We start from the raw sequence: 112,541 nt of genomic DNA on the forward strand, positions 1-112,541 counted from the left end.
TTGCAAAGCAAGGCTTTGGCAGAGCATTTTAAACAGGATTTCGGCGGCGATTATGAAGGCGTACGCCTGAAAACCTATGTGGTGGAAAGCGCGAAAAAGAATAAGGGCAAAAAGTCCAATGCGCCCATAACAATCGAGCAATTTGTCAAAGCGGAAAACAAAAAGGAAATCCATGTGCTGCTGATTAACGCGGGCATGGTTAATTCGCCGTCCATGACCGATACGGGCGACAAGGCATTGAAGGATTTGTTTGACAATCCCGTTGATGCATTGGCTGCCGTGCGCCCGTTTGTGATTGTGGACGAACCGCATAAATTCCCGACCCGAGATAGCGCGAAAACGTGGGGCAATATCAAACGCTTAAAACCGCAATATATTTTGCGCTACGGTGCGACATTTAACGATGAATATTACAACCTGCTTTACCGTCTGACGGCTGTAGACGCGTTTAACGACGGGCTGGTCAAAGGCGTGCGCGTGTTTCAGGAAGAAATGCAGGGCGGCATGGATGCGGCGGTAAAACTGGTGTCGTCGGACGGCAAAGAAGCGAAATTTGAATTAAACGAAAAGGACAAAAAGCAGACGTTCAAACTGGCAAAAGGCGAAGATTTGGCGAAAATCCATCCCGCTGTTTCGGATTTGAAAATCGACAAAATGAATAAAACCGTGGTGGTGTTAAGTAACGGCTTGGAGTTGAAAACGGGTGCCGTCATCAACCCTTATTCCTATTCGCAAACGGTGCAGGATGCGATGATGCAGCGGGCGGTTGCCGAGCATTTCAAGCTGGAACGTGCGCTTTTGGCAGAACGCGCGCCACAGCCCAAAATCAAGCCGCTGACACTGTTTTTTATTGACGATATTGCGGGCTACCGCAGCGGCAACGAGCTTTCAGGCAGCCTGAAAGATAAATTTGAAAGCTGGATTCACGCGGAAGCGGCACGCCGCCTGAAAACGGAAAGCGACCCGTTTTACCGCGATTACCTGCAAAAGACGTTGGACGATGTATCCGCCTGCCACGGCGGTTATTTTTCCAAAGACAATACAGACAGCGACGATAGAATCGAGCAGGAAATCAATGAAATCCTGCACGATAAGGAAAAACTGTTGTCTTTGGACAACCCGCGCCGCTTTATTTTTTCCAAATGGACGCTGCGCGAAGGCTGGGACAATCCCAACGTTTTCCAGATTTGCAAACTGCGTTCCAGCGGCAGCACGACTTCCAAGCTGCAAGAAGTCGGACGCGGCCTGCGCCTGCCGGTAAACGAGCTGATGGCGCGGGTGCGCGATGTGCCGTACAAACTGAATTATTTTGTCGATAGCAGCGAAAAAGACTTTGTGAAGCAGCTTGTCGGCGAAATCAACGATAATTCTTTTCAGGAAGAAATCTCCAAAAAGTTTACCGAAGAGCTGAAACAAAAAATATTGCAAAAATACCCCGATATCAAACCGCTGGTATTGGTAAACCAACTGTTTTCAGACGGCATCATTGACGACAATGAAAACTTTGCCGAAGACGGCTATGACAAATTAAAAGCCGCCTATCCCGAAGCCTTCCCCAAAGGTTTGGACAAAGGCAAAGTCAGCAACGCCAAAGACGAGGGCAAAGACACCATCATCATGCGCGAAGGCAAATATGAAGAACTCAAGGCCTTGTGGGAGCTGATTCACCATAAAGCCGTTTTGCAGTACAAAATCAAGGATGAAGCCGAATTTGTCGATTTATTTACCGCCTATTTGCGTGAAAACGCCGCCAAATTCCCGCAGGCAGGCATACGCACGGCGGTAAACGAAGCTTATATCAACAACGGGCTTATGCTTTCCCGCCGCATAGACAGTTTTGAAGATGAAGATTTTATCCGTTTCAACACAATGAATTACCGAGAGTTTCTGGAAAAACTGGCACAAACGGCAAAAATCCGCATGCAGACTTTGCATCAGGCGTTTTACCGCGTCCGCGACGAACTGAACATTGGCGATTTTTTGAATATGCAGACCATCGCCCAAATCAAAAACGGCTTCAACCGGTTTTTGCTTCATCATTCCTTCCATAAATTCGAACTGGATTACCGGCTTGTCGGCAGCAAAATCCATCCGACCAAATTTACCGATAAAGACGGCAAACCGCGCGCGGTGAAAAAAGCAGATTTGGGAAGATTTGAAGATACGGAGCACCGGCCTGCCGCCGGCTATCTCTTCGACGAGATTTTCTACGATTCGGATATAGAACATGAAAATGTCGCCAACAACCAAATTGAAGGCGTAACCGTATTCACTAAAATACCGAGAAACTCCATCAAAATCCCTGTTGCCGGCGGCGGCACGTATTCGCCCGATTTTGCCTATATCGTGAAAACCAAAAGCGGCGAGATTCTGAACTTTGTGATTGAAGCCAAAGGGACTGACGGGGCGGAAGATTTGCGAAAAAGCGAAGAGCGGAAAATCAAACATGCCGAAAAGCTGTTTGCCGAGATTTCCAAAGAAATCAAGGTGGTGTTCAAAACGCAGTTTGACGGCGAGAGGATAGCCGAACTGATCGGGCAAAATATGCCCGCAGTCGGGCATTCTGAAAACGGATACTGAGAAACAAATGTTTGGGAGCCGTCTGCTTCGGGCTTTTAAAATGCCGTCTGAAACGCCAAACGGGCTTCAGACGGCATTTTTGACGGCGGGGGTTACGCGCCGCAGGCTTTCGGCTTGTTCGCCAGAATGTTGATGACTTTGCGTTCGGCTTTTTGCGGCTCGATTTTGATTTCGCTCTCATCTTCTTCGCTGCCGTCTGAAAAACGTTCGGGCATTTTTTCGCTGTCAAAAGCCAAATCGCCGCCGTGTTTCAGGCTTTGACCGCGTTCCAATCCGACAAAATCAAAGAGTTCGGTATCGGCAAGGTGGGACGGGACGACGTTTTGCAGGGCAGAGAACATCGATTCGATACGGCCGGGGAAGCGTTTGTCCCAATCGCGCAGCATATCGCCGATGACTTGGCGTTGCAGGTTGGGTTGCGAGCCGCAGAGGTTGCACGGGATGATGGGGAATTGTTTTAATTCGGCGTATTTGATTAAGTCTTTTTCTTTTACATACGCCAGCGGACGGATGACGATGTGTTCGCCGTTGTCGCTCACCAGCTTGGGCGGCATGGCTTTGAGTTTGCCGCCGTAAAACATATTTAAAAACAAGGTGGCGAGGATGTCGTCGCGGTGGTGTCCCAAGGCGATTTTGGTGCAGCCCAATTCTTTTGCAGTGCGGTAGAGGATGCCGCGGCGCAGGCGGCTGCACAGCGAACAAGTCGTTTTTCCTTCGTCCAACACGCGTTTGACGGTGGAATAAGTGTCTTCTTCGACGATTTTGTACGGCACGCCGATGCTTTCGAGATAGGTCGGCAATACTTCTTCGGGGAAGCCCGGCTGCTTTTGGTCGAGATTGACGGCGACCAGTTGGAAATCAATCGGCGCGCTGGCTTGGAGCCGGCGCAGGATGTCTAACAGGGCATAGCTGTCTTTGCCGCCGGAGAGGCAGACCATGATTTTGTCGCCCGGCTCGATCATGTTGAAATCGTTAATCGCGTCGCCGACGGCGTGGCGCAGGCGTTTGCTGAGTTTGTTGTTTTCGAGTTCTTGCTTGATTTTTTTGGACATAACGGTTCGGGTTTGAAAATTGGAAAGGCGGCATTGTAACCGATTGACGGGGCGGCAATGCCGTCTGAAGGGCTTCAGACGGCATCGGCGGCTTATTCTGCATTTTCGGTTTTAAAGAAGAGATGAACCGCTTTGAAGATACCGCCGTTTGGGACGGTCAGTTCTTTTTGTGCGGCGGAGAATTTAATCACGGCAAGGGCGGTAAAGTTTTCCGAATCTTGAACGCTGTCGAGCACGATGCCGGCCTCTTCGCCGTCCGCTGCCAATACGCTGCCCGCTTCGGCTGCCGAATTTCCAGACAATACCGCCAAGCCGCGTTTGACCTGCCCCCGATACTGGGCACGCGCGATGATTTCCTGTCCCGGATAGCAGCCTTTTTTGAAGTGTACGCCGCCGATGATGTGCTGGTTGAGCATTTGGGCAACGGCAGTTTCTTTGGTAGCCGCGCATATCCACGGATAACCGCTACGGATTTCGTGCAGCCGCCACGCGTTTTCGGCGGCGGCATCATAAGGCGGCAAGGTGTTTTTGGGGGCGATGCGAAGGATGCCGCCATGAGGCAGAGCGATAGAGCAGATGCCGTCTGAATCTTGTTGTGCGGCAAAGGCAAGGTTGGGTTCTTGCGCGGCAAGCGGTTCGGCGGATGCTTCCAATTCCGCGCCGACGGCGTAATCTTCAAGGATTTCAAAAACGGCTTTGGCACGCAACACAAACATCCGCAAACGTTTGACCGTTGCTTCAAGCAAGTCTTGCGCCATAATCAGCAGCAAATCGCCGCCTCGGTTGACGACAATCATATTGGCGATGACGCGGCCTTTGGGCGTGTTGTAAGTCGCATAACACGCCTGCCCGGTCTGAAGATTATTGATGTCGTTGGAAAGCTGTCCGTGCAGGAAGGTTTGGCGGTCTTCGCCGCTGACGCGTACCACGCCGAAAAAGGGCAGTAAGGTTTTCATCATTTGCGTACTCTGAAATATAAAGGAAATCTGTTTATGCGGTTGCCGCATCTTTCTTCACGGCGGTTATTTTGATTTCGACACGCCACTCCGGACGGGCGAGCCGTGCTTCCACGCAGGCGCGGGCGGGCGTTCTGCCGGCGGCAACCCAAGCGTCCCACACGCCGTTCATTTCCGCATAGTCGCCCATATCGCGCAGATAGATGACCGCATCCAAAACGTGCGCTTTGTCCGAGCCGCATTCCGCCAGCCAGCGGTCGATTTGGGCAAGCACGTCGGCAGTCTGTTCGGCAGCCGTTTCACCGTTTTCGGGAACCATGCCGGAGAGGAAAATCAAGCCGTTTGCGCCGACGGCTTCGGAATAGCGGGGCGTTGTGCCGAAATATCGGATATCCATATCGGTTTCCTTCGATAAAGGGGATATATGGTAACATTGCGCTTGACCGATTTCCATGTTTTGCATGACGAAAAATGAGTAAACACACTTATCCGATAACACCTGCCGTGCGCGTTTTGCGTGAAAACGGCATCGAATTTGAACCTTTTACCTATGCCTATGAGGAACACGGCGGCACGGCGCAGTTTGCCCGACTATTCGGCAAAGACGAACACTTGGTCATTAAAACCATTGTTTTGCAAGATGAAAACGGTAAGGGGCTGATTGTCTTGATGCACGGCGACAAGCAGATTTCAACCCGCAATCTGGCGCGGCATTTGGGTGCGAAACACATCGAACCCGCCACGCCCGTACAGGCAAACAAGTGGACGGGCTATCTGGTCGGCGGCACAACGCCGTTCGGCATCCGGACAAAATTGGATATTTACGTCGAACAGTCGGTGATGGATTTGGAAACCATCTATATCAACGGCGGAAAACGCGGGTTCATTATCGGCATCCGTCCCAGAGATTTAAATATTTTGAACCCGAAAACAATACAGGCGGCGGTTTGACGGGAAAGTATAAAGGAACAATATGGACAAAGATTTGTATGCCGTATTGGGCGTGTCGCCGCAGGCGGGAGCGGACGAAATCAAACGCGCCTACCGCAAGCTGGCGATGAAATATCATCCCGACCGCAATCCGGGCAATCCGAAGGCGGAAGAAAAGTTCAAAGAAATCCAACGGGCTTACGATACGCTTTCCGACCTGTCGAAACGGATGCAATACGACGCGTCCTTCAGACGGCATGAGGAACGCGGGCGGCAGGAAGAGGCATTCCGCCGCGAACAGGCGCGCAGGGAGCAGTTTTACCGCGAACAGATGCGCCGCGAACAGGCGTTCAGACAGGCGTTTGAACGGCAGGCATCACGTTCGTGCCATACTTACGAACCGTCCGGCGGCGGAAGCGGGCGCAACTATGTCCTCGCCGCCTACATCCTGTTCGGTTTGGGTGCAATCATGCTGTTCATGCCCATAGTCGGCGTGATTTTCGCCTATATGCCCATAGTCGGCGTGATTCTCGCCTATATGAAACGGAACAGTTTGGACAGCATTGTCTATGCCGCACATACCGAATACCTGATTAAAACCTTTTGGCGCACATTTTGGCTTTATATTTTGGGCGCGCTGACTGCCCTTTTGGGTATCGGCGTGCTGATTATTATTGCAACGAACGTCTGGTATTTCTACCGCATCATCGCCGGCTTTATCCGCTTCAACGGCGGCAGGGCGGTTGCACCCGAGAAATGGATATAGTATGGCTTACCTGTTAATCAGCATCGTGTTCAGCGTATCGGTTTCCATTTTGCTGAAAATGGCAAGGAAGAAAAAAATCGACATCGCGCAGGCGGTCGCCGTCAATTATGTGGTCGCGGTCATACTGACCCTGCTGGTATTGAAGCCGGATGTCGGCAATATCGGCGCATTTTTGCCGACATGGTGGCTGTTTGCCGCATTGGGCGTGCTGCTGCCGTCCGTATTTGTCATTATGGGCAAATCCGTAGAATCCGCCGGTATCGTCAAATCCGACGCGGCGCAGCGTTTGTCGCTGTTTTTGCCGATTGTTGCCGCCTTGACGCTGTTTGGCGAAAAACTCAGCGAAGGCAGACTAATCGGGCTGTGCCTCGCATTTGCCGCACTGTTCTGCCTGCTTTGGAAACACAGCGGTGGCAAAAAATCAGGAAGCGCGTGGCGGCAGGCGGCATTGCTGCTGGGCGTGTGGGCAGGTTACGGCATTATCGATATCCTGTTCAAACAGCTTGCCAAAAGCGGAACGGCATTTGCGGGCAACCTGCTGGTTGCATTTGTGCTGGCGGGTGTGCTGATGTTTGCCTGCCTGTTTGCCAAATCGGTCAGATGGCGTGTTGAGAGTGTGGTTGGCGGCATATTCTTGGGCGGTTTGAATTTTATGAATATCGTAACCTACATCACCGCGCACCAAATGATGAAGGATAATCCGACCTTGGTTTTTGCCGGTATGAATATCGGCGTGATTGTTTTGGGTACGCTTTCGGGCGCATTGTTTTTTAAGGAAAAAATCAACACAATCAATACGGCGGGAATCGTATTGGCACTGTGTTCCATCGCCTGCCTGTTTTATTGGGCGGAGGTCAAGGCACTGTTCGGCATATAATCCGGCTGATTGATATAATTAAATGCCGTCTGAAAGGGCACTTCCTTTCAGACGGCATTTGTCCGTAATGTTTACAGATGAGGATTCATCAGGTTCTCGGGGGAGAGGATGCGGTTGAGTTCTTCTTCGCTCAACAACCCGCGTTCCAAAACAACCTCGCGCACGCCTTTGCCGGTTTGGGCGCAGATTTTGCCGACCAAATCGCCGTTGTGGTGTCCGATATACGGATTCAGATAAGTGACCAAACCGATGGAGTTGAAAACGTAACGTTCGCAGATTTCGCGGTTGACCGTAATGCCTTTGACGCATTTGTCGGACAGGTTGACGGCGGCATTACCCAAGAGGGAAATCGTTTCAAACATACATTGGGCGATGACCGGCTCCATTACGTTTAATTGCAACTGACCTGCTTCGGCGGCGAAAGTGATGGTGGTGTCGTTGCCGATGACTTTGAAGCAGACTTGGTTGACGACTTCGGGAATCACGGGATTGACTTTGGCAGGCATAATGGAAGAACCGGCCTGTAATTCGGGCAGGTTGATTTCTTTCAAGCCGGCACGCGGGCCGGAAGAGAGCAGGCGCAAGTCGTTGCAGATTTTGGAGAGTTTGACCGCCGTGCGCTTCAATGCGCCGTGTACCATCACATATGCGCCGCAGTCGGAGGTCGCCTCGATCAGGTTTTCAGTCAGTTTGCAAGGCAAGCCGCTGACTTCGGAGAGTTTTTTGACCACCAGTTCGGCGTAGCCTTTAGGCGTGTTCACGCCTGTACCGATGGCGGTGGCGCCGAGGTTGACTTCCAAAAGCAGTTGGCGAGTACGGTCGAGGTTGAGGATTTCTTCTTCCAACAACACTTGGAAAGATTGGAATTCCTGGCCTGCCGTCATCGGTACGGCATCTTGAAGCTGGGTGCGGCCCATTTTCAAAACGTCTTTAAATTCTTCGGCTTTGGCGGCAAAGGCGTTTTTCAATACGGTCAGTTTGTCGAGCAATTCGCCGATGCTGTAATACACGGCAAGGCGGAAGCCCGTGGGATAGGCATCGTTGGTCGATTGGCTGGCGTTGACGTGATCCATCGGATTGACGATGTCGTAGCGGCCTTTCTCATAGCCCAAGGCTTCCAATGCGAGGTTAGCGATGACTTCGTTGGTGTTCATATTGACCGAAGTTCCCGCACCGCCCTGATACACGTCGGACGGGAATTGGTCGAGGCAGCGGTTGTTTAACAAAACTTCGTCGCAGGCCTTTTCAATGGCGGCGGCGATTTCGGGTTTTACTGCACCCAATTCGCCGTTTGCCTGCGCGGTTGCTTTTTTCACCATCACCATGCTGCGGACAAATTGTGGCACGTCGGAAATTTTTTGTGTGGAAATTTTAAAGTTTTCAATGGCGCGCAAAGTATGGATGCCCCAATATACTTCAGCAGGGATCTCGCGGTCGCCCAATAAATCGTGTTCGATACGGACAGTCATGTTTTTACCTTTGTAAGTCGGATAATTAATATTGAAAAAATGCGCCATCGGAAAGATGCCGCCGCAGGACGAACACTATACCGGCCGGATGAAATTGTCCATATCGTATGCCGTCTGAAAACGGGAAACGTTGTTTTCGGGTGTTATAGTGGATTAACAAAAATCAGGACAAGGCAACGAAGCCGCAGACAGTACAAATAGTACGGAACCGATTCACTTGGTGCTTCAGCACCTTAGAGAATCGTTCTCTTTGAGCTAAGGCGAGGTAACGCCGTACTGGTTTTTGTTAATCCACTATACTTTCCGGACTTTCCGGCAAGCCCTGCCTGCCGCTGAAATATCTTTCGGCGGATTGTGCTCCGCCATATCGGCTTACCGTTGGCGGGGCGGTTTGATGAAGACGGCACAAATGCCGTTTGAAGGACGTTCAGACGGCATTTGTGCTGATTCGCATCAAGATTTATTGTTTGGCTGCCTCGATTTGGATGTCGATGCGGACGCTTTTGGTCATACCAACGTTAACGAGGTAGTCCACGCCCCATTTGGTGCGGTCGATGGTGGTGCTGAAGTCGCCGCCGCAAACTTCGGTTTTCTCCATCGGGCTTTGGTAGCAGTTGAATTTTTCGGCTTTGAGTTTGACGGGGGCGGTTTTGCCGTGCATGGTCAGGTTGCCGTCAACGGAAACCAGTTTTTTGCCGTTGAAGTTGAATTTGGTGGAAACAAAGCGGATGTCCGGATATTGGGCGGCATCGAAGATGTCGGCTGATTTCAGGTGGTCGGTAAAGTGTTGCGAACCGCTTTGCAGGTTGGCAATGGGGATGGTGATGTCGATTTTACCGTCGCGTTTTGCTTGGTCGAACTCGACGGAACCGGTCAGACCGTAAAAACCGCCGACGTTGGTGCTGGTGTTGAAATGGTCGATGGCGAAACGGGCGTTGGCGTGATATTCGTCCACTTTGTAGGTGGCGGCGGAGGCAGTACTGATGGCGGCGGCTGCGAGTGCGGCGAAGATGATTTTTTTCATGATGATAATCCTTTGTGTGGGCCGGTAAAGGCGTTTATCCTAACATAGGCAGGGATTTATGGCATTTCCTGCCGGTAAACGGTGGGTTTGCAGGCGGTTGACGAACGGGGCGGGCGGAAAAGGGCGGATGAAAAAGCGCGGTGTGATCCGCGCTTTGTTTTTTTACAAGGCGGCGAGTACCGCATCGCCCATTTCGGAGCAGGAAACGAGTTTTGTGCCTTCTTCGTAAATGTCGCTGGTACGCAAGCCTTGTTGCAGCACTTTTTGGACGGCGTTTTCAACTTGTTGCGCGCGCGCTTCGTCGTTCAGGCTGTAACGCAGCAACATTGCGAGCGAGAGGATGGTGGCCAGCGGGTTGGCTTTGTTTTGTCCGGCGATGTCGGGGGCGGAGCCGTGAGACGGTTCGTACAGGCCTTTGCCGTTTTCGTCCAGCGAGGCGGAAGGCAGCATACCGATGGAGCCGGTCAGCATGGAGGCTTCGTCGGAGAGAATGTCGCCGAAGATGTTGCCGGTGGCAATGACGTCGAATTGTTTGGGCGCACGCACGAGCTGCATGGCGGCGTTGTCGACGTACATATGGGAAAGCTCGACATCAGGGTACTCTTTGCCGATTTCTTCAAAGATTTCGCGCCACAATTCGGTGGTTTCCAAAACGTTGGCTTTGCCTACGGAGCAGACTTTTTTGCTGCGTTTTTGGGCGGATTGGAAAGCGACGTGGGCGATGCGGCGGATTTCGCTTTCGCTGTATTTCATGGTGTTGTAGCCTTCGCGTTCGCCGTTTTCCAGAACGCGGATGCCGCGCGGTTCGCCGAAATAGATGTCGCCGGTGAGTTCGCGCACAATCAAAATATCCAAACCGGCAACGATTTCAGGCTTCAGCGTGGAGGCGTTGGCTAATTCGGGATATAAAACGGCAGGACGCAAATTGGCAAACAGGTTCAAATCCTTACGGATTGCCAACAGGCCGCGCTCAGGACGCAACGGACGGTCGAGGTTGTCGTATTGAGGAGAACCGACTGCACCAAGCAGGACGGCATCGGCTTTGCGGCAGAGGTTTTGCGTGAATTCGGGATAGGGATGGCCGTATTCGTCGTAGGCTTCGCCGCCCAATGGGGCGTATTCGTAGCCGGCATCCAAGCCTTGGGCGATAAGTTTGTCGAGTACGCGGACGGTTTCGGCGACGATTTCTGGGCCGATGCCGTCGCCGCGCAAGATAGCGATATGTTTGGTCATTTTGTTTTTCCTTTTTTTGTCAATAAAGAGTGGGGATGCCGTCTGAAAAAAGTTCGGGCAGGTTTAGAGGTCGGATACGCTGCCAAGATGCCGTTATAGACGCTCTGTTTCGATACGGATTTTAAATACCGCTTTGCGTATGTTTGCCTTGTCACCGACTAATGGTGCATGCGCATCATTTGGAAAAAATAGCGCAAATTCGCCTGGTTCCAAGGTCAGCCAAGTTTCTGGCTCGCAGTTGAAAAACTCGATATCGCGCTTTTCGTTGTAGCCCAAACCGTTTTTCAGACGGCCTCTGTCTATCCAGCCATATGTTTCGCTGCCATCAATCGGCGTTTGAATATCAATATGTTTTAAGTGCGCTTCAGGCTTGGCTTCTCCCTTCGTCCTCATCGGCTCGCTACCGATAAAAATACGGATATTGGGATTCTTGCATGGCACCTGACCGTCGGGCAGCTTGGCAAAATCCAAGGTCTGTAACAGATGGAAGGCCTCGGCAAAGTCGGGATGCAAGGCAGCGTAGCGGGTGGCATTGCTTATGGTGTCGGTAATCATGGTATATTTTTGTAGATTAAAGGCCGTCTGAAACACTTAAATTTTTCAGACAGCCTTTTGTATATCAACCGTTAAACAGCCAAGGCTGACTTTGGCGGCGTTTTTCTTCAAAGGCGTGAATTTCATCGGCATGTTGCAGGGTCAGGCCGATTTCGTCCAAGCCGTTTAAGAGGCAGTGTTTGCGGTGTTCGGTAATGTCGAATGTGAATGTTTCGCCGCCAGGGGTGGTCAGGGTTTGTTCGGCAAGGTCGATGGAGAGCTGATAGCCTTCGTTGGCTTCAACTTCTTTGAAAAGCCGATCGACTTGTTCTTCGGTCAACACGATAGGTAAAAGGCCGTTTTTGTAGCAGTTGTTAAAGAAGATGTCGGCGAAGCTGGGGGCGATGACGGCGCGGAAGCCGTAGTCGTCCAATGCCCAAGGGGCGTGTTCGCGTGAAGAGCCGCAACCGAAGTTTTTACGCGTCAACAGGATTTGCGCGCCTTGGTAACGCGGCTGGTTCAGCGAGAAATCAGGGTTCAACGGGCGTTTGCTGTTGTCCATGCCTGGTTCGCCGTGGTCGAGGTAACGCCATTCGTCAAAGGCATTGGGGCCGAAGCCGCTGCGTTTGATGGATTTTAAAAATTGTTTGGGGATGATGGCGTCGGTATCGACGTTGCTGCGGTCGAGCGGGGCGACGATGGCGGTAATTTTGGTAAAGGCTTTCATGGGTTTGCGTCTTGTGCTGACGATGCCGTCTGAAGCGGTTTCAGACGGCATCGCGAATCGGTTATTCGGTGGCGTTTTCGATTTTTCCGCCGAGATGGGAAATGCCGCGTCCGACGGCATTGCCGCCTTTTTTGACGGCTTCTTTGGTTTTGTCCCAGCCTTTTTCGACGGCGTTGCCTGTTTGTTCGGCGGCGCGTTCGGCGGCGGCCTGTGTTTTGTCAAGGTTGCGGGCGGTGTCTTGTTTCGCGCCCTCCCAAGTGCCGGCGCAGGCGGACAAGGCGAGGGCGGACAGGGCGGTAATGAAAAGTTTGTTCATGGTTAAACTCCTTGGTTTGAATATTAAAGGTGTTTCTGCCTTACGGGACATATTTCAGACGGCCGCGTCAAATTCTTAAAGACCGCCTGAAAATACTTACGCCATCATGCGGATGTCGGTAAAGCGGCCGGTAACGGCGGCGGCGGCTGCCATAGCGGGGCTGACGAGGTGGGTACGTCCGCCGTTGCCTTGACGGCCTTCAAAATTGCGGTTGGAGGTGGAGGCGCAGCGTTGCCCCGGGGTCAGGCGGTCGGCGTTCATGGCGAGACACATCGAACAGCCCGGTTCGCGCCATTCAAAACCGGCTTCGATGAAAATTTTGTCCAAGCCTTCTTTTTCGGCTTGTTCTTTAACCAAACCGGAGCCGGGGACGATTAACACGCGCTGTACGTTGGCGGCTTTTTTGCGGTCTTTGGCGATGGCGGCGGCTTCGCGCAAGTCTTCGATGCGGCTGTTGGTGCAAGAGCCGATGAATACGATGTCGACGGGGATTTCGTTTAATGGCGTACCGGCTTCCAAGCCCATGTATTCAAGGGCGCGTTCCATACCGCTGCGTTTGACCGGATCGGTTTCTTCGGCAGGATTCGGCACTTTGCTGCTGATGTCTAAAACCATTTCAGGCGAGGTACCCCAAGTGACTTGCGGTTCGATGTCTTCGGCGTTGAAACGGTATTCTTTGTCGAATACCGCACCTTCGTCAGACACCAGCGTGCGCCAGTACTCGACGGCTTTGTCCCACGCTTCGCCTTCGGGTGCGAAGGGTTTATCTTTTACATAGTCGATGGTGGTTTGGTCGACGGCAACCATGCCTGAGCGCGCACCGGCTTCGATCGCCATATTGCATAAAGTCATGCGGCCTTCCATAGAAAGGCTGCGGATGGCTTCGCCGCCAAACTCGACGGCGTAGCCTGTACCGCCCGCCGTGCCGATTTGCCCGATGATGTAAAGTGCCACGTCTTTGGCGGTAACGCCCGCTTTTAATTTGCCGTCAACGGCAATCAGCATGGATTTGGATTTTTTCGCGGTAATGCACTGGGTCGCCATCGTGTGCTCGACTTCGGAAGTGCCGATGCCGTGCGCCAGTGCGCCGAATGCGCCGTGGGTGGAAGTGTGCGAGTCGCCGCAGACGACGGTCATACCGGGCAGGGTCGCGCCTTGTTCGGGGCCCATAACGTGTACGATGCCCTGACCTTTGTCCATAAACGGAAAATAGGCGAGTGCGCCAAACTCTTTAATGTTTTTGTCCAAAGTATCGACTTGCAGCTTGGAAATCGGGTCTTGGATGCCTTTGTCCCAATCGCCGGTCGGGGTGTTGTGGTCGGCGGTGGAGACGACGCTGTCGATGCGCCACAGCTTGCGCCCCGCCATTTTCAAGCCTTCAAATGCCTGAGGGCTGGTAACTTCGTGCACCAAATGGCGGTCGATGTAGAGCAGGACGGTGCCGTCTTCTTCTTCGCGGACGACGTGGCTGTTCCAAAGTTTGTCGTAGAGGGTTTGTGCTGTCATGATGTTGTTCTTTTGGATAAATGGTAATGCGGATTGGGCGGATTTTAGACGTATTCTTTATACCGCGCAACAAATTTTGTCTAATTTTTGAGCCGGTGTTATTTTGCAAACAATTTTAACGAAAAAATTAGACGTATTGTCCATTTCAGTAAACAGTTATATCTAAAGCATGATTCGATACGAAAGAATACTTGTCGTCATTCTTTTAAAGGCATTATCATCTGCATCTTGTCAAAAAACACACAGAGGCAGACGAAAGATGAAATTACCGGTGATGTCGCCCGAACATTCGGCGCAACTTCAGGCGTTTGAGGCAAAAATCCTGTCCAATCACGCCAAAATCGAGGCGTGGTTCCGCACGCAGTGGAGCGTACACCGCCCGCCGTTTTACGGTTCGGTCGATATACGCAATGCCGGTTACAAAATTTCGTCTATCGATATGAATTTGTTCCCCGGCGGCTTCAATAATCTGAATCCCAACTTTATCCCGCTGGCGGCGGTTGCCGCGCAAGATGCGGTGCAACGCGCCTGCGAAACGGCGAAATCCGTATTGATTATTCCCGAAAACCACACGCGCAATACGTTTTACCTGCAAAACATTTACGCCCTCGGCGAGATTTTGCGTTCGGCAGGGTATGAAGTGCGCTTGGGCAGCCTGAATCCGGAAGTAACCGAACCGACCGAATTTGAAACTGCATTGGGCGACAAAATCCTGTTGGAACCTTTATTGCGTACCCGCGACCGCGTCCATCTTGCAGACGGCTTTTCGCCTTGCGTGGTTTTGTTGAACAACGATTTGTCTGCCGGCATTCCCGACATCCTCAAAGGCATCAGCCAAACCGTTTTGCCGCCGTTGCACGGCGGTTGGACGACGCGCCGCAAAACAAATCATTTCGGCGCGTACAACCAAGTTACCGCCGAATTTGCCAAGTTAATCGGCATCGACGAATGGCAAATTAACCCTTATTTTGAAAAAATCGGCGGTTTGGACTTCCAAGGGCGTGAAGGCGAAGACGCGTTGGCGGAAGCGGTAGAACGTGTGCTGGCGAAAATTCAAGCCAAATACGACGAATCGGGCATTACCGACAAACCTTTCGTCATCGTCAAAGCCGATGCCGGCACTTACGGCATGGGCGTGATGAGCGTCAAATCCGCCGACGAAGTGCGCGGATTGAACCGTAAAAACCGCAATAAAATGGCGAAAGTCAAAGAAGGCTTGGAAGTCAGCGAAGTGATTGTCCAAGAAGGGATTTATACTTATGAAACCTTAAACGGCGCGGTGTGCGAACCCGTCGTGTATATGATGGACCGCTTCGTCATCGGCGGCTTTTTCCGCGTACACGAAGGGCGCGGTGCGGACGAAAACCTCAACGCCGGCGGTATGGTGTTTGTTCCGCTGTCTAACAGCATCCCCACCGGCAACGGCGACAACTCCCAAGAAGCGCCCGAAGCCTGCAAGCGCGTATTCGAACAATGGGACTCGCTGGGTATGCCGCGCTCTGAAAAAGACTGCGACGTGGACAACGAACACAACCGCCTCTACGTTTACGGCGTAATGGCACGCCTGTCGCTTCTGGCGGCTTCAATCGAGTTGGAAGAAACGGCGTAAGACTGTTTTGAAATACAGATGCCGTCTGAAGCGGAAATCCGGTTCAGACGGCATTTCGGATATTTGGCGTGTGGGAACATTTGTTTCAGACGGCATCTCAGACTATTTAAAAAAGGGAAAACATGAGCATCAAGCAATGGCCGGAAGGCGAAAGACCCAGGGAAAAGCTGTTGGAACGCGGGGCGGCGGCTTTGAGTGATGCCGAACTTTTGGCAATCCTGCTGCGCGTCGGCACGCGCGGAATGAGTGCGGTCGATTTGGCGCGTTATTTGCTGCAGGAGTTCGGCAGTTTGGGGAGGCTGATGAGCGCGGAGGTCGGCAAACTGTCGGCATACAAAGGGATGGGGACGGCAAGTTTCACACAGTTTGCCGTAGTCAGGGAAATCGGGCGGCGGATATTGGCGGAAGAATTGCAGGAGAGCATCGTCCTGTCCGATCCGGATACCGTTGCCGATTATTTACGCTTTCATTTGGGGCAGGAAAAAGTCGAAGTCAGCGTCGCGCTGCTGTTGAACCGCCAAAACCAACTGATTGCGGTCAGAGAGCTGTCGCGCGGTACGGTTGCGGAAAACACGATTTACATCCGTGAAATTGTCAAACTGGCATTGGACGAATATGCCGACAGCCTGATTATCGCGCACAACCATCCGGGCGGCTCGCCCGAACCTTCGCAGGAAGACATCATGTTCACAAGGCGGCTGGCACAGGCAATGTCGCTGGTCGATGTGTCGCTGCTCGACCATTTTATCGTAACGGCGCAAACCGTCCGTTCGTTCAGACAGTTCGGGCTGATGCCCTGACACCCTGTTTTACATGCGGCGGCTCTGATAAAATAGCCGCTTCAACCGTATTCGACAGATATTGTTAAGTTAATGGAAACACAAAACAAACCTACCGTTACCGACATTGACCGCCCCATACTCGTCCCGCCCGGCGGACATAAAAAAGTCTTGCTGCATTCCTGCTGCGCCCCGTGCAGCGGCGAAGTGATGGAAGCTATGCTGGCCAGCGGCATTGATTACACCATTTATTTTTACAATCCCAATATCCATCCGCATAAAGAGTATATGCTCCGAAAAGAGGAAAACGTACGCTTTGCGGAAAAGTTCGGCATCCCTTTCATCGACAAAGACGACGATTACGAAAACGACCGCAAAGAATGGTTTGCCAAAGCCAAAGGCATGGAGTTTGAGCCGGAACGCGGCATCCGCTGCACCATGTGTTTCGATATGCGTTTTGAAAAGGCGGCGCAATACGCGCATGAACACGGGTTCCCCGTCTTTACCAGTTCGCTGGGCATTTCACGCTGGAAAAATATGGCGCAAATCAACGACTGCGGACACCGCGCCGCCGCGCCTTACGATGATGTGGTGTATTGGGATTTCAACTGGCGCAAAGGCGGCGGCAGCGCGCGTATGATTGAAATCAGCAAACGTGAAAACTTCTACCAGCAGGAATATTGCGGTTGTGCCTATTCCCTGAGGGATTCCAACGCCCACCGCAAATCGCAGGGACGCATCCCCATCAAACTCGGCGTGCTGTATTACGGCGACGAATCGACACAATACGAACCTGCACCCATCCGGGTGGACAAATAAACACCCGATGCCGTCTGAAGGTTCAGACGGCATCGGGTTCGGCATCGGCACGGGGAAAGGTTTGCCGGTTTGGCAATCTGCAATCGGAAACCGCATTGGCAAGTTTGCCGTTTTGATAAAACACCCCGTTGCCGCGTCGGGAGGACGGCATTATGAAATCCCTTTTTATTCGGCTGCTCCTGTTGGGTTCGGCGGCCGGCGTTTTCTATCATACCCAAAACCAATCCCTGCCCGCGGGCGAACTTGTCTATCCGTCCGCACCGCAAATCAGGGACGGCGGCGATGCGCTGCACTACCTCAACCGCATCCGCGCCCAAATCGGTTTGCACAAGCTGGCACACGCGCCGGTTTTGGAAAATTCCGCCCGCAGGCACGCACGCTATCTCACGCTCAATCCCGAAGACGGACACGGCGAACACCATCCCGACAATCCGCACTACACCGCACAAAAGCTGACCGAACGCACACGCCTTGCCGGGTATCTCTACAACGGCGTGCATGAAAACATCAGCACGGAAGAGGAAGCCGCCGAATCGTCCGACAGCGACATCCGCACGCAGCAACGCCAAGTGGACGGATTAATGAGCGCAATCTACCACCGCCTTTCCCTACTTGACCGCCATACGGATGAGGCAGGAGCGGCATTTGTGCGCGAAAACGGTAAAACCGTTCTCGTATTCAATCAGGGCAACGGCAGGTTTGAGCGGCATTGCGCCCAAGGCAGAAATCAGCCGGAAGCAGGACGGAAATATTACCGCAACGCCTGCCATAACGGTGCGGTCGTGTACACCGACGAAGCCATGCCCGCACAGGAGCTGCTCTATACAGCCTATCCCGTCGGCAACGGCGCACTGCCTTATTTCCACGGCGAGCGTCCAGACCCCGTGCCGGAATATGAAATCACGGGCAATCCTGCCAGCATTGATTTTTCCGAGGCGGCAGGCAAAATTACGATGAAAAGTTTCAAGCTGTATCAGGGTAAAAACGAAATCCGCCCCGTCAGGGTTTTAACCGCCGGCAACGACCCCAACGGCAGGCTGACCGCGTACCAATTCGCGCTTTTCCCGCTCAAGCCTTTGGAATACGGTACGCTTTATACGGCGGTATTCGACTATGTCCGCAACGGACGGCGCGCGCAGGCGAAATGGCAGTTTAGAACCCGAAAACCCGATTACCCTTATTTTGAGGTAAACGGCGGCGAGACACTTGCGGTTAGAAAAGGCGAAAAATATTTCATCCACTGGCGCGGACGCTGGTGTTTGGAAGCGTGTACCCGTTATACCTACCGGCAGCGACCCGGCAGCCGCCTGTCCATAGGAAGGCACGAGGCGGGCGGCATCGTCTTCAGCGTTGACGGAATGGCGGGCAGCCGCATCACGCTTGCACCGGAAGGAGAAACGGAACGAGGCGTAACCCTTTATTTACAGGATTGAATACATGACAGGCAGAACAGGCCGCAACGGCAGTACCCAAGCGCAACCCGAACGCGTCATGCTGGTGGGCGTAATGTTGGACAAAGATGGCACGGGCAGCAGTGCCACCCGTCTGAACGGTTTTCAGACGGCATTGGCGGAAGCTGTCGAGCTGGTCAAAGCGGCGGGCGGCGATTCCGTGCGCGTGGAGACTGCCAAACGCGACCGTCCGCACACCGCGCTGTTTGTCGGCACGGGCAAGGCGGCGGAGCTGTCAGAAGCAGTTGCCGCAGACGGCATCGATTTGGTCGTATTCAACCACGAACTTACGCCCACGCAGGAACGCAATTTGGAAAAAATCCTCCAATGCCGCGTATTGGACAGAGTGGGGCTGATTCTGGCGATTTTCGCCCGCCGCGCCCGCACGCAGGAAGGCAGGCTGCAAGTCGAGTTGGCACAATTGAGCCATTTGGCGGGACGCTTGATACGCGGTTACGGCCATCTGCAGAGCCAGCGCGGCGGTATCGGCATGAAAGGCCCCGGCGAAACCAAACTGGAAACCGACCGCCGATTGATCGCCCATCGGATCAATGCCTTGAAAAAACAGCTTGCCAACCTCAAAAAACAGCGCGCCCTGCGCCGCAAGTCCCGCGAATCGGGCACAATCAAAACGTTTGCGCTGGTCGGCTATACCAATGTCGGCAAATCCAGCCTGTTCAACCGGCTGACCAAGTCGGGCATATATGCGAAAGACCAGCTTTTCGCCACACTCGACACGACGGCGCGGCGGCTGTACATCAGTCCCGAATGCAGCATTATCCTGACCGATACCGTCGGATTCGTCAGCGATCTGCCGCACAAACTGATTTCCGCCTTTTCCGCCACGCTGGAAGAAACCGCGCAAGCCGATGTGCTGCTGCACGTCGTCGATGCCGCCGCTCCGAACAGCGGACAGCAGATTGAAGACGTGGAAAACGTACTGCAAGAAATCCATGCCGGCGATATTCCGTGCATCAAGGTGCACAACAAAACCGACCTGCTGCCGTCTGAAGAACAAAACACGGGCATATGGCGCGACGCTGCGGGAAAAATTGCCGCCGTCCGCATTTCCGTTGCTGAAAATACCGGTATAGACGCACTGCGCGAAGCCATTGCCGAGTCTTGTGCCGCCGCACCAAACACAGACGAAACCGAAATGCCATGAAAAAAACCTGTTTCCACTGCGGTCTGGATGTTCCCGAACACCTCCACCTGACTGTCCGTTACGAAAACGAAGACCGCGAAACCTGCTGCGCCGGCTGTCAGGCGGTCGCACAAAGCATTATTGACGCGGGCTTGGGCAGTTATTACAAACAACGCACCGCCGACGCGCAAAAAACCGAGCTGCCGCCCCAAGAAATCCTCGACCAAATCCGCCTGTACGACCTGCCCGAAGTCCAGTCCGACTTTGTGGAAACCCACGGCGGCACGCGCGAGGCGGTTTTAATGCTCGGCGGCATCACCTGCGCCGCCTGCGTCTGGCTGATCGAACAGCAGCTTTTGCGTACAGACGGCATCGTCCGCATCGACCTCAATTACAGCACGCACCGCTGCCGCGTCGTCTGGGACGACGGCAAAATCCGCCTTTCCGACATTCTGTTGAAAATCAGGCAGATAGGCTACACCGCCGCACCCTATGACGCGCAAAAAATCGAAGCCGCCAACCAAAAAGAACGCAAACAATACATCGTCCGCCTCGCCGTTGCCGGGCTGGGGATGATGCAGACGATGATGTTCGCGCTGCCGACCTACCTTTACGGCAGCGACATCGAACCCGATTTCCTGCAAATCCTCCATTGGGGCGGCTTTTTAATGGTGCTGCCCGTCGTATTCTATTGCGCCGTCCCGTTTTATCAAGGCGCGCTGCGCGACTTGAAAAACCGCCGCGTCGGCATGGATACGCCGATTACCGTCGCCATCATCATGACCTTTATCGCCGGCGTTTACAGCCTTGCGACAAATGCGGGGCAGGGGATGTATTTCGAATCCATCGCGATGCTGCTGTTTTTCCTGCTGGGCGGACGCTTTATGGAACACATTGCCCGCCGTAAGGCAGGCGATGCCGCCGAGAGGCTGGTGAAGCTGATTCCTGCGTTTTGCCATCATATGCCCGATTACCCCGATACGCAGGAAACCTGCGAGGCAGCTGTCGTCAAATTGAAGGCGGGCGATATCGTGCTGGTCAAACCGGGCGAAACCATCCCCGTTGACGGCACGGTGCTGGAAGGAAGCAGTGCCGTCAACGAATCTATGCTGACCGGCGAGAGCCTGCCCGTCGCCAAAATGCCGTCTGAAAAAGTAACCGCCGGCACACTCAACACGCAAAGCCCCCTGATTATACGCACCGACCGCACCGGCGGTGGCACGCGACTGTCGCACATCGTCCGCCTGCTCGACCGCGCCTTAGCGCAAAAACCGCGCACTGCCGAGTTGGCGGAACAATACGCCTCGTCTTTCATATTCGGCGAACTCCTGCTTGCCGTCCCCGTCTTCATCGGCTGGACGCTGTACGCCGACGCGCACACCGCATTGTGGATTACCGTCGCCCTGCTGGTCATTACCTGCCCCTGCGCCTTATCGCTTGCCACGCCGACCGCGCTGGCAGCTTCTACCGGTACGCTGGCGCGTGAAGGTATTTTAATCGGCGGTAAGCAAACCCTGGAAACGCTCGCCCAAACCACCGACATTATTTTCGACAAAACCGGCACGCTGACCCAAGGCAATCCCGCCGTCCGCCGTATCTCATTGTTGAGAGGCACAGACGAAGCCTTTGTTCTCGCGGTGGCGCAGGCTTTAGAACAACAGTCCGAACATCCCCTTGCCCGCGCCATCCTCAAACACCGTGTTTCAGACGGCAGCGTCCCCGACATTGCTATTAAACAACGCCTCAACCGCATCGGCGAAGGCGTGGGCGCGCAACTGACCGTCAACGGCGAAACACAGGTTTGGGCATTGGGCAGGGCATCCTATGTCGCCGAAATTTCAGGTAAAGAACCGCAAACAGAAGGCGGCGGCAGCGCGGTTTACCTCGGCAGTCAAAGCGGTTTCCAAGCCGTGTTCTACCTGACCGACCCCTTGAAAGACAGCGCGGCGGAGGCGGTGTGGCAGTTGGCAGGCAAAAACCTGACCCTGCACATCCTCAGCGGCGACCGCGAAACCGCCGTTGCCGAAACCGCCCGCGCCCTGGGTATCACGCACTACCGCGCCCAAGCCATGCCCGAGGACAAACTGGAATACGTCAAAGCCTTGCAAAAAGAAGGGAAAAAAGTACTGATGATAGGCGACGGCATCAACGACGCGCCCGTTTTGGCGCAGGCAGACGTATCCGCCGCCGCAGCGGGCGGGACGGATATTGCGAGGGACGGCGCGGACATTGTGTTATTGAACGAAGATTTGCGTACCGTCGCCCACCTGCTCGATCAGGCGCGGCGCACCCGGCAGATTATCCGGCAAAACCTGATATGGGCGGGCGCGTACAATATCATTGCCGTACCGCTTGCCGTTTTGGGCTATGTCCAACCGTGGATAGCCGCACTGGGTATGAGTTTCAGTTCGCTGGCGGTTTTGGGCAATGCCTTGCGCCTTCACAAACGGGGGAAAATGCCGTCTGAAAAAATGCCGTCCGAACAATGACGGACGGCGTTGCTTTAGACGTATAGTCGATTAAAACAAAAATGAGACGATGAAGGATTACAAACTTAAAGTATGCATTGTTACCGCTCAAACACGTTGGCGTTTAAAATTTGAGATCGAATTGCTAGGTATTTGATTTTATTAAATAAGAGATTATATTAATGAGGAAAAAAAATTAAAAAGTGGATTTATGCGATAAATGGAATAATGATGTCAATATGGATTATTTTTTTTCCAAATACCGGTTCTGTGTATGACGGTGGCAGAACAACCATTTTCAATGAAAACCATCCTTTTCATTTTATTTTCTGCATAACATTTCTTATTGGGACAATTTTTCTTATATATCATGCATATAATGATAACTAATTTTTAACATCCTTATTGTTATATCATGATGAAATGACAATAAGGATGTTTTTCTGCTTTGGCTACGCAGAACACCGTCGTCAGTCCCGCGCAAGCGGGAATCTATATGTTTGGTTTCTCTTTTATTTTCAGATACTATAGTGGATTAACAAAAATCAGGACAAGGCGACGAAGCCGTAAACAGTACAAATAGTACGGCAAGGCGAGGCACCGCTGTACTGGTTTTTGTTAATCCACTATAATGAAACGGATAAGTTTGGATCCTAGCCTGCGCGGAAATGACGGAAATGTGCATTTCTAATTTTTACCCACTATAAAAACCCGAATCCTGATTGGCAGGATTCGGGTTTTTTTATCGCTGATGCCGTTCAGACGGGATTTTCAAACAGCTTATTGATCTACAAACGCACGCTCAATCAGGTAGTCGCCGCGCACGCCTGTTTTCGGGGAGACGGTCAGACCGAAATCGTCCAAAACTTTGCAGGTGTCTTTCAGCATCGCGGGGCTGCCGCACAGCATCGCGCGGTCGTCTTGCGGGTTGATTTTGGGCAGGCCGATGTCTTCAAACAGTTTGCCGCTCACCATCAGGTCGGTTAGGCGGCCGTGGTGTTCGAATTCTTCTCGGGAAACAATCGGGTAGTAAATCAGTTTTTCTTTAACCAAGTCACCGAGGTATTCGTGTTCGGGCAATTCTTTGGTAAAGCGGTCGTAGTACGCCAAATCTTTTTTGTAGCGCACGCCGTGTACGAGGATGATTTTTTCAAATTGCTCGTAAATTTCGGGGTCTTTGGTGATGCTCAAGAAAGGAGCGATGCCGGTACCGGTGCTCAACAAGTAAAGGTGTTTGCCCGGATTCAGGTCGCCGGCAACCAGGGTTCCGGTCGGTTTTTTGCTGATTAACACGTCGTCGCCGACTTTGAGGTGTTGCAGGCGGCTGGTCAGCGGACCGTCTTGGACTTTAATGCTGAAAAATTCGAGGTGTTCTTCCCAGTTGGCGGAGGCGACGCTGTATGCGCGCATCAGCGGCTTGCCGTCCACCATCAATCCGACCATAACGAACTGTCCGTTTTCAAAGCGCAACGATTCGTCGCGGGTGCAGGTAAAGGTAAAATATGCGTCTGTCCAGTGGTGTACGGACAATACTTTTTGGGTATTGAATGCTGCCATTTGGGTTTCCTGTCAGTAAAAGAAATGGATAGTGCTTGTTCGGGATGTGCGGCAGAGTGAAAATGTCTGCCCGATTCGGGGTAAAGCTAAAATTCTAAACGAAACGGATGGTTGCGACAATGCTTGATGCGCGTTGGTTATATGCCGTCTGAAGGGCTTCAGACGGCATCGTGGGGCGGGCGGCGGCTTACGGCGGCATATCGGCAAGGGAAATCAGGGAAATCGAGGCTGCCAGCCTGAGCGCGTCCCGTCCCCAGCGGGGGTGTTCCAGCCTGCGTATCGGGAGGATCGGTTTGACGGTGGCGGCAATCAGCTTTTGTATTTCGGCAGGCTGATCTGACAATACGCCGCCCCATTTTTCCGCAGCCGCTTCCAGCAGTCCGCCGTTTTTCAATATCAGCGCGGTCGAATGAATGTAGCAGAGCCAATCGCGGGCTTGGCATTGCGCTATGGTCAGGACCTCGGAAGGGTCGTCTTCAAAATCCAAAAAGCTGATGTTTTTTCCGTCCGACATCATATTTCGTGCAAACGCCTGACTGAGGAACTGCTGTTTTTTATGCACGCGTGCAATGGCTTCCAAACCGGCAAGCCAAGCGTCCGCCTTTCCGGCTTCGGCTTCTTGGCGGATTTGCGTATCGAGCGGGATACCTTCCAAATTTCCGAACATAAGGGCATTTTTCCTGACGGCGAGCAATTCGGGAACGGCTATCCCCGCCGCGCGCAATTCGTACAGGCGTTTTGATTCGGTTGCAATGGCAGGCTCGCCGCCGAGGCTGGGAACCGGCTTCAACACCCCCAGTTTCAAATATCGGGCAACCATACCGAGCAGCGCGTAACGCCATCGCGCATTGTGCCTGCCTGCTTTGCGTATCCATACCTTGGTTCCGTCGGCAAGCAGGTGGGGGGCGATGGCTGCCTCCTGTTTTGCCGCCAGTTCGTCCAGCAGTATGGAAAAATGGGTTTCCTGCATAGGTACGGTCATTTTCTTTCAATCTTAAGTTCGGACGGAATGCCGCCCATACGGAACATCAGGCAAGGGTTTGTTCGATGATGCCTTTTACCGCATCCGCACTGTTCGGCACGGTTTGCACGCGTTGCGGCAGGTTTTCCAAACCTTCCAGCGCGGCAGGGCGCGGAATGGCGACATCGCCGACGGCTTCGCGTATGGTCGCATCGAATTTCGCCGCCAACGCGGTTTCCAAACAAACCACCGTTTCACCTTCTTCGCGCACTTCGCGGGCGACTTTTACGCCGTCGGCAGTGTGCGGGTCGATGAGTTCTTGGTCTTGCTCATAAACCTGTCTGATGGTGGCGAGGCGGTCGGGGTGGGTGGATTTGCCGGAGGTAAAACCGTATTTGCCACCGACTTTTTCTAAAGCAAACCGCAGGTCAAAGCCTTTGCCCGCCGCTACTTCCGCCCACAGCGTATTGATTTCCTGAGGATCGCGATCCATCAGGTCGAACACGAAACGCTCGAAGTTGGACGCTTTGGAAATGTCCATCGACGGGCTGGAGGTAACATAAGTATGCGCGCTGTTGCGCGGGCGGTATGCACCGGTTTTGAAAAACTCGTCCAACACATCGTTTTCATTGGTCGCGACAATCAGGCGGCGGATAGGCAAACCCATCTGTTTGGCGATGTGTCCCGCGCAAACGTTGCCGAAGTTGCCGCTCGGCACGCAGAAGCTGACTTGCTCGTCATTGCTTTGCGTCGCTTTGAAATAGCCTGCAAAGTAATAAACCACTTGCGCGACGATGCGTCCCCAGTTGATCGAATTGACCGTACCGATATGGTATTTTTCCTTGAACGCGGCATCGTTTTGCACCGCCTTCACAATGTCCTGACAGTCGTCAAACATTCCCTTCACGGCGATATTGTGGATATTCTCGTCTTGCAGGCTGTACATTTGCGCGCGTTGGAACGCGCTCATTTTACCGTCGGGCGACAACATAAATACGTTCACGCCTTTTTTGCCGCGCAAGGCATATTCCGCAGCCGAACCCGTATCGCCGCTGGTTGCGCCCAAGATATTGAGTTTTTTGCCTTCTTTGTTTAAAACATATTCAAACGCATTGCCCAAAAACTGCATCGCCATGTCTTTGAATGCCAAAGTGGGGCCGTTGGATAAGGCTTGGATTTTGATGCCGTCTGAAAGCGTGCGGACGGGGGTGATTTCCTTAGTACCGAACGCCGCTTCCGTGTAAGTACGGTTCAGAATGTCGCGCAAATCGTCTTCCGGAATATCCGTAACAAACAGGCGCATGATTTCAAACGCCAATTCGGGATAAGACAAACCGCGCCATTTGTCCAAGGTTTCGCGCCCGATTTGCGGATAATGTTCCGGCAGCATCAGGCCGCCGTCGGGGGCAAGCCCCATCAATAAAACTTCGCTGAACGGTTTGTGTGCGGTTTCGCCGCGCGTGCTGATGTATTTCATGATTTTTCTCGTCTGTCGAAATTGCAGGAAAACGGCTTCAGACGGCATCTGCCTCATGCCGTCTGAAGAAGGTTAGCGGTACAGGTGTTTGAAGCAGGCGGAAACCGTTTTGGCGGTCAGGGCGGCAAGTGCCTGATTGCGCGTGGACGGATCCAGCATCTGCATCACATCGTTGCCGGTCAGCTGGTTGGGTGCTTCTTGGGCGACGCAAGCGCAAATCTTGTTTTCCCATTCCGCCTGTTTTTCGGCACTCATCGCCAGCGCGGTCAAACGCCATTCGCTGCGTTTGTTCAATTCCGCACGGCATTGGCTTTCTACCGCCATTTTGACGATGCTGCCGCCCATACCTGTGCCGCCGTCTAAGCTGCCGAATGTGTTACCGCCCCCGGCGGCGCAGCCGCCGAGTAAGATTGCCACCGGCAAAATAGACAAGGTTTTATTCATCTCAATTCCTTTTCGGTTGAAACCCCGCCTTTTATGGCGATAGAATCTGATTAGCCGCCCCGTTCGGGATAACGCGAAGGGCGGCGTTTTATGCGCCGTTCCGAGTGTTGGAACAAACCGTTTTGAATATCCGGTTGAAGCCCGGCAACATTATACTTCAATCGGGAAAATAAAAAATCCCGCCGCCGTCATTTTGCCTGTTTGCAAAAATGCCGTCTGAAAGCGGTTCAGGCGGCATTTCCGATTTCAGCCTAGCCCAAAGATTTGAAGTGCTCCAAAAACGGCGGGATACCGGGCAGCATCCCGACCGCACCCATCGCCACACACAAGATCAAGAAACCTACTACGGGTATCAATACGCGTCCGGTGAAACCTAATTGCGCGCTGCGCTCTTTGCAGCCGATTAAGCCCAAATTATCCAACAGCATCGTCAACGCCCAGCCGAAAACCGGATTGACCAAGGCGGAAGAGAACACCACGGTGGCGGCGGATTGGGTGGTTTTGCCTTTGCGCGTCATTTCCATGCCCGCTTCCAAAAGCGGTAAGTATACGCCTACGACCAAGGCTACGCTCAATACCGGCTGCCAAATCGCCAAGTCCATCGGATAGCCCCACAACCCGGCGATAATACATAAAACCGCCGTTAAAACCGCACCGCCCGGAATGGGGCGTTTGGCAATCGATGCCGGTACGATATAAGTTCCCCAAGAAGAGGTAAAATTTGCACCCCCTAAAATAGAACCCACTGCTTGACGGACAGAACAACTTGTCATGGTGTCGTCTATATTCATCAATACCTTATCGGTTTTTTCCGGATAGCTGATTTTTTGGAACACTTGATGTCCTAAAAAATCGGGCGACCACATTGCAACAGCCAATACCGCAAATGGAAAGACAACCAAAAAACTTTCTGCCGTCGGCAACCCCAGATGCCAGCCGCTGTTTTCACCCCACCAATAAGCAGGACTCATTGGAGGCAGGCCGGGGGCGGTGTGAAACTCAAACGGCGCACCCAATGCAAATGCCGCCACACCGGCAATCAAGCATCCCAAAGGCACGGCTAACCAGCGTTTTTTCCAATGCTCCAACAAAGCGTACATCACAATCGTTACAATAATGACGGTAAAAGCGATGTAGGGCATATTAAAACCGCCTGCCCACGAAAACAATTTTTTTACCTGCCCCGTCGTGCCGATAAAGCCCAAATAGAGTAATAATCCGCCGCATACGCCGTTGCTTGTCAGCTTCGCCATAATACTGCCGCCGCGAAATAAAGCCATCAGCAGACCTAAAACCGCAATCGAAATGCCGAACGCCAAAGGATGCCCGCCTGCCGACACAACGATGGGAATCATCGGAATCAGCGGCCCGTGCGTACCGGGCAGGTTGGCGCCGGGCAGAAAAAAGCCCGATACCAATAAGATAAACGCGGCGGCGATTAAAAGCTCATAGCGCACATTTTCCAGTACAAAGCTGTCAGGCAGCCCCAAAGGTGCGGCAAACGCCGCCGCCACCGCCCCCACCATCACCACTTTTCCAATCGTTCCCGCCATCGCAGGAATCAAATCCTCCCACTCGAAGCGGTAATCGCGAAAGGGCAGGTTGGGCCGCCAGCGTTTTGGTTGCATAATCTGCAATTCATGTTCCAAATATTCGTCCCGCGTCGCAAATTCCGAAGCTGGACGGTGCAAATCCCGATAAGTCCCATTATGTTTTTCCATAACCTTCCTCCTTATATATCGCGCCTCGTAAAAGGGGCGCATGACTTTTCTTTTTGATACGGGCTGCGTTCGGAAGCCGTAACCCCATTTAAAGCCCAAACAGGCAACAAAACCAATCTTTTTTTTTGATAACCATCATCCGGAAAACTGATACAATTTACAAACCACTTGATTAAAAAGTTAATTTTCAGCAACAATCCACCTAAAAGATTTCGATTGCACAAATATAGAAAACATCCGCACAAGGAGGGATATATGGATGCCGTACAATTAAAATCATTTGTCGCCGTCGCGCACGAGGGCAACCTTACCCAAGCCGCCAAACGACTTTTCCTTTCCCAGCCTGCCGTTTCTGCCCAAATTAAAGCCCTTGAAGAATATGTCGGCACGCCGCTGTTCAGGCGCACGGGGAAAGGCATGGTATTGACGCGGGCGGGCGAAATACTGTTGCCCGAAGCGGAATCCCTGCTGCAATACAAACACAAGCTGGAGCATTTTGCCAAAACGCTGGCAGGCGATTATTCGGAAGAGACCAGTTTGGGCATTATCCACCCCATCGATTCGGCAAAGCTCGTCGCGCTGACGGACAATATCGGTCAAACAGCCCCCAAAACGCGCCTGCACATCCAATACGGAATGAGCGGAGAAATCCTCTCGCGCATCCAACACAAAACCCTGCACGGCGGCTTTATACTCGGCAACGCCGCCCAACGCGGCATCCGCAGCGTATTCCTGCAAAACCTGACCTACGCGCTGATTTGCCCGCAAAGCCAATATCCCCATCTGACCCGCTCCCTTCCGCAGAGCCTGCAAGAATGCGTATGGATAGAAATGTCGGGCGTGTCCGGAAGTAGGAAGCACCTGCACCAGTTTTGGCGCAGCAACCGGCTCTCACCCAAAAAACAGATCTTGTGCGACTACCCCCAAACCATTATCGATTTGGTTGCAGGCGGTATAGGTGTGGCAATGGTGCCGGGAAACAAAGCCGAAGCGGCGGCAAAAGAAGGCGCGGGCGTGGCTATTATCGAATCGTGCCGCCACAGTATGCCGCTCAATTTCATTTATGCGGAAGAATACGAGGATAATCCCCACGTCTCACTCCTGCTCGAGTGCATTGAAAAAGTATGGGGAGTGCAGGCGGTGCAGCCGCCCGTTGTCTCGGACAACTGAAATAAATCCTGCTTTGCTGATTGTTTTAAAATAGAAATTTGAATTTTATCACGCTGAAAACACTGAAAACGCCATCCGCATTCTTTCAAATACAGCTTAAAATGCCCTTTGGAAATGCCGTTATAGTGGATTAACAAAAATCAGGACAAGGCGACGAAGCCGCAGACAGTACAGATAGTACGGAACCGATTCACTTGGTGCTTCAGCACCTTAGAGAATCGTTCTCTTTGAGCTAAGGCGAGGCAACCCCGTACTGGTTTTTGTTAATCCACTATAAACTGACGCAAATGCCGTTTTGTACAATTCCAAAAGTTTTCAATTCCGTTAATGCGATTTTGCCGTTTGGCGAAATGCGTACTGTTCCAGTCGTGGATTGAACCCCCACCCTGTATAGTTCTTTCGAAGCATTGGGGTATTGTTTTTTCAAAGCATCGATTAAAGCCGTATTGGTGTCCGGATTTTTAACCTGGACAATATTGTCCCCTTCGGCTTCAAGCGTTGCTTTTGCAGAATGCGACGCGATAATGCCTTTTACGGAGGCGTGGTTTTTTACATTTAAATCAACTTCATTATTTCCCTTGACGGCTTTGAGTTTGATGGTGCTGATGCCATCAAGGGAAGGTTGGGTAAGGTCGCTTGATTGATTATTGATGAAAATGCCCGTCGTGTGTCCGGAATAGGGGGAGTTGGACTGGAGACCATTTACGCCCAATCCCAAGCCCTTGCCCTCAGTGGCGATGGATATTTTATTGTTATTCCCCGTTAATACGGTATTGGATTTAAAAGCCGTTTCAATGCCCCTTAAAAAACTTGTACTCTCAACATTTCCTGTCGGCATAGGGTCGGCGAGTTCCCCTTTAATCGCAACCACATTATCGCTGTCTTCGGCAGTCAGATGAACATCGGTATTGTTGAGGTTGTGAATACCGAAATGGTGTGTGTCTTTATGAACGTTAACGTTCATATTGAACAAATTGCCTGTTTTTGAATGAAAGGATATGCTGCCTTTGTCATTTTCATCGGGGGGGCTGATAGTGTTGACATACCGCACTAAGGCACTATTGTTTGTCGGTATTTTTTTCCACTGGCTACATCTTGTACCCCATCACCATCGGAAACATTCAAATTAAATTGAATTTTTCCTTTGGCATCCAAATGGATATTTCCGGAATGGGGCTTCACGTCAACAGATTGGAGATTATTTTTAAATAGAATATCATTATTGCTTTTCACCGATAATTCAGGCGTATATCCTAATTGCGGGTCTGCAAAAGATTGGATGCCGTAAATTCCATTTACCGTTAAATTTCCATTATCATTTTTACCAGTGGTAATAAGTTCTAATTTTCTAAAGTTTTCACCTTTTTTCCACCAAGGCACAATATAGTTTTTTACAGTGATTTTTTCATCTTTAAGGGTTATAAGACTATCATCGTCTTTTTGCGGATCAGAAAATAAAGACACCCATTCCATCTCTTGAATATTAGTATATTCATGGGCTTCCGCCTCAAAACATAATGCCGATTGAATCAACAAAGCAATGGTAGATAAAGCAAATTTTCTATTTTAGTCTCCTTAATGTTTAATTGAAACGCTGATTTGGGTATTGTCATGCCGGTGCGGAATCGGTCTCCGTGCCGGATATATTGTGTGAAGTCTCTCGTCTTTTCCAGTATGCGCCTAATATCGGCTTAAGGCAAACGGAGGGGCGGAATCCGTATGCGGCACGCCGCCGTTCCCTGCCGTATAATCATATTGTTTGAAAACCTGTTGACGGAGCCGTTATGACCGATTTGTTTGCCCGAGAACCCGACGCGCCGCTTGCCGAACGATTGCGTCCGCATACGCTTGACGACGTGGTGGGGCAGGAACACCTCATCGGCGAAGGTAAACCTTTGCGCGTGGCGGTAGAAGGCGGCAAGCCGCATTCTATGTTGCTGTGGGGGCCGCCGGGCGTGGGCAAGACGACGTTGGCGCGGATTTTGGCGCAGAGTTTCAACGCCCAGTTTTTGCCTGTTTCCGCCGTATTTTCCGGCGTGAAGGACATCCGCGAGGCAATCGATAAAGCCGAAATCGCTTTGCAGCAGGGACGCGCGACGATTTTGTTTGTCGATGAAGTCCACCGCTTCAACAAGGCGCAGCAGGACGCGTTTTTGCCGCATGTCGAAAGCGGTTTGCTAACCTTTATTGGTGCGACGACGGAAAATCCGTCGTTTGAAGTCAATCCCGCGCTGTTGAGCCGCGCTCAGGTGTATGTTTTGCAACCCTTGTCTTCAGACGACCTGAAAAAGCTGATTGCCAAGGTATTGGCTTTGCCTGAATACCAAGAGTTTACGATTGAAACGGATGCGCAAAAATTACTCGTGAATACCGTCGACGGTGATGCGCGCAGATTGTTGAATTTGTTGGAACAACTTTTACGCGCCGCCGATACACGTCGTCTGAAAAACTTAACCGCCGAATTTCTCGCCGACAGTCTCGGGGCGCAAATCCGCCGTTTCGACAAAGGCGGCGAGAGTTTCTACAACCAAATCTCCGCCCTGCACAAATCCGTGCGCGGTTCGCATCCGAACGCCGCGCTGTATTGGTTCTGCCGTATGCTCGACGGCGGCACCGACCCGCGCTACCTCGCCCGCCGCATCGTGCGTATCGCTTGGGAAGACATCGGGCTTGCCGACCCGCGCGCCTTGCAAATCGCCAACGATGCCGCCGCCACCTTCGAACGCTTAGGCTCGCCCGAAGGCGAACTGGCTTTGGCGCAAGCGGTATTGTATCTTGCCGCCGCCGCGAAATCCAACGCGGGCTACAAGGCATACAACCAAATGCGCCACTTCGTCAAAGAAAACGCCAGCGACGAAGTGCCCGTCCACCTGCGCAACGCCCCGACCAAGCTGATGAAGGAATTGGGCTACGGACGCGAATACCGCTACGCCCACGACGAACCGAACGCCTACGCCGCCGGCGAAAGCTATATGCCCGACGGCCTGGACGAACCCGATTTCTACCAACCCGTCCCGCGCGGACTGGAAATCAAAATCGGCGAAAAGCTGGCGTGGTTGAAATCGCTGGACGAAGAAGTATTAAAGGCAAAATGAAGCGATGCCGTCTGAAGCAGAACAGTATGGCAAAGCCGGTACACCAAAAAGGCGTATCGGCTTTTTTCAGGTCTTATCCTGTTTATCGATAAAGCCAATAAAGACAAGGTGGTATAGTGGATTAACAAAAACCAGTACGGCGTTGCCTCGCCTTAGCTCAAAGAGAACGATTCTCTAAGGTGCTGAAGCACCAAGTGAATCGGTTCCGTACTATTTGTACTGTCTGCGGCTTCGTCGCCTTGTCCTGATTTTTGTTAATCCACTATATTAATCGACGCATCGGGCTTGGGCGAAAAAATTAAAGACGGCAAAAAAACCGTACTTTCCTGCGAAGAAGAACAAAAAATCTGCAATACTTTCACGAACAAACAGGCAGTGGAAGATTTCAGTGTGGTAATCGGCTACGATGAAATCAAAGCGAAGAATCACAGCTTGTCGGCGGGGCAGTATTTCGAGGTAAAGATTGATTATGTGGATATTTCCGCCGACGAATTTGCGCAAAAAATGGCGGGATTTTCAGCGGATTTGGATAAACTTTTCGCCGAATCTGCCGAATTGGAAAAAGAGATTAAGGATAGATTGGCGATGTTGAAATTCAATTCATAAATACCGATGAATGAAACCGGTCAAACTTAAAATGCCGTCTGAAAGCCTTTCAGACGGCATTTTGTTTGGTTTGGAAAATACTTATGCCGAGACCTTTGCAAAATTCCCCAAAATCCCCTAAATTCCCACCAAGACATTTAGGAGATTTTCCATGAGCACCTTCTTTCAACAAACCGCGCAAGCCATGATTGCTAAACACATCGACCGTTTCCCTCTATTGAAGTTGGATCAAGTGATTGATTGGCAGCCGATCGAACAATACCTGAATCGTCAAAAAACCCGTTACCTTCGAGACCACCGCGGCCGTCCTGCCTATCCCCTGCTGTCCATGTTCAAAGCCATCCTGCCCGGACAATGGCACAGCCTCTCCGATCCCGAACTCGAACACAGCCTCATTACCCGCATCGATTTCAACCTGTTTTGCCGTTTTGACGAACTAAGCATCCCCGATTACAGCACCTTATGCCGTTACCGCAACTGGCTGGCGCAAGACGACACCCTGTCCGAATTGCTGGAACTGATTAACCGCCAACTGACCGAAAAAGGCCTAAAAATAGAGAAAGCATCCGCCGTCGTTGACGCCACCATTATTCAAACCGCCGGCAGCAAACAGCGCCAGGCCATAGAAGTCGATGAAGAAGGACAAGTCAGCGGCCAAACCACACCGAGTAAGGACAAAGATGCCCGTTGGATAAAGAAAAACGGCCTCTACAAACTCGGTTACAAACAACATACCCGTACCGATGCGGAAGGCTATATCGAGAAACTGCACATTACCCCCGCCAATGCCCATGAGTGCAAACACCTGCCGCCGTTGTTGGAAGGGGTACCTAGAGGTACGACCGTCTATGCCGACAAAGGCTACGACAGTGCAGAAAACCGGCAACATCTGGAAGAACATCAGTTGCAGGACGGCATTATGCGCAAAGCCTGCCGCAACCGTCCGCTGACGGAAGCGCAAACCAAACGCAACCGGTATTTATCGAAGACCCGTTATGTGGTCGAACAAAGCTTCGGTACGCTGCACCGCAAATTCCGCTATGCGCGGGCAGCCTATTTCGGACTGATTAAAGTGAGTGCGCAAAGCCATCTGAAGGCGATGTGTTTGAACCTGTTGAAAGCCGCCAACAGGCTAAGTGCGCCCGCTGCCGCCTAAAAGGTGCCCCGGATGCCTGATTATCGGGTATCCGGGGAGGATTAAGGGGGTATTTGGGTAAAATTAGGAGGTATTTGGGGCGAAAACAGCCGAAAACCTGTGTTTGGGTTTCGGCTGTCGGGAGGGAAAGGAATTTTGCAAAGGTCTCATGCCGTTCTTTCCCTGAAAGAGAGAATCCAAAAAACCAAAGCCACAGGAATTTATCGGAAATGACAAAAACCCGACGAACCGGATTCCCGCCTGCGCGGGAATGACGAATTAGAAGTTACCCGAAATTTGCAAAAACAAAATCCAACCCAACAGACCGGGTTTTCGTTTGCACGGAAATAATGCAATAAATAAAGCAAATATAAAGTATTTGAATTTACTATATTATTTTTCCGCTTCTTCAAAGCCGACGACTTCCAAACCGAAGCCGGTCAGGCCGGTGAAAGATGAGGGCTGCCCGAGGACGCGCAGTTTTTTGACGTTGAGGCCGACGAGGATTTGTGCGCCGATGCCGTAGCTTTTGCTGTCCCATTTGTAGGCTTGGTTTGCACCTTTGGGCAGGGTGCGGTCGAGCAGGGATGCGCCGTCTTCGGCGCGGTGTAAGAGGATGACGACGCCGCTTTCGGCTTGTTGGATGCGCTCAAGGGCTTTGGGCAGCGACCATGAATGGCGCGGATTGGCTTGGATGAAGTCCATCACGCTGAAGGGTTCGTGGACGCGGACGAGGGTTTCGGTGTCGGCGGCGGGCGTGCCTTTGACGAGGGCGAGGTGGGTTTCGCCGGAGAGTTTGTCGACGTAAACGTGTTGTTGGAACTCGCCCCACGGGGTTTGTACAGGCGCATTGCCCATGTCTTCAAGCAGGCTTTCGGTACGGCTGCGGTATTCGATGAGGTCGGCAATCGTGCCGATTTTGAGCTTGTGTTCTTCGGCGAATTTCATCAGTTCGGGCATACGCGCCATCGTGCCGTCGTCGTTGATGATTTCACAGATGACGGCGGCAGGAATCAGCCCGTTCATTTGCGCCAAGTCGACGCCGGCTTCGGTGTGTCCGGCGCGGACGAGTACGCCGCCTTTTTGGGCGCGAAGCGGGAAGATATGACCGGGTTGGACGATGTCTGCGGGTTTGGCGGTCGGGGAAACGGCGGTTTGAATAGTCAGGGCGCGGTCGGCGGCGGAAATGCCGGTGGTAATGCCGTGTGCGGCTTCGATGGAGACGGTAAAGTTGGTGCCGTATTGTGCGCCGTTTTTTTGGGTCATCATCGGCAGCCCGAGTTTTTCGACCATTTCACCGTCCATCGGCAGGCAGACCAGGCCGCGCGCGTTTTTAATCATAAAGTTGATGGCTTCGGGCGTGACGAATTGCGCCGCCATCAGCAGGTCGCCTTCGTTTTCGCGGTCTTCGGCATCGGTGATGATGACCATTTTGCCGGCTTTGATGTCGGCCAGGATTTCGGGAATGGGGGAGATGTGGGACATAGTGCGCCTTTCTTGATGGTCGGTTTGTGCGGCGGGGTTTGCCCGATCCAGCCACATAGCGGGCATTTTTGCAGCCTGTTCGATTTTACGGGCTTTTTTCTCGCCGAAGGATTTGTTTTTCAAAAGGGCGGAGAGTTCGCCTGTGTTGAGGGCAACGGCTTCGGCAAAACGGGTTTGCAAACCGCCGTAGTATTTTTCTATCCACTGCCGCAGGTTGCGGCGGCGCAGGTCGGCTGTGTCGGTCATCGTTTCATCCTTTGTAGAAATCGGATGTAGCGGATTGTAAGCGCGTATTTACCAAAAAGCAAATCTGTTTTTTTCGCCAAACCGAATTATTTGCTTTTTGGTAAACAGATGCCGTCTGAAGCCGGATTCGTGGCTTCAGACGGCATTGCCGCAATCCCCGCCGGCGGGGCGGCTGTTTCTTCCCGCCCGCTTCCGATTCGGGGTTTGCCGGAAGCTTATTCCGAAAAAAATTTCTGATAAACGGCCTTGATTGCCGGGTACAGCATAGGCGGTACGAGCAGGCGCAATATCGGCAATCCTATGATGAATGCGGTCTTCCCGATAAAAACCGGACGGATTGCCTTCGCGCCGAATATCTTTCTGCATTTTTCTTTAAATGAAAAATATTTCCGGTAGATGAGGATAATGTTTTTGGAAAAATAAAGCCTTACCAATATAGACCTCAGATAGCCGATATTGTCGAAGACAAATTTTTGCAAACCGCCGTAGATGGGGGAATTTTTGTTTTCGACTAAAAAATCCACACCCCGGTCGAGATGCGTCAGCACATCGCTGAAATTTTTGTATTTGATGTTGTGGCTGATAGAGCCGCCGAGAACGCGGTACTGGTAAAAAGGGTTATCGTAAAAGGCAAAAGTCTTGATAAAACGCGCCAATTGCAAACTGTACGGGAAATCCTCGTGAATGTATCCTTTTGGGAAAAACAGATTGTTTTTGATGATTATTTCCCGCCTGACGATTTTTGTCCACGCGTTGGCGATATAGTACCGCCCCTCCACCAACGTTTCAAAATGGCGGACAAAATCATTATCCGAAAAGTCCGCCCTTTTGGGGATGTCGCGGTAATTGAAGGACGAGGGATGCAGGATCAAATCAACCTTTTTGTCTGCAAGTTGTTGTAAATCAAAGAGAATCCCCCCGCGTTTTTTGAACGGTTGGTATCGGCCCAATAGTCGTCGCTGTCCAAAAAGATTAGGTAATCGCCTTTTGCCGCCCGGATACCGGCGTTGCGGGCATCCGACAGCCCGCCGTTTTCTTGATGAATCACTTTTATATGCGGATATTTGCCTGCATATTCGTCGCAAATCTTCCCGCAGCCGTCCGGCGAACCGTCATCGACCAAAATCATTTCATAATCGGCAAAATTTTCGGCAAGCACGGAATCCACGCAGCAGCGGAGGTATTTTTCCACATTGTAAATAGGGACGATGATGGAGAAAATCATAAATATCAATCCATTATATTAAGATGTTTGCGCGTATGCCTCAAACCCGCGCTCGCAATGCGTTTGCATCCACTATAAAACTTATTGCTTTATCAAGGTATGGAAACCTGTTTCCCGAAAGGCGGCGCAGGATGCCCGTTCCCTGCAACTTTGCCTTATTCCGACATCAGATGTCCCAGCTTGTCTGCTTTGGTTTGGAGGTAGCGTTTGTTTTCAAGGTTTTCCCCGACGTGCAGGGGGATGCGTTCGACCACGTTAATCCCGGCATCTTTCAGGGTTTGGATTTTTTCGGGGTTGTTGGTCAGCAGTTTGACCGAGCGGATGCCCAGATATTCGTAGATAGATTGCGCCAAACGGAAATCGCGGGCATCGACGGGCAGCCCGAGTGCCAAATTGGCTTCAACCGTATCCATACCTTGGTCTTGCAGATGATAGGCGCGGATTTTGTTAATCAGCCCGATGCCGCGTCCTTCCTGACGCAGATAGACGATGATGCCGCGCCCCTCTGTCTGTACCGCCCTCATGGCCGCTTCAAGTTGAGGTCCGCAGTCGCATTTTCTCGAGAACAGCGCATCGCCCGTCAGGCATTCGGAGTGGATGCGCGTCAGAACCGGATTGCCGTCTGAAAAATTACCGACGGTCAGCGCGACGTGTTCCTGCCCGTTTGCCTCTTCAAAGCCGTGCATCGTAAATACGCCCCATTCGGTCGGCAGGCGGCAGGATGCCACATGGTTCAACATTTCAGACATCTTCACTCCCATCTTTTCCGGCAGACATACCCAACAGCAGTTTCAAAGGTTCGGACAAAGCCAAGGCAAGAGCCACCCATTCCACCTGTGCTGCCGTACCCGCACACTCTGCGCATTCAAATTCCACATGAACCACGCCCAACACACCGCCACTTTCCGTGCAGACCGGAATGGAAATTTGCGCCGCCGAAGCATGATTGCGTTCTCCCGAAAGCTCCCCCAAATCCAACCAACGGCGTACATCCGAGGCAACATTCATCCAACCGCTTTGCGCCGAACGGCAAGCCAGCGAAACCTTGCCTGCCGCTTCATCCAAATCCCACAGGTTTTCCAAAACCTCGCCCTGTCGGGACAGGCATATCAGTTGGAAAGCCTGGTTTTCAGATGGCATCAAGGCATAAACCGCCGCACTCCGCACGTCTGTCGAGCGTGAAAACACCGAATCCAAAGCCATGAAAAGCCGTTTCAGACCTTCCTCATTCCCGCTGTTTTGCTCCAAATAATCGGCAAGCCTCCAATCCTCATGCTCAAGCCACAAAACCGAACGCTCAATCGAAGCCATCCCCATATCCATCACCGTCTTTGCGGTCAGATACGCCGTCCGTACCTCGTCTGGCGGCAACTTTAAACCTTGGGTCAGCAGAAAATCTTTAATCAAAGCAGCAGGCATACTCAAATTCCGTCAATAAAATAAAACCGCCGGATTCCGATGCCGAGCGGATGAATAGCGGATTTTACCGCTGCAAAGCATAAGCCTCAACTATTACGCCCAAAGCCTTGCGCAATCGGACAAAATCTGTATAATCTCCACCCTTATGCGGATGTGGCGAAATTGGTAGACGCACCAGATTTAGGTTCTGGCGCCGAGAGGTGTGAGAGTTCGAGTCTCTCCGTCCGCACCAATAAAAATATATAAATCATATTGTTAATGCTTATTGGGACAATTCGGTGGCACAAAATATAAGCCGTCTGCTTTTCAGCGGGCGGCTTTTTATCTGCCTATGTGTTTCAACACATAAAACGGCACATAAAAGCACCGCCATTTGTTCCGCACCGAATCGGAAGCGGGTGCTTCCGTCCCGCAATCAGATTTTTCCGGCCCGGATGCCGGGGTTTCAACCGGAAAGAAGAAAATATTGATTTTGATGATGGCATCAAAAAACTCTTCTGCCCGTCCGCCAAAAGAAATGGTTAAGAAAAGTAATGCGTCTTTTGATGGAACGCAATATATAAGGAATTGAGGGAAAGGGCAGGCGGGTTTCTGCCCGTTAATCCTGCGGACGGTCCCGCCAAACCCGACACGCGCGGGCATATGGCGGACTGTTTACAATATTGTCTAAAAATCTGAACCTGCAAACGTGAAATAAGGTAGAATACGCCCCGTTATTTTACCGTCCAATCCCCATTTACCAAGGAAAAACGATGAGTACTTCATTGAGTTACCGCGATGCAGGTGTCGATATCGACGCAGGCGACCAACTGGTCGAAAACATCAAACCGTTTGCCAAACGCACCATGCGTCCGGAAGTATTGGGGGATTTGGGCGGTTTTGGCGCATTGGTCGAAATCGGCAAGAAATATAAAAATCCCGTATTGGTCAGCGGTACGGACGGCGTGGGTACCAAGCTCAAACTTGCCTTTGATTGGGATAAACACGATACGGTGGGCATCGACCTTGTTGCAATGAGTGTCAACGATATTTTGGTTCAAGGAGCAGAACCTCTGTTTTTCTTGGATTATTTCGCCTGCGGCGAATTGGATGTTCCGCGCGCAACCGATGTCATCAAAGGCATTGCACAAGGTTGCGAAGAATCCGGCTGCGCCCTGATTGGCGGGGAAACTGCCGAAATGCCGGGTATGTATCCCGTCGGAGAATACGATTTGGCGGGTTTTGCCGTCGGCGTAGTGGAAAAAGAGAATGTCATTACCGGCCGCAGCATCGGCGCGGGCGATGTGGTATTGGGTTTGGCTTCCAACGGCGCACATTCAAACGGCTATTCCCTTATCCGTAAAATCATCGAACGCGACAATCCCGATTTGGATGCCGAGTTTGATAATGGCAAAACCTTGCGTGAGGCTGTTATTGCGCCGACCCGTCTGTATGTGAAACCGATTCTTGCCGCTTTGGAAAAATTTACCATTAAAGGTATGGCACACATTACCGGCGGCGGCATTACCGAAAACGTGCCGCGCGTGTTGCCTGAAAACACGGTTGCACAAATCGATGCTAAATCGTGGGAATTGCCCAAGCTCTTCCAATGGCTTCAAAAGGCGGGCAATGTGGAAACCCAAGAAATGTACCGAACCTTTAACTGCGGCATCGGCATGGTCGTTATTGTTGCTGCCGAAGATGCCGATGCGGTTCAGGGTCTCTTGGGTGAACAAGGTGAAACAGTTTACCGTTTGGGTTGCATCCGTGAGCGTCAGGGAGACGAGCATCAAACCCAGGTTGCCTGATTGCTTCTATAGCGAAATGCCGTCTCAAACATGGGTTTGGACGGCATTTTTATAGTGGATTAACAAAAATCAGGACAAGGCGACGAAGCCGCAGACAGTACAGATAGTACGGCAAGGCGAGGCAACGCCGTACTGGTTTTTGTTAATCCACTATATATTGATTGATATGAGGGTGGGTTACACATGCTTAAACGATATAAGCCATTGTATATTTATGGGATTCGGAATGGAACATTTTACCCTGCATTAGTATTTCCGCTTTTTATTATGCCGTCTGAAAATATCATGATGATGCGTTTTCAGACGGCATAGCTGATATTGCAGTATCAGATAGGGGCAAACGGAAAACACTGAACCGAACAATATTACTGCTATGCCAAGCGTACTTATGGGGGCATAAACTTACATGCTTGGTCTGTTATCCGAATGACCGTACGGGGATTAAAACCCCTAATATGCCGTCTGAACCCGCCTTATTCCAGCACGGGTTGGGGGACGTTGTGCCGGATGGCGTAAACAGCGGCCTGCACCCGGCTGCTGAGGTTGAGTTTGCGGAGCAGGTTTTGAACGTGGACTTTGACGGTGGATTCGGCAAGATCGAGGTGGCGGGCGATGATTTTGTTGCTGTGTCCTGCGGCGAGATAGCCCAAGATTTCCAGTTCGCGAGGGGTAAGTGAGGAGAGTGCCTGTGTCCCTTGGGCAGGTTGGGGGGAAATCAGGCTTTTAACGAGTTTGGCGGTCATCTCGGGCGAGAATACATTATCGCCTTCGGCGGCCTTGCGTATGCTTTCGAGCAGAAAGTCGGCGTTGATGTTTTTCAGCAGGTAGCCGCGCGCGCCGATGCGCATACATTCGGTCAAGTCGTCGTTGTCTTCGGAAACGGTCAGCATAATCACTGCCTGCTGCGGATTGATGCTGATGATTTGGGAGAGTGCTTCGCGTCCGTTCATACCGGGCATATCAAGGTCAAGCAGGACGACATCGGGTTGCAGCCGGTTGATCATTTTAATGCCCGAGAGGCCGTCTGCGGCTTCGCCGATGACTTCAAAACCGTGTTGGCGCGACAAAAGGGCTTTAATGCCGCTGCGGAAGAGGGTGTGGTCGTCTATCAGGATAATTTTAATAGTCATTTCAAGCTTTCTTCAGATGCACCCGTCAATGAGACGGTGGTTCCCTGTTGGGGTTGGGAATAGATTTTCAATACGGCGCGGATACGTTTGGCCCGCTCCTGCATGATATGCAGTCCGACATGGCTGCCCGATGGTTCTCCAATGTTTTCCGTGTCAAAACCCTGTCCGTTGTCTTGAATGGTCATTGTAAAACTTCCATCCTGTTTGAGCAGTCTGAATTTGATATGGGTGGCGTGGGCATGTTTTCGGATGTTGGACAAGCTTTCTTGCAGGATGAAAATCATTTGGAGCTGCTCGTCCTGTGTAGGCAGGTGCGTGCCGTTTTCCCAAGCGGTTTCGACAGTCGTGCCGGTCTGTTGCGTAAAGCGCGAGAATAGGTCGGCAACGGCTTCGGGAAATTCTTTATTACTGATTTTGGTACGGAAGTTGAGCAGCAGTTCGCGGACATCTTCATAACATTCCTGCACGCCTGTTTTGATGAAGCCGATGTTTTCTGCGGCTTCCTCCCGTTTGTTTTCGGCAAAGGCGGTTTCCAGCATCTGTACCTGTAGGTTTAGGAACGTTAATGCTTGTGCGATGCTGTCATGTAATCCTTGCGCAATCAGGTTGCGTTCCTGCAATACTGCAAGCAGGCGTTTTTCTTCCTCCTGTTTTGCGCCGGCAAGCGATACGCCCAATTGCCTGCCTAGTGTTTGAAGCAGGATGCGGTCGTCTTCATCAAGAGAAATGCCGTTTGGAAAGCTGAGCAACAGCCTGCCCAATGTTTCGTTCTGGTACTCAATGGGGAAGATTTCCTCATGGTACTTCCCCAAATCCGAAGCTGCTGTGCCGCAATCCGCATGATGAATGGAAACATAAACATCGGATCCGCCGTCCAAACAAACTCTGCCGGAATCTGCTCCTACGGCGGGCAGGATACGGTTTAGAAAATGTTCTGCAGCCTGTTGCGGTATGTAGGATTGGTGCAGATCCCGTGTAGTTTGGTACAGCAGGGTCAGGTTTTGATTTTGTTTTTCGAGACTGCGTGTCTGCTCGGCGACTTGTCCTTCCAAATCATCATATAAAATTTTCAACCTGCCGCCCATTTGATTGAAACAACGCCCGACCTGTTTGAATTCCGGCGTACCGCCTTCGGGAACCGGAATATCGAAACACCTCCGTCCGATGCGTTCCGCACCTTCCCTTAACGCCTGCAGCGGCCGGATAACCCAAATCTGGTGCCAAAACAGCATCAGTACAGACGACACCAGCGTCATCAACATAATTGCCCATTGAAAACGCCTGAGCCACCATGTGTTTTTTTCGTTGGCATTTTCCAATGCCTGCAAAAACAGTTCGATGTTTCCGGCAAAGCGGTAGAGATCGACCTGAGTCGGTCGCCGGTAGGACTGGAGCGGGGGGAGGATGTGTGCCTGCCAATCTATAATCAGCATGGATTGTATCAAATCATAAGCAAGAGGGGTGTCCGAAGGAATCAGCGGATGGATGGCATCGCTTTGGGCAATGCGTTTTAAACTTTTTTCAAATTCGGCAACCTGATTGTCAATTTGCGCACGGGGCGAGCCTTCACCCGCCATGTATGCCAGACGGTATGCCTGCATTCTCAAGTTGCCCGCCTCTTCGATGACGGAGGCCGCGTTTTCCAGACGCAAAGAGAGCAGCAGTGTCAAAACGACAGACAATGCCGCCAACCCGACCCACAGTCCGGTCAGGAGTTTCAGGCGCAGGGAAAGGCTGATGCCGTCTGAAAAACGGGCTGGCAGTATCATGCTCGGCGAAAAATTGTTCCAAATAATGCAAACAATATCATTCTTTGGAATTAGATACAACTGCTCAGAAAGAATTGGTTAAGGAAAACTTAATCCGCACCGCTTCAGTGTTAAATCATGTTATGATAAAATTCAGATAATATGAATTTATTTGCCGTCTGCTTCAGACGGCATTTTGAGTCATTGGGAACGGCAGACTGCAATCATGAAAACCTCGAACTTTTCCAAGAGAACATCCGCAATGAAAACTTTTGCCCTGATACTGGCCGACGGTCAGGCGAGCCGTATGGGAGGCGAGGACAAGGGGCTTGCTCTTTTGGGGGGTAAGGCACTGATAGATCATGTCATCGACAGGGTCAGGCCGCAGGTCAGCCATATCGCCATCAGCACCAACCGGAATTTGGAAGAATATGCTCGAAGAAGTCCGCATATTTTTCCGGACGCACGGCAGTGGCAGCATTTCGGCCCGCTTTCGGCATTGTGTACCGCAGCCAACGATTTGCAGTTGGCGACTGCCGACTGGCTTTTGGTTGTGCCGTGCGATATGCCGTATCTGCCGGACGATTTGGTGGCGAGGTTTGAAACCGTGTCGAAACGCACACCGTTGTGCAATGCGTATTATGTGGAAACGCCGATAACGATGCACTACAACATTATGTATATCCGCCCGCAGATTCTGCAAAGCGCGATTCCCTATCTGTTTTCGGGTATGAAAACATTAAGAAGCTGGTTGCAGCAGCAAAGGGCGCGACCGGTCAGATTCGAGTTTGACGGGCATTTTGCCGACTTGAACACGCAAACTGATTTGCAGGAGGGATAAGGGTAAGACCGCCGACCGGCGTGGAAAGGAAAGGTCAAGCCGTACCGGGCGGTTTTTGCCCGAATCGGAGGCATAATGCTGTCTGAAGGCATTTCAGACGGCATTTTTCGCGGGGAGATGCTACAATTTGCACCATTTTTACCGACACAGGGAAACAGGATTATGTTTACAGGCATTGTTCAAGGATTGGGAAAACTGACGGCAATCCACCGCCCGTCGGAGGCATTTCAGACTTATGTCGTCGAGCTTCCGCAAGAGGCGGCGGACAATCTGCAACGCGGCGCATCGGTCGCCAACAACGGCTGCTGCCTGACGATTACCGAAATCGAAGGAAACCGCGTCAGTTTCGATTTAATGGCGGAAACTTTGGCAAAAACCAATTTAGGGCTGCTGAAGGAAGGCGATTGCGTCAACATCGAACGGGCGGCGCGTTTCGGAGACGAAATCGGCGGACACGTCATGAGCGGACACATTATGGCAACCGTGCCTATTGTCGAAATCGAACGGGACGGGTACAACCGCACGGTTTGGTTTTCGCTCCCGCACGAACTCAAACCCTATATCCTGACCAAAGGGTTCGTCGGCTTGGACGGTTGCAGCCTGACCATAGGCAAAGTCGAAGACAGCCGTTTCAATGTCCATTTGATTCCCGAAACTTTGGAACGGACGCTGTTCGGCAGCAGAAAGGTCGGCGACAGAATCAACATCGAAATCGATCCGAATACGCAGGCAATCGTCGATACCGTCGAACGGCTGATGGCGCAAAGATATGCAAAGTGAGGTAGAGATGGAATTGAACGAATTTCTCGATAAAGCCTATGCCGTTTTGCGGCGTTTGGATGCCGTGCTTCCGCCCGAACCCGGGCATACGGATTGGAACGCGCTTGCCTTCCGCTGGCAGAGTGCGGGCAAAAAAGGTTTTTTGGAACACTTGCCCGATCCGCACACCTTCCCCTTGGCAAGGCTGGCGGGAGTTGGCAGGCAAACCGAATTGCTGGTGCGTAATACCGAACAATTCATTGCCGGCAGACCCGCGAATAACGTATTGATGAGCGGCGCGCGCGGAACAGGCAAATCCTCGCTGGTCAAAGCCCTGCTGCACGAATATGCGGATAAGGGATTGCGCCTGATCGAAGTCGATAAAAGCGATTTAATCGGCCTGCCTTACCTGTTGACGCTTTTGAAAGAACGTCCGGAAAAATTTATCGTATTTTGCGACGATTTGTCGTTTGAAAGCGGCGATGAAACCTATAAGGCATTGAAAACCGCGTTAGACGGCGGTCTGTCTCAACGTTGCGCCAACGTTTTGGTTTACGCGACTTCCAACAGACGGCACCTGATGCCCGAATATTTTGACGAGAATGCCGGTACGACGGGGATGCGGGGGGAAATCCATCAGAAAGAAGCGGTGGAAGAAAAAATATCCCTGTCCGACCGATTCGGATTGTGGCTCAGTTTTTATCCGTTCGATCAAAACGATTATCTGGCGGCGGTGCAAAATTGGCTGGAAGATTTCGGCGTGCCGTATGATGAAACCGCACAGATGGCGGCATTGCAGTGGGCGCAGACGCGGGGCAGCCGTTCGGGACGTTCCGCGTGGCAGTTTGCCTGCGACTGGGCGGGCAGGCTGCCGAAACAACGGGCGTTGTGAGCGTTTCGGGGATTATTTGAGGCAGGAAGAAAGCCACATTTGCTGCTGTTGCGGTGTGAGGATATGGAAGAACCGGTGTTGGATTTCCAATTCGTCCACCGCAAAATCCATACCGGACAAATAGCGGCTTTCGACATAATCGCGCGCCTCGTTCCGATTAAAAACATCCGAGGAAATGATTTCGACGACAGACCGACGGCGGCTGTGTTCGGAATGCATAACCTTCAAACGCGCCCTGTCGCCCGCCATTTTGAAGGCGGCGCGGATTTTACGCAGTTCATTGTGCTGACCCTGTGTCAGTCCGAGCCGGCGTATGTCGCAGTTCGGTTGAAAATCGTTCAGGGGGATATAAGCCGTGGCGGCGTGGGAAAGCTGGCAGGAAAGCAAAGCCATACTTAAAAAAGAGGCGGCAGGTTTGGCAAAACGGCAGGGAGCAGGCAGTGGCACGGCTTTTCCTCTTGTTGGAAATTTTAGGAAATATACTAGATTGACGTGTGAAAGATGGTATTATCGCGGTTAACTTTTGTTAATAATGCGTACGTATGTCCGGCAGGCAGACATAACGGCGGAATCGGAACGTATAGTGGATTAACAAAAACCAGTACAGCGTTGCCTCGCCTTAGCTCAAAGAGAACGATTCTCTAAGGTGCTGAAGCACCAAGTGAATCGGTTCCGTACTATCTGTACTGTCTGCGGCTTCGTCGCCTTGTCCTGATTTTTGTTAATCCACTATAAAAGGATATTGAAGGAAAAAAACATGACTACTTACCGTATCGCACCCAGCATTTTATCGGCAGATTTTGCACGGCTTGGCGAAGAGGTGGAAAGCGTCATTGCGGCAGATGCAGATCTGATCCATTTTGACGTGATGGACAACCATTATGTGCCGAACCTGACCTTCGGGCCTATGGTTTGCGCGGCGTTGAAGCCTTATGCAAGCGTGCCGATCGATGTGCATCTGATGGTCGAACCCGTGGATGACCTGATTCAGTCGTTTGCCAAAGCAGGAGCATCAATCATCACGTTCCATCCCGAAGCGAGCCGCCATATTGACCGCAGCTTGAGCCTGATTCGGGACATGGGCTGTCAGGCGGGGCTGGTGTTGAATCCGGCAACGCCCGTATATCTGTTGGAAAACGTATTGGACAGGCTGGATATGGTTTTGCTGATGTCGGTAAACCCCGGGTTCGGCGGTCAGAGCTTCATTCCGTATACTTTGGAAAAAATCAGACAGGTTCGTGCCATGCTTGACCGCTATGAAGAGAAAAGCGGCAGACGTATTGCCATTGAAGTGGACGGCGGCATCAAAACCGACAATATCGCCGCCGCCGCCCAAGCCGGCGCGGATACCTTTGTTGCCGGTTCTGCGATTTTCAGCAAACCAGACTATAAGGCGGTGATTGATGCGATGAGGGCGGAACTGGAAAAAAGCGGCAGGCTGAACCTTGCGCCAATGATTGAAATAGAAATGCCGTCTGAAAATTAGCTCTGTTTCAGACGGCATTGCGTTATTTTTCGACGGGCAGCCCGAAATGCAGGTAGGCGCGTTCGGTCGCCATCCTGCCGCGCGGGGTGCGTTGCAGGAAGCCTTGTTGGATGAGATAGGGTTCGATAACGTCTTCGATGGTGTCTGTTGATTCGCCGATGGCGGCGGCAACATTGTCCAAACCGACCGGGCCGCCGCCGAATTTGTGCAAAACGGCTTCGAGGAATTTCCTGTCCATCACGTCCAGCCCCTGCACGTCCACGTCCAGCATACTTAAAGCGGCATCGGCGATGCCGCCGTCGATTGTGCCGTTGTTTTTCACGTCGGCGAAATCGCGCACGCGGCGCAACAGGCGGTTGGCGATGCGCGGCGTACCGCGGCTGCGTTTGGCGATTTCTTCCGCGCCTTCTTCGGACATATCGAGTTGCAGGAGTTGTGCCGAACGGCTGACGATGGTGGCAAGGTCGCGGTTTTCGTAAAACTCGAGGCGGGAGACGATGCCGAAGCGGTCGCGCAACGGATTGGTCAGCATACCGGCGCGGGTGGTCGCGCCGACAAGCGTGAAGGGCGGCAGGTCGATTTTAACGGAACGGGCGGCGGGCCCTTCGCCTATCATAATGTCGAGCCGGTAGTCTTCAAGCGCGGGGTAGAGGATTTCTTCGACAACAGGGCTGAGGCGGTGGATTTCGTCGATAAACAATACGTCGTGCGGATCAAGGTTGGTCAAAAGGGCGGCGAGGTCGCCGGCGCGTTCGAGGACGGGGCCGCTGGTTTGGCGCAAATTTACGCCCAATTCTTTGGCGATGATGTGCGCCAGTGTGGTTTTACCCAGCCCGGGCGGACCGAAAAGCAAGACGTGGTCGAGTGCTTCGCCGCGCTTTTTGGCGGCTTGGATGAAAATGGCGAGCTGTTCTTTGGCTTTATGCTGCCCGATATAGTCGTCCAGCGTTTTGGGGCGGAGGGCGCGTTCGAGCAGTTCTTCCTGTGCGGAGGCGGTTTGGGCGGCAACAATGCGTTGCGGTTGAGCGGCAGTCAGGTTGTCGGTTTGCAGCATAGTGTTCCCTTTGTCGGGTATGCCGTCTGAACGGTCGGCGGCGTTTCAGACGGCATTGAAAAGATAACGGTCAAAAGCGTTTTACCCGCGCGTTTCGCGCCAAACGAGATAGTCGCGCAGGGGCGGCATAGGCGGGTTGATGCAGTGTGGGCAGATGCCTGTGGTGTCTTCGTCGTCGCTGTCGATGTGATAGGCGTTGGGGTCGAAGCGGACTTGCTGCATCACCGCCTGCGCCAACGCCTGCGCCTGAACAACGTCGAAATTGAATTTTTCGAGGATTTCGTTCAATAGGCGGATTTCGCCACCGCTAAATTCCGCACTGTGTTTGAGGATGAGGCGTTGATAATCTTCGTTGTTGATTTTAGGCAATAAATCGGTTTTCAGGGTCATGATTTTATGTCGGGGGCGGAATGGCTGAAGCGTGAATTATAGCGGATATGGCGGCGGCTGTTGCAAAGCTTGGATTGGGTATCGTCCTCAAAACTTTATAGTGGATTAACAAAAACCAGTACAGCGTTGCCTCGCCTTGCCGTACTATCTGTACTGTCTGCGGCTTCGTCGCCTTGTCCTGATTTTTGTTAATCCACTATAAAAGTGGCTGCATTGGACGTTTTAATGTTTTTCTGTTTTGTCTTGCGCCGCTCGAAACGCTTTTTGCAATGGGGCGATTTGTGCCAGCCGCGCCCGGTCGATTTGTTCGGCGATAAGGTGCGCTTTTCCCTGCGAGCGGCATTCGGCGGCGATTTTGCCCGAATCCGCCTGATTGGCGGCTTCGAGTAAGGCGAGCCAGTGCGCGCGTTGCGGGTAGGGCGTGTGTTCGCGGTTCAGACGGCCTTGCGTGTCGGCAATGCAGACGTTCAATGCCGTCTGAAAGCGTTCGGGTCGTCTGAAAGCGTCGGTTTTTTTCAATACGTTCAGAATGGTTTGGCTTTTAAGCTGTCCGACTTGGTGGAAAATAATGTGCCAACGGCAAACCAATTCGGCAAGCTCGGCACAATGTTTCGGCGCACGCAGCCTTTGATTGACTTTGCGCACGGGTTCGACACCGGCGAGGTCGTGTCCGTGGTGGCGCGGCAGGATGTCGGACGGTGTTTTGGCTTTGCCCAAGTCGTGCAGCAGGGCGGCATAGCGTTCGGGCAGGCTCAAACCCATATCGGCGGCGCGTTGCAGCGTCATCAGGGTATGGATGCCGCTGTCGATTTCGGGATGGTAGTCGGCGCGTTGCGGCACGCCGAAGAGGGCATTGACTTCGGGCAGCAAGACTTTGAGCGCGCCGCATTCGCGCAACACTTCAATCATTTTGCGCGGATTTTTTTCCATCAAACCTTTCGCAAACTCCTGCCAGACGCGTTCGGCAACCAATGCGTCCGCTTCGCCGTTTTCCACCATCTGCCGCATCAGCTTTATGGTTTCTTCGGCGATTTCAAACTTGTAACGCGCGGCAAAGCGGGCAGTACGCAGGATGCGGACGGGGTCTTCGGCAAAGGCTGGGGAAACGTGGCGCAAAATGCCTGCCGCCAAATCCCGTTGTCCGCCGAAAGGGTCGATAATCTTGCCGTCCGCATCTTGCGCCATCGCGTTGATGGTCAGGTCGCGGCGCATCAAATCCTGCTCCAGCGTAACGTCTTTGTCGGCGTGGAAACTGAAACCGACGTAACCTTTGGCGGTTTTGCGCTCGGTGCGGGCGAGGGCGTATTCTTCGTGTGTTTCGGGATGGAGAAACACGGGAAAGTCTTTGCCGACTGGCTGGAAGCCTTGCGCCAGCATGGTTTGTGCGTCTGCGCCGACGACCACCCAATCGCGGTCTTTGACGGGCAAGCCCAAAAGATAATCGCGGACGGCACCGCCGACGAGATAAGTCTGCATATGCTTCCTATTTTAAAGTTATCAACAATGCCGTCTGAAGCCGCTTCAGACGGCATTGTTCCAACCGGCGGTTATGCTACGCCTTTTTTCTCGAGATAGCTTTCGTAATCGCCCAAGTAGTGTTCATATCCGCCTTTGCCGTCCAATTCAATGATTTGGGTAGCCAGGGAAGAAACGAACTGACGGTCGTGGGAGACGAAAATCAGCGTGCCGTTGTATTTTTCCAGCGCCATGTTCAAGGATTCGATGCTTTCCATGTCCATGTGGTTGGTCGGTTCATCCATGACTAAGACATTGGGTTTCAACAGCAACAGTTTGCCGTAAAGCATACGGCCTTTTTCACCACCGGAGAGAACCTTCACTTTTTTCACGACATCGTTACTGCCGAAGAGCAAACGCCCCAAAGTGCCGCGGATGACTTGTTCGTCGTCGCCGTCCTGCCCCCATTGGCGCATCCATTCGCTCAAATCCATATCGACATCGAAGTCGTTTTCGTGATCTTGCGGATAGTAGCCGACGCTGGCTTTTTCCGCCCATTTGATGCTGCCTTCGTCCGGCAGCAGACCGTCTGAATATTCGGGGTTGTACGCGCCGGCCAAGAGTTTCAGCAGGGTGGATTTGCCCGCGCCGTTCGGGCCGATGATGGCGAGGCGTTGTCCCGCTTCAAGGATAAAGTTCAGGTTTTTAAACAACTGGGTTTCAAAGCGTTTCGCCAGTTTTTCAACTTCCACAGCCTGACGGTGCAGCTTGGCTTTTTCATCGGCTTCAAAACGGATATACGGGTTTTGACGGGTAGAGGGTTTGACCTCGACCATCTCCGATTTGATTTTGTCTGCCTGTTTCAGACGGCTGGTTGCCTGACGGGCTTTGGATTTGTTGGCACTGAACCGCGCCACAAATTCTTGCAATTCCTGCAATTTTTCCTTCGCCTTGGCATTGTCTTTCAGGGCGCGTTCGCGCGATTGGGCGGAGGCGAGCATATAGTCGTCGTAGTTGCCCGGATAGATGGTGATGGTGTTGTAATCCAAATCTGCCATATGCGTGCAGACTTCGTTCAAGAAGTGGCGGTCGTGCGAGATGATAATCATCGTGGAGTCGTACTGGTTCAACACGCCTTCCAACCAACGGATGGTATTAATGTCCAAGTTATTGGTCGGTTCGTCCAAGAGCAATACATCCGGCTTGGAGAACAGGGCTTGCGCCAGCAATACGCGCAGTTTGAAGCCCGGGGCAACTTCTGCCATGGTTGCATTGTGCAAATCTTCGGAAATGCCCACGCCGCTCAACAACTCGGCGGCACGCGCTTCGGCGGTGTAGCCGTCGTATTCGGCGAACTTGGCTTCCAGTTCTGCGGCTTTCATGTAGTCGTCTTCGGTGGCTTCGGGATTGGCGTAAATCGCATCACGTTCGGTCATCGCCGCCCACATTTCGGTGTGACCCATCATTACCACGTCCAGCACGCGCATATCTTCGTAGGCAAACTGGTCTTGGCGCAATTTACCCAAACGCACGCCGTTTTCAATCGCCACTTCGCCGGCTGTCTGTTCCAAATCGCCGCCGAGGATTTTCATGAAGGTGGATTTGCCTGAGCCGTTCGCGCCGATCAAACCGTAGCGGTTGCCTTCGCCGAATTTAACGGATACGTTTTCAAACAGCGGCTTCGCGCCGAACTGCATGGTGATGCCGTTGGTAGAAATCATGATTGGTAAAGCCTTTATTGAACAAGAGATTAAATTTTTCGAATTTTCGGATTGTAACATAACCGCCCCGCCGTCTGAAACAGACGGGCAAATTTTCAGACACTTATAGTAAAATATCCGTTTTATTATTTCAGACAAAAGGTTTCCAAATGATAATCCTTCACGGCATCCCAAATTGCGATACGGTCAAAAAAGCCAAAAACCGGCTTGCCGGATACGGCTTGGAGTTTGAATTTCGGGATTTTAAAAAACAGAGGCCGTCTGAAGCGGAAATTTGCTCGTGGCTGGAACAAGTGCCTTTGGCAACCCTGCTCAACAAACGCGGGACAAGCTGGCGCAAACTCGATGCCGAAACACAGCAAAAAGTGCTGTCCTCGACGGCGGAGGCCGTCAAACTGATGTCCGAAATGCCGAGCCTGATCAAGCGTCCCGTATTGGAGTGCGGCGGCAAGGTTTACGCCAGCTTCAGCGAAGAAACCTACGACGGCATCTTCAACCGGCAAGCCCCGTGCAGACAGGGATAAAAACCGTTACAATACCCGACTTGAATTTCCCATTCTATATCCCGATTTAAAATATGTTCCATTCCATCGAAAAATACAGAACGCCCGCCCAAGTCCTTTTGGGCCTGATTGCATTAACCTTCGTCGGCTTCGGGGTCAGCACGGTATCCCATCCGGGTGCCGACTACATCGTCCAAGTGGGCGACGAAAAAATCAGCGACCACTCCATCAACAACGCCATACAGAACGAACAGGCGGACGGCGGCGGCCCTTCGCGCGACGCGGTGTTCCAATCCCTGCTACAACGCGCCTACCTGAAACAGGGCGCGAAGCTGATGGGCATTTCGGTTTCTTCCGAACAAATCAAGCAGATTATCGTGGACGATCCCAATTTCCACGACGCAAACGGCAAATTCGACCACGCGCTTTTAAACCGCTACCTTTCCCAACGCCATATGTCTGAAGACCAGTTTGTCGAAGAAATCCGCGATCAGTTTGCCTTGCAGAATTTGGTAAACCTCGTCCAAAACGGCGTATTGGTCGGCGACGCGCAGGCGGAACAGCTGATCAGGCTGACGCAGGTCAACCGCACCATCCGTTCGCACACTTTCAACCCCGACGAGTTCATCGCCCAAGTCAAAGTGTCTGAAGCCGATTTGCAGAAATTTTATAATGCGAACAAAAAAGACTATCTGCTGCCGCAGGCGGTCAAATTAGAATATGTCGCCTTGAATCTGAAGGATTTTGCAGACAAACAGACCGTCAGTGAAACGGAAGTGAAAAATGCGTTTGAAGAGCGCGTGGCGCGTTTGCCGACAAATGAAGCCAAACCTTCTTTCGAGCAGGAAAAAGCCGCCGTCGAAAACGAATTGAAAATGAAAAAGGCGGTTGCCGACTTCAATAAGGCAAAAGAAAAGCTGGGCGATGACGCGTTCAACCATCCTTCCTCGCTTGCCGAAGCCGCCAAAAACAGCGGTTTGAAAGTCGAAACCCAAGAAACTTGGCTGAGTAGGCAGGACGCGCAAATGTCCGGCATGCCCGAAAACCTAATCAATGCCGTATTCAGCGACGACGTATTGAAGAAAAAACACAATTCCGAAGTGCTGACCATCAACAGCGAAACCGCGTGGGTCGTCCGCGCCAAAGAAGTCCGCGAAGAGAAAACCCTGCCGTTTGCCGAAGCCAAAGACGCGGTACGTCAGGCTTATATCCGTACCGAAGCCGCCAAACTTGCCGAAAACAAGGCAAAAGACGTGCTTACCCAACTGAACGGCGGCAAGGCTGTTGACGTGAAATGGTCGGAAGTGTCCGTTTTGGGCGCACAGCAGGCAAGGCAGTCCATGCCGCCCGAGGCTTATGCGGAACTGCTGAAAGCAAAACCGGCAAACGGCAAACCCGCCTACGTCAGGCTGATCGGTCTGCCGGCACCCGTGATTGTCGAAGTACAGGCTGTAACCCCGCCGGATGATATCGCCGCACAGCTTCCGCTTGCAAAACAGGCTTTGGCGCAACAGCAGTCTGCCAATACTTTCGACTTGTTGATACGTTATTTCAACGGCAAAATCAAACAGACCAAAGGAGCGCAATCGGTCGACAACGGCGACGGTCAGTAATTGACACTTTTGTTGACAAAATAACGGTCGGAATATTCCGGCCGTTTTCCCATACGGCGGAATATGATGAGCCACAAAAAACAAGATGCCTTCCAAGGATTGATCGACGCGCTGAAGGTTTTACCCAACGTTGGGCCGAAATCGGCACAGCGGATAGCGTATCATTTGCTCCAACACAAGCGCAAAGAGGCTGAAAAACTGGTGGATGCCTTGCAGACGGCATTGAAGCAGGTTTACCATTGCGCGATGTGCAACACGTTTTGCGAAGGCGGATTGTGCGATATTTGTGCCGATGAAACACGCGACGGGCGGCGGCTGATGGTGGTGCATATGCCTGCCGACGTGTCGAATATGGAAGCGGCAAACTGCCACGACGGGCTGTATTTCGTCCTGATGGGGCAAATCAATACGGCATTGGGAATGGACGTATCCGCCATCGCATTGGACAGGCTGGCGCAACGGCTGGGCGGCGGGGAAGTCGAAGAAATCATTATTGCAACCGCTTTTACCGCAGAAGGCAATGCGACGGCGTATGTCCTGTCCGAGTTTTTTAAAAACCTGCCTTACAAAGTCAGCAGGCTGTCGCAGGGCATCCCCTTGGGCGGCGAATTGGAATATGTCGATGCGGGAACGCTGGCGCAGGCGGTGTACGAACGCCGCCTGATTAAAGAAGGCGGGGCATAACGCCGCCAATGCAAAATGCCGTCTGAAGCCTTCAGACGGCATTTTTCCGGGCGGTTTACTTGCAGTTTAGCCCTTGAATCTGCAATGCGCCTCCGTTGCCGACTTTGAACACGCACTGCGTCGCGCTGCTGCCGGACACGGTAATGCTGCCGCTGCCGCCGTTCAGGCTGATAGGTTCCTTAACACCCATACCGACTGCCGTTGCCGCCAGCTTTTGCGCGTCGGCTTCGGAATAAGGCGTGTTGTTGGCATCGATTTTGATTTCTTTGGCGTAGGCAGCCGCAGCGGCGGATAAGGCGATGGCGCACAAAGCAAAAGCAGTTCGGATATTCATTGTTTTCCTCAAGAAACGGTTTTTCTGAAGGAAAGGATAGGGCAGTTTGACGCGTTGTGCAAGTTTTCCGCCCGCTCTGCCGCCCCGTCCCCCGCACTCGGGCGTTCGGACGCTGCCTGGGTTTTACGGTACAATAAACTTTTGCCGCCGCCCCAAACCGCCGTCCGGGGCGGCACGTTTGCAGACATTTTTAAGGTAGCGTTATGTTTTCTCTAGAGGCTTGGATAGGCTTGAGGTATCTCAGGGCGAAAAAGCGCAACGGCTTTATGTCGTTTATCACGATGGTTTCGATTGCCGGAATCGCCTTGGGCGTAACCGCGCTGATTGTCGTCTTGTCGGTTATGAACGGCTTTCAGAAAGAAATACGCGGGCAGCTCCTGAATGTCGCGCCGCACGCCGAAATCGGCTATATCGACAATACGGATACGGATTGGCGCAACCTGCTTCGGTTTACCGAAAACCGCAAAGGTATTTTGGCTGCCGCGCCCTATGTTTCCAATCAGGCATTGCTGGCCAATGCGGGCGAAATCAGGGGCGTGCAGATGCGCGGCATTTTGCCGTCTGAAGAGCGCAAAGTGGTGGAATACGGCGACAAAATGCCGGCAGGCAAATTTGAAGACCTGATTCCGGGCGAGTTTGACATTATCCTCGGTGTCGGCTTGGCGGAGGCTTTGGGGGCGGAAGTCGGCAATAAAGTTACCGTCATCACGCCGGAGGGCAATGTTACGCCCGCCGGAGTCGTACCGAGGTTGAAACAGTTTACCGTGGTCGGTCTGGTTAAAACGGGTGTTTACGAGGTTGACAACTCATTGGCGATGACGCATATCCAAGACGCGCGCGTACTGTACCGCTTGGATAAGGAAGTTGCGGGGCTGCGGCTGAAACTCGCCGACCCGCAAAACGCCCCCGCCTTGACGGCAAAGCTGATTCCGGAGGCGCAAAGGGATACGGTTTGGGTGCGCGATTGGACGTTCAGCAATCGAAGCTATTTTGAGGCGGTCGAGTTGGAAAAACGGATGATGTTCATCATCCTGACGCTGATTATCGCCGTGGCGGCGTTCAACCTTGTCTCTTCCTTGGTGATGGCGGTTACGGAAAAGCAGGCGGACATTGCGATTTTGCGGACTTTGGGTCTTTCCCCTGGCGGCGTGATGAAGATTTTTATGGTGCAGGGCGCGTTTTCAGGCTTTTTCGGCACGCTGGCGGGTGTGGTCTGCGGCGTGCTTTTGGGTTGGAACGTCGGCAGGGTCGTGGCATTTTTTGAAAACCTGCTCGGTGTCCACCTTATCAATTCGCAGGTTTATTTTATCGACTACCTGCCCAGCGATGTCGATATGGGCGACGTTGCCCTGATTGCCTGCATTTCTTTGGGACTGTCTTTCGTTGCCACGCTCTACCCGAGCCGGCGCGCGTCAAAAACCCAACCGGCGGAGGCTTTGCGTTATGAGTGAGTTGATTTTGAAATGCGAAGGCGTGGGCAAACGCTATCGGGACGGCGGTTTGGACGTTCGGGTGCTGCACGGCTTGGATTTGGAAATCCGCGCGGGGGAAAGCACCGGCATCATCGGTTCTTCGGGCAGCGGAAAATCGACGCTGCTGCATATTCTAGGCGGGCTGGATATGCCGTCTGAAGGCAGGGTGCTGCTGATGGGCGAGGATTTGCGTACCTTAAACCAGCGGCGTTTGGGCGATTTGCGCAACCGCCATCTCGGTTTCGTGTACCAGTTCCACCATCTTCTGCCTGAATTTTCGGCACTGGAAAACGTGATGATGCCGCTTCTGATCGGCAAAAAAAGCCGTGAAGAGGCAGCAGAAACGGCAATGGCGATGCTGGAAAAGGTCGGACTGAAACACCGTTCGACGCACCGCGCGGGCGAACTTTCAGGCGGTGAGCGGCAGCGTGCCGCCATTGCACGCGCCTTGGTTACGCAACCCAAATGCCTGCTTGCCGACGAACCGACCGGCAATCTCGATCGTGCGAACGCCAGGAATGTTTTGGATATGATGCTGGAACTGAAAACAGAATTGGGAACGGGGCTTGTGGTCGTAACGCACGACGACGAACTCGCCGGCCGCTTCGGGCGCGTGATGGTCATGAAAGACGGCAACCTGCACCCCAAACAGGGCGCAAACGCCTAAACAGCCGAAACAACACCGCGCCGTCTGAAGCCCCACGCCTTCAGACGGCATTTCGACAAGGAATACGATGGAACGGCAGACAGATGAATTTGCCCAAGCGGCGGCAAGGGCGGCAATCTGGTTTTTGGCACGCTATGCGGGTTCCGGCGACGAAGTGCTTGCAAACTGCACCGAACGCCTGTTTCAGGCATTGCAAAACGGTCATTCGTTTATCCGTTTGAGCGGTGGCGAGGCTGACGCGCTGTCGGCACTCGCACCCGTGGTCGGAACATCCGCCGCGCCTTTGATTTTGGAAGGCAGAAGGCTGTTTTTGGGCAGGATGTGGCAGTTGGAATACGATTTGGCTGCCGAGATAAAACGCTTGGCGGCAGCCGACACGTCCGCCCCCGACGCGGCAGGCGCGAGGCAAAACCTCGCAAAATGGTTTCAAGGCACGGGCAGCGAAGGGCAGCGCGATGCCGCCGCCTTGGCACTGTTGCAGTCTTTTATGGTGATTACCGGCGGGCCGGGAACGGGCAAAACGACAACGGTTGCCAAACTGCTGGCGCTGATTTGCGGTGAAGACGAAAATCTTCCCAACATCGCGCTTGCCGCACCGACGGGCAAAGCGGCGGCACATATGGCGCGCGCGCTGCACCGTGCAATCAACGGTTTTGACGCGCCGGAGGCCGTCTGCCGCCATTTGCTCAAACTGGAAGGGCAAACCGTCCACCGACTGCTGAAGCTGCGCCCGCCCAAAATGCAGGCGGCGTTCAACCCTGTTTACCCGCTGCCGTTTGACGTATTGGTTATCGATGAAGCCTCTATGCTGGATACGGTATTGATGTTGCAACTTTTAAAAGCGGTCAAAACCGGCGCGCGCGTGATTCTGCTGGGCGATGAAAACCAGCTCCCGTCCGTCGGAATCGGGGACGTGCTGTCCGTCCTGTCGCAAAAAACCGTTTTGGACGGAGAAACGCACCAAAGGCTGGCCGGCTTCCTTCCGGAACACGGTTTCAGCGTCAGTGCAAATCCGCCCTTGTTGGCGCAAAACACCGCCCATCTGTCGTTCAGCCACCGCTTCGGCGACAACAGCGGCATCGGCTGCCTTGCCCGTGCCGCCGTATCGGGCGATGAGGGGGCGTGGGCATTGTTTGACCGGTTTCCGGACGAACTGGAACATTCGGAATGCAGTCCGAACGCTCGAGTCGAAAGGTTGTACCGGGCGCACAAAGCCTATTGGCAGGCGGTAAAAGACGGCAATATCGAAGCCGCATACGCAGGCATCTCGGATATCGTGGTCCTGGCAGCTTGGCGGCAGGATGCGGAAGACTTCAACGAAGCCTATTGCAGCCATGTACGCCGCAAAATGAACATACCGGAACATCAGGCCTATTTCGCCGGAGAACCGATTATGATCAGACAGAACGACTACGCGCTTGAACTGTTCAACGGCGACATCGGATTGATTATGGAAGATGTCGGACGGCAGGGCAGCCTTGCCGCCTATTTTGCCGATGCGGACGGATTTAAAAAGGTAGCGGTAAGCTGCCTGCCCGATTTCGAACCCGCATTCGCCATGACCGTCCACAAAAGCCAAGGTTCGGAATATCGGGAAGTCTGGCTGCTGCCGCCTTCCGCCGCACCTTCGGACGAAGGGGACGATGCATTGTCCGGATTGAGTAAGGAGCTGTTATATACCGCCATTACCCGCGCGAGGGAGAAGTTCGTATTCTTCGGCGGAGAAGAAACCTTCCGGCAAGCTGCCGCCACTGTCAAAACGCGTCAGACGGCATTGGGCAGTATGCTCGAGCGGGTATTTTCACAAGAATAATCCGCCCGAATGCCGCGCCGCCGCCCCTTATGCCTTTTTCAAACGGTATAGGAAAGTGGTTTCCCGGGTTCGCGCAAAAGCAAGCGGATCGCTCGGATTCGCGGCTTTTTTGTGCTTCGGCTTGGTTTTCATCATATCGGCAACACGCAAACCCGCCCGGATAAATGCCTTTTCCAAAAAATCGGCAGGGCGCAGCCCCAAATGCTCTGCAAGGTCGGAAATAATCAGGCGGATTTCTCCGTCGGGATTCAGATGTTTCGGCGCATCCCGCAAAAACGCAGCCAGCATCGCAGATTCGGGGTCGTATAACGCGGATTCGACGGCGGAAGTCGGCTTGGCGGGAAGCCAGGGCGGATTGCAGACAATCAGATCGGCAAACCCTTCGGGAAACAGATCGGTTTCCCGTATCTCAACCTGTTTTTCAAAGCCCAAACGGGCAATATTGGCACGGGCGCAGGCGACGGCTTTCGGATTGGTATCCGTGCCGATGACGGAAGGAATGCCCTGTTTCGCCAAAATGGCGGCAAGCACGCCGGAGCCTGTCCCGATATCGAATGCCGTCTGAAAACCCGTTGACGGCGCATGGGCGAGCAGGTCGAGGTATTCGCCGCGCAACGGCGAGAATACGCCGAAAGGAACGTGTATGCTGCCGCCCAGCTGCGGAACGGCAACCCCTTTCTTATGCCACTCGTGCGCACCCATAAACCCCAGCAGCAGATTGAGCGGCAGGAAAAACGGTTTGCCGTCCGCCTCTCCGTACACGTCGAGCAGGGCGGCGCGTATATCGGGCGCGCGTTTGTTGTCCAACACAAAACCGGGGCGGATTTCAACGGCAAGCATATTCAGAATACGGCTCTGCTGCGCCTGCTTCATACGGTGGGCGTGGAAAAGGGCGGCGATATCCGCATCGGAACGGACGGCGGCAGGTTTGCGGACCTTCTTCTTCATTGCGGAAAGCACCTGTTTGGCATTGTGGAAATCGCCCTGCCAGACAGTTGCAATATTTTGATAGGCAGCCTTCAAAATGCCGTTTGCACCACTTTCGCGGACATAATGCCAACCTTTGGGCGGCTTTTGCAGACTTTCGTTGCGCCATTCGAACCCGTTATCGGGAAAAATAAAAGAAGACATGGAATACCTGCGTCATGTTTTGAAAATAGGGCGGCAGAACCGCAAACCATACGGATGGTACAGCAAGGAGCGGCAACACAGAACAGTTTTTTGTTCCCGCCTTGTCTTTCCAAGCCCATGCCGTCTGAAGCCGGAATGTTTCAGACGGCATCGCATCAAACTCCATAAATAAACCACATATGCTTGAAATAATACCTTCAACCCCAATGTACGCGAAAATCGGCAATCTGTCAGACACAAGAGAGTACCTATGACACAAAAAGAAAAGCATTTTGAGGAATATGCCGCCTTGGCAACCCTTCCTTTGCGGGATGTCGTCGTTTACCCGCATATGGTTCTGCCGCTGTTTGTCGGCAGGCCGAAATCCATCGCCGCACTGGAAAACGCCATTACCCGCGAGGAGCCGGTTTTCCTGTTGGCGCAAACCGATGCGGCGCTAGAAGAACCGGTTGCCGCCGACCTGTATCAGACCGGTACGGTCGCACAAGTCCTGCAAGTGTTGAAACTACCCGACGGCACGGTAAAAGTATTGGTCGAAGGGCTGTATCGCGGACGTGTTCTGACCATTGAAGACACGGGCGGTCTGTTCGTTTCCCATATAGAGACGGTCGTGGAAGAAGACACGGGCGGCAATACCGACCTCGAAGCCGTGCGCCGCACCCTGTTGGCGCAGTTTGAACAATACGCCAAACTCAATAAAAAAATCCCCGCCGAAATTATCGGCAGCATTAACGGCATTGCCGAAAACAGCCGGCTAACCGATACGGTCGCAGCGCATTTGCAGTTGAAACTGGCGCAACGCCAACAGATTTTGGAAATTCCCGAAATCGGCAAACGGATGGAATTCCTGCTGGCACAGCTGGAATCCGAACTCGACATTATGCAGGCCGAAAAACGCATACGCGGACGCGTCAAACGCCAAATGGAAAAATCCCAGCGCGAATATTATCTGAACGAACAGATTAAAGCGATACACAAAGAATTGGGCGAAGAAGACGAAAACGGCGAACTGGATGCCTTGGAAGCAGGCATCAAAAAGGCGGGGATGAGCAAAGAAGCGGAAGAAAAATGCCTGTCCGAACTGAAAAAACTCAAAATGATGCCGCCGATGTCTGCCGAATCCACCGTCGTACGCAACTACATCAACACCCTGCTCGAACTGCCGTGGAAGAAAAAATCCCGCGTCAGCAAAGACATCGCCAAAGCCGGATTGGTGCTGGATACCGACCACTACGGCCTGGAAAAAGTCAAAGAACGGATTTTGGAATACCTCGCCGTCCAAAAACGTATGGACAAACTCAAAGGCCCGATTCTGTGCCTGGTCGGCCCTCCAGGCGTGGGCAAAACCTCTTTGGGCGAATCCATCGCCAAAGCAACGGGGCGGAAATATGTCCGCATGGCTTTGGGCGGCGTGCGCGACGAAAGCGAAATCCGGGGACACCGCCGCACCTATATCGGCTCCATGCCCGGTAAGATTTTGCAGAATATGGCAAAAGCCGGCGTAAAAAACCCATTGTTCCTGCTCGACGAAATCGACAAATTGGGTAGCGACTTCCGGGGCGATCCCGCCAGCGCGTTGCTCGAAGTGCTTGATCCCGAGCAAAACAACAAGTTCGCCGATCATTATGCCGAAGTGGATTACGATTTGAGCGATGTGATGTTTATTGCGACTTCAAACAGCCTGAATATCCCGACACCGCTGCTCGACCGTATGGAAATCATCCGTCTGTCCGGCTATACCGAAGACGAAAAAATCAATATCGCGATGCAGTACCTCGTGCCGAAGCAAATGAAGCGCAACGGCGTAAAAGAAGGGGAATTGGCAATCGAAGAAAGCGCGGTGCGCGATATTATCCGTTACTACACCCGCGAGGCGGGCGTGCGTTCGCTCGACCGCGAGATTGCCAAAATCTGCCGCAAGGTGGTGATGCAGATTACCTTGGACGAAGACTCAAAAACCAAAAAAACCGGAAAAGCCAAGCCCAGGGCGGTTAAAGTAAATGAGAAAAATCTGCACGACTATTTGGGTGTGCGCCGCTTCGATTACGGCGTTGCCGAAAGCGAAAACCGTATCGGACAAGTAACCGGTTTGGCGTGGACGGAAGTCGGCGGCGAATTGCTGACCGTCGAAGCCGCAGCATTGCCGGGTAAGGGCGTGATTCAGTGCACCGGCCAGTTGGGCGATGTGATGAAGGAATCCGTGTCCGCAGCGTGGTCGGTTGTCCGCTCCCGCGCGGAATCAGTGGGCTTGGCTCCTGATTTTTACGAGAAAAAAGACATCCATGTCCATGTTCCCGAAGGTGCGACGCCGAAAGACGGTCCGAGTGCGGGCATTGCCATGACTTTGGCGATGGTGTCTGCATTCACCAAAATCCCGGTGCGCGCCGATGTTGCCATGACGGGCGAAATTACCCTGCGCGGCGAAGTCCTGCCGATTGGCGGTCTGAAGGAAAAACTGTTGGCTGCGCTTCGCGGCGGCATCAAACACGTTTTAATTCCAAAAGACAACCTCAAAGACTTGGAAGAAATCCCTGAAAACGTGAAAACCGGCCTGACCATCCATCCGGTCAAATGGATAGACGAGGTATTGGCTCTGGGTTTGGAAAGCCAGCCTGAGCCTTGGGCAGAACCTTCTGGTGCGGAAGCGGCGGCGGAATCCGCTTCAAAACCAAAACCCCGCAGCAGGGCAACCAAACATTGAAACGCAGGAAATGTGTTGTAAAAATGCGGTTTCGTCCTGAAAGCCTGTCAAATAGGGTGATTCCGTATTTTTTGCTTGACACGGCAATTTCAGAATTACTATAAAGCGAAAGTTGCTCAAGCAGTACAAACCCCGAGTATTCGGGCATTTCATCATTTTTTAAGACAGGAAGGGACTGATTGTGAACAAGTCTGAATTGATCGAAGCGATTGCTCAAGAAGCCGACATTTCCAAAGCCGCCGCACAAAAAGCTTTGGATGCCACTACCAATGCAGTAACCACCGCCCTGAAACAAGGCGACACCGTTACTTTGGTCGGTTTCGGTACTTTCTACGTGGGCGAACGTGCGGAACGCCAAGGCCGCAACCCCAAAACCGGCGAGCCTCTGACCATTGCCGCCGCCAAAACGCCTAAATTCCGTGCAGGTAAAGCATTGAAAGACGCACTGTAAGCCGTTTTTTATGAAAAAAGCCGATTCTTTAAAGAATCGGCTTTTTTATCGGTCCACATTATTCTGATTTCAAATCGGCAACACACTGCTTGTCACGTGCTTCAAAGGCATTTGCGCCGCCGAGCAGGTCAAGCTGTTCTTGTGCGCCGAGTTTGCCGAAGGATCTAATCTGTTTCTCGCTCAATCTGTCCAAAGGCTGCTCCCACATACATTTGCAGTAGTCGACGGCGAGGCGGGTATTGTTTGAATCTAAACCGCGGGCCCGCAAATCGTTTTGCCATTTTTCGGCAAACGGAATATTCTTCACGCAAGACTCGACAATTTTCTGTTTTGCCTGCGGTTTGGACATCGCGCATTGGGAGAGCAGGGCGGTTAAAGCGAGCAACGCCAAAATGACCCACGCCCAAATGCGGATGGTGCGGATTTTGGCTTTTGCTTTTTTGCGCGCGGCAACCTGCTCTTCCGTCGGCATTTCGTGTTTCGGCTCAGTCATGCAGGCTTTCCATGCGGATCATGGTAATCGGTTTTTCCACGCAATCCAGTGCTTCGATGGCTGCGATTGCCGACTTGATGTGTTTTTCGACCGTGCTGTGGGTCAGAATCACGATTTCGGCAGTGGTCTGATCAATCACGCCTTTTTGAATCAGTGCTTCGATGGACACGTTTTCTTGTGCCAACAGCGCGGCGATTTGCCCCAGCGTGCCCGGTTCGTCTTTGGCTTGGACGCGCAGGTAGTAGCTGCTGGTAATTTCGTCCATAGGCAGGATGGTTTGCGCTTGGACTTGCGCGGGTTGGAACGCCAGATGCGGTACGCGGTGGGCGGTATCGGCTTCAACCAGGCGGGCGATGTCGATGATATCGGCAACCACGGCGGAAGCGGTCGGCAATGCGCCCGCGCCCGCGCCGTAATATAAGGTTTCGCCAACCATATCGGCGTTGACGCGCACGGCGTTCATCACGCCGTTGACGTTTGCCAAGAGGCGGCTTTCGGGAATCAGGGTAGGGTGGACGCGCAGCTCGATGCCTTTGCCGGTTTTGCGGGTAATGCCCAACAGTTTGATGCGATAGCCAAGTTCTTCGGCGTATTTGATGTCGCGGCTGTCGAGTTTGCTGATGCCTTCGAGGTAGCAGGCGGAAAAGTTCATCGGCGTGCCGAATGCCAGTGCGCTCATGATGGTGATTTTATGGCCCGCATCGTTGCCTTCGATGTCGAAGGTCGGATCGGCTTCGGCATAACCCAATGCCTGCGCTTCTTTCAGTACATCGGCAAACGCGCTGCCTTTTTCGCGCATTTCGGAGAGGATGAAGTTGCTGGTGCCGTTAATAATGCCGGCGATGGATTTAATCCTGTTTGCTGCCAAACCTTCGCGCAGGGCTTTGATGATTGGGATACCGCCCGCTACTGCGGCTTCAAATTGCACCATGACATTTTTTTCTTCCGCCAGCGAGAAGATTTCGTTGCCGTATTCGGCGAGCAGTTTTTTGTTGGCGGTAACGATGTGTTTGCCGTTTTCAATGGCTTTCAACACCGCATCTTTGGCAATGCCGGTACCGCCGAACAATTCGACGACGACATCGACGTCTTCACGCGCGACCAGTTCGAACGGGTCTTTGACAAAGGCTGCGGACGGGCAGATTTGGCGGGCTTTTTCTTCGCTCAAGTCGCATACGGCACTGATGCGCACTTCGCGTCCCAAACGGCGGCTGATTTCCGCCGCATTGTCCCGTAACACGGCAGCCGTACCGCCGCCGACCGTACCTAAACCTAAAAGACCGATGTTTACTGGCTTCATTGTGTCTCCTTGTAAGCCGACTGAAATGTAAATATTGAAAGACGAAAATATCCGCTGCCGATATAATTGTGCCGCACTTTGAATCAAATGCAGTCTGAAATCGGCAGGCGGGTCAGATGAAATCTGCCAATCCTACATGAATTCGCCTGATTTTGCACCCCTTTCGGTGTAGATGATGCGGCGACGGGGTAAAAAAATGTTGTTTGAAGAAAATCCGATAGACGGACATTTTACAGAGTATGGCCACCGGTCGGGTGAAATCCGATTGGCGGGTCAAAGTTTCCATAAACCCGTGCTTGTACATAAGGATTCGGTCTGCCTGTCGCAATGCCGAACCTTGTCCGATCTGACTCCGGAAAACCTGTTGTCCGACATCAAACCTGTTGACTATCCGGAAATATTGATTATCGGGACGGGCGCGGCTCAGGAGTTTATCCATCCCAAAATCATGGCGGATTTTTCTCGAATCGGAATCGGCGTGGAATGTATGAATACCGATTCGGCATTCAGGACATTGGTTTTCCTGCACTCGGAAGGGCGCAGGGCTTGGGCTTGGCTTCAGCCGTAAATTTCCCATTTCAGACGGCATCGGCACTGACTTTCAGGTAAAATACGGGCTTTTTCCGCCCGACGATGTTTCCGTTATGATTGAAATCAAAAACCTCACCCTGCAACGCGGTTTGAAAGTCCTGCTCGACAAAGCCAACGCTACCGTCAATCCCGGTCAGCGCGTCGGTTTGATCGGCAAAAACGGAACGGGCAAATCGAGCCTGTTTGCCTTAATCAAGGGTAAAATCACTCAGGACGGCGGCGATGTCTCGATTCCGAAAAACTGGCGGCTCGCTTCCGTTTCCCAAGAAACGCCCGATTTGGATATTTCCGCTTTGGATTACGTTTTGCAGGGCGATGCCGAGTTGCAGGCTTTTCAGACGGCATTGAGGCAGGCGGAAGCGCAAAATGACGGCATGAAGCAGGCGGAATATCATGCCAAATTGGAAGAAATCGACGCTTATACCGCGCCGGCCCGCGCGGCAAAATTGTTGAACGGGCTGGGTTTTTCACAAGAAGAACACAGCCGCCCCGTCAAATCCTTTTCCGGCGGCTGGCGTATGCGCCTCAATCTCGCCCAAGCCCTGATTTGCCGCGCCGATTTGCTGCTTTTGGACGAACCGACCAACCACTTGGATTTGGAAACCGTCTTGTGGCTGGAAAACCATCTTGCTTCTTTACCCTGCACGCAAATCATCATTTCCCACGACCGCGATTTTCTCAACGCGGCAACTACCCAAACCATTGAATTATCGCAGCAAAAATTCACGCAATACGGCGGCAATTACGATTTTTACCAAAACGAACGCGCGCAGCGTCTCGCGCAACAACAAGCTGCCTATGTCAAACAGCAGGCGCAAATCAAACATTTGCAATCCTTTATCGACCGCTTCAAAGCCAAAGCCACCAAAGCCGTTCAAGCGCAAAGCCGCATGAAGGCTTTGGCAAAGCTAGAACGCGTTGCGCCCGCGCATCTGGACAGCGAGTTTTCCTTTGAGTTTTACCATCCCGATCATCTGCCCAATCCTTTGTTAAAGCTAGAACACGCTGATTTGGGTTACGAAGGCAAAACCGTTCTGCATGACATTACCCTGTCTTTGGAAAGCGGCGCACGTTACGGCCTGTTGGGCGTTAACGGCAGCGGTAAATCCACATTTATCAAAGCATTGGCAGGAAAAATCGATTTACTTTCCGGCAATATCGTCCGCTCCGAGAAGCTCAATATCGGCTATTTTGCCCAGCACCAACTGGATACCTTACGCGCTGACCAAAGTCCGGTTTGGCATATCCAGCAGCTTTCACCCGAAGTCCGCGAACAGGAAATCCGCAACTTTTTAGGCGGTTTCAACTTTGTCGGCGATATGGCGGTTCAAAAGACCGAGCCGTTCTCCGGTGGGGAAAAAGCGCGGCTCGCCCTTGCTATGATTATCTGGCAAAAACCTAATCTGCTGCTGCTTGACGAACCAACCAACCACCTAGACTTGGATATGCGCCACGCCCTGACACTTGCCCTGCAAAGTTTCCAAGGCGCATTGATTGTCGTTTCGCACGACCGCAGCCTGCTTGAAGCGACTACCGACAGCTTCCTCCTTATCGACAAAGGCCGTCTGAAGAACTTCGACGGCGATTTGAACGATTACCGCCAATGGCGTTTGGCACAAGAAAACGCCGCCGCCGCACCCGCAGCATCCGCACAAAGCCAAAGCCGCAAAGACACCAAGCGCATCGAAGCGCAAATCCGTCAGGAAAAAGCCCGACGCGGCAAGCCGATACAGCAGAAAATAGACCGTGCCGAAAAAGAAATGGCGCAGCTTTCCGAAATTCAGACGGCATGTGAAGCATTTTTAGCACAAGAAGACGCTTACCTTGAAGCAAACAAAGAAAAATTGCAAAATACCTTATCCCTGCTGACAAAAGTCAAAACACAACTTGCCCAAATCGAAGAGGTTTGGCTGGCTTGTCAAGAAGAATTGGAACGGATTGAAACTGAAATCGAGAAACAGTTTGCCGAGCGATAAAGAAGCGCGGACAGGGTGCTTATCTTTGCCTGCCAATAACGGTATAATTCGGGCGTTATCACCGCCTTTTACCGGTATAAACATCAGACTTTTTGCCGCCTTGGGTCTCCTGTCCCTTTCCGGCGCGGCGGCGCAAGCCTCCGTATACCATTGCAACTCAAATGGCAAAAGCGTATATACATCAGCCCCAGCAGGATCGTGCGCCGATGCGGATTTACCTAAAATGAGCAGCCATCAGGGAGGCGGATACCGCCTGAAAATTAAAAAACTCAGTTAAGAAGCCAAAATACACATAGAAAGTAAAAAGAAAAACAAAAAACCTGCCGGGAAAAAGAACAAGCAGGCTGCCAAAGCCCCGAAAGAAAATCAAAAGCAAACAACCGAAAAGAAAAGCCCGTAAAACGCCAAGAAAGCATTATAAAAAATACCAAAAAATCAAATAATTATCCGAGCATCAAGCACATTATGAAATCAAAACTCCCCTTAATCCTAATCAACTTTTCCCTGATTTCAAGCCCATTGGGTGCGAATGCGGCCAAAATCTACACCTGCACAATCAACGGAGAAACCGTTTACACCACCAAGCCGTCCAAAAGCTGCCACTCAACCGATTTGCCCCCAATCGGCAACTACAGCAGCGAACGCTATATCCCGCCCCAAACGCCCGAACCGGTATCATCACCGTCAAACGGCGGACAGGTTGTCAAATATAAAGCCCCGGTCAAAACAGTATCCAAGCCGGCAAAATCCAATACGCCGCCGCCGCAACAAGCACCCTCAAACAACAGCAGACGCTCCATTCTCGAAACAGAATTGAGCAACGAACGCAAAGCATTGGTTGAAGCCCAAAAAATGTTATCACAAGCACGTCTGGCAAAGGGCGGCAACATCAACCATCAAGAAATAAATGCATTACAAAGCAATGTATTGGACAGGCAGCAAAATATTCAAGCCCTGCAAAGGGAACTGGGGCGTATGTAAAGCCGTGTTTTCAAATCGACCGTTCCAAGGATTTGACAGAAGAAATGATGAAAAAGCAGCGGCATATCCTGTGTGTCGGCTGCCTGTATATTATATTGAAGGTCAACGTATTTCCCAATACCGGCTGGATGGAAGCGTCGAAAGGGATGCAGGGCATATCGTTCAGTACCTTCGGATACGCGGATGCTCCGGGCTATACATTCAGCCGCATTGTCCATACTTTAATTTTCCTACTTGGAAAGACCACAGGGACACGTACAACTGTTTCCGATAGTTCGCATAATATATATTATGTTAAATTATATATTTGTGCAAATAACTCCAAGGCATTAAGCTGTTGTTTGATGCTTTGCCAGTTTGGGAGAAAGTTGTCCATATGCGCCATAAAACGGGCGTTGCGATGGCGTTCGAGCAAATGGGTCAGTTCGTGGACGACGACGTATTAAGCGGTGCGGACACCCGAACCGCGATCCCCTAAATGTCTTGGTGGGAATTTAGGGGATTTTGGGGAATTTTGCAAAGGTCTCAAAACCCGCTCGCCTTATAGCCTGTCTGTGCCGCCATTTCAGCCTCCAAAACCCATATTTTCAAGGTGGGCATTGACTTTGCTTTGCCACTTTTCCACTTCTCGGGCAAGCTCGGCCATCGGGCTGCGGTAGCGGTCTTCCAGCGTGTTCAAGCGGCTGATAAGCTGCTGAATACTGTTTTCCAAGCGATTTTCGATTCGGCTTTGTAAATCGGCAAGCCATTTGTCTTGAACGGCAAGCTGCTTGATTTCGGCTTCGGAAAGTCGGCCGAATTGTTTGAATACGGCAAGGTTCAGGGCTTCGATTTGGGTTTTGACTGCGTCTTTCGCGGCTTTTTCCTGCGTCATCAGTGTTTGGGTGGTTTGTAAAACAGCCCGTTCGCCTTCTTCTATGCCGCTTTCTTCCAATGCGGTTTTCAGAAGTTTGGCGGAAAGTTTGCCTTTTGCATCCAATACGTCGTTCAGCGCACCCTCTTCGCCGCCGTGTTCTTCTATGTGGTTTTCCAATTCTTGGCTTAGGCGTTCCAGCTCGCTTTGTTTTTCTTCCAGCTTGGCGATGCCGTCTGAAAAGTAGCGGCGGGCAACCAGCTCGGGGGCGATGACTTCGCTGCGGTATTTTTTGCTGATGCGCTTGGTTTTGGCTTTGCCTTTTTTGCCGGTTTCGGTTTCCTCAAAGACGACGGTCAGGTTCGCGTCTTCATCGCTTTCTTTGGTGATTTCGGCCAGGTTTTTAACCGCCTTCCAGCCATCTTGGGCGATGAGATAAACATCGTCTTGCAGGGTTTCCGCCCAGTAGTCCGTCAGGATTTGGTAGAAATCGTATTCTTCAATCAGGCTGCCGGGTTTGAACGCGTCCAGCAGGCTTTCGCTCCATTTCCGGATAAGCCTGCCCGGTTGGATGGCGGCAAGGTCGTTTTGAGTGTGCCACGCGGCAAACTTTGCCAGGTGTCCGGCTTTGAAGGCGGCGTAATCGGGGTGCGCCAATATATGGGCTTTGATTTGGCTGCTTTCGATTTTATAGTGGATTAAATTTGGGGCTGTACTAGATTAGCCCTAAATTCCACACCAATCCCGCAGGATTTTAAGCTGTTGAGAGTGGGAAAGATTTGCAATCGATTCCGTTGTATAGTGGTAAAGCGGCCATCGTGTTCGGCAAACAACTCGTTTTTCATACGGCCTAAAACTTGCCAATAGGCTTCCAATGCGTCCATATCGTGCGCAGGTATGCCGCCATAAAGATAGGCGGCGAGATTTTGCAGGTCTTCAACTTCTCCGCTGTCGATATAGCGAGGCAGATTAAGGTTGTAATCTTGTGCTGCGATTTCGCTTAAATGCACCATACGGCTGTAACGAGGTTTGTGGAAGTGTCGATGATTTTGTGAATGTCTTGCTCACGCAGACGGTTTTTGTTGCCGTCTTTAATGAAGCCGCGCGATGCGTCAATCATAAACACGCTGCCGCCACTGATAACTTGGTTTGTTCCCTCTTCGGCAAATTGGGCGGTTTGGGCGTGTTCTTTGTCGATGACGATGATGCAGGCAGGAATGCCCGTGCCGTAAAACAGGTTGGCAGGCAGCCCGATAATGCCTTTAATAAGGTCAAGGTTAAGCAATTCCGTGCGAATACGCGCTTCGGCATTGCCGCGAAACAGCACACCGTGCGGAAGAATAATCGCACCTTTGCCGCTTGGTTTCAGGCTTTTGAGCAGATGCAGCAAAAAGGCGTAATCGCCGTTTTTTTCGGGCGGGATAAGGCGGATTGGCAACGGCAAAATCGAAGGTCTTAAGCCCGTCGTTTTCATCACGGAAAGACGAATCGGACAAGGTGTTCCCGGTGTTGATTTCGGCGGTTTCGTTGTTGTGCAAAATCATATTCATACGGGCAAGGGACGCGGTTGCCACATCTTTTTCCTGACCGTAAAGGCTGATTTGGCTGCCGGCTTGGGCGGCGGCTTTGAGCAACAGCGAACCCGAGCCGCAGGTCGGGTCATAAACGCTGGTGCTGGACGGCAATCTGCGCTGATTCCGATAATCTTCGCCATAATGCGGGAGACTTCGGCAGGCGTGTAAAACTGCCCTTTGGATTTGCCTGACTCGGTCGCAAAATGGCGCATCAGGTATTCGTAGGCATCACCTAACAAATCGTCGTCTTCGGCTTGGTTGGAAGAAAGGTTGAGCTTTTTAAAAATGCCGACAAGCCTGCTCAAACGGTCGATCATCTCCTTACCTTTACCCAGTTTGTCTTCGTCGTTGAAGTCGGTAACGTCGATCACGCCTTTTAAGTCGTTGGCTTCGGCAATTTGGGCGATAATCTTATTCAGGCGGTCGCCGATGTCGGCGGTGTTTTTGAGTTTGACGATGTCGTCAAAAGTCGTACCGGCGTGCAGCTCAATCATGCCGCCGCCGTACTTATGCTTATCAGAAACATATTTTAAAAACAATAGCGTAGGCACATAGTTCTTTATAAAGGCTCGCATCCATACCGCCGCGCAACTCGTCGCAGCCCGCCCAAAGTGATGCATAAAGCTGATTTTTTTTTGATTGCCATAAGGTTTTGCCTAATAAATGGAAATTACAAATCAAACGCGATTTTAACACGCCGGCGGCAACGGCTATATCGGCATTCACAGCTTCCAGTTTATCGGATCGATACCGTGCCGGCTCAAATAGCTGTTTGCCTGTGAAAAATGGCGGCAGCCGAAAAAACCGCGATATGCCGACAGAGGAGACGGATGCGGTGCGGTCAGTATCAAATAATTTTGACTGTCTATCAGTTTCCTTTTTTGTTGTGCATACCCGCCCCACAACATGAAGACAAGGTGCTTGCGGTGTGTCGCAAGCTGCCTGATGACGGTATCGGTAAAGCGTTCCCAGCCTAAAAGGGCGTGCGAATGCGCCTGTCCCGCGCGTACCGTCAAAACGGTGTTTAAAAGCAATACACCCTGCTCCGCCCACGCTGTCAGACAGCCGTGCGCGGGTATGGAAAAGCCTTCGATGTCGGTTTCCAACTCCTTGTAGATATTGAGTAAAGACGGCGGTATGCGGATACCCTGCCGGACGGAAAATGCCAAACCGTGCGCCTGCCCTGCCCCGTGATACGGATCTTGTCCGAGAATGACGGCTTTGACCCGGTCGAACGCTGTCAGGCGGAATGCGTTGAACACATCCGCCGCCGGCGGATAGATGATTTGTCCCGACAAACGTTCCTGCCTGACTGCATTTAAAATTTCCTGAAAATACGGCTGCTGTTTTTCGCCGCCGAGTGCATCGTGCCAAGTGTCCATATCTGCCCTATCCTTTCAAATTCGGCTATACTGCTGATATTGCGTTATTTTGTCAAACGACGCGCTTTGTGGGGAAATGTATGACTGTATGGTTTGTTGCCGCTGTTGCCGTCTTAATCATCGAATTATTGACGGGAACGGTTTATCTTTTGGTTGTCAGCGCGGCTTTGGCGGGTTCGGGCATTGCTTACGGGCTGACCGGCAGCACGCCTGCCGCCGTCTTGACCGCCGCTCTGCTTTCCGCGCTGGGTATTTGGTTCGTACACGCCAAAACCGCCGTGGGAAAAGTTGAAACGGATTCATATCAGGATTTGGATGCCGGGCAATATGCCGAAATCCTCCGGCACGCAGGCGGCAACCGTTACGAAGTTTTTTATCGCGGTACGCACTGGCAGGCTCAAAATACGGGGCAAGAAGAGCTTGAACCAGGAACGCGCGCCCTAATCGTCCGCAAGGAAGGCAACCTTCTTATCATCGCAAAACCTTAACACTCGGAGGAATTATGGAATTTTTCATTATCTTGCTGGCAGCCGTCGTTGTTTTCGGCTTCAAATCCTTTGTTGTCATCCCACAGCAGGAAGTCCACGTTGTCGAAAGGCTCGGGCGTTTCCATCGCGCCCTGACGGCCGGTTTGAATATTTTGATTCCCTTTATCGACCGCGTCGCCTACCGCCATTCGCTGAAAGAAATCCCTTTAGACGTACCCAGCCAGGTCTGCATCACGCGCGACAATACGCAGCTGACTGTTGACGGTATCATCTATTTCCAAGTAACCGACCCCAAACTCGCCTCATACGGTTCGAGCAACTACATTATGGCGATTACCCAGCTTGCCCAAACGACGCTGCGTTCCGTTATCGGGCGTATGGAATTGGACAAAACGTTTGAAGAACGCGACGAAATCAACAGCACCGTCGTCTCCGCCCTCGATGAAGCCGCCGGAGCTTGGGGTGTGAAGGTTTTGCGTTATGAGATTAAAGACTTGGTTCCGCCGCAAGAAATCCTTCGCTCAATGCAGGCGCAAATTACTGCTGAACGCGAAAAACGCGCCCGTATCGCCGAATCCGAAGGTCGTAAAATCGAACAAATCAACCTTGCCAGTGGTCAGCGCGAAGCCGAAATCCAACAATCCGAAGGCGAGGCTCAGGCTGCGGTCAATGCGTCAAATGCCGAGAAAATCGCCCGCATCAACCGCGCCAAAGGTGAAGCGGAATCCTTGCGCCTTGTTGCCGAAGCCAATGCCGAAGCCATCCGTCAAATTGCCGCCGCCCTTCAAACCCAAGGCGGTGCGGATGCGGTCAATCTGAAGATTGCGGAACAATACGTCGCCGCGTTCAACAATCTTGCCAAAGAAAGCAATACGCTGATTATGCCCGCCAATGTTGCCGACATCGGCAGCCTGATTTCTGCCGGTATGAAAATTATCGACAGCAGCAAAACCGCCAAATAAGCCGTGATGAAAATGCCGTCTGAAGCTCTGTTTTCGGGGTTCAGACGGCATTTTTATTTAAACCCGGGCAAGGTTGTATTCCGCTTCAAATTATAGTGGATTAACAAAAACCAGTACGGCGTTGCCTCGCCTTGCCGTACTATCTGTACTGTCTGCGGCTTCGTCGCCTTGTCCTGATTTTTGTTAATCCACTATATTTAAACCCGGGCAGGGTTGTATCCCGCTTCAAATATGTTTCGGAACCGCCTACCTGCCCCGGTAAAAACTGCCGGCAAAATATTTCTGCACGCCCTCGCGAAGCAAGACCAAGGTTACGGCGGCCAAAGGCAATCCGGCCAACATTCCGACAAAGCCCATCAGCTGCCCGAACGCCATCAGCGAAAAGATAACCCAAAACGGCGACAGGCCGATACGGTCTCCCACGATTTTCGGCGTAATGAAAAAACTTTCGAGAAACTGTCCTACGGCAAAAACCGCCCAAACAGCCAAGATGCCGTTCCACGAACCGAACTGGAGCAAGGCGGCGACGGTTGCCAGCAGCAGTCCTGTAAACGCGCCCAAATAGGGAACAAAAACCAAAATACCGGCAACCATACCGATTGCAAACCCCGAATCCAGCCCGACCAGCACCAACCCCAAGCCGTAAACCAAACCCATAATCAGCATCACCAGAAGCTGCCCGCGCAAAAATTCGCCCAATACCTCGTTCAAATTGCCTGTAATGCGCGTATAAGCACCGGCAAAACGCCTCGGAACCAGTTTGGCAATGCCGCACGACCACCGCTGCCAATCCAGCAGGAAATAGTAAAGCAGCAAGGGAAGCAGCAGCAGGTTGCCGATACTGCTGACAATATTGCCGCCCTGCCTCATCAAAACGGGAAACCACGCCTTAAGCGCGTTGCTCAACTCGCCCGTATGCGCCTGAAGCCACGCAATAATAGATGCCTGATCGATTTCCACATATCCGCCGATTGTATTTTTCAACCACGGCAGCAGCGTGTTCTGCATAAAACCGATTAATTGGGGCAGGCGCGATGCCAAATTGTTGAACTGCCCGACCAGCATAGGGACAATAATCAACAATAATGCCAACAACAAAATCAAGGAAAACACCATCACAGACATCGAAGCGGATGCACGGTTCAAACCCTTTTTCTGCAACCATTCGACCAAAGGGTCCAATACATACGCCAGCACCGCCGCAACCGCAAACGGAGTCAAAGTATCGCCGAGCGCGAAAACCAGCCAGACCAAGGCGGCAAACGCCGCACCGGCATCCATCCACGGCTTGATGCCCCGCCCTTTCCTCCGATACATAAAAACCACCCTTCCGAAAATAATATTGTGCGCCAGTATAGCAGAACCGCCGTGCCGTCAAAAAAGCCTCCGCCTTCCCGATAGCCTGTTATCGCGGTTTAGGCTAAAATAACGCACATCCGATGCCGTCTGAAAGGCAAACCCGCCTTCAGACGGCATACCGTACACGACAAGGCAGCACATCATGACCGAACAAAAAAACAAAACATCCCTCATCGAATTTCCCTGCACCTTCCCATTGAAAGTAATGGGCGCGGTGCATCCCGAGTTCGAGCAGGCGGTATTGGACACCGTCCGCCTCCACGCCCCCGACACGCAGGCGCACCACATCACCACGCGTCCGAGCAGCAAAGGCAACTATACTGGCGCCACCGTACAGGTAAAGGTTGAAAACCAAGAACAATTGGACAACATCTACCGTGCGCTGACTTCGCACGAACTGGTCAAAGTGGTACTTTGAGATGAAAATCATACACAAAGGTTTGGTCGAATATCTGCCGACTTTTGAAGCGATGAAAACCTTTAATGCCGGACGGAATGCCGACACCGAAGACGAACTGTGGGTCGTCGAACACCCGCCCGTGTTCACACAAGGACTGGTGGGAAAACCCGAACACCTGCTGATTCGCGACGACATTCCCGTCGTCCAAATCGACCGGGGCGGGCAGATTACCTATCACGGGCCCGGGCAATTGGTCGTTTATACGATGATTGATTTCAAACGGCGCAAAACCAGCGTCCGCAACATCGTTTCCGCGCTTGAAAACAGCATCATCGCCACATTGGCAGAATACGGCATCGAAGCGGCGGCAGACCCCAAACGCCCCGGCGTTTATGTCGGAGAACGCAAAATCGCCTCACTGGGGCTGCGTATCAAAAACGGCTCCGTCTATCACGGGCTTGCGCTCAACGTCAATATGGATTTAAGCCCGTTTACCCACATCAACCCCTGCGGCTACGCCGGTATGGAAATGACGCAAATCGCGGATTTTGTCCAACCCTGCCCCACGCCGGACGAAGTCGCCGCCAAACTTACCGCACACCTTGAAACACAATTCACACCGAAAGCAGACAACAATGAGTGAAATCAAAACCGACGACCCCAAACGCGGCATCAAACTCAGAGGCGCGGACAAAACCGCCCGCATCCCCATCAAAGTCGTCCCCCTTCAGGAAAAATTAAAAAAGCCCGAATGGATACGCGCCAAACTTCCATCGCGCAAATTCTTTGAAATCAAAGACATTTTGCGCGAACAAAAAATGCACACCGTTTGCGAGGAAGCCTCCTGCCCCAACATCGGCGAATGCTTCAGCAAAGGCACGGCGACCTTCATGATTATGGGCGACATCTGCACCCGCCGCTGCCCGTTCTGCGACGTGGGACACGGCCGCCCGAATATGCTCGACCCCGACGAACCGAAAAACCTCGCCGAATCCGTCAAAGCCATGAACCTGCGTTACGTCGTCATCACCTCCGTCGACCGCGACGACCTGCGCGACGGCGGCGCACAGCATTTCGCCGACTGCATCAAAGCCATCCGCGAAACCAGCCCGAACACCAAAATCGAAATCCTCGTCCCCGACTTCCGAGGACGCTTGGACATCGCACTCAAAATCCTTGCCGAAACCCCGCCCGACGTGATGAACCACAACCTAGAAACCCATCCGAGCCTGTACAGAAAAGCCCGTCCCGGTGCCAATTATCAACATTCTTTAGACTTATTAAAACGTTATAAAGAAATGATGCCGCACATCCCGACCAAATCCGGCATCATGGTCGGCTTGGGCGAAACAGACGAAGACGTGCGTGAAATTATGCGCGATATGCGGGCGCACAATATCGAAATGATTACCATCGGACAGTACCTCCAGCCTTCAGACGGACACCTGCCCGTCCTGCGCTACGTTACGCCCGAGCAGTTCAAAATCTTTGAAAAAGAAGCATACGAACTGGGCTTCAGCAATGCCGCCATCGGCGCGATGGTACGTTCCAGCTACCACGCCGACGAACAGGCTGCCGAAGCCTTACGCGAAAGCCACGGCGGTTGCGGGCATCATTAAACCCAAAATACCGTTCCGAAGTAAAAAATAATTTCCTACGCTGCTGTCTGCCGCGTTGTTTAATCAGCTTTAATTGTCTATGCCGTCTGAAAGCCCCTCAGACGGCATAATTTATTCCCAAAATCCGATAATCTCAAAAGAATCTGTCGGTTAATGAGAACGATTCATTATAAATTTTGATAAAAAACCGTGCTCTATTTGTTTTTCGCTATGGTTAACAAGTGTAAATGTTCTTTATGGATGATATGGATTCTTAGTTTTAACAGCACAAAAAACCGATAAGAAACAGCATACTGATTTGGAAGGCATCGGGGAATACGCCCTATTTCTTTTGATAATTGTTTGTATTTTAAATAGAAAATTTGTCATGCCGACAGCTTTTGCATACAATGCACGCATCCCGAATAGCGACACAGATGCTGTTCAGACATACCGAAAACCAAGTTACGGAAAGAGAGATATTATGCAAGGCAATCAAGCTGTTGTTGATTATATGAACGAATTGCTGTCTGGCGAGCTGGCGGCACGCGACCAATACTTTATCCACTCCCGCCTCTACTCCGAATGGGGCTACACCAAACTTTTTGAACGTCTCAATCACGAGATGGAAGAAGAAACCACACACGCCGAAGACTTCATCCGCCGCATCCTGATGCTGGGCGGTACGCCGAAAATGGCGCGCGCCGAGCTGAATATCGGCACGGACGTGGTTTCCTGCCTCAAAGCCGACCTGCAAACCGAATACGAAGTGCGCGACGCTTTGAAAAAAGGCATCAAACTGTGCGAAGAGGCGCAAGACTATGTCAGCCGCGATTTGATGGTCGCCCAACTGAAAGATACCGAAGAAGACCACGCCCACTGGCTGGAACAGCAGCTGCGCCTGATCGAGCTGATTGGCGAAGGCAACTACTACCAAAGCCAACTGTAATCCGTATTCGGAATAAAAGGAGTCCGTATGAAAGGCGACCGTTTGGTTATCCGCGAGCTGAACAAAAACTTAGGCTTGCTGCTGGTAACCATCAACCAATATTTCCTTCACGCCCGTATTTTGAAAAACTGGGGCTTTGAAGAACTGGGCGAACATTTCTTCAAACAGTCCATCGTTGAAATGAAAGCTGCCGACGATTTGATCGAGCGCATTCTGTTCCTCGAAGGTCTGCCGAACCTGCAAGAACTGGGCAAGCTTCTGATTGGCGAGTCCACCGAAGAAATCATCGCCTGCGATTTGACCAAAGAACAGGAAAAACACGAAGCCCTGCTTGCCGCCATCGCCACAGCAGAAGCGCAACAGGATTACGTCAGCCGCGATTTGTTGGAAAAACAAAAAGACACCAACGAAGAACATATAGACTGGCTGGAGACCCAGCAAGAGCTTATCGGCAAAATCGGTCTGCCCAACTACCTGCAAACAGCGGCGCAAGAGGACTAAAACACAAACTACTGCCAAATACAGCAGTCCCCCGCACCATCAGACGGCATATCCGTATAAACGGATATGCCGTTTTTCTTTTTCGGTTTGCGAATAAAATCTAAATTGATTTGAATCAATACCTGATAAGGGTTTTTGTTTGATAATACCGATATGAAATTCAGGGTGCTTGTTTGCTGTTTTCCAATCTGTCTGATTTTATCTCTTTCCTCTTGATGTGTGTGTGTTTGGGTGTGGCTGCCGCCACCCCTTTTTTTTGGCTTTTATGTGAAGTAAAATCCGTAACAGCAAATGCTTAACTTTAACCATTTATCTGGAAGCAAATGATGGGCAACAAATTGACTCTGCCTGCCGAACTGCCTGACGAACAGGATTTGCGGGCGGTATTGGCATACAATATGCGGCTTTTCCGCGTGAACAAGGGTTGGTCGCAAGAAGAATTGGCGCGGCAATGCGGTTTGGACAGGACTTATGTGTCGGCAGTCGAGCGCAAACGCTGGAACATCGCCCTGTCGAATATCGAAAAAATGGCGGCGGCTTTGGGCGTGGCGGCGTATCAGTTGCTGCTGCCGCCGCAGGAACGGTTGAAGCTGATGACCAATTCCGCCGATACCCGACAAATGCCGTCTGAAAGCGGTATTTGACCGCCGAACCATCCGCCTCCCTTTTTCCCGCCAATCGAAAGAATAAAAATGCCTGCAAACCTGTCTTCAGCACTGGAAACCTTCAAACAGCAGCGCGATGCCGCCGAAGCGCATTATTTGAAAGCCAACCGCGTGTCGGTATTTTTCAGAGAATACACGGCGGCAGTCGAAACCTTACTGGCGGCATTGTGGGCAGAGTATTTTCAAAACAGCGCGTTATGCCTGATGGCGGTAGGCGGCTTCGGACGCGGAGAACTGTATCCCTGTTCGGATGTGGATTTGGCGGTTGTCTCCCCTGCCCCGCTTTCAGACGGCATTCAGGAACAGATTGCCCGGTTTGTCCAAACCCTGTGGGACTGCAAACTGATGCCGTCTGTAAAAAGCGGCAGCGTTGATGAACTATGTGAAAGCGTGCGCAATGATATTACGGGGGACACAGCGTTTTTAGAGGCTAGGTTTTTGTTTGGCAACCGCCAAACGGCGGATAAACTAGCGGAAAAAATGAACGCGCAGCGCAATGTGGCGGCGTTTGTCGAGGCAAAACTGGTGGAGATGGAACACCGCCACGCCAAATCGCAAGGTTCGGGGGCAGTATTGGAGCCGAATATCAAAAGCTGTCCGGGCGGTCTGCGCGATATCCACACCCTGCTTTGGATAGCGAAGGCGCAAGGCTTGGCGACCGACCTGCCCGACCTGCTCAAACAGCGGATTTTGACGCGTGCCGAAGCCGGTATGCTTTCGCACGGCTACCGCCGCCTCGCCCACATCCGCATCCATCTGCATTTAAACGCCAAGCGCGCCGAAGACCGCCTGCTGTTCGATTTGCAGCCGCAAGTCGCCGAAAGCATGGGTTATGAAGGCTTGAACCTCCGCCGCCAAAGCGAAGAACTGATGCGCGTGTTTTACCGCGCGATTAAAACCGTCAAACAACTGAGCGGCATCCTCACGCCTATGCTGCGAAGCCGCGTTTCCTCCGCGCCGATGCGCGTTACCCTGCGGATTGACGACGACTACATCCAAGTCAACAACCAAATCGCCGCGCGGCACACCGATATTTTTTTCAGACGGCCCGAACACATTTTCAAAATCGTCGAAATCATGCAGCAGCGCAACGATATTACCGCGCTCGAACCGCAAACCCTGCGCGCATGGTGGGGCGCGACGCGCAAAATCAACCGCAGCTTCTACCAAAATTCTGAAAACCGCCACCGCTTCGCCGGCTTTTTCCGCAACGGCAACGGACTGACCCAAACCCTGCGCTTCCTCAACCTCTATGGCGTATTGGGACGCTACCTGCCCGCGTGGGAAAAAATCGTCGGCCTGCTCCAACACGACCTGTTCCACATCTATCCCGTGGACGACCACATCCTCACCGTCGTCCGCAACGTCCGCCGCCTTGCCTTGAATATGCACAGCCACGAGCTGCCCTACGCCTCTGCACTGATGCAGTCCTTTGAAAAACAAGACATCCTCTACCTTGCCGCCTTTTTCCATGACATCGCCAAAGGACGCGGCGGCGACCATGCCATACAAGGCATCGCAGACGCGCGCCAATTTGCCGCTGACCACTTCCTGACCGGAGAAGAAAGCGACCTGCTCGCCTGGCTGGTCGAAAACCACCTGCTGATGTCTGCCGTCGCCCAAAAAGAAGACATCCAAGACCCCGACGTACTCGATGCTTTCTGCAAACGCGTCCAAACCCACGAACGCCTCAGCGCGCTCTACCTTCTGACCATTTCCGACATACGCGGCACCAATCCCAAGCTGTGGAACGCATGGCGCGCCAGCCTGCTGGAAAGCCTCTTCCATGCCGCCGGACGCTACCTTACAGGCAACGGCGGCAACCCGCACACCCTCTTCGGCCGCCGCCAGCAGGAAGCCGCCGACTTACTCACCCGCGCCGCCGTCCCCGAAAAACAGCAGAAAAAACTATGGAACGCGCTCGGTTCCGCCTACTTCGCCCGCCACCAGTCCCGCGAAATCCTGTGGCACGCCGCCAACCTAGTCCACGATTTTGAAACCCCCATCGTCCGCAGCCGCATCCTGTTCAAAAGCGACAGCTTTCAAGTTATGGTTTTCATGCCCAACGGGCCGCGCTTGTTTGCCCGTCTCTGCCGTATCTTCAGCCGCCACGGCTTCGACATTCTCGCCGCCCGCGCCTTTATCACCGAACACGACTACATCCTCGACACCTTCATCGTGCAAATTCCCTCGCAGCACGCCCCCGAAGACTACCCCGACATCCAAAGCGCGCTCGAAGCCGAACTCAACAGCTTTATCCACGGACACACCGTTGCCGAAACCCAAAGCCACAGCCGCCGCATCAGCCGCCGCAGCCGCTATATGCCCATTGCACCGAGCATCACCATCACCCCCGAAGAAGACTACCCCGACTGGTACTCCGTCGAAATCACCGCCGTCAACCGCCCTTTCCTGCTCGCCGATATGGCGGAAGTCTTTTTCGCCCACAACGTCAGCCTGCGCTACGCCAAAATTTCCACGCTGGATGAACGCGCCGAAGACAGTTTTACCGTTTTTAGCCTAGACCTGAAAAACCCAAAAATCCAGTCCTCATTGAAGCAGACGCTGCTGGAACAATTATCATAACGCCCGCCTTCAGACGGCATTCCGCCGCCACGCCGTATGCCGTCTGAAAGCGGGGGATATTGTAAATAATTTATTAATATAAGGATTTATATGAATATTATTATGGACTCAACAAGAAAATTTGGGATTTTATGGGAAGAAAACTCTGAATGTAATGGTTTTATTTATGGAAAAATTCAGATAATAATAGGAGAGAATATATATCCTAAGATATGCCCATATGGATATTTTACGCTAAATGCAGTTTTTAATAGTTTGAAGTCATCCTTTGAAGAGAAGTATTATGCAGGTGGAAACAATGGTTTAGATTTTGGAGAGCAACTATTTGATATAGATAAATATAATTCTCTGGAATTATGCAATATATTTTCTATTGATACTACATATATGAGTGGAGGGGGTAATTGTGAAATAGATTGTTTAGTATTAGAAATGGGATATTCTGGTGAGGAAGAGAGACTTTTTTATAGTTTTGACAATGGGAAAAACTTTAAAGAAATCAGGTATAAGAAAGGTACAGTTGAATCTGTTATTTTTCAATTGAATCTATAATATATGGGGCTGTAACTAGATTAGCAGATATGTTACCCTCGAAATATTAAGATAATATACTGAAAATTAAAGGAAAAAATAAATAAAGAACTACTCCGTTTTTTTGTGCTGGAAGTTACCGCCCGATATAGGGCTTCAATAACTGAGCCACTTACCAAAAATTAGAAAAAAGCTTTTCCTGAAATTGAAAGAACGGGAGCAACAGTGGTCGGCAAAGGAAAACCGGGCTATTCAAAGGGGACCAAAATTAAACCTGATAAACTGTCAAGCCGCCGGTAACGTGCTATAATGCCGTGCATCTTGCACAAACTGAAAGACCGAGCATTATGCGTATCGTAGAAAAAGCCTATACTTTCGACGATGTTTTGTTGGTTCCCGCACATTCGACCGTGCTGCCGCGAGACGTTAAACTTCAAACCAAGCTCACCCGCGAAATCACACTCAACCTCCCCCTGCTTTCCGCCGCGATGGACACTGTTACCGAGGCGCGCCTCGCCATTTCGATGGCACAAGAAGGCGGCATCGGCATCATCCATAAAAACATGCCGCCCGAAATGCAGGCGCGCGCCGTTTCCAAAGTGAAACGCCACGAAAGCGGCGTGGTCAAAGACCCCGTAACCGTTGCACCGACAACGCTCATCCGCGAAGTCTTGGAAATGCGTGCGCAGCGCAAACGCAAAATGTCCGGCCTGCCCGTCGTTGAAAACGGCAAAGTCGTCGGCATCGTAACCAACCGCGACCTGCGTTTTGAAAACCGCGTCGATTTGCCCGTTTCCGCCATTATGACCCCGCGCGAACGTCTGGTTACCGTCCCCGAAGGCACAAGCATAGACGAAGCGCGCGAACTGATGCACACGCACAAAGTCGAGCGCGTTTTGGTTCTGAACGAAAAAGACGAACTCAAAGGTCTGATTACCGTCAAAGATATTTTAAAAACCACCGAGTTTCCCAATGCCAACAAAGACTCCGAAGGCCGTCTGCGCGTCGGTGCGGCAGTCGGCACCGGCGGCGACACCGAAGAGCGCGTCAAAGCCTTGGTTGAGGCCGGCGTGGACGTGATTGTCGTCGATACCGCCCACGGGCACAGCCAAGGCGTGATCGACCGCGTGCGTTGGGTCAAAGAAACCTATCCGCACATCCAAGTCATCGGCGGCAACATCGCCACTGCCAAAGCCGCTTTGGATTTGGTCGCCGCCGGCGCGGATGCCGTCAAAGTCGGTATCGGTCCGGGATCGATTTGCACCACCCGTATCGTGGCAGGTGTCGGCGTGCCGCAACTGACCGCCATTCACAACGTTGCCGAAGCCCTCAAAGGCACGGGCGTTCCGCTGATTGCCGACGGCGGCATCCGCTTCTCCGGCGACATCGCCAAAGCCCTCGCCGCAGGCGCGTACAGCGTCATGCTCGGCGGTATGTTTGCCGGCACGGAAGAAGCACCGGGCGAAATCGAACTCTACCAAGGCCGCTCGTACAAATCCTATCGCGGTATGGGTTCCTTGGGCGCGATGAGCCAAGGTTCTGCCGACCGCTACTTCCAAGACAAAACCGACAGCGCAGACAAATACGTCCCCGAAGGCATCGAAGGCCGCGTTCCTTACAAAGGCCCGATTGTGAACATCATCCACCAGCTGACCGGCGGTCTGCGTTCCAGTATGGGTTACTTGGGTTGCGCCAATATTGCCGAAATGCACGAAAAAGCCGAATTTGTGGAAATCACTTCCGCAGGTATGAGCGAATCGCACGTTCACGACGTTCAAATCACTAAAGAAGCACCGAACTACCACCGCTGATTTGAACAGCCTTTTCAAGGAAAAATGCCGTCTGAAACCTGATTTTCGGGTTTCAGACGGCATTTTTTGTCCGTTCAAGGCAAGCCGCACGGGCTGATTGCGCGGACGGGCAAAGCAATTCGGACGGACACGCCGAAAGAATGAAAATGCCGTCTGAACGCCGTTTGCGCCCCGTCTGCCGAATACCGCCGGCCTTTAAAACGGCGGTGGAAATAAACGCAATCTTTCAATACGGGCGTTTCGATTGGCCTGAAATGATGCGCCGGCCGCCATATCAAAAAATCGGGCGGCGGCTTCGGGAAAGTATGCCCCGCCCTCCCCAAGCCGCCCCGTCAGCATTATGATTTGCCTTTCCGTTTTTTTACCTTAATCGGAACCGGTTTCTTTGCTTTTTTCCTCGATTCTGCGGCGGCAGACGCGCCCCTTCCCCTTACTTTGCCGCCTCGGGCTGTTTTTTTCTCGGCGGCGGTTTTCGGCTTCCCTTTCCCCGCCGTCCCTGCCGGTTTGGCAGACGCGGATGATTTAACTTTCCGCCCCCTGCCGCTCCCCCCGGCAATCAGGACAAAATCGATTTTTCCGTCATCCAAATCGGCACGGGCGACCCGGACGGCAACCCTGTCCCCCATGTTGAAACGGATGCCGCTGCGTTCGCCTTCGATTGCCATGATTTCGGGGCGGAAGTTGAAATAGTCTTCGCCCAAATCGCTGATATGCACCAAGCCGTCAATGTGGATGCCGTCCAGTGTTACAAAGATACCAAAACTGGTCATGCCGGAGATTTTACCTTCGAATACTTCGCCGACCTTATCGCGCATATAATAGGTTTTCAGCCAGTTTTCCACGTCGCGGCTGGCGTCGTCGGCACGGCGCTCACAGAACGAGGTATGCACGCCCAAAGCCTGCCAGCTTTTTTTTGGCGTGTAGGTTTGCTGATTCAACACGGCTTTGATGGCGCGGTGTACGGTCAGGTCGGGATAGCGGCGGATGGGCGAGGTGAAGTGGGCGTATGCTTCGTAGGCAAGACCAAAGTGTCCGTCGCAATGCGGTTCGTAAACCGCCTGTTGCATGGAGCGCAACATCATGACTTGCAGCAATTCGGCATCCGGCCTGCCTTTGAACTGTCCGGCAAGCGCGGCATAGTCTTTCGGCGACGGGTTGTCGCCGCCGCCAAGTTGAAGCCCCAACAGACCGAGCTGCTCGCGCAAGGCGGCGAGTTTTTCGGGCGTGGGCCCCAAATGGTTGCGGAACAATGCGGTATGCTTGTTTTTCAACAGAAAATCCGCTGCGCAAACGTTTGCCGCCAACATACATTCTTCAATCAGCTTGTGGGCATCGTTGCGGACAACGGGGACGATTTTTTCAATTTTACCGTTGTCGTCGAAAAGCATTTGGGTTTCGATGCTGTCAAACTCCACCGCCCCGCGTTCGAAACGCTTTTTCTGAAGGATTTTGAAGAGTTTGTAAAGCGTGTCGATTTGGGTTTTGAACGGATGCTCGATGCCGCCTGAAAGCCATTTCCAAACTTGGTTGTAGGTCAGGCGGGCATGAGAGCGCATCACGGCGGGGTAGAAGCGGTATTCTTTGATATTGCCCGCGTAAGTGATAACCATATCGCACACCACACACAAACGCTCGACATGAGGATTGAGCGAGCAGATGCCGTTGGACAGGTTTTCCGGCAACATGGGAATCACGCGGCGCGGGAAGTAAACACTGGTGCTGCGTTCCTGAGCGTCCGTGTCGATAGCGTCATCGGGGCGGACATAATGGCTGACATCGGCAATCGCCACGACCAGACGGTAATTGCGTCCGATTTTCTCGGCAAACACCGCATCGTCAAAATCTCGAGCCGTTTCGCCGTCTATCGTTACCAAAGGCAGGTCGCGCAAATCGACGCGGCCTTTCAAATCGCTTTTGCGTACATGGTCGGGAATTTTTTTCGCGGCTTTGGCACACGCTTCACTGAATTGGTGCGGCAAATGATGCTTGCGCACGGCAATTTCAATCTCCATGCCGCTGTCGGCATAATCGCCCAAAACTTCGATGATTTTTGCCACTGCCGGCCGGTTTTGCTCAGGATAAACCTCAATTTCGCCGACGATGACCTGACCGGATTCAGGTTTGAAACGCGCCACGCCGTCCGGTTCCAATACGATGCTTTGGTTCAGACGCTTGTCTTCCGGCTCCAAAATCGCCACGCCCCTATCCATATAGAAACGGCCGACCACTTTGCTTTGCGCGCGTTCGACAATATCCAGAACCGTCCCTTCGCGGCGGCCCCTACGGTCCATGCCGGCAGGACGAACAGTGACAATATCGCCGTGCATAATGCCGCGCATCTGGCGTTCGTACAAAACAAAATCACCGTCTTTGGCGGGCGTGAGCGGCACGGCGAAACCGAAGCCGTCTTTGTGCGCCTCGACACGGCATTTGACCAAATCCAATTTGTCCGCCGCGCAAACCGCGCCCCGACGGTTGATTAAAACCTGACCGTCCCGCGCCATCGCCTTCAGACGACGTTCGAAAAATTCGTACTCTTCTTCCTTAATCGACAATTCGCGTACCAAAGCTTCAATCTTGGATGGTACGCCTTTACGTTCAAGCAGCTCGATTATCCATTCCCGACTGGGCAAAGGATGTTCATAACGCTGTTTTTCACGACTTAAAAACGGGTCTTTTTCCCGTAAATTTAAAGATTTAATATTTTTATTCATTTGGACTGTTGACATTCTCTTTATGAACTATATAATAGCGACTTCTTTGCAGCAGGACACTGTACCGCAAAACAGCAAATAAAGCAAAGCCCGGGTGGCGGAATTGGTAGACGCGCTAGCTTCAGGTGCTAGTATCCTCACGGGTGTGGAAGTTCGAGTCTTCTCCCGGGCACCAAATCAAATGCTTTGCTTTATTTCAATATTTAGATTGCCCGGGTGGCGGAATTGGTAGACGCGCCAGCTTCAGGTGCTGGTATCCTCACGGGTGTGGAAGTTCGAGTCTTCTCCCGGGCACCAAATAATAAATTATCCCGATTGGGATAATTTCCGCCATTAGAGAGGTGGATGAGTGGTTTAAGTCGCACGCCTGGAAAGCGTGTATACGTGAATAGCGTATCGAGGGTTCGAATCCCTTCCTCTCTGCCAAATACAAATCCCAAACTTTTACGGTTTGGGATTTTTTATTATTCAAACAATAATTTCATTGGGAAAACCCGTTATTGTCTATAATCGTCATCAACCGCTTACAACTATCCGTTACCGTTTTTTTATGGTATGTTTTGTGGTATATTTTATAGTGGATTAACAAAAACCAGTACGGCGTTGCCTCGCCTTAGCTCAAAGAGAACGATTCTCTAAGGTGCTGAAGCACCAAGTGAATCGGTTCCGTACTATCTGTACTATCTGCGGCTTCGTCGCCTTGTCCTGATTTTTGTTAATCCACTATATCCTCTTCCTAAGCTTGTAAGGACTCAAAAGGCGTATTCCTTCAAACGGCATTGTTCGACATGCTGCCGGGAAGCCGAACCCGATACCGAAACGCGACGGGGCGATATGCCGCTGGAAAAATGGCGGCAGTTTCTTGATTGGGTAGGAAAAACGCCGTCTGAAACAGCTTCAAGAAGCCGCAAAGCCCGTCCGAATAAAAAATGCCGTCTGAAATTTTTCAGACGGCATCGCGTATCATTTAAACATTAATCCAGTAAACATCAATCTAGCTTTTTGAAATGGCGGCGGCGTTCCAATTCGCTCAAGTAACGCTTGCGCAGACGGATGGATTGCGGCGTGATTTCTACCAGCTCATCATCGTCGATAAACTCGACCGCACCTTCCAGCGTCAGCTTAATCGGCGTGGCCAGGCGAACGGCTTCGTCGGTACCGCTGGCACGGATGTTGGTAAGTTTTTTGCCTTTGAGCGGGTTGACCACCAAATCGTTGTCGCGACTGTGGATGCCGATAATCATACCTTCGTAGATTTTGTCGTTGGGCGATACGAACATACGGCCGCGGTCTTCCAGATTCCACAAGGCGTAAGCGACTGCCTCGCCCTGCTCTTGGGACACCAGCACGCCGTTGTGGCGGCCAGGCATATCGGGTTTGACGGGCGCGTAATCGTCGAACACGTGGCTCATCAGCCCGACCCCGCGCGTCAGGGTCATAAATTCGCCTTGGAAGCCGATCAAGCCGCGCGCTGGAATATGGTATTCGAGGCGGGTGCGTCCGTTGCCGTCGCTTTCCATATTAGTCAGTTCGCCACGGCGGCGGCCGAGTTCTTCCATTACCGCGCCTTGGTTGTCGTCGGGTACGTCCACGGTCAGGTTTTCATACGGTTCGCATTTTTGACCGTCGATGTCGCGGTACACGACGCGCGGTTTGCCGACAGCGAGTTCGTAGCCTTCGCGGCGCATGTTTTCCAGCAAAATGGTCAGGTGCAGCTCGCCGCGCCCGGATACGCGGAACACGTCGGCATCGGCGGTATCTTCCACGCGCAGGGCGACGTTGGTCAGCAATTCTTTTTGCAGGCGGTCGCGGATTTGGCGGCTGGTTACGAATTTGCCTTCCGTACCTGCCAACGGGCTGGTGTTGACCATAAAGTCCATCGTCAGCGTCGGTTCGTCCACGCTCAACATCGGCAGGCCTTTGGGGTTGTCTTTGTCGGTGATGGTTACGCCGATGCCGATGTCTTCAATACCGGAAATAATCACGATGTCGCCGGCTTCGGCTTCTTCAAGCGGCACGCGTTCTAAACCTTTGAAACCCAAAAGCTGGTTGATGCGGCCTTGGGCGATTTGTTGATCGTGGTTCATGACGGCAACAACTTGACCGGGCTTGATACGTCCGTTCAAGATACGACCGATACCGAGGCGGCCGGTGTAGTTGTCGTAGTCGAGTTGGGAAATTTGCAGTTGCAGCGTTTCGTCCGCGCTGCCGCTCGGTGCAGGCGTATATTTTAAGATAGTATCGAACAGCGGACGCATGTCGTTGCTCTCGTCGGTTTCTTCCAATTTGGCGAAACCGGACAGACCGGAAGCATAAACAATCGGGAAATCCAACTGCTCGTCGGTCGCGCCCAAGTTGTCGAACAGCTCGAAAGTTTGGTCGATGACCCAGCTCGGACGGGCGGACGGTTTGTCGATTTTATTGATGACGACAATCGGTTTCAGCCCCAAAGCCAAGGCTTTTTTGGTCACGAAACGGGTTTGCGGCATCGGGCCTTCCTGCGCGTCCACCAACAAGACGACGCAGTCCACCATCCCCAAAACTCGCTCTACTTCGCCGCCGAAGTCGGCGTGTCCCGGCGTGTCGACGATATTGATGTGGTAGCCTTCGTAATCGATGGCGGTGTTTTTGGCGAGGATGGTGATGCCGCGTTCTTTTTCAAGGTCGTTGCTGTCCATCACGCGCTCGTCAACCTGCTGGTTGGCGCGGAATGTGCCGGATTGGCGCAGCAGTTGGTCGACCAATGTGGTTTTGCCGTGGTCGACGTGGGCGATGATGGCGATGTTGCGGATTTGTTTCATAATTAATGTTTTTCAAAAACTGTAAGAGATAACTACGCATTATACCACGCTTTACCGGACAGTATTTGGGAAATGAAGATGCCGTCTGAAGCCCTTGCCTTTCAGACGGTATAGTGGATTAACAAAAATCAGGACAAGGCGGCGAAGCCGCAGACAGTACGGATAGTACGGAACCGATTCACTTAGTGCTTCAGCACCTTAGAGAATCGTTCTCTTTGAGCTAAGGCGAGGCAACGCCGTACTGGTTTTTGTTAATCCACTATATCTTCTTACATACTTTCAGTTATCCGGTTACGCAGCCACCTTGCCGCCGGGGCGATTTCCCCTGCCAACAGCCCTGCCGCAATGCCTGCCGATTCTTTTATGACATCCGCCGCCGCGCCGTGCAGCCACGCGCCCGCGCAGGCGGCTTCAAAAACCGGCACGCCCTGTGCGAGCAGACTGCCGATGATGCCGCCCAATACGTCGCCACTGCCCGCCGTTGCCAATCCCGCGTTGCCGCTTTCGTTGACATAGATTTCCGTATCGGACGCGGCAACCAATGTTTTGTGCCCCTTTAAAACCACGGTTGCGCCGAAAATTGCCCCTATCTTCCTCACTGCCGCCGTCCGATCCGCCTGAACCTGTGCAACCGTCGTTCCAAGCAGGCGCGCGGCTTCGGCGGGGTGTGGCGTTAAAATCAGGTTTTTACACCCGCGTGCCAGATTTCGGGTTTCGGCATCGGTTGATAATATGTTCAGCGCGTCCGCATCCAAAAGGACGGGCTTGTCCGTGTGTTCCGTCAAAATTCCGGCAAGCGTTCCGACCGCCGCCTTATCCGTACCCAAGCCGCAACCCGCCGTCCAAGCGTTTATGCCTTGACGCTTGGTCAAACCGTCTGCCGTGTCCAACATAATTTCGGGAAAACCGGCAATGACGGCAAACGGAAGCGTTTCCTGATTGAAGCCCGCCCACACTTTGCCGCAGCCGAGATACATTGCCGCCGATGCCGCCAATACGGGCGCGCCGCTCATGCCGACCGCGCCGCCGACTACGGCGAGCGTGCCGAAAGTCCCTTTGTGCGAATCTTCCGCACGGGCTTTGAAAACATGAGGAAAACGCAATGCCGCCTGAAGCATCCGGCGGCGGCTTTCGCCTGAAAGATGGAAAACGGGAAACATTTCCCCTCCAATCGGTTAAAATTAAGGCTCGAAAACAAACCGATTCTACCGCCGGAAACCGATTATGAAAAACAAAACCAAAGTCTGGGACTTCCCCACCCGCCTTTTCCACTGGCTGCTTGCCGCATCCCTACCCTTTATGTGGTATAGCGCGAAAACCGGCGGCGATATGCTGCAATGGCACACGCGCGTCGGGCTGTTTATCCTTTTCCTGCTCGTATTCCGCCTCTGCTGGGGCATTTGGGGCAGCGATACCGCCCGTTTCTCCCGTTTCGTCCGCGGATGGTCGGGTATCAGAGAGTATATGAAAAACGGTATTCCCGAACACGTCCAACCCGGACACAACCCCTTGGGCGCACTGATGGTCGTTGCGCTTTTGGCCGCCGTGTCGTTCCAAGTCGGCACGGGGCTTTTTGCCGCCGATGAAAACACCTTCAGCACCAACGGCTACCTCAACCATTTGGTTTCCGAACATACGGGCAGCCTTATGCGGAAAATCCATCTCAACTTTTTCAAACTGCTCGCCGTTTTTTCCGCAGTCCACATCGCCGCCGTCGCCGCATACCGCGTGTTCAAAAAGAAAAACCTCGTCCTCCCGATGATAACCGGCTTCAAATACATCGAAGGCAAAACCTCAATCCGCTTTGCCGGCAAAGCCGCGCTTGCCGCCGCATTATCGGTTGCCGCGCTTGCCGCAGCCGCCATCCTGCTCCTGTCCTGAAACCCGACATCAATGCCGTCTGAAGCCCTTTTCGCCCTTCGGACGGCATTCCCCCTCCGCGCAAACGGTCTGAATGCCCGAAACGGCTTCAGGCCGTTTTTCCGTCCCAAACCGTTATAAAACGGAAAACCGCCGCATCCGCAGCCGCCCCCATATAGCTTTCAGCTTCTAACAAATGCCTTTTTATTATTTAACCGGGAAAATCCTTTTGTCTAAAATGACCCGCATTCCGACAAAAATGCCGCGACGCACCGTATCGGCAACAAGGTGCGGGCAAACAGCAAAGGAGTCAGCCAGTGAATTATTTCCCCATTTTCGCCAACCTCGCCGGCCGCCCCGTATTGGTCGTAGGCGGCGGCGCAGTCGCCGCACGCAAAATCAGCCTGCTGCTGAAGGCGGGCGCAGAGGTCAGGGTTGCCGCAAAACACCTGAATGCCGAACTCTCCGCGTTGGCGGCGGAAAACAAAATCCTGTGGCTTGCCGAAGAATTTCGTGCCGAACACATCCGCACGGTTTTCCTCATCATTGCGGCAAGCAGCGACCAAGCCCTCAACCGGCGCGTTTTCCATCTTGCCGAAAGCTGCCAAAAGCCGGTCAACGTGGTGGATGACCGCGACCATTGCAGCTTCATCTTCCCATCGGTTATCGACCGCAACCCGGTTCAGATTGCCGTTTCCAGCTCCGGCAGCGCGCCCGTCCTCGCCCGACTGCTGCGTGAAAGGCTGGAAGCCCTGCTGCCGCCGTCTTTGGGCGATATGGCGGAAATTTCAGGAAGGTGGCGCGATGCCGTCAAGGGCAAACTGAAATCCGTTACCGAACGCCGCCGCTTTTGGGAAAAGCAGTTTAACGGACGTTTCGCCGCCCTCGTCAAAAACCGGCAAAACACCCTTGCCGAACGGGAATTGGCAGGCCAATTGGAACAAAGTCGTCAAAATGATCAAGGCGGCTCCGTCTCGCTGGTCGGCGCGGGTCCCGGCGATGCGGGGCTGCTGACGCTCAAAGGGCTGCAGGAAATCCAGCAGGCAGACGTGGTGCTTTACGACGCGCTGGTTTCAGACGGCATACTGTCCCTCGTCCGCCGCGATGCGGAACGGATTTTTGTCGGCAAGCGCGCCCGGGGCGGCCGCACCCCGCAAGAGGACACCAATGCGCTTATGGTCAGGCTGGCCCGCGAAGGCAGGCGCGTGGTGCGTTTGAAAGGCGGAGACCCTTTCGTGTTCGGACGCGGCGGCGAAGAATTGGAAACCTTGGCACGCCATCAGATTCCGTTTTCGGTCGTCCCCGGCATTACCGCCGCCGTCGGCGCGACCGCCTATGCCGGCATCCCGCTCACGCACCGCGATTATGCCCAAAGTGCGGTTTTCGTAACCGGCCACCGCAAGGCGGATGCGCCCGACATCGAATGGCAGACCCTTGCCCGCAGCCGCCAGACCTTGGTGATTTATATGGGTGCGCTCAAAGCCGCCCTGATTGCCGAACGGCTGCAACAGCACGGACGCTCGCCCGACACGCCGGCAGCCGTCATCAGCCAAGGCACGCTGCCGGCTCAAAAAACCGCAACCGGCACGCTCGCCAACCTTGCCGAACTCGCCGAAACCGCGCCGAATCCGGCATTGATTGTCATAGGCGAAGTGGTGGGGCTGCACGAAAAACTGGCTTGGTTCGGCGAAAACGCCAAAAAAGAAAGCAATCCGGCCGAACACGCGTATTTTGCATTGGACGGACTGGGCACCGGACAAGAACAACAAGCCGCATAAAGCAAGGCGGACAAAATGAAAATTTTCAAACCTGCTTTATGGAAAATTCCGCCGATTGAAAATGGCAGTGAAACGGCTTTGGCGGAAAAAACGGAAACCCTCAAACAACGCCTGCACCGGATTGCCGGCAGCCACCGGGATGCACGGTTTGCCAGCAGCCTTGCTGCGGAAGATATGGTAATTACCGACCTTATCGCCGGAGAAAACCTCAATATCGGTATTTTTACTTTGGATACGGGGCTGCTGCACGCGGAAACTTTAAACCTGTTGGATAGGATTGAACGTGTTTATCCGCATATGCAAATCAAGCGTTTCCAACCGATACGGGAAGATGCCCTGCATTATGTGGAAAGCAAAGGCAGGTTTGCCTTTTACGACAGCGTTGAAGCGCGCCGCGAATGCTGCCGCATCCGAAAAACCGAACCGCTCGACCGCGCCATTGCCGGGGCGGATGCTTGGCTTACCGGGCAACGCCGCGAACAGTCCGCCACACGCACGGAACTGCCGTTTGCCGAATATGATGCCGGGCGCGGCATCGATAAATACAACCCGATTTTCGACTGGTCGGAACACGACGTGTGGGCATACATCCTTGCCAACAATGTGCCTTACAACGATTTGTACCGGCAAGGCTTTCCCAGTATAGGCTGCGACCCCTGCACCCGCCCCGTCAAGGCCGGCGAAGACATCCGCGCCGGGCGGTGGTGGTGGGAAGATAAAAACAGCAAAGAATGCGGGCTGCACAAATAATTCATAAGGATCAAACAGAAGAAATAAGGAATATGGTATGACGAAAACCGAACCGAACAACGTCCAACTCGACTGGTTGGAATCCGAATCCATCCACATTATCCGCGAAGTGGCGGCAGAATGCGAAAACCCCGCCCTGCTCTTTTCCGGCGGCAAAGATTCCGTGGTCCTGCTCGCCCTCGCCTGCAAAGCCTTCCGGCTGGGCAGCCGGCCGGTGAAACTGCCCTTCCCGCTGGTGCATATCGACACGGGACACAACTACCCCGAAGTGATTGCTTTCCGCGACGCGCAGGCGGCAAAACTCAATGCCCGCCTGATAGTGGGGCGCGTGGAAGACTCCATTGCCAAAGGCACGGTGGTCTTACGCAAAGAAACCGATTCGCGCAATGCGGCACAGGCGGTTACCTTGTTGGAAACCATCGAGGCAAACGGCTTCGACGCGCTTATGGGCGGCGCGCGGCGCGACGAAGAAAAAGCCCGCGCCAAAGAACGGATTTTCTCGTTCCGCGACGAGTTCGGACAATGGGATCCGAAGGCGCAACGCCCCGAGCTGTGGTCGCTGTACAACACCAGGCTGCATAAAGGCGAAAATATGCGCGTCTTCCCGATTTCCAACTGGACGGAACTCGACATCTGGCAATACATCGCCCGCGAAAACCTCGAGCTGCCGCCGATTTATTACAGCCACAGGCGCGAAGTGGTCAGACGCAGGGGGCTGCTGGTCCCCGTAACGCCGCTCACCCCGAAAATGCCGTCTGAAACCTCCGAAATCCTTGATGTCCGCTTCCGCACCGTCGGCGACATCAGCTGCACCTGCCCGGTAGAAAGCACCGCGTCCACGCCGACGGAGATTATCAGAGAAACAGCGGTTGCCGACATTTCCGAACGCAGCGCGACCCGGCTGGACGATCAGGCAAGCGAGGCGGCAATGGAAAAACGCAAAAAAGAAGGCTATTTCTAAATTTCAAAAACCCTTTAAGCAGATATGAGGAAGAAAATATGACGGCACAACACCAAACCCCGCTCCGCTTCATTACCGCCGGCAGCGTCGATGACGGCAAAAGCACCCTAATCGGACGACTGCTCTACGACAGCAAAGCCCTGCTGTCCGACCAAATCAAAACCTTGGAATCCGGCAAAAGCAAAGGTTTGAAAGAAACCATAGACTTCTCCATCCTGACCGACGGACTGGAAGCCGAACGCGAACAGGGCATTACGATCGATGTGGCATACCGCTATTTTTCCACGGCGAAACGAAAATTCATCATCGCCGACACGCCGGGGCACGAACAATACACGCGCAATATGGTTACGGGCGCAAGCACCGCTTCGGCGGCAGTCGTGCTGGTTGACGCATCCCAACTGGATTTCGGCGCGCAGCCCTTGCAGCTTCTGCCGCAGACCAAACGCCATTCCGCCATCCTCCGCCAACTCGACTGCCCGCATATTGTGGTGGCGGTCAACAAAATGGACCTGCTGGATTACAGCGAAGACAAATTCAACGCCATTGTGGAGGCATACCGCCGACTTGCCGAACAGCTCGGTTTGAAAGACGCGCATTTCGTACCGGTGTCCGCACTCTTGGGCGACAACATTGTTTACCCCGGCGGCAATATGCCTTGGTATAAAGGCGAACCCTTATTGTCCATTTTGGAAACCCTGCCGGGGGCGGACGAAGTCAGCCGCACCGCCGACGATTTTTATTTCCCCGTGCAACTGGTCGTCCGCCAAGATGCCGACAAGGCCGATGATTTCCGAGGCTATCAGGGGCGCATCGAACGCGGTTCGGTCGCCGTCGGACAAACCGTCCGCATCGAACCGAATGGGCTGACCGCCGAAGTGTCTGAAATCATCACACCCAAAGGCGAAGTGGCGCAGGCTTTTGCCGGAGAGGCGGCAACCCTCCGGCTGGATCGCGACATCGATGTTTCGCGCGGCGACCTTTTTGTCGATAAAAATTCCCCGCTCGCCCCGCAAAAACATCTGGAAGCCACGCTTTGCTGGTTTGACGAACGTCCGCTCAACACCGCGCGCAAATACCTGCTCAAGCACGGCACGCAAACCGTGCCGGCAAAAGTCGGGGAAATTGAAAGCGTTTTAGATGTCCGCACGCTGGAACAAGAGGCCGGCGCGGAATCCTTGAAGATGAACGACATCGCCAAAGTCCGCATCAACCTTCAAAAACCCGTTACGGCAACGCCTTATGCGGAAAACACCGCCGCCGGTTCGTTTATCCTGATAGACGAAGCGACATACGGCACTGTTGCGGCAGGTATGATTTTATGAGTGAACACGATATGCAGAACACAAATCCGCCATTACCGCCTATGCCGCCCGAAATCACGCAGCTCCTGTCGGGGCTGGACGCGGCACAATGGGCGTGGCTGTCCGGCTACGCTTGGGCAAAAGCAGGAAACGGGGCATCTGCAGGACTGCCCGCGCTTCAGACGGCATTGCCGACGGCAGAACCTTTTTCCGTAACCGTCCTTTCCGCCTCGCAAACCGGCAATGCGAAATCCGTTGCCGACAAAGCGGCGGACAGCCTGGAAGCCGCCGGCATCCAAGTCAGTCGCGCCGAACTGAAAGACTATAAGGCGAAAAACATCGCCGGCGAACGCCGCCTGCTGCTGGTTACCTCCACCCAAGGCGAAGGCGAACCGCCGGAAGAAGCCGTCGTGCTGCACAAACTGCTGAACGGCAAAAAAGCCCCGAAATTGGACAAACTCCAATTTGCCGTACTGGGTTTGGGCGACAGCTCCTATCCGAATTTCTGCCGGGCGGGCAAAGATTTCGACAAACGTTTTGAAGAATTGGGCGCAAAACGCCTGCTCGAACGCGTTGATGCGGATTTGGACTTTGCCGCCGCCGCAGACGGATGGACAGATAATATCGCCGCACTCTTAAAAGAAGAAGCCGCAAAAAACCGGGCAACGCCCGCGCCGCAGACAACGCCCCCCGCCGGCCTTCAGACGGCACCGGATGGCAGGTACTGCAAGGCAGACCCCTTTCCCGCCGCCCTGCTGGCCAATCAGAAAATCACCGCCCGCCAATCCGATAAAGACGTGCGCCACATCGAAATCGATTTGAGCGGTTCGGATTTGCACTACCTCCCGGGCGACGCGCTCGGCGTTTGGTTTGACAACGATCCGGCACTGGTCAGGGAAATCCTAGACCTGCTCGGCATCGATCAGGCAACGGAAATACAGGCGGGCGGAAAAACCCTGCCGGTTGCCTCCGCACTGTTATCCCATTTTGAACTCACGCAAAACACCCCCGCCTTTGTCAAAGGCTATGCCCCGTTCGCCGATGATGACGAACTCGACCGTATTGCTGCCGACAACGCCGTTTTGCAAGGCTTTGTGCAAAGCACGCCGATTGCCGATGTGCTGCACCGCTTCCCGGCAAAACTGACAGCGGAACAATTCGCCGGCCTACTGCGCCCGCTTGCGCCGCGCCTGTATTCGATTTCCTCGTCGCAGGCGGAAGTGGGGGACGAAGTGCACCTGACCGTCGGCGCGGTGCGTTTCGAACACGAAGGGCGCGCCAGGGCGGGCGGCGCATCGGGTTTCCTTGCCGACCGGCTGGAAGAGGACGGCACGGTGCGCGTGTTTGTGGAACGCAACGACGGCTTCAGGCTGCCCGAAGACAGCCGCAAGCCGATTGTGATGATCGGCTCGGGCACCGGCGTCGCACCGTTCCGCGCTTTCGTCCAACAACGTGCCGCAGAAAATGCGGAAGGCAAAAACTGGCTGTTTTTCGGCAATCCGCATTTTGCCCGTGATTTTCTCTATCAAACCGAATGGCAGCAGTTTGCCAAAGACGGCTTCCTGCACAGATACGATTTCGCCTGGTCGCGCGATCAGGAAGAAAAAATCTATGTGCAGGACAAAATCCGCGAACAGGCGGAAGGACTTTGGCAATGGCTGCAGGAAGGCGCGCATATCTATGTGTGCGGCGATGCGGCAAAAATGGCAAAAGACGTGGAAGCCGCCTTGCTGGATGTGATTATCGGGGCAGGACATTTGGACGAAGAGGGCGCAGAAGAATATTTGGATATGCTGCGCGAAGAAAAACGCTATCAGCGTGATGTTTATTGATTAAATATAATCGGGAGGAACACAAAATGACCGTACAGACCAAGACAAAAGGTTTGGCGTGGCAAGAAAAACCGCTATCCGACAACGAACGTCTGAAAACCGAAAGCAATTTTTTACGCGGCACGATTTTGGACGATTTGAAAGACCCGCTCACGGGCGGCTTCAAAGGCGACAACTTCCAACTCATCCGCTTCCACGGTATGTATGAGCAGGACGACCGCGACATCCGCGCCGAACGCGCCGAGGCAAAACTCGAGCCCTTGAAATTTATGCTTTTGCGCTGCCGGCTGCCGGGCGGGATCATCAAACCGTCCCAATGGATAGAACTGGACAAATTTGCCCGGGAAAACAGTCATTACCGCTCCATCCGGCTGACCAACCGGCAAACCTTCCAATTTCACGGCGTGCCGAAAGCCAAGTTGCAGACGATGCACCGCCTCTTGCACAAACTGGGTTTGGATTCCATCGCCACGGCGGCGGATATGAACCGCAACGTGCTTTGCACGTCCAACCCGATCGAGTCCGAACTGCACCGGCAGGCTTACGAATACGCGAAAAAGATTTCCGAACACTTGCTGCCGCGCACGCGCGGTTATCTGGATGTGTGGGTGGACGGCAAAAAAGTTCAAAGTTCTGACGACTTCCTTCAAGAAGACGAGCCGATTTTGGGCAAAACCTATCTGCCGCGCAAATTCAAAACCGCAGTCGTCATCCCGCCCTTAAATGATGTGGACTGCTACGGCAACGACTTGGATTTTGTCGCCATTTCAGACGGCAACGGACAGCTTGCCGGATTCAATGTTTTGGCGGGCGGCGGGCTTTCGATGGAACACGGCAACACCAAAACCTATCCGAACATTTCACTGGAACTGGGTTTCGTGCCTCCGGAACACGCGCTGAAGGCCGCCGAAGCGGTGGTAACCACACAGCGCGACTTCGGCAACCGCAGCGACCGCAAAAACGCCCGCACCCGCTACACCATTCAAAATATGGGCTTGGACAACTTCCGCGCGGAAGTCGAACGCCGTATGGGTATGCCGTTCGAACCCATACGCCCGTTCAAATTTACCGGGCGCGGCGACCGCATCGGCTGGGTGAAAGGCATAGACGGCAACTGGCATTTGACCCTTTTCATCGAAAGCGGGCGTTTGGTTGACGAAGGCGGGAAACAGCTTCTGACCGGCGTGTTGGAAATCGCCAAAATCCACAAAGGCGACTTCCGCATCACCGCCAACCAAAACCTCATCGTGGCAAATGTACCCGAAGGAGGCAAAGCCCGGATCGAACAGCTCGCCCGCTCATACGGGCTGATACACGACGGTGTCAGCAAACTGCGCGAAAATGCGATGTCGTGCGTTTCCTTCCCGACCTGCCCGCTGGCAATGGCGGAAGCCGAACGCGTGCTGCCGGACTTCATCGGCGAGCTGGATAAGATTATGGCGAAACACGGCACGTCGGACGACTACATCGTTACCCGCATTACCGGCTGCCCGAACGGCTGCGGACGGGCGATGTTGGCGGAAATCGGACTGGTCGGCAAAGCCGTCGGACGCTACAACCTCCATATCGGCGGCGACCGTGAAGGCGTACGCATCCCCCGTCTTTACAAAGAAAACATCACCCTGCCCGAAATCCTTGCCGAATTGGACGACCTGATCGGCAAATGGGCGGCAGAACGCAATATCGGCGAAGGTTTCGGCGATTTCGCCATACGGACGGGCATCGTCAAACCCGTATTAAATGCACCCGTTGATTTTTGGGACGCATCCAAAGCCGTCGCGATTGCCCGCGCCTGAACCCGTCCCCGCATTCCTGCGGGGATTTTCTTTTTTGCCGCACGCCGTTTCAATCCCGCAAAATTCCGATACTTGGTATAAAATACCCTCTTTTCCCACTCTAAAAAACCGTACCCGATACCGTCTGAAACAGCCCTGTCTTTCAGACGGTATAGGCACAAGGAAACACACTATGCCAGAATACCGCTCCAAAACCTCCACCCACGGTCGCAATATGGCGGGCGCGCGCGCGTTGTGGCGCGCCACCGGCGTGATGGAAACCGACTTCGGCAAACCGATTATCGCCGTTGCCAACTCGTTCACCCAATTCGTGCCAGGTCATGTCCACCTGCACAATATGGGCCAGCTGGTTGCCCGCGAAATCGAAAAAGCCGGCGCCATCGCCAAAGAATTCAACACCATCGCCATCGACGACGGCATCGCTATGGGACACAGCGGTATGCTGTATTCCCTGCCCAGCCGCGATTTGATTGCCGACTCCATCGAATATATGGTCAATGCCCACTGCGCCGACGCGCTGGTGTGCATTTCCAACTGCGACAAAATCACCCCGGGCATGCTGATTGCCGCGATGCGCCTGAACATCCCGACCATCTTCGTTTCCGGCGGTCCGATGGAAGCAGGTAAAGTTATCGGCGTGGCAAACATCCAGCCCGAACGCCGTTTGGACTTGATTGACGCGATGATTGAATCGGCGGACGACAATATCAGCAACCGGCAAGTTGAAGAAGTCGAACAAAACGCCTGCCCGACCTGCGGCTCGTGTTCGGGTATGTTTACGGCAAACTCGATGAACTGCCTGACCGAAGCACTCGGGCTGTCCCTGCCGGGCAACGGTTCTTACCTCGCCACCCACGTCGGCCGCAAAGAACTGTTCCTCGAAGCCGGCCGTATGATTGTCGAAATCACCAAACGCTATTACGAGCAAAACGATGAAACCGTGTTACCGCGCAGCATTGCCACCAAAAAAGCGTTTGAAAACGCTATGACCATGGACATTGCCATGGGCGGCAGCACCAACACTATTTTGCATTTACTCGCCGTTGCCAACGAAGCGGGCGTGGATTTCAAAATGGCAGACATCGACCGCTTAAGCCGCGTTGTGCCCTGCATCTGCAAAACCGCACCCAACAACCACGACTACTATATGGAAGACGTGCACCGAGCCGGCGGCATCTTCGCCATCCTGAAAGAATTGGACAAAGCGGGCAAGCTGCACACCGACGTGCACACTATCCACGCGCCGACGCTGAAAGACGCGATTGAAAAATGGGACGTAACCAACCCTGAAAACACCCACGCCATCGAACGCTTCAAAGCCGCGCCCGGCGGCGTACGCACCACCCAAGCGTTCTCGCAAAACCGTATGTGGAAAACCCTCGACCTCGACCGCGAAAAAGGCTGTATCCGCGACGTGGCACACGCCTACTCGCAAGACGGCGGTTTGGCGGTCTTGTTCGGCAACATCGCCGAGCGCGGCTGCGTGGTAAAAACCGCAGGCGTGGACGAGAGCATCCTCAAATTCACCGGCCGCGCCCGCGTGTTTGAAAGCCAAGAAGACGCAGTAGAAGGCATTTTGGGCAACCAAATCGTCGCCGGCGACATCGTCATCATCCGCTACGAAGGCCCGAAAGGCGGCCCGGGCATGCAGGAAATGCTGTATCCGACTTCCTACCTGAAATCTAAAGGCCTCGGCAAAGCCTGCGCTCTCTTAACCGACGGACGCTTCTCCGGCGGCACATCAGGTTTGTCCATCGGACACGCCTCGCCCGAAGCGGCGGAAGGTGGCGCGATCGGTTTGGTACACGAAGGCGATACCGTCGAAATCGACATCCCCAACCGCAGCATCCGCCTTGTCATTTCCGACGAAGAACTCGCCGCCCGCCGTGCCGAAATGGAAGCACGCGGCAGCAAAGCGTGGAAACCGGAAAACCGCGACCGCTACGTCTCCGCCGCATTAAGAGCTTACGGCGCGATGGCGACTTCCGCCGACAAAGGCGCGGTGCGCGACGTAGCGCAAATCGAAAGATAAGCCCCAAAACGTGCGGCAAATGCTGTCTCGTCTGAACAGTAAAGGTCTGATGATGGACAAATTTATCTGGGCGATGGCGGTATTTTCCGCAATTTTGGCCTCGTTATCGGCAGCGGCTTTAGCGCGATCGAGTATGTAAAAGAGCTGCCGCTCGCCGCCGTTGCCGTGATGCCTTGCGCGCCGAAGTCGTTGCTGTGGTTGTTGGTGAAGCTGAGGTAGTCGAATCCCGCGTCGGCAAGGTATTGCCCGTATGCGGAGGGCGTTCGGAATGCATAGCATATTTTGGGGGGTTGCACATTTTTTCGGCGTACCGCCTTCGTCAAACAGCGTGCCTTCGAGGTTGCCGACGGTAATGTCCGCGTCTTGCAAGGCAGATTCGACGTTTTTCAGAATATTGGTATCGGGCAGGTAATCGACCGGATAATTGCTGCCGAGCATAATGTCGCCCACGCCGATAATGGAAACGGTATCGGCTGTCTTTTCGTCAGGCGCATCCTGTCCGTCCACATCGCCGGTATTTGAAACGGGCGCGGGGTTTGAACCGTCAATCGGCAGCACGGGGATTCCGTTCCGGCAGGATGCGCCGAGGGCTTGACCCCGGCGGTTTGCGGTGCGGAAACGGCATAAAGGGCGAACCTTGACGAATTGAACATCAAATATTCGGGCATCGAAAACAGGTTTGAAACCGCCATCCTGAAGAAAAACGGCGTAAGATCCGGCTTCGTCTCCTTCGCCCCCAACCTTGCCGCCGTCAAACTGAACGACTATGCCAAAGTCAAAAAACTGATTGCCAAAACCAAACAAAAAGCCGAGATCGTTATTGTGATGTTCCACGGCGGCGCAGAAGGGAAACAGGCGGAACACCTGCCGTTCGATACCGAAATCTTCTATGGGGAAAACAGGGGCAACGTCGTTGAGTTTGCGCGGCTTGCCGTCGATTCCGGCGCGGATGTCGTATTCGGGCAGGGGCCGCACGTTACACGCGCCGTCGAACTTTACCGCGACCGCTTCATCTCCTACAGCGGCGGCAACTTTGCCACCTACGGCGCAATCAACACCTCCGGCATCAGCGGCATTGCGCCGATTTTCAAAATTATCACCGACAAACAGGGTAAATTTATTTCCGGAACTATCATCCCTATTACCCAAGCCGACGATAAAATCCCCAAAATCGACCCCGAGAAAACCGTTATCGGGCGGATTATTTATCTGAACCGCAGCGATTTCCCCAACGGGAACGGGCTGGATGTCTCGCCCGACGGCAACATCACGCGCCGGTAAAAAGATATTGGAAATACCGTCCGAACAAATGCCGTCTGAAAGCCTTTTTCCGGGTTTCAGACGGCATTTTGCAATCGTCAATAATCCACTTTAATCCCCGAGGCTTTTTCCACTTCGGCGACCTCGCCTTCCAGCTCAAACTGTAAGGGATACAGGTTAAGCTTTTCCATCAGGATTCTGTCGCCGTCTTCGTCCGGATTGCCTGTGGTCAACAGCTTGTCGCCGTAAAAAATCGAATTCGCGCCCGCCATAAAGCACATCGCCTGCATCGCTTCCGGCATATTGCTGCGCCCTGCCGACAGCCGGACATAACTTTGCGGCATCGTAATCCGCGCCACGGCGATGGTGCGAACAAATTCCGTCCAGTCCAAATCTTCGGCATCGTCAAGCGGCGTGCCTTCCACTTTGACCAACCGGTTAATCGGCACGCTTTCGGGCTGCGGGTCGAGGTTGGCGAGGCTGGCAATCAGCCCGGCGCGTTCGGCACGAGTTTCGTTCATCCCGACGATGCCGCCGCAGCAGACTTTCAAACCGGCGTTGCGGACTTTGCCCAAGGTGTCCATACGGTCTTCATGCCGGCGTGTATGGATGATGTCGTTGTAGCGGTCGGGGTCGGTGTCGAGGTTGTGGTTGTAATAATCCAAGCCCGCCTCTTTCAAGTCTTCCGCCATACCTTCTTCGAGCATACCGAACGTGCCGCAGGTTTCCATACCCAAGCCCTTGACGGCTTTGATGATTGCGGAAACCGTCTCCACGTCTTTGGGTTTGGGGCCGCGCCATGCCGCGCCCATACAAAACCGGCTTGCGCCGCGCGATTTGGCGATTTTGGCTTTTTCGACGATTTCATCCACATCCATCATCTGCTCTTTGCCCAGATTGGTGTTGTGGTGCGCCGATTGCGGACAGTAGGCGCAATCTTCGGGACAACCGCCGGTTTTGATGGACAACAGCGTGGAAAGCTGGATTTCGCGCGGGTTGAAATTTTGGCGGTGGATTTCGGCGGCTTGGTAAATGAGGTCGAGGAAGGGAAGTCCGAACAGGGCTTCGACATCGCATTTTTTCCAATAGCGCGCGGTGGGATGCGGCTTGCACTCGGTCTTGCGGCGCAAGGCTACGGGGGATACGGTCATAATGTGTTCTTTCGTATTTACAGCGGCGCAATGACGCTGACGTGCAGACCGCCGGCGCAATGACGGCGGTTGCGGGTAATCAAATGGCTGAAAACAGCGGCGGCAAGTGTAACGCGTTTGAAAATACGGGGCAAACGGTTTTTCCGCCTTTGTGCCGCGCAGCCGGGCGATGCCGTCTGAAGGGCTTTCAGACGGCATCGCCCGGGCTATCTCAAAGCGTCCAGCAGTTTGGTGTGTATTCCGCCGAAACCGCCGTTGCTCATCACCAAAATATGGTCGCCTGCTTCGGCGTTTTTCACGATTTCGGCAACGAAGGCATCGAAGTCTTTGCCGACGTGCAGCCTGCCGCCCAAAGGCGCGAGGGCTTCGGCAACGTCCCAGTCCGCGCCGCCGGCGTAGCAGAACACTTGGTCGGCTTCTTTGAGGCTTGCGGGCAGGGCGGCTTTCATCGTACCCAGCTTCATCGTATTGGAACGCGGTTCGAGGACGGCGAGGATGCGCGCGCCGCCGACGCGCTGGCGCAAACCTTGAATCGTGGTTTCGATAGCGGTCGGATGGTGGGCGAAGTCGTCGTAAACGGTGATACCGTTTGCCGTGCCTTTGATTTCCATGCGGCGTTTGACGTTTTTAAACGTGCTCAAGGCTTCGCAGGCCGTCTGAATGTCGACTCCGGCATGACGCGCGGCGGCGATGACGGCGAGCGCGTTCATGCGGTTGTGTCCGCCCATCAAACTCCAAGCGACGTGTCCGGCTTTTTTGCCGTCAAGCAACACGTCGAACGAGCCATCGGCATTGGCTTCGCCGGCCTGCCAGCCGTGTTCCGTGCCGAATTTTTCCACCGGCGTCCAGCAGCCTTTGTCCAAAGTGTCTTGCAGGCTTTGCTGCCGTCCGTTGCAGACGATGAGGCCTTCAGACGGCACGGTACGCACGAGGTGGTGGAACTGGGTCTGTATCGCGCCCAAATCGGCGAAGATGTCGGCGTGGTCGAATTCCAGATTGTTCAACACGGCGGTACGCGGACGGTAATGCACGAATTTGGAGCGTTTGTCGAAAAACGCGGTGTCGTATTCGTCGGCTTCAATGACGAAAAACGGCGATTGGCTGTTCGGGTCTTGGCGCGGCGTTTGCGGCAGGCGGGCGGAAACGCTGAAGTTTTCCGGTACGCCGCCGATAAGGAAGCCCGGTGCGAGTCCGGCATATTCCAAAACCCACGCGAGCATAGACGCGGTGGTCGTTTTGCCGTGCGTCCCCGCCACGCCGAGTACCCAATGATGGTGCAGCACGTTTTCAGCCAGCCATTGCGGGCCGGAAATATAAGGCAGCCCACGGTTCAAAATCGCTTCAACCACATCCATCCCGCGCTTGGCGACATTGCCGATAACGTAAACGTCGGCTTTAAATTCGTCCAACTGCGCGGTGTCGAAGCCTTCATACACGCCTATGCCCAAGGCTTCGAGCTGGGTGCTCATCGGCGGATACATCTTCGCATCGCAACCGCTGACTTCAAACCCTGCTTCTTTGGCAATGGCGGCAATCCCACCCATAAACGTGCCGCCGATACCGATAATGTGGATGTGTTTCATCAGAGTTCCCTAATCGTTCAAATTCTATTATTCAACGCCGTCATGGCTGATTCGGTTTCAATCAATGCGTCTTTGCACCGGTATTCGAAGCATCCTTATGCGTATTCTCTCTCGGATTTTGGACGTGTTCGTCCCTCACCGTGTCCGAATAATCGCCGACCCCTGCGTCTTCCGCCCTGTCTTTTACTGCCGGTCTAACCGAACTGTACACCAGGTCCCGCCCCAAACCCGCGTTGGTACAATGTTTTCCCGGAGTTTGGCTGTAACTGGTTTTACCATTATGGCGGCACGCGTAAACATTTGCCGAAAATACGGTCTGAACCGCTGTAACAAGCAACATACTTCCAATTATTTTAGATACGCGCATATCAACCTCCTTTATCGTTCTTCTTCAAAAAAGGGAATGTATTTCAATAGCACTTCATCTAATTCTTTCATTCCCTGCTCATAATTGAACGGGTATTCCCAACCATCCCCTACTTTGATTTCAGAAATATCTTTAAACTTCCGCTTAAGGGCGGACACTTTGTCCATATCGTCATCAATTTCCTGTTTGCCGAACGGTATTTTCCGCTTTTCCAAAACCTCGTCATAATAACAAGATAAATTAAGCAATAGCCCCCAAGCACTATTTGCAATTACGACTAATCTATGTTTTTCTCTGGTTAAATAATCTGCACCGCTATCATAGATTGCCCTTGTCGGGTCATAAAAAAATTCGCAATTTTTCATAGCGTCCCCACACTTTAACCGATTCGCAATTTTATATCCGCGATTTTGCAAGCTGCCCATAAAAACCAATTGCCTGCCAAGCCGGCACTACTTGTTAAAGATGCCCGATAATGCCGCAACTCTTCCGTATTTACCGACAAACGCCCTATTTGCTTAGAGCTGTTTTGTTTCCCGAAAAACTTTAATCCATTGATTTAACAAATTTTTTACCAAATTATTTATTTGTTCGGATTCCATTAACCCAATTTTGAGCAATATCTGTCAAAACCATTTCCACCACATCCAAAACAAAACCGCCGCCGCCACGGTATTGGACAATAAGATGAGTTTCCACTGCCCGTCCTTCCGCAATGCCGCCTTCTTGGGCTTCAAAGCACCCGCATAAAAAAACGGCGACAGCAGCATAGAAGCGATACATAAGAAAATCAATACGCCGTAATAGATTTTTTCAGACGGCATTTCTTTTCCTCAATACGCCGACCGCTGCCGCATCTGTTCAAACAGGCAGATTGTCGCCGCCATCGCGACATTTAAAGACTCGGTTGCATCGTGCATCGGAATCCTGACACACTTGTCCGCCCTGTCCAAAACCGCTTTACCGACCCCCGCGCCTTCGTTGCCAAACACCCAGGCTGTCGGTTCGCACAAATCTTCGCCGTACAAAACCGCCTGCTTTTCCTCTCGCAAGGCGGTGGCAAACACACGGCCTTTATAGCTCGCCAACCATATTTCCAAATCCGCCTGCGAATAAATGTCCAACAAGAAATGCGCGCCCATCCCCGCGCGCAATACCTTGGGCGACCAAACATCCGCTGAACCCCTGCCCAAAACGACCGTACCTACCCCTGCCGCCGCCGCGCTCCGCAACACCGTGCCGACATTGCCCGGGTCTTGCACGCCGTCCAAAACCACGCAGTCGCCGCCGGCAGGCAAAGCACCCGCATCCGGAATATCAATCAGCGCAAGCACATCATCCGCACAAGTCAAGCTGCTGATTTTTTTCAATATGCCGTCTGAAACGGAAAAAACCTTGCCTTCCGGCACAACCGCCCTCAGCCTGCGGACTTCTTCAGACGGCATTTTGCCCTCGGGAATATATACCCCGACCGGTTTTCTGCCGGATTGCAGGAAAACCTGAAGCAGGTGCACGCCCTCCAAAACGGTTTGGGCGTATTGCCGTCTGAACTTTCCTTGCGACAACAGGCGGTGCAGGTGCCGGATGTGTTCATTATTGGTCGAACTGATGTGTTTCACTTCACAAGCCTTTTAGAAATATGCAACCGGACAATACCCGTCTGAACGCCGCCGAAATCTGTTTGCGATATTATCAAAATAAAATGGGAAAGTCAGGATGGACGGGCAAAATGCCGTCTGAAACCGAGTATTGGAAATCCGCACAACAGTTTGCCAACGCCAATGGACGGTTTCCGCTGTCGGCAACAAGCGGCCAAATTGGGCGCAGGACAGGCAAAACCCGTTTCCCCTGAAGGATTTTTTTCACATCCTTATGGATGCCGCCGACAGCCAACGTATCCGATACCGCTACCGTCCTCAAAATTCCGTCCTGCTCCAAAAGATGCTCAGGAAGCCCAAACGGATGACGTTTTAAAACAAATCCCTGCCCCGTCAATATTTCCCTTAAATTTCCGCTTATCTGCCTGTCTTTCAAAAACCGCAGTTTATCCGTTTTTTCCAGTCGGAACACAAACAGCCTGCCTGCATAATGATGCAATTCAAAGCCTTGCAAGTTCCAACGTCCGGTTTTTGCCTCCGTCAAAACCCGGGCAATGTCGGCAAGGGCATTCTGATTCGGCATGGGGATGCCGTTTTCCTTCAAAAAATACCGCAAAATATGGGTTTTCCGGCGTGGGGAAAACGCCTGCCAACGCACCGTATCGAAACTGCCTTCCTCACAGACCCAACGGCAGTCCTGACCGATGATTTCGTCCAACAAAGCCAAATCTTCCTGCAAAGCGCGGACATTGTTCAGTACATGCCGCCCGAAATGGGGAATCTGCGCCGAAAGTTCGGGCAAAATACGGTGCCGGAAGCGGTTTCGCAAATAAGCCGTATCGCTATTGCTTTCGTCCTCGATATTCGGCAAACCGTGTTTTTGGGCATAATCCCATATGTCTTGGCGCGAAAAAGGCAGCAAAGGCCGCCAGATGATGCCTTTTTCCCCAAAAGGGCGGACGGTGGGCATAGCCGCCAAAGCGCGCAAACCGCCGCCGCGAGCGACTGCCAGCATAAAGGTTTCGATTTGATCGTCCCTGTGGTGCGCCAACGCCAAAACGTCAAAGCCTTTTTCGGCAAACGCGGCATAACGCTTTTGCCGCGCCGCCGCCTCGATGCCCAAACCGTTTTTTTCCACGCAGACCTTAACCGTTTCCAGCCCCACCCCGAGCATATCGCAATAGTTTTGGCAGAAATCTGCCCAATCGTCGGCACGGGGACTCAAGCCGTGATGGATATGCAATGCATCCGGAATAAAACCGCCCTTTTTTCCGGCGCGGACAAGCAGATGCAGCAAAACGACGGAATCCAAGCCGCCGCTTAATGCCACCGCTGTTTTTTTTCCATTCAGACCTTGAGGAAAACAATCCTTCAAGCATTGCTCAAACGCATCTAAAGTCAGCACGGTTCCGTCCCGATAAAGAAAAAGCAAGCAGTTTCAGACAAACTGCTTGCTGCTTGTTCTACCTGAATTATTGTTCCGAAAATTTGCCGTAAGCCATAATGCGGTCGAAACGGCGCGAAAGCAAATCGGCAAGCGGGATGCTTTGCGCTTCGTGCAGTTGTTTTTCCAAAACGGCTTTCACGTTTTTCATGGTTTGCCCAAAATCCCGATGCGCGCCGCCCAATGGTTCTTTGATGACGGTATCGACCAAGTCCAGCTTTTGCAGGCGGTCAGCAGTAATGCCCAAAGCCTGAGCCGCATCCGCCGCCTTTTCGGCGGTTTTCCACAAAATCGAAGCGCAGCCTTCGGGGGAAATAACGGAATAGGTCGAGTATTGCAGCATATTGACGTAATCGCCCACGGCGACCGCCAACGCACCGCCCGAACCGCCTTCGCCGATGACGGTACACAAAACAGGAACGCGCAGGCGTGTCAGTTCGTACAGGTTTTTGCCGATGGCTTCCGACTGCCCGCGTTCTTCCGCGCCGATGCCGGGATACGCGCCCGGTGTATCGATAAAGGTCATGACGGGCAAGCCGAATTTTTCTGCCGTTTTCATCAGGCGCAGGGCTTTGCGGTAGCCCTCGGGGCGCGGCATACCGAAGTTGCGGCGGATTTTTTCTTTGGTGTCGCGCCCTTTCTGATGCCCGACGACCATCACGCTTTGTCCGTTGAAACGCGCCAATCCGCCGACAATCGCATGATCGTCGGCAAAGTGGCGGTCGCCGTGCAGCTCTTCAAAATCAGTAAACAGTGCCTCAATGTAATCCAAAGTATAGGGACGCTGCGGATGCCGGGAAACCTGTGAAACCTGGGCGGGCGTAAGTTTGCTGAAAATCGATTTGGTCAGGTCGTTGCTTTTTTTCTGCAAACGGTGTATTTCGTCCGAAATATCGACGGCAGACTCGTCTTGGACGAAACGCAGCTCATCGATTTTGTTGGTCAGTTCGGCTATGGGTTGTTCAAAATCCAAAAAAACAGGTTTCATAGAATGAAGCTCTCATCAACAGATTCTGCCGCTATCATACGCTATTTGTGCATATTCCGCAGTTAATTTATTGTCCAAAACGGCTTTTCCACACCCTCTTTTTGTGTTCGGACAGCATGGAAAACAGTGGATTAGTGCATATATACTAGTTATAGGCGGCGTATCTTATGCTAAACTTGAAACAAATTCAATTATTTCAAACAAAATCGTATGAAAGACAAGCACGATTCTTCCGCCATGCGGCTGGACAAATGGCTTTGGGCGGCACGTTTTTTCAAGACCCGTTCCCTTGCGCAAAAGCACATCGAACTGGGTAGGGTTCAAGTAAACGGCTCGAAGGTCAAAAACAGTAAAACCATAGACATCGGCGATATTATCGACCTGACGCTCAATTCCCTTCCCTATAAAATCAAGGTTAAAGGTTTGAACCACCAACGCCGCCCGGCATCCGAGGCGCGGCTTCTGTATGAAGAGGACGCGAAAACGGCAACATTGAGGGAAGAGCGCAAACAGCTCGACCAATTCAGCCGCATCACTTCCGCCTATCCCGACGGCAGACCGACCAAGCGCGACCGCCGCCAACTGGACAGGCTGAAAAAAGGAGACTGGTAAAACCATTCCCGCTGCAAACAGAAGCACGAACCGCGTACCGCCGCATTTCAGACGGCATTCCCGAAACTTATTCCGCCTCGTCTATCCATGCCTGCTGCACGGCTTCGAGGATGCGTTCGCCGCAACGGGCGGGGTCGTCGTCAAATTCGGGCAATGCCATAATCAGGTCGCGCAGTTGGGTAAAGCGCACGGTTCTGGGATCGATGGTTTCGCCGTGCAGGTCATAGAGTTCTTCGGCGATACGCCGGGTGTCGGTCCATTTCATATGAATTTCCTTTTATCGTCCGGCATTGAAGCCGTGTAGAATATGTTTCGGCAAAACTGCCGCACCTTGAGGATGGCTGAATGTTTCAACTCGCCGGACAACACATCAAGCACCAGCCTATGTGTCGTCCTGATCTGGGAGGAGTTGTCCCTCCCAAACAAATCTGATTCTACCGCCCCGAAGAGCGGGGTTTCAACCGACAAGGAAGATTGATGAACAATATGTTTGCCGCAAAATTGTCCAAACTGGTTTATACCGCTTCCGACCATCCTGATTCCCTGTCGGAGATGGAGGAGTTTGACCGCCTGATTCTGCTGATACGCAAACTGTATCAAATATTGGACGGGCAACATATCCTCTCCAGAGTAACGGTTTGCCTTCACCACCAAAACCGGCGCGGCCTGATTGCCTTGGATAAAGCGGCTGCCGGTTGCGATGCGGCAATGTTGCGCGCCCAACGTTGGCGTATCTACACGCAGATTGCGGAACGCCTTTCCGGGTCGGGCGGCGGCTTCACGGTTACGGCAGAAAGCGTGTCCGCCGCCTGCCCGGAGCTTGAAGGACGCTATCTCGAGCTTGTCCGCCGCGCCGCCGTCTCTTTCGGTTTCACGCAAGGACAGGAAAATCCGGCAGGCGGACAGGAAAAAACACAAGCCGTCCCGGATGCCGCATCGGGTCATTCCGTCAGAAAACCAATCAAAATCAATATAGAAGCGAAAGTGGAACGCTATCCGGCATACCGCCCGACCGCCGCCCTGAAAGTAACCCGCCGGCGGTTTTTCCGGCTGCAAAACCGATAAATACCCGTGCATCGCGCCCGAGTAATCCGCCTCGGATGCCGCACCAATCCGTTCCGTCAGAAAACCGATAAAAATCAATATATAGTGAATTAAATTTAAACCGGTACAGCGTTGCCTCGCCTTGCCGTACTATTTGTACTGTCTGCGGCTCGCCGCCTTGTCCTGATTTTTGTTAATTCGCTATAGAATCGAAAGTTCCGCCTGTACGAACGCCTGTTTTCGGGCGATTGCG

110 protein-coding genes, 4 tRNA genes and 3 pseudogenes (1 of these 117 cut by a window edge) are annotated in these 112,541 nt (G+C 52.8%); 60 read left to right on the plus strand and 57 right to left on the minus strand.

Annotated features, from left to right (window positions below; genetic code table 11):
* Positions 1–2,580, plus strand: partial view of a type III restriction-modification system endonuclease gene (locus IUJ45_RS00505; RefSeq protein ID WP_082308599.1) — the 3' portion only. 360 nt of this gene lie to the left of the window's left edge; only the last 2,580 of its 2,940 coding nucleotides appear in the window; its start codon lies off the left edge, out of view; it ends in the stop codon at positions 2,578–2,580.
* Positions 2,581–2,672: 92 nt separating this feature from the next.
* Here IUJ45_RS00505 and ttcA read toward each other — a convergent pair whose 3' ends face one another.
* From ttcA to IUJ45_RS00520, 3 genes are all read right to left on the minus strand, one after another.
* Positions 2,673–3,632 carry a tRNA 2-thiocytidine(32) synthetase TtcA gene (gene ttcA, locus IUJ45_RS00510; RefSeq protein ID WP_002246943.1) on the minus strand — a complete coding sequence of 320 codons (960 nt, stop codon included), beginning with the start codon at positions 3,630–3,632 and terminating at the stop codon, positions 2,673–2,675.
* Between the two features lie 92 nt (positions 3,633–3,724).
* The gene (gene ygfZ, locus IUJ45_RS00515; RefSeq protein ID WP_002246966.1) at positions 3,725–4,588 is read right to left on the minus strand and encodes a CAF17-like 4Fe-4S cluster assembly/insertion protein YgfZ; all 864 of its coding nucleotides are present in this window, start codon (positions 4,586–4,588) and stop codon (positions 3,725–3,727) included.
* Positions 4,589–4,622: 34 nt separating this feature from the next.
* Complete coding sequence (locus IUJ45_RS00520) at positions 4,623–4,985, minus strand: RidA family protein (protein WP_002217102.1); 363 nt, start codon at positions 4,983–4,985, stop codon at positions 4,623–4,625.
* Positions 4,986–5,059: 74 nt separating this feature from the next.
* Between IUJ45_RS00520 and ybaK the strand changes: the two genes are divergently transcribed.
* The 3 genes from ybaK to IUJ45_RS00535 are packed head-to-tail and all read left to right on the plus strand — an operon-like array spanning position 5,060 to position 7,161.
* Positions 5,060–5,539: a Cys-tRNA(Pro) deacylase gene (gene ybaK / locus IUJ45_RS00525; protein ID WP_002237028.1), complete on the plus strand. Its 480-nt coding sequence runs from the start codon at positions 5,060–5,062 to the stop codon at positions 5,537–5,539.
* 22 nt (positions 5,540–5,561) lie between these two features.
* The gene (locus tag IUJ45_RS00530) at positions 5,562–6,284 is read left to right on the plus strand and encodes a DUF4870 family protein (protein ID WP_002217104.1); all 723 of its coding nucleotides are present in this window, start codon (positions 5,562–5,564) and stop codon (positions 6,282–6,284) included.
* Position 6,285: 1 nt separating this feature from the next.
* Positions 6,286–7,161 (plus strand): DMT family transporter, encoded by an 876-nt coding sequence (locus tag IUJ45_RS00535; RefSeq protein ID WP_002246944.1) that lies wholly within the window; start codon positions 6,286–6,288, stop codon positions 7,159–7,161.
* A gap of 71 nt (positions 7,162–7,232) precedes the next feature.
* Here IUJ45_RS00535 and aspA read toward each other — a convergent pair whose 3' ends face one another.
* The 7 genes from aspA to leuC form a co-directional block, all read right to left on the minus strand.
* On the minus strand, positions 7,233–8,630 hold the full coding sequence (gene aspA / locus IUJ45_RS00540) for an aspartate ammonia-lyase (RefSeq protein WP_002234922.1): 1,398 nt from the start codon (positions 8,628–8,630) through the stop codon (positions 7,233–7,235).
* 460 nt (positions 8,631–9,090) lie between these two features.
* Positions 9,091–9,654, minus strand: a complete 564-nt coding sequence (locus IUJ45_RS00545) for a YceI family protein (RefSeq protein WP_002213429.1) — start codon at positions 9,652–9,654, stop codon at positions 9,091–9,093.
* A 162-nt stretch (positions 9,655–9,816) separates the two neighbouring features.
* On the minus strand, positions 9,817–10,887 hold the full coding sequence (leuB, locus tag IUJ45_RS00550) for a 3-isopropylmalate dehydrogenase (RefSeq protein ID WP_002213431.1): 1,071 nt from the start codon (positions 10,885–10,887) through the stop codon (positions 9,817–9,819).
* Between the two features lie 93 nt (positions 10,888–10,980).
* Positions 10,981–11,442, minus strand: coding sequence for a NanQ anomerase/TabA/YiaL family protein (locus IUJ45_RS00555; RefSeq protein ID WP_002237965.1), 462 nt, complete (start codon positions 11,440–11,442; stop codon positions 10,981–10,983).
* Between the two features lie 64 nt (positions 11,443–11,506).
* Positions 11,507–12,148 (minus strand): 3-isopropylmalate dehydratase small subunit, encoded by a 642-nt coding sequence (leuD, locus tag IUJ45_RS00560; protein ID WP_002224506.1) that lies wholly within the window; start codon positions 12,146–12,148, stop codon positions 11,507–11,509.
* Between the two features lie 61 nt (positions 12,149–12,209).
* Positions 12,210–12,464: a hypothetical protein gene (locus IUJ45_RS00565; protein ID WP_002213442.1), complete on the minus strand. Its 255-nt coding sequence runs from the start codon at positions 12,462–12,464 to the stop codon at positions 12,210–12,212.
* A gap of 96 nt (positions 12,465–12,560) precedes the next feature.
* Positions 12,561–13,970, minus strand: coding sequence for a 3-isopropylmalate dehydratase large subunit (leuC, locus tag IUJ45_RS00570; protein WP_002213443.1), 1,410 nt, complete (start codon positions 13,968–13,970; stop codon positions 12,561–12,563).
* A 259-nt stretch (positions 13,971–14,229) separates the two neighbouring features.
* On the opposite strand from leuC, the gene gshA reads away from it, so the two are divergent.
* Positions 14,230–15,579 (plus strand): glutamate--cysteine ligase, encoded by a 1,350-nt coding sequence (gene gshA / locus IUJ45_RS00575; protein ID WP_002213445.1) that lies wholly within the window; start codon positions 14,230–14,232, stop codon positions 15,577–15,579.
* On the opposite strand, the gene IUJ45_RS10920 is transcribed toward gshA, so the two are convergent.
* Positions 15,553–15,675 (minus strand): hypothetical protein, encoded by a 123-nt coding sequence (locus tag IUJ45_RS10920; protein WP_255265604.1) that lies wholly within the window; start codon positions 15,673–15,675, stop codon positions 15,553–15,555. The two genes, gshA and IUJ45_RS10920, sit on opposite strands and share 27 nt — an antisense overlap.
* A 26-nt stretch (positions 15,676–15,701) precedes the next feature.
* On the opposite strand from IUJ45_RS10920, the gene radC reads away from it, so the two are divergent.
* Entirely contained in the window at positions 15,702–16,379 is a 678-nt protein-coding gene (radC, locus tag IUJ45_RS00580) for a RadC family protein (protein WP_002246220.1), read from the plus strand.
* A gap of 72 nt (positions 16,380–16,451) precedes the next feature.
* Positions 16,452–17,177 carry an epoxyqueuosine reductase QueH gene (locus IUJ45_RS00585; RefSeq protein ID WP_002213448.1) on the plus strand — a complete coding sequence of 242 codons (726 nt, stop codon included), beginning with the start codon at positions 16,452–16,454 and terminating at the stop codon, positions 17,175–17,177.
* A gap of 22 nt (positions 17,178–17,199) precedes the next feature.
* Here the strand turns inward: IUJ45_RS00585 and IUJ45_RS10925 are convergent, their stop codons facing one another.
* A complete protein-coding gene (locus IUJ45_RS10925) occupies positions 17,200–17,328 on the minus strand; it encodes a hypothetical protein (RefSeq protein WP_009347251.1) in 129 nt (42 codons plus the stop codon).
* Position 17,329: 1 nt separating this feature from the next.
* Between IUJ45_RS10925 and IUJ45_RS00590 the strand changes: the two genes are divergently transcribed.
* Genes IUJ45_RS00590 through IUJ45_RS00600 form a run of 3 tightly spaced genes read left to right on the plus strand, consistent with a single transcriptional unit; the run spans position 17,330 to position 22,261 of the window.
* Positions 17,330–18,610, plus strand: a complete 1,281-nt coding sequence (locus IUJ45_RS00590) for a CAP domain-containing protein (protein WP_002225276.1) — start codon at positions 17,330–17,332, stop codon at positions 18,608–18,610.
* Positions 18,611–18,614: 4 nt separating this feature from the next.
* Entirely contained in the window at positions 18,615–19,793 is a 1,179-nt protein-coding gene (hflX, locus tag IUJ45_RS00595; RefSeq protein ID WP_082308600.1) for a GTPase HflX, read from the plus strand.
* Positions 19,790–22,261 carry a heavy metal translocating P-type ATPase gene (locus IUJ45_RS00600; RefSeq protein ID WP_002246218.1) on the plus strand — a complete coding sequence of 824 codons (2,472 nt, stop codon included), beginning with the start codon at positions 19,790–19,792 and terminating at the stop codon, positions 22,259–22,261. Before hflX ends, IUJ45_RS00600 begins: the two co-directional genes overlap by 4 nt.
* Positions 22,262–23,020: 759 nt before the next feature.
* On the opposite strand, the gene IUJ45_RS00605 is transcribed toward IUJ45_RS00600, so the two are convergent.
* The 5 genes from IUJ45_RS00605 to IUJ45_RS00625 all read right to left on the minus strand — a co-directional run bounded on the left by IUJ45_RS00605 (position 23,021) and on the right by IUJ45_RS00625 (position 28,400).
* Entirely contained in the window at positions 23,021–23,797 is a 777-nt protein-coding gene (locus IUJ45_RS00605; RefSeq protein WP_002213456.1) for a ferredoxin--NADP reductase, read from the minus strand.
* Positions 23,798–23,984: 187 nt separating this feature from the next.
* Positions 23,985–24,779 (minus strand): BUD32 family EKC/KEOPS complex subunit, encoded by a 795-nt coding sequence (locus IUJ45_RS00610; protein ID WP_002213458.1) that lies wholly within the window; start codon positions 24,777–24,779, stop codon positions 23,985–23,987.
* Between the two features lie 46 nt (positions 24,780–24,825).
* Positions 24,826–26,235, minus strand: coding sequence for a threonine synthase (thrC, locus tag IUJ45_RS00615; protein WP_002249372.1), 1,410 nt, complete (start codon positions 26,233–26,235; stop codon positions 24,826–24,828).
* Between the two features lie 72 nt (positions 26,236–26,307).
* A complete protein-coding gene (locus IUJ45_RS00620) occupies positions 26,308–26,679 on the minus strand; it encodes a hypothetical protein (protein WP_002234916.1) in 372 nt (123 codons plus the stop codon).
* Positions 26,680–26,930: 251 nt separating this feature from the next.
* On the minus strand, positions 26,931–28,400 hold the full coding sequence (locus IUJ45_RS00625; RefSeq protein ID WP_002237018.1) for a DUF3360 family protein: 1,470 nt from the start codon (positions 28,398–28,400) through the stop codon (positions 26,931–26,933).
* A 255-nt stretch (positions 28,401–28,655) separates the two neighbouring features.
* Between IUJ45_RS00625 and IUJ45_RS00630 the strand changes: the two genes are divergently transcribed.
* The gene (locus IUJ45_RS00630; RefSeq protein ID WP_002213466.1) at positions 28,656–29,570 is read left to right on the plus strand and encodes a LysR family transcriptional regulator; all 915 of its coding nucleotides are present in this window, start codon (positions 28,656–28,658) and stop codon (positions 29,568–29,570) included.
* On the opposite strand, the pseudogene IUJ45_RS00635 reads toward IUJ45_RS00630, so the two are convergent.
* From IUJ45_RS00635 to IUJ45_RS00645, 3 genes and pseudogenes are all read right to left on the minus strand, one after another.
* Positions 29,555–29,692, minus strand: a pseudogene (locus tag IUJ45_RS00635) (IS1595 family transposase); the annotation flags it as partial. The gene IUJ45_RS00630 and the pseudogene IUJ45_RS00635 overlap by 16 nt on opposite strands.
* Positions 29,693–29,833: 141 nt before the next feature.
* A pseudogene (locus tag IUJ45_RS00640) lies at positions 29,834–30,534 on the minus strand (autotransporter).
* 86 nt (positions 30,535–30,620) lie between these two features.
* A complete protein-coding gene (locus IUJ45_RS00645; protein WP_002237958.1) occupies positions 30,621–31,043 on the minus strand; it encodes a hypothetical protein in 423 nt (140 codons plus the stop codon).
* Positions 31,044–31,354: 311 nt separating this feature from the next.
* Between IUJ45_RS00645 and IUJ45_RS00650 the strand changes: the two genes are divergently transcribed.
* From IUJ45_RS00650 to IUJ45_RS00660, 3 genes are all read left to right on the plus strand, one after another.
* Positions 31,355–32,665: a replication-associated recombination protein A gene (locus IUJ45_RS00650; protein WP_002246216.1), complete on the plus strand. Its 1,311-nt coding sequence runs from the start codon at positions 31,355–31,357 to the stop codon at positions 32,663–32,665.
* Between the two features lie 285 nt (positions 32,666–32,950).
* Positions 32,951–33,271: an N-6 DNA methylase gene (locus IUJ45_RS00655; protein ID WP_002217125.1), complete on the plus strand. Its 321-nt coding sequence runs from the start codon at positions 32,951–32,953 to the stop codon at positions 33,269–33,271.
* A gap of 151 nt (positions 33,272–33,422) precedes the next feature.
* A complete protein-coding gene (locus tag IUJ45_RS00660) occupies positions 33,423–34,427 on the plus strand; it encodes an IS5 family transposase (RefSeq protein WP_082308601.1) in 1,005 nt (334 codons plus the stop codon).
* 372 nt (positions 34,428–34,799) lie between these two features.
* Here IUJ45_RS00660 and ribBA read toward each other — a convergent pair whose 3' ends face one another.
* On the minus strand, positions 34,800–36,137 hold the full coding sequence (ribBA, locus tag IUJ45_RS00665; protein WP_002249369.1) for a bifunctional 3,4-dihydroxy-2-butanone-4-phosphate synthase/GTP cyclohydrolase II: 1,338 nt from the start codon (positions 36,135–36,137) through the stop codon (positions 34,800–34,802).
* Between the two features lie 108 nt (positions 36,138–36,245).
* Between ribBA and IUJ45_RS10930 the strand changes: the two genes are divergently transcribed.
* Entirely contained in the window at positions 36,246–36,374 is a 129-nt protein-coding gene (locus IUJ45_RS10930) for a hypothetical protein (protein WP_017628988.1), read from the plus strand.
* Between the two features lie 299 nt (positions 36,375–36,673).
* Positions 36,674–37,039 (plus strand): hypothetical protein, encoded by a 366-nt coding sequence (locus IUJ45_RS11100; RefSeq protein WP_002253893.1) that lies wholly within the window; start codon positions 36,674–36,676, stop codon positions 37,037–37,039.
* Here the strand turns inward: IUJ45_RS11100 and IUJ45_RS00675 are convergent.
* The 3 genes from IUJ45_RS00675 to IUJ45_RS00685 all read right to left on the minus strand — a co-directional run bounded on the left by IUJ45_RS00675 (position 37,006) and on the right by IUJ45_RS00685 (position 38,781).
* Positions 37,006–37,362, minus strand: coding sequence for a glycosyltransferase family 2 protein (locus IUJ45_RS00675; RefSeq protein WP_002243536.1), 357 nt, complete (start codon positions 37,360–37,362; stop codon positions 37,006–37,008). The two genes, IUJ45_RS11100 and IUJ45_RS00675, sit on opposite strands and share 34 nt — an antisense overlap.
* 155 nt (positions 37,363–37,517) lie before the next feature.
* Positions 37,518–38,111 (minus strand): GTP cyclohydrolase II, encoded by a 594-nt coding sequence (gene ribA / locus IUJ45_RS00680; RefSeq protein ID WP_002220947.1) that lies wholly within the window; start codon positions 38,109–38,111, stop codon positions 37,518–37,520.
* On the minus strand, positions 38,104–38,781 hold the full coding sequence (locus tag IUJ45_RS00685; RefSeq protein WP_002246213.1) for a hypothetical protein: 678 nt from the start codon (positions 38,779–38,781) through the stop codon (positions 38,104–38,106). The genes ribA and IUJ45_RS00685 overlap by 8 nt, the downstream gene beginning before the upstream one ends.
* 147 nt (positions 38,782–38,928) lie before the next feature.
* Here IUJ45_RS00685 and IUJ45_RS00690 point away from each other — a divergent pair.
* From IUJ45_RS00690 to purM, 3 genes are all read left to right on the plus strand, one after another.
* Positions 38,929–39,013 (plus strand) — tRNA-Leu (locus tag IUJ45_RS00690).
* A gap of 141 nt (positions 39,014–39,154) precedes the next feature.
* Positions 39,155–39,352, plus strand: coding sequence for a hypothetical protein (locus tag IUJ45_RS00695; RefSeq protein WP_162470242.1), 198 nt, complete (start codon positions 39,155–39,157; stop codon positions 39,350–39,352).
* A gap of 181 nt (positions 39,353–39,533) precedes the next feature.
* Positions 39,534–40,568 carry a phosphoribosylformylglycinamidine cyclo-ligase gene (gene purM / locus IUJ45_RS00700; protein WP_002246212.1) on the plus strand — a complete coding sequence of 345 codons (1,035 nt, stop codon included), beginning with the start codon at positions 39,534–39,536 and terminating at the stop codon, positions 40,566–40,568.
* 473 nt (positions 40,569–41,041) lie between these two features.
* On the opposite strand, the gene IUJ45_RS00705 is transcribed toward purM, so the two are convergent.
* Both IUJ45_RS00705 and IUJ45_RS00710 read right to left on the minus strand, forming a co-directional pair.
* Positions 41,042–41,698 carry a response regulator gene (locus IUJ45_RS00705; RefSeq protein WP_002232496.1) on the minus strand — a complete coding sequence of 219 codons (657 nt, stop codon included), beginning with the start codon at positions 41,696–41,698 and terminating at the stop codon, positions 41,042–41,044.
* The gene (locus IUJ45_RS00710; protein ID WP_002232495.1) at positions 41,695–43,467 is read right to left on the minus strand and encodes a histidine kinase; all 1,773 of its coding nucleotides are present in this window, start codon (positions 43,465–43,467) and stop codon (positions 41,695–41,697) included. The genes IUJ45_RS00705 and IUJ45_RS00710 overlap by 4 nt, the downstream gene beginning before the upstream one ends.
* Before the next feature lie 205 nt (positions 43,468–43,672).
* Between IUJ45_RS00710 and IUJ45_RS00715 the strand changes: the two genes are divergently transcribed.
* The 3 genes from IUJ45_RS00715 (at position 43,673) to IUJ45_RS00725 (ending at position 45,938) form a co-directional block, all read left to right on the plus strand.
* On the plus strand, positions 43,673–44,287 hold the full coding sequence (locus IUJ45_RS00715; protein WP_014580563.1) for a molybdenum cofactor guanylyltransferase: 615 nt from the start codon (positions 43,673–43,675) through the stop codon (positions 44,285–44,287).
* A 162-nt stretch (positions 44,288–44,449) separates the two neighbouring features.
* The gene (locus tag IUJ45_RS00720) at positions 44,450–45,067 is read left to right on the plus strand and encodes a riboflavin synthase (protein WP_002234904.1); all 618 of its coding nucleotides are present in this window, start codon (positions 44,450–44,452) and stop codon (positions 45,065–45,067) included.
* Between the two features lie 7 nt (positions 45,068–45,074).
* Positions 45,075–45,938, plus strand: a complete 864-nt coding sequence (locus IUJ45_RS00725; protein ID WP_002232492.1) for an ATP-binding protein — start codon at positions 45,075–45,077, stop codon at positions 45,936–45,938.
* A 12-nt stretch (positions 45,939–45,950) separates the two neighbouring features.
* On the opposite strand, the gene IUJ45_RS00730 is transcribed toward IUJ45_RS00725, so the two are convergent.
* Positions 45,951–46,385 (minus strand): Spy/CpxP family protein refolding chaperone, encoded by a 435-nt coding sequence (locus tag IUJ45_RS00730; protein ID WP_002229506.1) that lies wholly within the window; start codon positions 46,383–46,385, stop codon positions 45,951–45,953.
* 310 nt (positions 46,386–46,695) lie between these two features.
* On the opposite strand from IUJ45_RS00730, the gene rpe reads away from it, so the two are divergent.
* Positions 46,696–47,424, plus strand: coding sequence for a ribulose-phosphate 3-epimerase (gene rpe / locus IUJ45_RS00735; RefSeq protein ID WP_082308602.1), 729 nt, complete (start codon positions 46,696–46,698; stop codon positions 47,422–47,424).
* Between the two features lie 22 nt (positions 47,425–47,446).
* Here the strand turns inward: rpe and ruvB are convergent, their stop codons facing one another.
* The 4 genes from ruvB to IUJ45_RS00755 form a co-directional block, all read right to left on the minus strand.
* A complete protein-coding gene (ruvB, locus tag IUJ45_RS00740; protein WP_002235823.1) occupies positions 47,447–48,478 on the minus strand; it encodes a Holliday junction branch migration DNA helicase RuvB in 1,032 nt (343 codons plus the stop codon).
* A gap of 81 nt (positions 48,479–48,559) precedes the next feature.
* A complete protein-coding gene (locus IUJ45_RS00745) occupies positions 48,560–48,868 on the minus strand; it encodes a hypothetical protein (protein WP_002232489.1) in 309 nt (102 codons plus the stop codon).
* 222 nt (positions 48,869–49,090) lie between these two features.
* The gene (locus IUJ45_RS00750) at positions 49,091–50,344 is read right to left on the minus strand and encodes a multifunctional CCA addition/repair protein (RefSeq protein WP_002232488.1); all 1,254 of its coding nucleotides are present in this window, start codon (positions 50,342–50,344) and stop codon (positions 49,091–49,093) included.
* A 71-nt stretch (positions 50,345–50,415) separates the two neighbouring features.
* Positions 50,416–52,044, minus strand: a complete 1,629-nt coding sequence (locus tag IUJ45_RS00755) for an ABC-F family ATPase (RefSeq protein WP_002237008.1) — start codon at positions 52,042–52,044, stop codon at positions 50,416–50,418.
* Positions 52,045–52,193: 149 nt separating this feature from the next.
* On the opposite strand from IUJ45_RS00755, the gene IUJ45_RS00760 reads away from it, so the two are divergent.
* The 3 genes from IUJ45_RS00760 to recR all read left to right on the plus strand — a co-directional run bounded on the left by IUJ45_RS00760 (position 52,194) and on the right by recR (position 54,844).
* Positions 52,194–52,568, plus strand: a complete 375-nt coding sequence (locus tag IUJ45_RS00760) for an arsenate reductase (protein WP_002237007.1) — start codon at positions 52,194–52,196, stop codon at positions 52,566–52,568.
* Between the two features lie 53 nt (positions 52,569–52,621).
* Positions 52,622–54,160 (plus strand): SurA N-terminal domain-containing protein, encoded by a 1,539-nt coding sequence (locus IUJ45_RS00765; protein ID WP_002241585.1) that lies wholly within the window; start codon positions 52,622–52,624, stop codon positions 54,158–54,160.
* Between the two features lie 66 nt (positions 54,161–54,226).
* A complete protein-coding gene (recR, locus tag IUJ45_RS00770; protein ID WP_002217147.1) occupies positions 54,227–54,844 on the plus strand; it encodes a recombination mediator RecR in 618 nt (205 codons plus the stop codon).
* A 55-nt stretch (positions 54,845–54,899) separates the two neighbouring features.
* Here recR and IUJ45_RS00775 read toward each other — a convergent pair whose 3' ends face one another.
* Positions 54,900–55,178 carry a hypothetical protein gene (locus IUJ45_RS00775; RefSeq protein ID WP_002213502.1) on the minus strand — a complete coding sequence of 93 codons (279 nt, stop codon included), beginning with the start codon at positions 55,176–55,178 and terminating at the stop codon, positions 54,900–54,902.
* A gap of 203 nt (positions 55,179–55,381) precedes the next feature.
* Between IUJ45_RS00775 and IUJ45_RS00780 the strand changes: the two genes are divergently transcribed.
* From IUJ45_RS00780 to recD, 3 genes are all read left to right on the plus strand, one after another.
* The gene (locus IUJ45_RS00780; protein ID WP_002217148.1) at positions 55,382–56,629 is read left to right on the plus strand and encodes a lipoprotein-releasing ABC transporter permease subunit; all 1,248 of its coding nucleotides are present in this window, start codon (positions 55,382–55,384) and stop codon (positions 56,627–56,629) included.
* Complete coding sequence (gene lolD, locus IUJ45_RS00785) at positions 56,622–57,317, plus strand: lipoprotein-releasing ABC transporter ATP-binding protein LolD (protein WP_002217149.1); 696 nt, start codon at positions 56,622–56,624, stop codon at positions 57,315–57,317. The genes IUJ45_RS00780 and lolD overlap by 8 nt, the downstream gene beginning before the upstream one ends.
* A 67-nt stretch (positions 57,318–57,384) precedes the next feature.
* Positions 57,385–59,130 carry an exodeoxyribonuclease V subunit alpha gene (recD, locus tag IUJ45_RS00790; RefSeq protein WP_082308603.1) on the plus strand — a complete coding sequence of 582 codons (1,746 nt, stop codon included), beginning with the start codon at positions 57,385–57,387 and terminating at the stop codon, positions 59,128–59,130.
* A gap of 27 nt (positions 59,131–59,157) precedes the next feature.
* Here the strand turns inward: recD and IUJ45_RS00795 are convergent, their stop codons facing one another.
* Together IUJ45_RS00795 and IUJ45_RS00800 are read right to left on the minus strand one after the other, a co-directional pair.
* Positions 59,158–60,261, minus strand: a complete 1,104-nt coding sequence (locus tag IUJ45_RS00795; RefSeq protein ID WP_002240523.1) for a methyltransferase — start codon at positions 60,259–60,261, stop codon at positions 59,158–59,160.
* Complete coding sequence (locus tag IUJ45_RS00800; protein WP_226893060.1) at positions 60,236–60,412, minus strand: nitric oxide synthase; 177 nt, start codon at positions 60,410–60,412, stop codon at positions 60,236–60,238. The genes IUJ45_RS00795 and IUJ45_RS00800 overlap by 26 nt, the downstream gene beginning before the upstream one ends.
* Positions 60,413–60,511: 99 nt before the next feature.
* Between IUJ45_RS00800 and lon the strand changes: the two genes are divergently transcribed.
* Together lon and IUJ45_RS00810 are read left to right on the plus strand one after the other, a co-directional pair.
* Complete coding sequence (lon, locus tag IUJ45_RS00805; protein WP_197901990.1) at positions 60,512–62,962, plus strand: endopeptidase La; 2,451 nt, start codon at positions 60,512–60,514, stop codon at positions 62,960–62,962.
* A 181-nt stretch (positions 62,963–63,143) separates the two neighbouring features.
* Positions 63,144–63,413: an HU family DNA-binding protein gene (locus IUJ45_RS00810; RefSeq protein ID WP_002213508.1), complete on the plus strand. Its 270-nt coding sequence runs from the start codon at positions 63,144–63,146 to the stop codon at positions 63,411–63,413.
* Between the two features lie 58 nt (positions 63,414–63,471).
* Here IUJ45_RS00810 and IUJ45_RS00815 read toward each other — a convergent pair whose 3' ends face one another.
* Together IUJ45_RS00815 and IUJ45_RS00820 are read right to left on the minus strand one after the other, a co-directional pair.
* Positions 63,472–63,906, minus strand: coding sequence for a hypothetical protein (locus IUJ45_RS00815; RefSeq protein WP_002222429.1), 435 nt, complete (start codon positions 63,904–63,906; stop codon positions 63,472–63,474).
* Positions 63,899–65,206 carry a homoserine dehydrogenase gene (locus tag IUJ45_RS00820; RefSeq protein WP_002239085.1) on the minus strand — a complete coding sequence of 436 codons (1,308 nt, stop codon included), beginning with the start codon at positions 65,204–65,206 and terminating at the stop codon, positions 63,899–63,901. The genes IUJ45_RS00815 and IUJ45_RS00820 overlap by 8 nt, the downstream gene beginning before the upstream one ends.
* Before the next feature lie 196 nt (positions 65,207–65,402).
* Between IUJ45_RS00820 and IUJ45_RS00825 the strand changes: the two genes are divergently transcribed.
* The 3 genes from IUJ45_RS00825 to IUJ45_RS00835 all read left to right on the plus strand — a co-directional run bounded on the left by IUJ45_RS00825 (position 65,403) and on the right by IUJ45_RS00835 (position 68,754).
* A complete protein-coding gene (locus tag IUJ45_RS00825) occupies positions 65,403–65,774 on the plus strand; it encodes an Mth938-like domain-containing protein (RefSeq protein WP_033912006.1) in 372 nt (123 codons plus the stop codon).
* Positions 65,775–65,850: 76 nt separating this feature from the next.
* A complete protein-coding gene (locus IUJ45_RS00830; RefSeq protein WP_002249366.1) occupies positions 65,851–67,773 on the plus strand; it encodes an ATP-binding cassette domain-containing protein in 1,923 nt (640 codons plus the stop codon).
* 465 nt (positions 67,774–68,238) lie between these two features.
* A complete protein-coding gene (locus tag IUJ45_RS00835) occupies positions 68,239–68,754 on the plus strand; it encodes a hypothetical protein (RefSeq protein ID WP_002213515.1) in 516 nt (171 codons plus the stop codon).
* A gap of 289 nt (positions 68,755–69,043) precedes the next feature.
* Here the strand turns inward: IUJ45_RS00835 and IUJ45_RS11105 are convergent.
* The 7 genes and pseudogenes from IUJ45_RS11105 to ung form a co-directional block, all read right to left on the minus strand.
* Positions 69,044–69,196: pseudogene (locus tag IUJ45_RS11105) on the minus strand (YgjP-like metallopeptidase domain-containing protein); the annotation flags it as partial.
* Between the two features lie 123 nt (positions 69,197–69,319).
* A complete protein-coding gene (locus IUJ45_RS00845; protein WP_002232472.1) occupies positions 69,320–70,264 on the minus strand; it encodes a hypothetical protein in 945 nt (314 codons plus the stop codon).
* A 41-nt stretch (positions 70,265–70,305) separates the two neighbouring features.
* Positions 70,306–70,620, minus strand: a complete 315-nt coding sequence (locus tag IUJ45_RS00850; RefSeq protein WP_002213517.1) for a hypothetical protein — start codon at positions 70,618–70,620, stop codon at positions 70,306–70,308.
* Positions 70,608–70,997, minus strand: coding sequence for an N-6 DNA methylase (locus IUJ45_RS00855; protein ID WP_226876292.1), 390 nt, complete (start codon positions 70,995–70,997; stop codon positions 70,608–70,610). The genes IUJ45_RS00850 and IUJ45_RS00855 overlap by 13 nt, the downstream gene beginning before the upstream one ends.
* Entirely contained in the window at positions 70,885–71,241 is a 357-nt protein-coding gene (locus tag IUJ45_RS10935) for an N-6 DNA methylase (protein WP_203414982.1), read from the minus strand. The genes IUJ45_RS00855 and IUJ45_RS10935 overlap by 113 nt, the downstream gene beginning before the upstream one ends.
* Positions 71,154–71,675, minus strand: a complete 522-nt coding sequence (locus tag IUJ45_RS10940) for an N-6 DNA methylase (RefSeq protein ID WP_002233894.1) — start codon at positions 71,673–71,675, stop codon at positions 71,154–71,156. Before IUJ45_RS10940 ends, IUJ45_RS10935 begins: the two co-directional genes overlap by 88 nt.
* A 228-nt stretch (positions 71,676–71,903) precedes the next feature.
* The gene (ung, locus tag IUJ45_RS00865) at positions 71,904–72,563 is read right to left on the minus strand and encodes a uracil-DNA glycosylase (RefSeq protein ID WP_002246206.1); all 660 of its coding nucleotides are present in this window, start codon (positions 72,561–72,563) and stop codon (positions 71,904–71,906) included.
* An 80-nt stretch (positions 72,564–72,643) separates the two neighbouring features.
* Between ung and IUJ45_RS00870 the strand changes: the two genes are divergently transcribed.
* Entirely contained in the window at positions 72,644–73,051 is a 408-nt protein-coding gene (locus IUJ45_RS00870) for an NfeD family protein (RefSeq protein ID WP_002236992.1), read from the plus strand.
* A gap of 14 nt (positions 73,052–73,065) precedes the next feature.
* Positions 73,066–74,013: an SPFH domain-containing protein gene (locus IUJ45_RS00875; protein ID WP_002236991.1), complete on the plus strand. Its 948-nt coding sequence runs from the start codon at positions 73,066–73,068 to the stop codon at positions 74,011–74,013.
* Positions 74,014–74,259: 246 nt separating this feature from the next.
* Here the strand turns inward: IUJ45_RS00875 and IUJ45_RS00880 are convergent, their stop codons facing one another.
* Positions 74,260–75,330 carry an AI-2E family transporter gene (locus IUJ45_RS00880; protein WP_002246945.1) on the minus strand — a complete coding sequence of 357 codons (1,071 nt, stop codon included), beginning with the start codon at positions 75,328–75,330 and terminating at the stop codon, positions 74,260–74,262.
* 184 nt (positions 75,331–75,514) lie between these two features.
* Between IUJ45_RS00880 and IUJ45_RS00885 the strand changes: the two genes are divergently transcribed.
* The 9 genes from IUJ45_RS00885 to guaB all read left to right on the plus strand — a co-directional run bounded on the left by IUJ45_RS00885 (position 75,515) and on the right by guaB (position 84,413).
* On the plus strand, positions 75,515–75,790 hold the full coding sequence (locus IUJ45_RS00885) for an HP0495 family protein (RefSeq protein ID WP_002217171.1): 276 nt from the start codon (positions 75,515–75,517) through the stop codon (positions 75,788–75,790).
* Position 75,791: 1 nt separating this feature from the next.
* Positions 75,792–76,415 (plus strand): lipoyl(octanoyl) transferase LipB, encoded by a 624-nt coding sequence (lipB, locus tag IUJ45_RS00890; protein ID WP_002219258.1) that lies wholly within the window; start codon positions 75,792–75,794, stop codon positions 76,413–76,415.
* Complete coding sequence (gene lipA / locus IUJ45_RS00895; RefSeq protein ID WP_002213532.1) at positions 76,408–77,391, plus strand: lipoyl synthase; 984 nt, start codon at positions 76,408–76,410, stop codon at positions 77,389–77,391. Before lipB ends, lipA begins: the two co-directional genes overlap by 8 nt.
* Positions 77,392–77,854: 463 nt before the next feature.
* Positions 77,855–78,319 carry a bacterioferritin gene (bfr, locus tag IUJ45_RS00900; RefSeq protein ID WP_002222445.1) on the plus strand — a complete coding sequence of 155 codons (465 nt, stop codon included), beginning with the start codon at positions 77,855–77,857 and terminating at the stop codon, positions 78,317–78,319.
* A 27-nt stretch (positions 78,320–78,346) separates the two neighbouring features.
* Complete coding sequence (gene bfr / locus IUJ45_RS00905; RefSeq protein ID WP_002213535.1) at positions 78,347–78,820, plus strand: bacterioferritin; 474 nt, start codon at positions 78,347–78,349, stop codon at positions 78,818–78,820.
* A gap of 323 nt (positions 78,821–79,143) precedes the next feature.
* Positions 79,144–79,464 carry a helix-turn-helix domain-containing protein gene (locus IUJ45_RS00910; protein ID WP_002213537.1) on the plus strand — a complete coding sequence of 107 codons (321 nt, stop codon included), beginning with the start codon at positions 79,144–79,146 and terminating at the stop codon, positions 79,462–79,464.
* A 48-nt stretch (positions 79,465–79,512) separates the two neighbouring features.
* Positions 79,513–82,071, plus strand: coding sequence for a [protein-PII] uridylyltransferase (gene glnD / locus IUJ45_RS00915; RefSeq protein ID WP_082308604.1), 2,559 nt, complete (start codon positions 79,513–79,515; stop codon positions 82,069–82,071).
* A 90-nt stretch (positions 82,072–82,161) separates the two neighbouring features.
* Entirely contained in the window at positions 82,162–82,623 is a 462-nt protein-coding gene (locus IUJ45_RS00920; protein ID WP_002213539.1) for a hypothetical protein, read from the plus strand.
* A gap of 326 nt (positions 82,624–82,949) precedes the next feature.
* Complete coding sequence (guaB, locus tag IUJ45_RS00930) at positions 82,950–84,413, plus strand: IMP dehydrogenase (protein ID WP_002246200.1); 1,464 nt, start codon at positions 82,950–82,952, stop codon at positions 84,411–84,413.
* 338 nt (positions 84,414–84,751) lie between these two features.
* On the opposite strand, the gene rnr is transcribed toward guaB, so the two are convergent.
* On the minus strand, positions 84,752–87,127 hold the full coding sequence (gene rnr, locus IUJ45_RS00935; RefSeq protein ID WP_002246199.1) for a ribonuclease R: 2,376 nt from the start codon (positions 87,125–87,127) through the stop codon (positions 84,752–84,754).
* A gap of 88 nt (positions 87,128–87,215) precedes the next feature.
* Here rnr and IUJ45_RS00940 point away from each other — a divergent pair.
* From IUJ45_RS00940 to IUJ45_RS00955, 4 genes are all read left to right on the plus strand, one after another.
* A tRNA-Leu gene (locus IUJ45_RS00940) sits at positions 87,216–87,302 on the plus strand.
* 35 nt (positions 87,303–87,337) lie between these two features.
* Positions 87,338–87,424 (plus strand) — tRNA-Leu (locus IUJ45_RS00945).
* Between the two features lie 38 nt (positions 87,425–87,462).
* Positions 87,463–87,553 (plus strand) — tRNA-Ser (locus IUJ45_RS00950).
* A gap of 408 nt (positions 87,554–87,961) precedes the next feature.
* A complete protein-coding gene (locus tag IUJ45_RS00955) occupies positions 87,962–88,105 on the plus strand; it encodes a hypothetical protein (protein WP_226876295.1) in 144 nt (47 codons plus the stop codon).
* An 11-nt stretch (positions 88,106–88,116) separates the two neighbouring features.
* Here the strand turns inward: IUJ45_RS00955 and typA are convergent, their stop codons facing one another.
* Entirely contained in the window at positions 88,117–89,928 is a 1,812-nt protein-coding gene (typA, locus tag IUJ45_RS00960) for a translational GTPase TypA (RefSeq protein WP_082308605.1), read from the minus strand.
* 269 nt (positions 89,929–90,197) lie between these two features.
* Positions 90,198–91,088 carry an NAD(P)H-hydrate dehydratase gene (locus IUJ45_RS00965; RefSeq protein ID WP_002239771.1) on the minus strand — a complete coding sequence of 297 codons (891 nt, stop codon included), beginning with the start codon at positions 91,086–91,088 and terminating at the stop codon, positions 90,198–90,200.
* Positions 91,089–91,152: 64 nt separating this feature from the next.
* Here IUJ45_RS00965 and IUJ45_RS00970 point away from each other — a divergent pair, with 64 nt between their 5' ends.
* The 8 genes from IUJ45_RS00970 (at position 91,153) to ilvD (ending at position 102,241) form a co-directional block, all read left to right on the plus strand.
* On the plus strand, positions 91,153–91,809 hold the full coding sequence (locus IUJ45_RS00970; RefSeq protein WP_002239809.1) for a cytochrome b/b6 domain-containing protein: 657 nt from the start codon (positions 91,153–91,155) through the stop codon (positions 91,807–91,809).
* A gap of 296 nt (positions 91,810–92,105) precedes the next feature.
* Positions 92,106–93,566, plus strand: a complete 1,461-nt coding sequence (cysG, locus tag IUJ45_RS00975) for a siroheme synthase CysG (RefSeq protein ID WP_002246198.1) — start codon at positions 92,106–92,108, stop codon at positions 93,564–93,566.
* A gap of 15 nt (positions 93,567–93,581) precedes the next feature.
* Positions 93,582–94,316, plus strand: coding sequence for a phosphoadenylyl-sulfate reductase (locus IUJ45_RS00980; protein WP_002217188.1), 735 nt, complete (start codon positions 93,582–93,584; stop codon positions 94,314–94,316).
* A gap of 37 nt (positions 94,317–94,353) precedes the next feature.
* Positions 94,354–95,277, plus strand: coding sequence for a sulfate adenylyltransferase subunit CysD (gene cysD / locus IUJ45_RS00985; protein WP_002217189.1), 924 nt, complete (start codon positions 94,354–94,356; stop codon positions 95,275–95,277).
* A gap of 38 nt (positions 95,278–95,315) precedes the next feature.
* The gene (locus IUJ45_RS00990) at positions 95,316–96,602 is read left to right on the plus strand and encodes a sulfate adenylyltransferase subunit 1 (protein ID WP_002237927.1); all 1,287 of its coding nucleotides are present in this window, start codon (positions 95,316–95,318) and stop codon (positions 96,600–96,602) included.
* A complete protein-coding gene (locus tag IUJ45_RS00995; RefSeq protein WP_002246197.1) occupies positions 96,599–98,413 on the plus strand; it encodes an assimilatory sulfite reductase (NADPH) flavoprotein subunit in 1,815 nt (604 codons plus the stop codon). Before IUJ45_RS00990 ends, IUJ45_RS00995 begins: the two co-directional genes overlap by 4 nt.
* 26 nt (positions 98,414–98,439) lie before the next feature.
* Positions 98,440–100,209 carry an assimilatory sulfite reductase (NADPH) hemoprotein subunit gene (gene cysI, locus IUJ45_RS01000; protein ID WP_002239786.1) on the plus strand — a complete coding sequence of 590 codons (1,770 nt, stop codon included), beginning with the start codon at positions 98,440–98,442 and terminating at the stop codon, positions 100,207–100,209.
* A 172-nt stretch (positions 100,210–100,381) separates the two neighbouring features.
* Positions 100,382–102,241, plus strand: a complete 1,860-nt coding sequence (ilvD, locus tag IUJ45_RS01005) for a dihydroxy-acid dehydratase (protein ID WP_002236978.1) — start codon at positions 100,382–100,384, stop codon at positions 102,239–102,241.
* Here ilvD and IUJ45_RS11110 read toward each other — a convergent pair.
* A complete protein-coding gene (locus IUJ45_RS11110; RefSeq protein ID WP_425312876.1) occupies positions 102,167–102,799 on the minus strand; it encodes a hypothetical protein in 633 nt (210 codons plus the stop codon). The genes ilvD and IUJ45_RS11110 overlap by 75 nt on opposite strands.
* Before the next feature lie 87 nt (positions 102,800–102,886).
* On the opposite strand from IUJ45_RS11110, the gene IUJ45_RS01020 reads away from it, so the two are divergent.
* Entirely contained in the window at positions 102,887–103,522 is a 636-nt protein-coding gene (locus IUJ45_RS01020) for a CapA family protein (protein WP_002246196.1), read from the plus strand.
* A 77-nt stretch (positions 103,523–103,599) separates the two neighbouring features.
* On the opposite strand, the gene bioB is transcribed toward IUJ45_RS01020, so the two are convergent.
* From bioB to IUJ45_RS01060, 8 genes are all read right to left on the minus strand, one after another.
* Positions 103,600–104,652 carry a biotin synthase BioB gene (bioB, locus tag IUJ45_RS01025; RefSeq protein WP_002222463.1) on the minus strand — a complete coding sequence of 351 codons (1,053 nt, stop codon included), beginning with the start codon at positions 104,650–104,652 and terminating at the stop codon, positions 103,600–103,602.
* A 206-nt stretch (positions 104,653–104,858) separates the two neighbouring features.
* Positions 104,859–106,235, minus strand: a complete 1,377-nt coding sequence (gene mpl / locus IUJ45_RS01030; protein WP_002246195.1) for a UDP-N-acetylmuramate:L-alanyl-gamma-D-glutamyl-meso-diaminopimelate ligase — start codon at positions 106,233–106,235, stop codon at positions 104,859–104,861.
* A 61-nt stretch (positions 106,236–106,296) separates the two neighbouring features.
* Positions 106,297–106,602, minus strand: a complete 306-nt coding sequence (locus tag IUJ45_RS01035; protein ID WP_002213559.1) for a hypothetical protein — start codon at positions 106,600–106,602, stop codon at positions 106,297–106,299.
* Between the two features lie 11 nt (positions 106,603–106,613).
* The gene (locus IUJ45_RS01040) at positions 106,614–106,967 is read right to left on the minus strand and encodes a hypothetical protein (RefSeq protein ID WP_002217201.1); all 354 of its coding nucleotides are present in this window, start codon (positions 106,965–106,967) and stop codon (positions 106,614–106,616) included.
* A gap of 261 nt (positions 106,968–107,228) precedes the next feature.
* Positions 107,229–107,426: a hypothetical protein gene (locus IUJ45_RS01045; RefSeq protein WP_002213562.1), complete on the minus strand. Its 198-nt coding sequence runs from the start codon at positions 107,424–107,426 to the stop codon at positions 107,229–107,231.
* A 9-nt stretch (positions 107,427–107,435) separates the two neighbouring features.
* Entirely contained in the window at positions 107,436–108,221 is a 786-nt protein-coding gene (locus IUJ45_RS01050) for a TrmH family RNA methyltransferase (RefSeq protein WP_002217202.1), read from the minus strand.
* A gap of 73 nt (positions 108,222–108,294) precedes the next feature.
* Entirely contained in the window at positions 108,295–109,605 is a 1,311-nt protein-coding gene (tilS, locus tag IUJ45_RS01055) for a tRNA lysidine(34) synthetase TilS (protein WP_002233875.1), read from the minus strand.
* Positions 109,606–109,672: 67 nt separating this feature from the next.
* Positions 109,673–110,632, minus strand: coding sequence for an acetyl-CoA carboxylase carboxyltransferase subunit alpha (locus tag IUJ45_RS01060; RefSeq protein ID WP_002217206.1), 960 nt, complete (start codon positions 110,630–110,632; stop codon positions 109,673–109,675).
* Positions 110,633–110,842: 210 nt separating this feature from the next.
* Here IUJ45_RS01060 and IUJ45_RS01065 point away from each other — a divergent pair, with 210 nt between their 5' ends.
* Positions 110,843–111,244 (plus strand): RNA-binding S4 domain-containing protein, encoded by a 402-nt coding sequence (locus tag IUJ45_RS01065; protein WP_002217207.1) that lies wholly within the window; start codon positions 110,843–110,845, stop codon positions 111,242–111,244.
* 67 nt (positions 111,245–111,311) lie between these two features.
* On the opposite strand, the gene iscX is transcribed toward IUJ45_RS01065, so the two are convergent.
* Positions 111,312–111,509, minus strand: coding sequence for a Fe-S cluster assembly protein IscX (iscX, locus tag IUJ45_RS01070; protein ID WP_002213567.1), 198 nt, complete (start codon positions 111,507–111,509; stop codon positions 111,312–111,314).
* Between the two features lie 212 nt (positions 111,510–111,721).
* On the opposite strand from iscX, the gene IUJ45_RS01075 reads away from it, so the two are divergent.
* The gene (locus IUJ45_RS01075; RefSeq protein WP_002246194.1) at positions 111,722–112,309 is read left to right on the plus strand and encodes a hypothetical protein; all 588 of its coding nucleotides are present in this window, start codon (positions 111,722–111,724) and stop codon (positions 112,307–112,309) included.
* Positions 112,310–112,541: the final 232 nt, after the last annotated feature.

This window comes from Neisseria meningitidis (assembly GCF_022869645.1).
Classification (GTDB): domain Bacteria; phylum Pseudomonadota; class Gammaproteobacteria; order Burkholderiales; family Neisseriaceae; genus Neisseria; species Neisseria meningitidis.

Excerpts from the sequence above, each read along its gene's own strand:
- IUJ45_RS00545 (WP_002213429.1), bottom strand. The coding sequence starts at position 9,654 with ATGAAAAAAATCATCTTCGCCGCACTCGCAGCCGCCGCCATCAGTACT.
- IUJ45_RS00530 (WP_002217104.1), top strand. The coding sequence starts at position 5,562 with ATGGACAAAGATTTGTATGCCGTATTGGGCGTGTCGCCGCAGGCGGGA.
- bfr (WP_002213535.1), top strand. The coding sequence starts at position 78,347 with ATGAAAGGCGACCGTTTGGTTATCCGCGAGCTGAACAAAAACTTAGGC.
- IUJ45_RS00645 (WP_002237958.1), bottom strand. The coding sequence starts at position 31,043 with ATGGAATGGGTGTCTTTATTTTCTGATCCGCAAAAAGACGATGATAGT.
- IUJ45_RS00750 (WP_002232488.1), bottom strand. The coding sequence starts at position 50,344 with ATGCAGACTTATCTCGTCGGCGGTGCCGTCCGCGATTATCTTTTGGGC.
- ybaK (WP_002237028.1), top strand. The coding sequence starts at position 5,060 with ATGAGTAAACACACTTATCCGATAACACCTGCCGTGCGCGTTTTGCGT.
- IUJ45_RS00800 (WP_226893060.1), bottom strand. The coding sequence starts at position 60,412 with ATGCCGTCTGAAACATTCCGGCTTCAGACGGCATGGGCTTGGAAAGAC.
- ygfZ (WP_002246966.1), bottom strand. The coding sequence starts at position 4,588 with ATGAAAACCTTACTGCCCTTTTTCGGCGTGGTACGCGTCAGCGGCGAA.
- ribA (WP_002220947.1), bottom strand. The coding sequence starts at position 38,111 with ATGTCTGAAATGTTGAACCATGTGGCATCCTGCCGCCTGCCGACCGAA.
- IUJ45_RS00835 (WP_002213515.1), top strand. The coding sequence starts at position 68,239 with ATGAAATCAAAACTCCCCTTAATCCTAATCAACTTTTCCCTGATTTCA.
- ribBA (WP_002249369.1), bottom strand. The coding sequence starts at position 36,137 with ATGACCGACACAGCCGACCTGCGCCGCCGCAACCTGCGGCAGTGGATA.
- IUJ45_RS00910 (WP_002213537.1), top strand. The coding sequence starts at position 79,144 with ATGATGGGCAACAAATTGACTCTGCCTGCCGAACTGCCTGACGAACAG.
- IUJ45_RS00620 (WP_002234916.1), bottom strand. The coding sequence starts at position 26,679 with ATGAATAAAACCTTGTCTATTTTGCCGGTGGCAATCTTACTCGGCGGC.
- IUJ45_RS00600 (WP_002246218.1), top strand. The coding sequence starts at position 19,790 with ATGAAAAAAACCTGTTTCCACTGCGGTCTGGATGTTCCCGAACACCTC.
- IUJ45_RS00605 (WP_002213456.1), bottom strand. The coding sequence starts at position 23,797 with ATGGCAGCATTCAATACCCAAAAAGTATTGTCCGTACACCACTGGACA.
- IUJ45_RS00565 (WP_002213442.1), bottom strand. The coding sequence starts at position 12,464 with ATGAACAAACTTTTCATTACCGCCCTGTCCGCCCTCGCCTTGTCCGCC.
- IUJ45_RS00990 (WP_002237927.1), top strand. The coding sequence starts at position 95,316 with ATGACGGCACAACACCAAACCCCGCTCCGCTTCATTACCGCCGGCAGC.
- recR (WP_002217147.1), top strand. The coding sequence starts at position 54,227 with ATGAGCCACAAAAAACAAGATGCCTTCCAAGGATTGATCGACGCGCTG.
- IUJ45_RS00685 (WP_002246213.1), bottom strand. The coding sequence starts at position 38,781 with ATGCCTGCTGCTTTGATTAAAGATTTTCTGCTGACCCAAGGTTTAAAG.
- IUJ45_RS00675 (WP_002243536.1), bottom strand. The coding sequence starts at position 37,362 with ATGATTTTCTCCATCATCGTCCCTATTTACAATGTGGAAAAATACCTC.
- recD (WP_082308603.1), top strand. The coding sequence starts at position 57,385 with ATGGAACGGCAGACAGATGAATTTGCCCAAGCGGCGGCAAGGGCGGCA.
- lolD (WP_002217149.1), top strand. The coding sequence starts at position 56,622 with ATGAGTGAGTTGATTTTGAAATGCGAAGGCGTGGGCAAACGCTATCGG.
- mpl (WP_002246195.1), bottom strand. The coding sequence starts at position 106,235 with ATGAAACACATCCACATTATCGGTATCGGCGGCACGTTTATGGGTGGG.
- ung (WP_002246206.1), bottom strand. The coding sequence starts at position 72,563 with ATGGACACTTGGCACGATGCACTCGGCGGCGAAAAACAGCAGCCGTAT.
- IUJ45_RS00775 (WP_002213502.1), bottom strand. The coding sequence starts at position 55,178 with ATGAATATCCGAACTGCTTTTGCTTTGTGCGCCATCGCCTTATCCGCC.
- ttcA (WP_002246943.1), bottom strand. The coding sequence starts at position 3,632 with ATGTCCAAAAAAATCAAGCAAGAACTCGAAAACAACAAACTCAGCAAA.
- IUJ45_RS00870 (WP_002236992.1), top strand. The coding sequence starts at position 72,644 with ATGACTGTATGGTTTGTTGCCGCTGTTGCCGTCTTAATCATCGAATTA.
- rnr (WP_002246199.1), bottom strand. The coding sequence starts at position 87,127 with ATGAATAAAAATATTAAATCTTTAAATTTACGGGAAAAAGACCCGTTT.
- ruvB (WP_002235823.1), bottom strand. The coding sequence starts at position 48,478 with ATGCTGCAAACCGACAACCTGACTGCCGCTCAACCGCAACGCATTGTT.
- hflX (WP_082308600.1), top strand. The coding sequence starts at position 18,615 with ATGACAGGCAGAACAGGCCGCAACGGCAGTACCCAAGCGCAACCCGAA.
- lipA (WP_002213532.1), top strand. The coding sequence starts at position 76,408 with ATGAGTGAAATCAAAACCGACGACCCCAAACGCGGCATCAAACTCAGA.
- IUJ45_RS00535 (WP_002246944.1), top strand. The coding sequence starts at position 6,286 with ATGGCTTACCTGTTAATCAGCATCGTGTTCAGCGTATCGGTTTCCATT.
- IUJ45_RS00995 (WP_002246197.1), top strand. The coding sequence starts at position 96,599 with ATGAGTGAACACGATATGCAGAACACAAATCCGCCATTACCGCCTATG.
- IUJ45_RS00725 (WP_002232492.1), top strand. The coding sequence starts at position 45,075 with ATGGAATTGAACGAATTTCTCGATAAAGCCTATGCCGTTTTGCGGCGT.
- IUJ45_RS00795 (WP_002240523.1), bottom strand. The coding sequence starts at position 60,261 with ATGTCTTCTTTTATTTTTCCCGATAACGGGTTCGAATGGCGCAACGAA.
- IUJ45_RS00720 (WP_002234904.1), top strand. The coding sequence starts at position 44,450 with ATGTTTACAGGCATTGTTCAAGGATTGGGAAAACTGACGGCAATCCAC.
- rpe (WP_082308602.1), top strand. The coding sequence starts at position 46,696 with ATGACTACTTACCGTATCGCACCCAGCATTTTATCGGCAGATTTTGCA.
- leuD (WP_002224506.1), bottom strand. The coding sequence starts at position 12,148 with ATGAAAGCCTTTACCAAAATTACCGCCATCGTCGCCCCGCTCGACCGC.
- gshA (WP_002213445.1), top strand. The coding sequence starts at position 14,230 with ATGAAATTACCGGTGATGTCGCCCGAACATTCGGCGCAACTTCAGGCG.
- IUJ45_RS10930 (WP_017628988.1), top strand. The coding sequence starts at position 36,246 with ATGCCGTCTGAAGCCGGATTCGTGGCTTCAGACGGCATTGCCGCAATC.
- IUJ45_RS00705 (WP_002232496.1), bottom strand. The coding sequence starts at position 41,698 with ATGACTATTAAAATTATCCTGATAGACGACCACACCCTCTTCCGCAGC.
- IUJ45_RS01065 (WP_002217207.1), top strand. The coding sequence starts at position 110,843 with ATGAAAGACAAGCACGATTCTTCCGCCATGCGGCTGGACAAATGGCTT.
- ilvD (WP_002236978.1), top strand. The coding sequence starts at position 100,382 with ATGCCAGAATACCGCTCCAAAACCTCCACCCACGGTCGCAATATGGCG.
- IUJ45_RS00830 (WP_002249366.1), top strand. The coding sequence starts at position 65,851 with ATGATTGAAATCAAAAACCTCACCCTGCAACGCGGTTTGAAAGTCCTG.
- radC (WP_002246220.1), top strand. The coding sequence starts at position 15,702 with ATGAGCATCAAGCAATGGCCGGAAGGCGAAAGACCCAGGGAAAAGCTG.
- IUJ45_RS00880 (WP_002246945.1), bottom strand. The coding sequence starts at position 75,330 with ATGTATCGGAGGAAAGGGCGGGGCATCAAGCCGTGGATGGATGCCGGT.
- IUJ45_RS00820 (WP_002239085.1), bottom strand. The coding sequence starts at position 65,206 with ATGAAGCCAGTAAACATCGGTCTTTTAGGTTTAGGTACGGTCGGCGGC.
- IUJ45_RS01035 (WP_002213559.1), bottom strand. The coding sequence starts at position 106,602 with ATGCGCGTATCTAAAATAATTGGAAGTATGTTGCTTGTTACAGCGGTT.
- IUJ45_RS00590 (WP_002225276.1), top strand. The coding sequence starts at position 17,330 with ATGAAATCCCTTTTTATTCGGCTGCTCCTGTTGGGTTCGGCGGCCGGC.
- IUJ45_RS01060 (WP_002217206.1), bottom strand. The coding sequence starts at position 110,632 with ATGAAACCTGTTTTTTTGGATTTTGAACAACCCATAGCCGAACTGACC.
- bfr (WP_002222445.1), top strand. The coding sequence starts at position 77,855 with ATGCAAGGCAATCAAGCTGTTGTTGATTATATGAACGAATTGCTGTCT.
- IUJ45_RS00955 (WP_226876295.1), top strand. The coding sequence starts at position 87,962 with ATGCCGCTGGAAAAATGGCGGCAGTTTCTTGATTGGGTAGGAAAAACG.
- iscX (WP_002213567.1), bottom strand. The coding sequence starts at position 111,509 with ATGAAATGGACCGACACCCGGCGTATCGCCGAAGAACTCTATGACCTG.
- IUJ45_RS00745 (WP_002232489.1), bottom strand. The coding sequence starts at position 48,868 with ATGACCCTGAAAACCGATTTATTGCCTAAAATCAACAACGAAGATTAT.
- leuC (WP_002213443.1), bottom strand. The coding sequence starts at position 13,970 with ATGACAGCACAAACCCTCTACGACAAACTTTGGAACAGCCACGTCGTC.
- IUJ45_RS00885 (WP_002217171.1), top strand. The coding sequence starts at position 75,515 with ATGACCGAACAAAAAAACAAAACATCCCTCATCGAATTTCCCTGCACC.
- aspA (WP_002234922.1), bottom strand. The coding sequence starts at position 8,630 with ATGACTGTCCGTATCGAACACGATTTATTGGGCGACCGCGAGATCCCT.
- IUJ45_RS00585 (WP_002213448.1), top strand. The coding sequence starts at position 16,452 with ATGGAAACACAAAACAAACCTACCGTTACCGACATTGACCGCCCCATA.
- IUJ45_RS00610 (WP_002213458.1), bottom strand. The coding sequence starts at position 24,779 with ATGACCGTACCTATGCAGGAAACCCATTTTTCCATACTGCTGGACGAA.
- IUJ45_RS00625 (WP_002237018.1), bottom strand. The coding sequence starts at position 28,400 with ATGGAAAAACATAATGGGACTTATCGGGATTTGCACCGTCCAGCTTCG.
- IUJ45_RS00875 (WP_002236991.1), top strand. The coding sequence starts at position 73,066 with ATGGAATTTTTCATTATCTTGCTGGCAGCCGTCGTTGTTTTCGGCTTC.
- IUJ45_RS00825 (WP_033912006.1), top strand. The coding sequence starts at position 65,403 with ATGTTGTTTGAAGAAAATCCGATAGACGGACATTTTACAGAGTATGGC.
- cysI (WP_002239786.1), top strand. The coding sequence starts at position 98,440 with ATGACCGTACAGACCAAGACAAAAGGTTTGGCGTGGCAAGAAAAACCG.
- IUJ45_RS00965 (WP_002239771.1), bottom strand. The coding sequence starts at position 91,088 with ATGTTTCCCGTTTTCCATCTTTCAGGCGAAAGCCGCCGCCGGATGCTT.
- IUJ45_RS10925 (WP_009347251.1), bottom strand. The coding sequence starts at position 17,328 with ATGCCGTCCTCCCGACGCGGCAACGGGGTGTTTTATCAAAACGGCAAA.
- IUJ45_RS11100 (WP_002253893.1), top strand. The coding sequence starts at position 36,674 with ATGCGTCAGCACATCGCTGAAATTTTTGTATTTGATGTTGTGGCTGAT.
- lon (WP_197901990.1), top strand. The coding sequence starts at position 60,512 with ATGACACAAAAAGAAAAGCATTTTGAGGAATATGCCGCCTTGGCAACC.
- IUJ45_RS01040 (WP_002217201.1), bottom strand. The coding sequence starts at position 106,967 with ATGAAAAATTGCGAATTTTTTTATGACCCGACAAGGGCAATCTATGAT.
- IUJ45_RS00710 (WP_002232495.1), bottom strand. The coding sequence starts at position 43,467 with ATGATACTGCCAGCCCGTTTTTCAGACGGCATCAGCCTTTCCCTGCGC.
- leuB (WP_002213431.1), bottom strand. The coding sequence starts at position 10,887 with ATGACCAAACATATCGCTATCTTGCGCGGCGACGGCATCGGCCCAGAA.
- IUJ45_RS01075 (WP_002246194.1), top strand. The coding sequence starts at position 111,722 with ATGAACAATATGTTTGCCGCAAAATTGTCCAAACTGGTTTATACCGCT.
- IUJ45_RS00555 (WP_002237965.1), bottom strand. The coding sequence starts at position 11,442 with ATGATTACCGACACCATAAGCAATGCCACCCGCTACGCTGCCTTGCAT.
- IUJ45_RS00650 (WP_002246216.1), top strand. The coding sequence starts at position 31,355 with ATGACCGATTTGTTTGCCCGAGAACCCGACGCGCCGCTTGCCGAACGA.
- IUJ45_RS00815 (WP_002222429.1), bottom strand. The coding sequence starts at position 63,906 with ATGACTGAGCCGAAACACGAAATGCCGACGGAAGAGCAGGTTGCCGCG.
- thrC (WP_002249372.1), bottom strand. The coding sequence starts at position 26,235 with ATGAAATACATCAGCACGCGCGGCGAAACCGCACACAAACCGTTCAGC.
- IUJ45_RS00520 (WP_002217102.1), bottom strand. The coding sequence starts at position 4,985 with ATGGATATCCGATATTTCGGCACAACGCCCCGCTATTCCGAAGCCGTC.
- IUJ45_RS00660 (WP_082308601.1), top strand. The coding sequence starts at position 33,423 with ATGAGCACCTTCTTTCAACAAACCGCGCAAGCCATGATTGCTAAACAC.
- typA (WP_082308605.1), bottom strand. The coding sequence starts at position 89,928 with ATGAAACAAATCCGCAACATCGCCATCATCGCCCACGTCGACCACGGC.
- IUJ45_RS00755 (WP_002237008.1), bottom strand. The coding sequence starts at position 52,044 with ATGATTTCTACCAACGGCATCACCATGCAGTTCGGCGCGAAGCCGCTG.
- IUJ45_RS00920 (WP_002213539.1), top strand. The coding sequence starts at position 82,162 with ATGAATATTATTATGGACTCAACAAGAAAATTTGGGATTTTATGGGAA.
- IUJ45_RS01045 (WP_002213562.1), bottom strand. The coding sequence starts at position 107,426 with ATGCCGTCTGAAAAAATCTATTACGGCGTATTGATTTTCTTATGTATC.
- IUJ45_RS00780 (WP_002217148.1), top strand. The coding sequence starts at position 55,382 with ATGTTTTCTCTAGAGGCTTGGATAGGCTTGAGGTATCTCAGGGCGAAA.
- lipB (WP_002219258.1), top strand. The coding sequence starts at position 75,792 with ATGAAAATCATACACAAAGGTTTGGTCGAATATCTGCCGACTTTTGAA.
- IUJ45_RS00850 (WP_002213517.1), bottom strand. The coding sequence starts at position 70,620 with ATGGTGCATTTAAGCGAAATCGCAGCACAAGATTACAACCTTAATCTG.
- IUJ45_RS00765 (WP_002241585.1), top strand. The coding sequence starts at position 52,622 with ATGTTCCATTCCATCGAAAAATACAGAACGCCCGCCCAAGTCCTTTTG.
- glnD (WP_082308604.1), top strand. The coding sequence starts at position 79,513 with ATGCCTGCAAACCTGTCTTCAGCACTGGAAACCTTCAAACAGCAGCGC.
- purM (WP_002246212.1), top strand. The coding sequence starts at position 39,534 with ATGAGTACTTCATTGAGTTACCGCGATGCAGGTGTCGATATCGACGCA.
- IUJ45_RS00630 (WP_002213466.1), top strand. The coding sequence starts at position 28,656 with ATGGATGCCGTACAATTAAAATCATTTGTCGCCGTCGCGCACGAGGGC.
- guaB (WP_002246200.1), top strand. The coding sequence starts at position 82,950 with ATGCGTATCGTAGAAAAAGCCTATACTTTCGACGATGTTTTGTTGGTT.
- IUJ45_RS00760 (WP_002237007.1), top strand. The coding sequence starts at position 52,194 with ATGATAATCCTTCACGGCATCCCAAATTGCGATACGGTCAAAAAAGCC.
- IUJ45_RS00970 (WP_002239809.1), top strand. The coding sequence starts at position 91,153 with ATGAAAAACAAAACCAAAGTCTGGGACTTCCCCACCCGCCTTTTCCAC.
- IUJ45_RS00715 (WP_014580563.1), top strand. The coding sequence starts at position 43,673 with ATGAAAACCTCGAACTTTTCCAAGAGAACATCCGCAATGAAAACTTTT.
- IUJ45_RS10940 (WP_002233894.1), bottom strand. The coding sequence starts at position 71,675 with ATGATTGAGCTGCACGCCGGTACGACTTTTGACGACATCGTCAAACTC.
- IUJ45_RS00980 (WP_002217188.1), top strand. The coding sequence starts at position 93,582 with ATGAAAATTTTCAAACCTGCTTTATGGAAAATTCCGCCGATTGAAAAT.
- bioB (WP_002222463.1), bottom strand. The coding sequence starts at position 104,652 with ATGACCGTATCCCCCGTAGCCTTGCGCCGCAAGACCGAGTGCAAGCCG.
- cysD (WP_002217189.1), top strand. The coding sequence starts at position 94,354 with ATGACGAAAACCGAACCGAACAACGTCCAACTCGACTGGTTGGAATCC.
- IUJ45_RS10920 (WP_255265604.1), bottom strand. The coding sequence starts at position 15,675 with ATGCCGTCTGAAACAAATGTTCCCACACGCCAAATATCCGAAATGCCG.